The sequence below is a fragment of the Leucobacter triazinivorans genome (assembly GCF_004208635.1).
Taxonomy (GTDB): domain Bacteria; phylum Actinomycetota; class Actinomycetes; order Actinomycetales; family Microbacteriaceae; genus Leucobacter; species Leucobacter triazinivorans.
In genome coordinates, this window is sequence record NZ_CP035806.1 from 2,292,835 (window position 1) to 2,404,520 (window position 111,686).

Sequence of the window (111,686 nt, forward strand, 5' to 3'; positions counted from 1 at the left end):
GCTGGCCGAGCTCATCCGCCGCGGAGTGGAGGACGTGGTGCTGTGCCCCGGCTCGCGGTCGCAGGCGCTCGCGCTTGCGGCGGCCGCCGCGGAGCAGGTCGGGGCGATCCGGCTGCACGTGCGGCTCGACGAGCGGTCGGCAGCATTCTTCGCACTCGGTGTTGCACGTGAAACCGGTATCCCGGCCCCCGTAGTGGTGACGAGCGGCACCGCGGTGGCGAACCTGATGCCCGCCGTCCTCGAGGCGCACGAGGGGCGGGTGCCGCTGCTGCTGCTCACGGCCGACCGGCCGGTCGAGCTGCGCGGGATCCGCAGCAATCAGACGACGGCGCAAGCCGGCGTTTTCGGTGGAGTCACCCGCCTGTGGCGAGATGTTCCGCCGCCCGAGGTCGCACCCGACGGTGATGTGCGCCGGGACGGCGGTCGGGATCCCGGATCCCTCGCCGTCGACGCGCTTTCCGCGGCCACCGGCGTGCTCGGCGCGCTCCCGCCCGGCCCGGTGCACCTGAACCTGGCGTTCCGAGAGCCGCTCTCGGGTACCGAGGGATTCGATGAAATGGTCTCCGCGGGCTTCGCCGCCGCCGCGGAGGAGGCGGCAGAGCTGCGCACCTCGGGAGCGCACGCCGCCATCGGGATGCCGGTGAGCGGACTCGAGGGGCACGACGGCCGGGCCGATGGCATCCGGGCGAGCGGCGGCTCTGCCGGGGGAGTCGAGGTGCACGGCGACCGTGCGAGCGCGCGGTTCCCCGACGCGGACACCCATGTCCACCGGGGCGACGCGCTCGCCGTGGTGGTGGCGGGCGAAGGCGCGGGGCCCGAGGCCGAGGCGTTCGCGCACGCGGCGGGCCTGCCGCTGCTCGCCGAGGCTGTCAGCGGCGCCCGCTACGGGCGCGAGGCGATCACCGCATACGGCACGCTGCTCGACGATCCGTCCGTCGGCGCGCTCGTCGAGCAGGCGATCGTGTTCGGTCACCCCACCCTGACCCGGCAGGTGCCCGCCCTTCTGCGTCGCGAGGACGTCGACGTGATCGTGGTCGATCCCTACGACGAGGCCGACCACTTCGATCCGGCTCGCGACGCGCGCGTGGTGCGCGCGGCGCGGGTGGCCGAGGATCACGATCCCCGTGCGCTGCGTCGCTGGCTGGGGGCGTGGGTGCAGCCGGACCGCGAGCTGCAGCGGCAGCGCAGTACGCTGCACGAGCCGGACCTCGACGCGGCGCTCGCCACCGGCTACAAGGAGCGGAGCGCCTACGCACGGGCCGAGGTGGCCGTGATGCGCGAACCCGTCTCGCGGGAGCTGCTCGTGGAGAGCGTCTGGCGCGCCACCTGGCCGCACGACCGTCTGGTGCTCGCGGCATCGCGCCTCGTGCGCGTGCTCGACGGACTCGCCCCCGCGCGCAAGCTGGAGGTGCGCGCGAATCGCGGTCTCGCCGGGATCGACGGCACCGTGGCGACCGCGCTCGGCGTGGCGGCGACGAGCCAGGCGAGCGACGATCCGGCGCGGGCGGCGGGCACCACGCGGGTGCTCCTCGGCGACCTGGCGCTTTTGCACGATGCGGGATCGCTGCTACTGCCCGAGCACGAGCCGCGGCCGCGCATCCAGCTCTTCGTCGGAAACGACGGCGGCGGCACCATCTTCGACGGTCTCGAAGTGGCCGGATCGGCCGAGCCTTCCGCATACGATCGCGTGATGTACACGCCCCAGGGGGTGCGCCTCGACGCGCTCGCCGAGGCGTACGGCTGGGCGTATCGGCGGGTCGCCACCCGGGGCGATCTCGAACGCCTGCTCACGGAGCCGGTCTCCGGACCGACGCTCGTCGAGATCCCGCTGAGCCGCTGAGCCGCTGAGCCGCTGAGCCGCCCGCCGGCCGAGCTGGGGCCGGGGAACCGAGTGGGCACCCGATGCCACGCCGTACAGTGGAAGTCATCCGAGCAGAGGAGACGGCATGGCGCAGACGTTCTGGACCGGGGAAGCGGCGGAGCTGCTGCGGGTCGGGCCGGGGTTCCGGCTGCAGGACGTGGATCCGGCGGCGACCCCCGGCACCGACGGCGGGAAGAGAGACGGCGCGGCCGAGCTGGCGCGTTCGGCGCAGCAGCTGCGCGGACTGCAGGAGAAGCTCTTCGCGCAGAGCCGTCTCGGGGCGCGGGAGCGGCTGCTCGTGGTGCTGCAGGCGATGGACGCCGCGGGGAAGGGCGGGATCGTGAACCACGTGTTCTCCCAGCTCGAGCCCTACGGCCTCGCGTTGACAGCATTCAAGCCGCCCACGGAGGAGGAGCGCGCGCACGACTTCCTGTGGCGCATCGAATCGCGGGTCCCCGGTCCTGGCGTCATCGGCCTGTTCGACCGCTCGCACTACGAGGACGTGCTGATCCAGCGCGTACGCGGGTTCGCTCCGTCCGACGAGATCGAGCGCCGCTACGGCGCGATCCTCGATTTCGAGCGCCGCCTCGCCGACGATGGGGTGCGCATCGTGAAGATCATGCTGCACATCTCTCCCCAGGAGCAGGCCGAGCGGCTGCTCGCGCGGCTCGACGACCCGGAGAAGCACTGGAAGTACAACGCCGGCGATGTCGAGGAGCGCGTGCACTGGGCGTCGTACATGGAGGCCTTCCAGATCGCCATCGAGCGCACGACCGCCGATCATGCGCCCTGGTTCGTGGTGCCCGCGAACGCCAAGTGGTACGCGCGGGCGGCGGTGCAGCGCATCGTCATCTCCGAGCTGCAGCGGATCGATCCCCGATGGCCCGAGCCCGACTTCGACGTCGCCGCCGAGCGGGCCCGCGTCGCCGGGACGCTCGAGCTGCGCTGGCCGGCGTGACGCCATCCGCCGTGTTCCGGTTCCTCGCAGGTTCGTCGCTCAACGGGCGGTGGATCGTGCGACTGCGTTCGCTGCGCTCTCTTCGCGCAGGGTGACGGGGCGGACGCCCTACGGCGCGAACGCCTCGGTGATGGGCCGCAGTTTGGAGACCGTCTCGCCGAGCTCGTGCTCGGGATCCGAGCCGGCCACGATCCCGCCGCCGGCGCTCGCGACGACGGCGCGCTCCCCGGTCCCGGGATCTGCCGGGCTCACCTGGGCGCAGCGCAGCGCGATGACCCACTCGCCGTCGCCCTCGGCGTCGATCCACCCGACCGCGCCGGAGTAGCGTCCGCGATCGAACGGCTCGAGCTCGTCGATCGCCGCCACGGCGGCCGAGGTCGGCGTTCCCGCCACAGCTGCGGTGGGGTGGAGCGCACCCACGAGCTCCAGCGCCGAGCTGCGCTCGCCGAGACTCGCGCCGAGGTCGGTGGCCAGGTGCCAGACATTGGGGAGCCGGAGGGTGAAGGGCTCCTCGCTCGTGTGCAGCTCGCGCACGTACGGGGAGAGCGCCGTCACAACGCTCTGCACTGCGAACGCGTGCTCGTGCTGCTCCTTGGCGCTCGTGAGCAGCTCGTCCCGGGCTCGCGCATCGCGCTTCGCATCCTCGGGGTGCCGTGCGCGCGTGCCGGCCAGCACCCGTGCGGAGACGGCTCCGCTCGTGGAGCGCACGAGCGTCTCGGGGCTCGCGCCGACGAGCCCGTCGACCGCGAAGGTCCAGCAGTCGAGATAGCGATCGGCGAGTCTGCGCAGCGGGATCCGGAGATCCGCGTCGCGCGGGATCGTGCCGCCGAGCTGACGGGCGAGCACGATCTTCTCCGCCTCGCCCTCGGAGATCCGCCTGCCGGCCTCGCGCACGCCGTCGAGGTAGGCCGCGACCGCGTCCGAGTGCGTCTCTCGGTCCGGTTCGTCCGCTGCGCCCGCCCGCGGGTCCGTCGGCGAGGCGCCGAACGCGGTGCCGGGCCACGACCCCTGCGGGCGCGCCTCGGGACGCAGCGGCGCGCTCGTCGCCGGCGCATCAGCGCACGAGACCTCGGTGATCCACCAGCTGGTCCGGTGCCGCGCGACGAGGATCCGGGGCACCACGAGCACGCTCTCCGCCGCGCTGCGATCCGCGAACGCGAACGCGCCGAGCGCCACGAGCCCGGTGCCCGGCAGGCGCACAGGATCGTCGATCACGGCGGCCTCGGCGATGCGCCGCCACTGCGCCGCGGCATCCCGGAAGCGGGTGGGCCCGGTGAACGTCAGCCGAAGGATCTCGCCGACACCGACGCACCCGCGGTCGTCCCGCAGCCAGAGCAGCGGGTGCTCGGGGTCGGCGAGCGACACGAGGTCGGGCGCTTCTGCGAGCGGTCTCGTGATCGCCCGCAGCCGGGGCACTCCGTGATCAGTGGTCACTCGATCCAATCTACCTCGCTCGCTCGAACGGTCACTGCACGCGGTGCGAGGAGACGCGGGATCCCGCCAGCTCCCCGCCAGTGCGGACGGGCTAGCATGGAGGGGTGACCCGAGCCGATACCGCGACCAAGCACGCCGCCGACGTCTCAGCGATGTTCGACGAGGTGTCCCCTCGCTACGACCTCATCAACGACGTGCTGACGGTGGGCAACGACCGTCTGTGGCGCATCGCCACGACGCGGGCGATCGCGCCCCGCAAGGGCATGCGGATCCTCGACCTCGCCGCGGGAACCGGCACGTCTTCGGCGGCGCTCACCGCGCAGGGCGCGCACGTCGTCGCGGCGGACTTCTCGAGGGGGATGCTCGAGGAGGGGCGCAGGCGGCACGCGGGCAACGACCTCATCGAGTTCGTGCAGGCCGACGCCACCGCGCTGCCCTTCGAGGACGACAGCTTCGACGCGGCTACGATCTCCTACGGGCTGCGCAACGTCGCCGATCCGCGCGCGGCGCTCGCGGAGATGCGCCGCGTGGTGAAACCGGGCGGACGCGTGGTGATCGCGGAGTTCTCCACGCCGCCCTCGGCGATCGTGCGCGGGCCGTACGCGTTCTACGGGCGCCACGTGCTGCCGCGCATCGCCGGGGTGATCAACCGCGACGCTGCCGAGGCCTACCGCTACCTCAACGAGTCGATCGAGGCGTGGCCGCAGCAGGCGGAGCTCGCCGCCTGGCTGCGGGAGGCCGGCTTCGAGCGGGTCGCCTACCGCAATCTCACCTTCGGCATCGTCGCACTGCACCGCGGGTTCGTCCCCCACCGGCCCGCGCCCGTCGAGTCTCCCGCGAAGCAGCCTGCGGCGAAGAAGGAGCCGGCTGCGGCGAAGAAGCCCGCGGCGGCGAACAAGCCCGCGGCGGCGAAGAAGCCCGCGGCGGCGAAGAAGCCCGCGGCGAAGAAGGAGCCGGCTGCGGCGAAGCAGCCCGCGGTCGCGAAGCAGCCCGCGGCGGCGAACAAGCCCGCGGCGGCGGCGCAGCCGGCAGCCGACCCGTCCGCCGGGTCGAAGCCGAAGCCGGCCGATCCTGCGCACACGAGCGGCGACGGGCGCCCCGAACCGAGTACCGGAGATACCCAGTGAGTCGACCAGACGTCTACGACACGGCGACGCAGGCGCTGCCCATGCGCCTCTTCCGCGGCGCGCAGGATCGCCGCCATGCGAAGCAGCTGCAGGAGCAGCTCGAGCTCATCGAGGCCGGCCTGCAGGAGCATCTCCGCTTCGCCTCCCCGATCGCCGATGCTCCCGCGCGGTATCTGATGCACGCGGGCGGCAAGCGCATCCGGCCCATGCTGACGCTGCTGACGAGCGAGCTCGGCGATGGTCCCGACGAACTGGTGCGTCGCGCCGCTCAGGCGGTCGAGCTGACGCACCTCGCGTCGCTCTACCACGACGACGTGATGGACGACGCGAAGCTGCGCCGCGGCGTCCCCGCCGCGCAGACGGTGTGGTCGAACTCGGTGGCGATCCTGGCCGGAGACCTGCTCTTCGCTCGCGCGTCGTCGCTGGTGTCGGGCATGGGCGAGGAGGCGATCCTGCTGCAGGCCCGTACATTCGAGCGCCTCTGCTTGGGCCAGCTGCACGAGACCGTCGGCCCGCAGGCGGGAGAGGACCCGATCGCCCACTACATCCAGGTGCTCGCCGACAAGACCGGTGCGCTCATCGCCACTGCGGCCCGCATGGGCGTGATGTTCGGCAACGGTCCCGCAGAGTACGCCGACCCGGTGACGGAGTACGGCGAGCGCATCGGCGTCGCCTTCCAGCTCATCGACGACGTGATCGACCTCTCTCCGAAGAAGGAGCAGACGGGCAAGCGCGCCGGCACCGACCTGCGGGCGGGCGTCGCGACGCTCCCCTACCTCCTGCTGCGGCAGCGTGCCTCCGAGTATTCCGCCGATGCCGAGCTGCTCGCCCGGATCGACGCCGGCGTCACGGCGATCGCCGAGGGGGCCGATCCCGCGCTGCTCGATCCCGAGGTGGAGGCGCTGCGCGCCCACGAGGTGACGCGCGAGACCGAGGCCACGGCGACGCGCTGGGCCGAGGAGGCGAAGCAGGCGCTCGGGGCGCTGCCGAGATCGTCCGTGCGGCGCGCGCTGGAGCGCATGGCCGACTCGATCGTCGCTAGAGAAGGCTAGCCTTCCGTCGGTCGGCACCCCATGTCATCCTGCGCGACCGGAGGGAGTCGCAGGATCTCACCGAGAACATTTGGATTCTGCGCCCGCGCGCAGAATGACGTCACAGAGGAGAGAGCAGAGCGATGAGCACGATGCGACTGGCGATCGTCGGAGCGGGTCCCGCGGGGATCTACGCGGCCGATCTGCTGCTGAAAGCCGAGCGGGACTTCGAGGTGGAGATCGACCTCTTCGAGCAGCTGCCGGCGCCCTACGGGCTGGTGCGCTACGGGGTCTCGCCCGATCACCCGCGCATCAAGGGCATCATCACGGCGCTGCGCGACGTGCTCGACAGCGGTGCGATCCGCTACTTCGGCAACGTGCGATACGGTCAGGATCTCACGCTCGACGACCTCAAGCGCCACTACCACGCGGTGATCTTCGCGACCGGTGCGATCCGCGACGCCTCGCTGCAGATCCCCGGCATCGACGCCGAGGGCTCGTACGGCGCGGCCGACTTCGTGAGCTGGTTCGACGGTCACCCCGACGTGCCGCGCACCTGGCCGCTCGAGGCCCGCGAGGTGGGCGTCGTGGGCAACGGCAACGTGGCGCTCGACATCTCGCGCATGCTCATCAAGCACGCTGACGACCTGCTGCCCACCGAGATTCCGCAGAACGTCTACGAGGGACTCAAGGACAACCCCATCGAGGATCTGCACCTCTTCGGCCGACGCGGCCCGAAGTACGTGAAGTTCACGCCGCTCGAGCTGCGGGAGCTGGGCGAGGTGCGCGACGTCGACATGGTGATCGACGAGCGCGACTTCGACCTGGAGGACGCGTACGCCGACGAGGTGCTCGCCAAGAACAAGCAGGTCGTCGTGATGACGCGCATCATGGACAAGTGGCGCGCCGAGCAGGGCGAGCGGGATGCCGGGCGGGTCGAGGCGGCGTCGCGCCGCCTGCACCTGCACTTCTGGTCGAAGCCGGTCGAGGTGGTCGTCGAGGACGGTCGCGTCGCCGGGCTCAAGGTCGAGCGCACGGCGCCCGATGGTCACGGCGGAGTCGTCGACACGGGCGAGTTCGAGGTCATCCCGATGCAGTCGCTCTATCGTGCGGTCGGGTACTTCGGCTCCCCCCTCGACGAGATTCCCTTCGACGAGGCGAAGGGCGTGATCCCGAACGTGCAGGGCCGGGTGCACGATCTCGAGGGATCCCGGATCCCCGGGGTCTACGCCACCGGATGGATCAAGCGGGGCCCGGTCGGGCTCATCGGCCACACGAAGTCGGACGCGATGGAGACCCTCGAGTGCCTGTTGGAGGATCGTGACAGTTGGTGGCGTCCCGAGGCGCCCGAGGCCGACGCGGTCCCCGAACTGCTGCACGAGCGCGAGGTGCCCTACACCACGATCGAGGGCTGGCGCCGGCTCGACGAGCATGAGCTCTCGCTGGGCGAGGAGGCCGGTCGCACGCGCATCAAGGTGGTGCCGCGCGACGAGATGACGCGCATCTCGCGCGGGGAGTAGCGCGCCCGGCCCGCGATCGGCTTGAGATCCCGATTCTTGTCGCATTCATGGCGGGATCGCGACGAAAATCGGGATCTCGGTGAGGTGACTGCCCGGGCCCTCCCCGGTCATCCTGCGCGGAGCGAGTGGTGGGTGTGCCGCTCCCCGGTCATCCTGCGCGGAGCGAGTGGTGCGTGTGCCGCTCCCCGGTCATCCTGCGCGGAGCGAGCTTGCGAGCGCAGTCGCAGGATCCATCGCCCCCGGGGGAGCGTGCGGGCGAGCCCTCCCGAAAGCACGCGCGCAATACCCGTTTCCTGTACTAGGATCCAACATGGACACCGTCCAAGCCCGCGGGGAAGCGGGCCGGTGCTCTGCCGAGGGGATCACCGTCCATGCCGCATCACCGCCACTCGCACTCGCACTCGCACTCGCACTCGCACTCGCACTCGCACCGCCACCCGCACCCGAGCCGCCGCGCCCGGGTCCGCCGCCCCGTCTCCGCGATCCTCGCGCTCTTCCTCGCAGCGGGAGCGCTGCTCGGGTTCGCAGCTCCCGCCTTCGCCGAGCCTCCGGTCCCGCCCACTCTCGCGATCATCGTGCCCGCGAGCGGCCAGAGCGTGGACTTCTCGGCGGAGTTGGAGCCGGGCAGCTCGATCGTCTCGGTGACCGGCCCGGGCGCCGTGGCGACCACGATCGTGCCGCCCGCCACCATCGTGTTCTCCTCGACGGCCGCGGCCTCCTATCCCTCCTACAGCTCCCAGGCCCAGCTCGTCTACACCGTCGAGCGCGGCGGGGAGGTCGGGATGGGGGACCTGAACGTCACCGTGGTGCACAGACCGTGGGTGCTCCCGAGCGGCTCGAATCAGGCGGTCGTCGCTCAGGGGCAGACCGTGCAGCTGGGAGTCGCCGCGCGGGGTCAGGGCTTCGACGCCTCGGGCGTCGCGACGAGCGGCGGCTACGCGGTGCGGGCGCCGGGGCCGCAGTTCGGCACCGCCTCCGTCGCGAGCGACGGCACCGTCAGCTTCACCGCCCCGGCGAACGCCGTGCCCGGCTCCGTCGCGACCTTCTCGATCACCGCGACCGATGCCTTCGGGCAGGTCGGTGAGCTCTACACGCCGCTCTCCGTGAGGATCGCGGGCACCGCCGAGGCTGACGTGTTCAGCGTCGATGTCCCCTTCGAGGGCGATCCGGCCGGCACGCGTGTCGAGATCGTCCCGGATCACGCGCGCGGCGCGAACCCGCGGGTGACGAGCGTCACCGCGAACGCGAGCAACGCCTCGGTGGTCTTCGACCAGACGGGCGCGACCTTCACCCCGCCTGCCGGGTACGCGTGGGGCGCGGCGCAGACCGCGTACATCTTCGCCGCGCCGTACACGGTCGACGACGACAACGGGGTGCCGGCGAACGCGCAGATCAACGTGCGCGTGCTGCGGCCGCCGCTGCTCTCCGTCGATCACCCGCAGCGGGCCGTTCCCATCGGCGGCACGGCCACCGCCACGGTGCGGGCGGACAACGATCTCGTGATCCCGGCGACGGGCGGATATCGCATCGTCCAGGCTCCGTCGACCGGAGTCGCGACGGTCGACGACCAGGGGATGGTCTCGTACACGGCGCCGGTCGACGCGATGCCCGGCGATGCCGCGACCGTGCGGATCGAGGTCACCGACACGGTCGGCCAGTCCCGCAGTGTCGACGTCGACTTCGTCGCCTACGTCGGGGCGCACGCTCCCGATATCGACGGGGAGCGGGCGCACTCGCCGTTCGCGGTGAACCTGCTCGACGGGGCGGGCGGCGACGGGAAGCGGCTCGTCGACGTCACGCGCGTCTCGGGCGATGCGACGGTGGTCGCCGACCTCGCCACGGGCGCGGTCGAGGTGACGCCGAATGGCACCTGGCCCGCCGGCGAGGCGTCACACGACATCGAGATCGCCTACACGATCGAGGACGCCGAGGGCGCGACCGACACGGGCGCCGCCGTGTTCCGCGTGCTCGCGCCGCCCGTGTTCGCCGGCGACGATTTGCGGCTGCGGGTCGAGGCCGGCGACCGCCTGGAGTTCTCCGCCGCGGTGCTGGCCCCGGAGAATCTGCCGGCTGCCGGGGCCTATGCGGTGACGCTCCAGCCCCGGATGCTTGCGGGCGGTGCGGCGGACCGCGCCGGCGCCGCGTCGTGGTCGTCTGCCCTGTCGGTCGTCGCGCCCGTCGCGGTGGACGACAGCGGCATGGTCACGGTCGACACTGCGGGGCTGGCAGCGGGCGGCGTCTACGAGCTCGCGGTGCGCGTGGAGGATCGCGTGGGCCAGAGCGCAGTGCGCACGTTCGAGCTCGGCGTGGCGCCGCTCGCGGAGCGTCCGGCCGCGGATGGGGATGCCGTGCGCGCGAGCTCGCTCGTGCGCACCGGTGCCGAACCGCAGGGAGCGCTGGGCCTCGCGGCGGCACTGCTCGTCATCGCGGCGGCAGCGTTCGCGCTGCGCCGTCGCGCGCGCTGACGCAAACCCTATGGCTCGAGCGCTAGGAACATCTCGCGCCGCAGTGCGTCGACGTGCGCTCGGGTCACCGCTACGGCCGCGATCGGGTCGTGCGCTCTGAAGGCCGCGACGAGCGCGCGGTGCTCGTCGCGGCCTCCCTCCAGGCGCTCCTGCGGGTAGGGCACGAAGTACTTGATCAGCGCCTCGTAGCCGGAGAGGTAGCTCGGCACTTCGGGGAGGCCGCTCATCTCGGCGACGAGGTGGTGGAAGCGCGCGTCGGGCACGTGGTGCTCCATCCAGTCCGCGGCCCGCTGCGACTGGAGGATGAGGGCGTCGAGCTCGTCGCACTGCTCCGGGGTCGCGCGCAGTGCGGCCGCGTGCGCGATGGCGCTCTCCATGAGGCTGCGCTGGTCGATGAGACGGTGGATCGCCTGACCGTCGGCGCGGTAGGCGGAGACCGAGGCGTCGTGCAGCCGCGGGGGCGCATCTGCCACGAAGGTGCCGCCGCCCCGCCCCGGTCGGCGCACCAGCACGCCGTCGGCGACCAGGCTCTCGAGGGCGCGTCGCGCGGTGATCGCGCTGACCTCGAGGCCCGCGGCGATGAGCTCGGTGCGGGGGAGGCGGCTGCCCGGCGAGAGTAGTGCGTGCTCGATCGAGAGCAGGATCCGCGCGCGCACGGTCTCCACCGCGGACAGGCGCGTCACCTCCGCGGCGCCGGGTGCCGCGAAGAGGGCGCGTTCGACGTCGGCGGCTGGAATCGTGCGTCCGGCAACCATGACTTGAGTCTAGCGATTCGTCGACCTATACTGATCAAACTGATCATGTTCATAATGATCAGTTTTAGGTGAGGAGGGTCGCCGATGACCGCACGCGGCGTGATGGTCGGGCTCGCGCAGCGCGCCCCGCTGCCCATCGGAGACAGCCTGGAGCCGTTCCGCGCGGACGTGGCCGTGACTCTCGAGGAGCACCCGGAGATCGGCATGCTCGTCTACCCCGAGATGCACCTGCACGACGCCGGGCACCTCCCCGAGGCGGAGCGCGCGGACGCGCTCGAAGCGGCCGCCGTGCCGCTCGACGACCCCTTCGTCGCGGCCCTCGGCGAGATCGCGGCGGCCCACGGCATCTGGCTCGTGCCCGGCAGCATCGGCGAGCGCTCCGACGAGGGGTACTTCAACACCGAGCTGCTCTTCGACCCGCGCGGGGCGCTGCGCGCCCGCTACCGCAAGATGTTCCCGTGGCGCCCGTTCGAACCGCATCGGCCGGGCACCGAGTTCGTCGTGACCGAGCTCGCCGCCGAGTCGCCGCACCTCGCCGCCGAGTCGCCGCACCTCGGCGCCGTCGGCCTGTCCAACTGCTACGACGCCTGGTTCCCCGAGCACACGCGGCAGCTCGCGTGGCTCGGCGCAGACCTCGTCGTCAACGTGGTGAAGACCACCAGCCACGACCGCGAGCAGGAGCTGGTGCTCGCCCGTGCCAACGCGATCGTCAACCAGGTCTACGTGCTCAGCGTGAACTGCGCGGCGCCGACCGGCCGTGGCCGCAGCATCGCCGTCGACCCCGAGGGCTGGGTGCTCGGCGAGGCCGGGCTGGGCGAGGACACCCTCGTCGTGCACTACGACCCGGAGCGGGTCGCCCGGGTGCGCCGCACCGGCACCGGCGGCACCAACCGGCTCTGGGCGCAGTTCTCGCCCGATGACGAGCCCGTCCCGCTGCCGATGTACGGCGGGCGGATCGATCCCGCGCGCTGGGCGCCCCGCTCGCCGATAGGCCCCCCTGCGCCGCCCGCCTGACGCCGCGCCGCCGATCCCCGAGACCCCTATCGTGCCGACGCGATCCCGCGCCGGCCGCACCCCCCCCGATTGGAACAACGGAGTACCGATGTCACTCACCACCGCAGCCCCGCCGACCCTCAGCCGCACGCTGCGGCTGCCCTCGCTCGTCATCTTCGGGCTGGCCTACCTCACCCCGCTCATCGTGCTCGGGATCTTCGGCGTGATCGCCTCCGAGACCGGCGGCGCCAGCGCCAGCGCCTACCTCTTCGCCCTCATCGCGATGCTGTTCACGGCGAACAGCTACGGGCGCATGGCCGCGGCGTTCCCGGTCGCGGGATCGGCCTACACCTACGTGCGGCGCACGATCGACGGCCGGGTGGGCTTCCTCGTCGGCTGGGCGACCATGCTCGACTACCTGTTCCTGCCGATGGTGATCTGGCTGATCGGCGGCTCGTACCTGCAGGCGCAGTTCCCCGCGGTGCCGATGCCGGTCTGGATCCTCGGCTTCATCGTGATCACCACGGTGCTGAACGTGATCGGGATCAAGGTCGCCGACCGGGTGAACCTCGTGCTCATGAGCTTCCAGATCCTCGTGATCGCATTCTTCGTGCTGCTCGCGCTCGCCGACGTGGTGCGCACAGACGGAGCGGGAGCGCTCGTGAGCGCCGCGCCCTTCACCGGCATCGACTCGGGACTCACCGCGATCGCGGGAGGCGCGGCCATCGCGGCCTACTCCTTCCTCGGCTTCGACGCGGTGACCACGCTCACCGAGGAGACGATCGAGCCGCGCCGCACGGTGCCGAAGGCGATCATGCTCGTGGCGCTCATCGGCGGCGGCATCTTCGTCGTGGTCTCCTACGCGGTGCAGCTGGTGCACCCGGGCGGCGTATTCGAGAACTCCGACGCCGCGGCCTTCGAGATCGCGAACCGCATCGGCGGCGCGTTCTTCGGCGCCGTGTTCCTCGCGGCTCTGGTCATCGCGCAGTTCACGTCCGGGATCGCGGCCCAGGCGGCGGGCAGTCGCCTGCTCTACGCGATGGGGCGCGACGGCGTGCTGCCGCGGGCGTTCTTCGGACGGCTGAACCCGCGCTTCCGCACGCCGGTGCTGAGCATCCTCGCGATCGCCGCGGTGGGGCTCGTCGCGATCTTCATGGACGTGACCACCTCGACCTCGTTCATCAACTTCGGGGCGTTCCTCGCGTTCATCATGGTGAACCTCTCGGTGGTCGTCTACTGGGCGCGCGAGCGACGCGCGGGCCGCGCGCACAACGCGCTGCTGTACGTCGTCTTCCCGGTGATCGGCATGCTCGTCATCGCCTACCTGCTGACGCAGCTCGACATCCACGCGATCACGCTCGGCTCGATCTGGCTGGGCGTGGGCGTCGTGATTCTGGCGATCGCGACCCGGGGCTTCCGTCGCCAGCCGCCCGAGCTGGCCGTCGACGAGGCCGAGTAAGGGTCGCGCGCGCACCACGCTGAGATCCCGATTCTTGTCGTATGTCCATCTCGAGGTCGACAAGAATCGGGATCTCGCGGCCTCGTCAGCCTGCGCGCAGCACGACGACCTACCCGCTCCGCAGCTGCAGCCAGGCTGCCAGCAGGGTGTCGGGATCGAGCAGCGCGACCCCGTAGTGCTCCTCCGCCCGCTTGAGGCGGTAGCGCACGGTGTTCTCGTGGATCCCGAGCTCGCGCGCTGTGCGCGAGACGTTGCCGAAGCAGCCGCACCAGGTCGCCAGGGTCTCGGCGACGGCGGGGTCCTCCGCGGTCATGCGCGCGAGCTCGGGAGCACGCAGCACCGGCTCTTCCGCGAAGAGCGCGGTCGTGCGCTCGAACACGAGCGCCGGGCGCAGCGCCGCCACGGTGAGCAGGCGCTCGGCGCCGCTCGGGGGCCCCTGCCCGGCGTACCGGACGTCGAAGAGGCGGTCCGAGAGCGCGCGCAGCGCGGCCACGTCGACCGGTCGGTGGGCGACGCCCGGCAGCGCGACGCGCACGCCCGGCCCGACGAGCCGGTCGAGCACCGGGAGCAGCGGCTCGACCAGGTCGCTCGCCGAGCGCGACGACTCCTGCTCGATCAGCGCGTAGACCAGCCCGCCGCGCACCGCGGTGACCGTCTCGGGGCGGTGCAGCGCGAGGTGGCGGTGCACCGTGGAGCGCAACTGGGTCGGCACGAGCGACGGCCCGCCGCGCTCGGGCGAGAACGCGAGGAGCGCGGCGCCCCGCTCCTCCGAGAGCCCGAGCTCGGCGAACTCCGATCCCACGACATCGTGCCCGTCGAGCAGCGTGCGCAAACGGTCCTCCCGCGGCTGCTGCGTCGCCCGCCGCACCCGCAGATCGTCGAGCATGTACGAGGCCGCGAGGGCCGAGGCCGCCCGCATCCGCTGGTCCTGCTCCGGCGTGAGCGGACCGGCGCCCGACGCGTCGATCGCCCAGATGCTGCCGAGGGGCAGGGTGCCTGCGTGGATCGCGAACGCCACCCGCGGCTCCTCGTCTTCGAGTCGCGGATACTTGGTCGGCGACTCCGAGCGCAGGACGGTGCGGTACTGGTCGTCGTTGAAGGGGGAATCGGGCACCCGCCGCGTGAGGATCCCCTGCGTGCGGAGGCGGTCGATCAGCTGACCCGGCACCGACGAGTAGGCGATGATCCTGCGCCCGAGATCCTCGATGGCCACCGAACCGCCGAAGAACTCCGCCAGCTCGTTGGTGAGCGCGAAGAGCGGCTCCGAGCCGCGATCCCGGTGCGTGTCCTCGCTGAGGCGGCGCTCGCCGAGCAGCTGCGCCAACATGGCGTCGAAGAGATGCCAGGTCACGCGCTCGCTCACGCGCAGCAGGGGGATCCCCGCGGTCGCCGCGAGCGTCGAGAGGCGCTCGACGTCGTGCTCGTGGCACTTCACCGCGATCCCCGCGTACCCGATCAGCGACGCGCGCTCGGCGAGCCGCGCGAACTCGGCCTCGTGCAGCTGCGCGGCCGAGGGGGCGAGGAGCAGCGTCCCCGGTTGCTCGGGGAGCTCCTCGAGGGCCTCGTGGAACTCGGTCGCCCGCACGGCGCGGGTGTCGGCGGGGCCGAGCAGGCTCGCGGTCTGCGGCCCGAGTTCCTCGAGCAGCTCGTCGAGCGGCAGGCCCAGATCCTCGGGAGTTGGAGAAAACGCCCTAATCATGACGCAAATATATCCGAAAAGCACAAAACCTGCTGCTGCGAACCCGCATATCGTAGTCACGCACCGACGAGATGGAGGATTCCCGTGGCCCAGCAGCACCCCCTTGATCACCCCGCACCCGCGGGCACCCGGCTCGGCGAACTGTGGAGCGTGCTGCCCGAGCAGGCCTCACGCATCGAGGGTCCCGCCGGCGGCGAGCTGGCCATCGGCGGCGTGGGCGTCACCGCGCTCGCCGAGCAGTACGGCACCCCCCTGCACATCATGGACGAGGACGGGCTGCGTCGGCAGATCCGCCGCTTCATCGACGGCCTGCGCGAGCGGTGGCCGAACTCCGAGGTGCTGTTCGCCTCGAAGTCGCTGCCGGCCGTCGGCATGTACCGCATCGCGCAGGAGGAGGGCCTCGCGGTCGACATCGCCGGCGGCGGCGAACTCGTTCTCGCGCTCGCCGCGGGCGTAGCGCCCGAGCGCCTGCACTTCCACGGCAACGCGAAGACCGACGACGAGCTGCGCATGGCCCTCGACGCGGGCATCGGCACGATCATCGTCGACAACGAAGACGAGCTGGATCGCCTCGAGCGGCTGCTCGAGCGGCCGCAGAAGCTCCTGCTGCGCGTGATCCCCGGCGTCGAGGCCGAGACGCACGCCTCGCAGGCGACGGGCGGCGACAAGTCGAAGTTCGGGCTGCCGATGGATCAGGCGGGGCGCGCCATCGCCCGCATGCAGGCCCACCCGCTCATGGAGTTCGAGGGGGTGCACCTGCACATCGGTTCGCAGATCCTCAACACCCGCCAGTTCGCGCAGGCCGTCGAGAACATCTCGACCGTCGGCACCTTCCCCGTCTACGACGTGGGCGGCGGGCTGGGCGTCCAGTACACCTACGACGAGCCCGCCCCGTCGGTCGACGAGTATCTCGACGCGATCGTGGCGGCGGCCCGTGAGCACCTTCCCGCCGATGCGAAGCTGATGATCGAGCCGGGGCGCTCCGTCGTGGCGCGCGCGGGGGTCACCCTCTACCGTGTGGTGTCGGTCAAGCGCACCGGCGACGTGTTCGTGGCCATCGACGGCGGCCTCGCCGACCAGATGGACATCGCGCTCACCGCTCAGCGCTACGAGGCGCTGCTCGCCGACCGCATCGACGAGCCCTGGACGGAGAGCGTGCAGCTCGTAGGGCGCCAGTGCGAATCGGGGGACCTCTTCATCGACGGCGCGCCGCTGCCCGAGGCCCGGGTCGGCGACCTCGTGGTCATGCCCGCGACCGGCGCCTACGCCTACACCCTCTCGAACAACTACAACGGCGCGCTCAAGCCCGCGATCGTGTTCGTGCGCGACGGAGCATCGCGCCTCGTGACGCGGCGCGAGACCTACGACGATCTGCTCGCCACCCACGCGCCGGCGATCGAGTCCTCGCCCACCGCCTCACAGACCGGCGCTTGAGATTCGGGGGCACGAAATCAGGAGAGAGCGTCCTCCCGAATCGCGATCGCCTGCGTGATGGAGCGTCGGATCCCGCAGTGCGGGCTCCGGACTGCACAGCCCCACCTCACCCCACCCACCCCACCCCACCCACCCCCATCCTCCAACGACGAAGGAGCACCATGAAGAAGACACCGCTCACCCTGCTCGCCTCCGCGGCAGCGCTCGCCCTCCTGCTCACCGGCTGCCAGAGCGCGGGCGGCGACGATACGGCATCCGCCGCAGGGGAGGCCGGCGGAGCGAATCTGCCGGTCGGCGACGAGATCGCCACGACCGTCGATCCCGCGCTCACCGAACTGCTGCCGGCCGAGATCGTGGAGAAGGGGCGCATCGATATCGCCGTCGACATCCCGTTCCCGCCGATGGCGATGTACGACGATGCCAACCGCGAGATCGGCTTCGATCCCGAGCTGGGGCGACTCCTCGGGCAGAAGCTCGGCATCGACGTGTCGCTCAACAAGCAGGCGTTCGACTCCGTGATCCCGTCGCTGCAGGCGGGCAAGAACGACATCATCATGAGCGGTATGAACGATACCCCCGAGCGCCAGGAGACGCTGAGCTTCGTCAACTACACCCACGGCGGCTTCGCCATCGCGGTGCAGCAGGGCAATGAGGCGGGGATCGAGACTCAGCGCGACCTCTGCGGCCTGACGGTGTCGGTGCAGAAGGCCACGGTGCAGGGCGACCTGCTGCGCGCGATGGACTGCGGCGTGAACGTGATGGAGCTGCCGTCGGATCTCGACGCGCAGACGGCGCTGCGCGCGGGCAAGAGCCAGGCCTACGTCGCCGACGCCGTCGTCACCGAGTACGTCGTCGCCACCACCGACGACGGCAACGCCTTCGAGATCGTGCGCGATCCGGAGAATCCCGCCGGCTTCGAGCCGGTGTACAGCGGAATCGGAGTGCTCAAGGACCAGACGGAGCTCGTCGAGGCGATCCGCTCGGCGCTCCAGGCGCTCATCGACGAGGGCACCTACCAGGAGGTGCTCGAGCGCAACAGCATCGGCGCCTACGCGGTCGACTCGGCGATGGTGAACCAGGGGGCGTCGGCATCGTGACCGAGCGCACCGCCGATGCGACGGCGCTGATGGGCACCGCCGCCACCGATGACGACGTCGAGGCGATCCCGCTCAGACGGCCGTGGCGCTACATCAGTGCCGTGGCGGTCCTCGCGGTCGTCGTCTGGTTCGTCGTCGCCGTCGCCACCAACCCCAACCTCGACTTCGGCGCGGTGGGGGAGTTCCTCTTCGACGCGCGCATCCTCGAGGGCGTCTGGCTCACGATCCTCATCACCGTCATCTCGATGCTCGTCTCGACCCTGCTGGCGGTGGTCATCGCGGCGATGCGCCTGTCGCCGAATCCGGTGCTCATGAGCGTCGCCTGGTTCTACGTGTGGGCGTTCCGCGGCACCCCGGTGCTCGTGCAGATCGTGCTCTGGGGCTATCTCGGGCTGCTCTTCGACCAGATCAGGCTCGGGATCCCGCTCACCGAGGTCGTGTTCTGGGCGATCGACACGAACACCCTCGTCACCCCGTTCATCGCGGGCCTGCTGGCCCTCACGCTGAACCAGGCCGCGTACTCCTCGGAGATCGTGCGCGCGGGCATGATGTCGGTGGACGAGGGCCAGCGTGAAGCGGCGTATTCGCTGGGTATGTCTCCGCTCTACACCTTCCGGCGCGTGCTGCTGCCGCAGGCGATGCGGGTGATCATCCCGCCGATGGGCAACGAGCTGATCTCGATGCTGAAGAACACCTCGCTGCTCTCGGTGATCGCGGTGATGGAGCTCTACACCCAGGCGCAGGTGATCTCCTCGTCCAACCTCAAGCAGGTCGAGCTGCTCATCGTGGTGAGCCTGTGGTACCTCTTCATGACCAGCGTGCTCTCGGTGCCGCAGTACTACCTCGAGCGCCGCTTCGGCCGGGGCAGCTCGCGCAATTTGCCGCCCACGCCGCTCCAGCGGCTGCGCGCGGCGCTCGACAGGCGCAAGCCGGGCCCGCCGCCCGCCCCGCCGACCAACGCCGTGGAGGTGATCGGAGCATGACCGCGACCGATATCGCAGACGCCGCGCAGCCGCAGCGCGGCGAGGCGCTCGTGCAGATCCGCAGGGTGCGCAAGAGCTTCGGTGCGCACCAGGTGCTGCGCGACATCTCGCTCGAGGTGCCGGCCGGTTCCGTGACGGTGCTGCTCGGGCCCTCGGGGTCGGGCAAATCGACACTGCTGCGCTGCGTCAACCATCTCGAAACCATCGACGGCGGCAGGATCATCGTCGACGGCGAGCTCATCGGCTATCGGCAGGCCGGTGCGAAGACGCACGAGATGACCCCGCGGCAGATCGCGCGGCAGCGGCAGGACATCGGCATGGTGTTCCAGCGATTCAACCTCTTCCCGCACATGACGGCGCTCGAGAACATCATGGAGGCTCCCGTAGGGGTGGCCCGCCGCAGCCGGTCCGTCGCGAAGTCCCGGGCGCTCGAACTGCTCGACCGCGTCGGGCTCGCCGACTTCGCCGCACACTATCCCGCACAGCTCTCGGGCGGTCAGCAGCAGCGGGTCGCGATCGCACGGGCGCTCGCGATGGACCCGAAGCTCATGCTGTTCGACGAGCCCACGTCCGCACTCGATCCCGAGCTCGTCGGCGACGTGCTCGACGTGATGCGCGAGCTCGCCCGCGACGGCATGACGATGATCGTGGTCACCCACGAGATCGGCTTCGCGCGGGGCGTCGCGGATCAGGTCGTCTTCATGGACGGCGGCGTGGTGGTCGAGGCCGGCGCCCCGTCCGAGGTGCTCGACGCGCCGCAGCGCCAGCGCACGCGCAACTTCCTCGACAGCGTGAAGTAGGGGTCCGGATCCCGCTCGCCCATCTGTGCGAGCGGGATCCGTCAGCTCAGCATCTCGGCGAGGTCGGTGAGTGTCTCGCTCGTGCCGCCCTCGATGCGCACGCGCACCGAGTCGCGGGAGTCGACAGCGGTCGGGCCCCGGTTGATCACCGCGATCGGGATCCCGCGCCGTTCGGCGCGGTGCACGAGCCGCATGCCGGTGTTGACGGCGAGCGAGGTGCCCGCCAGCAGCAGTGCACCGGCATCGTGCACGAGCGTCTCGCCCGCGGCGAAGACCTCGGGCGGCACGGTCTCCCCGAAGTAGACGACGGCCGGCCGTAGCACCCCGCCGCAGTCCGGGCACTCGGGCACCAGCACGCTCGACGGGTCCGAGATGCGCGCGTCGCCATCCGGGCCGAGGGCCGCGTCCGCGTGCTCCTCCGCGTATCCCGGGTTGAGCTGGTCGAAGTTCGCGAGCACCTCTGCGCGGGTTCGCCGTCGGCCGCAGGCGACGCAGCGGATCGTGGCGCCGTTGCCGTGCAGTTCGACGACTGTGCGCGAGCCCCCGCGACGGTGCAGATCGTCGACGTTCTGGGTGATCACCCCCTCGATGCGCCCCGCGGCCTCGAGGTGGGCGAGCGCGCGGTGCCCGGCGTTGGGGGAGACTCCGGCGCTGCGGAGGAACCCGATCCGGGCGCCCGCCCAGAAGCGCCGTCGGTACGCCACATCGTGCATGAACTCCGCGATGTTCATGGGTGTGCGCGGGGGCGCGCCCGTGCCGCGGTAGTCGGGTATCCCGGAGTCCGTGCTGATCCCCGCCCCCGTCAGCACGGCGACGGGCCCGTGCGCGAAGAGCGCGGCGAGCTCGCGCATCGCATCGGCGTCGGGTTCCGGGCGTCGTGGCATGCTTCCTCCTCTCCGTCGAATCTACGGCACGGGCGCACCCGCCGCCTTCGTCGGCGCCTCGTCCCGCCGCGGCGATCCGGCGGCGAGTAGGATCGTCACCATGACCAGCGCTCGCGAACAGCTCATCGATCTCATCACCGGCGAGGCCGTCTTCCACGGCGACTTCACCCTGACGAGCGGCAAGAAGGCCACCTACTACATCGATCTGCGCAAGCTGAGCCTCGACCACCGCGCGGCCCCCCTCATCGGGCAGGTGATGCTCGACCTCATCGGCGATATCGACGGCGTCGTGGCGGTGGGCGGGCTCACGATGGGCGCCGATCCGATCGCCTCGGCGATCATGCACCAGGGGGTCGCTCGGGGCGAGGTCTACGACTCCTTCGTGGTGCGCAAGCAGCCGAAGGATCACGGCCGCGGCCGTCAGGTCGAGGGGCCGGATCTCGCGGGCAAGCGCGTGGTGGTGGTCGAAGACACGTCGACCACTGGCGGATCCCCGCTGCAGGCGATCGAGGCGCTCGAGAAGGTCGGCGCGGAGATCGCCGCGGTGGCCGTGGTCGTGGATCGCCAGGCCCCCGCGAAGGAGCGCATCGAGGCGGCCGGCTACGAGTACCGCTACGCGATCGGCCTCGACGACCTCGGGCTGCAGCCGCAGTAGGGCAGCGGGGGATCGCGCGGAGCGAGTCGCGGGTGAAGGGCCGGGCGAGTCGAACCCCGATCCGTCTTCGCTTGACACGAGTCGCACAGCTTTGCTTTACTGTGCGGTATGCATGACACCATTCGCACCCAGTCCGCCGTCGAGGTGAACTTTGGGCTGACCGGCATGATGATGGCCGGACGCGGTGACATGCGCTGTCGAATGTGCGCGTGAGCGAATCCAGGATCTCGTTCCCCAACGCCGCATCGTGCGACGTTTCGCTCGCCTCACCTGCTCGTATCGCAGATGAGCCGCGCTCCCGCGAGTCTCTGGGCTGAATCGCAGCCCGCTCGCCTCGCCGCCTCGTAGCGGCCCGCATTCCGCACTCCGAGTGCGCAGTCCCCGGAAGGGGCGCCTCGGACGCGACAGACAGCTCAAGGACATCATCATGAACGCCGTCACCCAGGCCCTCCGCACCGCCCGCCCCGACCTCGCCGCAGCACTGCCGGCCCTGAGCGCCCCCGAGCGCAACGTGCCCGAGGGCACGGAGGTGCGCGGCTTCGCGCTCTACGTGGGGCTCGCAGACGACAAGATCGCCGAGGGCGACCCGCGACTGGGCACCATTGTCACCCGGATCAAGCAGCTCGTCGCCGAGCTCGCCCCCGCGGCCGACACCTACGCCGCCGTCGCGCTCGCGCCCGAGGGCACCGGAGGCCGCGACGTCGACGTCGTGCGCCTCGCGCTGGGAGATCCGGCGGCGCACGCCCGCCAGAAGCAGCACGAGGCGGAGGCGGAGGATCGCGCCGCCAGCGGGGTGATCCTCGACCTCTCGCGCAAGCGCGTGCTGCTCGACAACGTGCCCGCCGCACTCACCTTCCGCGAGTTCGAACTGCTGCAGTACCTGGTGCTGCGCGAGGGGCGCACCATCAGCCGCGACGAGCTCATCACGGGGCTCTGGGCCGATGCGCCCGCCGAGGAGGTGCCGAGCGAGCGCACCATCGACGTGCACGTGCGGCGCCTGCGCGTGAAACTGGCGCAGTACCAGGACATCGTGCGCACGGTGCGCGGCACCGGATACCGCTTCGACCGGCACGCGGACGTCTCGATCCTGCACACCGCCGGCCCGAGCCCCGACGCGTTCTGAGCGACCGCCGAACACCGACGCCCGGCACACGGGTCCGGACCGTGTGCGGCCGTGCGGCTTCCGTGCAGTGGCCGCCTGCGGTAACGTCGTAGGAAGAACGCAGTTCCCGAGGAGGAGACCGAGATGACCACGTTGCCCCCTGAGGGCCAGGACGGCCAGGACACTGGCGGTCAGCCCACCAGCGATGCACCGCCCGCGGCTCCGACGCCGCCGGCCGCTCCCCAGCAGCCCGCCGCGGCCCCGCAGCAGCCCCAGTACCAGGCGCCGCAGCAGCCCCAGCCGCAGTACCAGGCCCCGCCCGCCGGCGGGTACCAGCAGCCGCAGCAGGGCTACGCCCAGCCTGCCGCCGATCCGGTGAGCAACATCACCCTCAACTACTGGCTGTCGGTCTTCTTCACCTGGATCCCGGCCCTCATCTTCTTCCTCATCGAGAAGGACAAGGGCAATCAGCAGGCGTACGCGTTCCACCGCGACAACCTCAACTTCTCGCTGCTGCGCGTCGGTGTGGTCGTGGCGACCTACATCCTGATGATCATCCCCTACATCGGCTGGCTGCTCGCGCTCGTGCTGTGGCTCGGATCGCTGGTGCTGTTCGTGTTCCACATCATCGCCGCCGTGAAGGCTCCCGACGCATACCGTCGCGGCGGGCAGCCGGAGTTCATCTTCAACATTCCGCTGGTGAAGTAGACGGCTACCGCGAAACGGCTCGGGCCCCCGGCCCGGGCCGTTTCGTCTATCCGGGGCTGCGCGATCCGCGCCCGTGCGGCGATCCGCGCCCGTCACGCGATCGCTGCTCCTTGCGCTCCCGCCGTGCGGCGCGCCACAGATTCCAGCGCTCCCAGAAGCGGGCGAGCACGCGTCGTAGCCACCCGAGCAGGCGCCGGGCCCAGTGGTACTCGGTGCCGAGCACGGTGAGTCCGATGAAGACGATGAGCCAGCCGGGCCCCGGGAGCGGCACGAGGATCAGGCCGACGATGACGATCACTACTCCGAGCGCCGTGATGATCACCTTGTAGGTCGTGTTGAGCCAGGGCCGCCGGCGGATCGAGGCGCGCCACCGCTCCATGAAGCGCCCCACGCGCCTGCTGAGCCGGTGGGCGCGTTCCGCGTCGCCGGCGTAGGGGTCGGTCATGCCTCCGAGGATACGGGCGCGCCCTGGCATTCGGCCGCATGCGGGGCGGGGTCCGTGCGGGCCCCGCCGCCTACACTGGTGCGTATGACTGCACCCGTGCCCGCGCGGTGGCGCGCCGTGTCCGCGGCCGCGGGGCTCATCGCCCCGGACGGAGCGGTGCGCCCCACGATCTTCGCCGAGATGACGGCGCTCGCGCAGCAGACCGGCGCGGCGAACCTGGGCCAGGGGTTTCCCGACAGCGACGGCCCGGAGTGGATCCGCGAGGCCGCCGTGCGCGCGATCCGCGAGGGCGCGAATCAGTACCCGCCGGGACGGGGGATTCCGCGGCTGCGTGCCGCGATCGCGTCGCACCAGCGCCGGCACTACGGCCTCGAGGTGGATCCGGAGCGCGAGGTGCTCGTCACCGCGGGGGCGACCGAGGCCCTCACCGCGGCTATCCTCGCGCTCGCCGGCCCGGGCAACGAGGTCGTGACGCTGGAGCCCTTCTACGACTCCTACGCGGCGTGCATCGCCCTGGCGGGGGCGCGGCACGTCACCGTGCCGCTCGTTCCCGGCCCCGAGGGGTTCCGCCTCGACGTCGCGGCGCTCGACGCGGCCGTGGGGGAGCGCACCCGACTGATCGTGGTGAACACCCCGCACAACCCCACCGGCACCGTGCTGACCGGGTCCGAGCTCGCTCGCATCGCGGCGGCGGCCGTGCGCGCCGACGCAGTGGTCGTCACCGACGAGGTCTACGAGCACCTGGTCTTCGACGGCGCCGCACACATGCCGCTCGCGACGCTGCCGGGCATGGCCGAGCGCACGCTCACCGTCTCGTCGGCGGGCAAGACCTTCTCGGTGACCGGGTGGAAGGTCGGCTGGGCGAGCGGGCCGGCCGAGCTCGTCGAGGCCGTGCTCGCAGTGAAGCAGTACCTCACCTACTCGGGAGGGGCGCCATTCCAGCCCGCGATCGCCGACGCGCTCGAGGCGGGCGACGGCGAGGTCGCCGCACTGCGCGACTCGCTGCGGCGGCGGCGGGACCTCCTCGCCGCGGGGCTGCGCGACGCCGGCTTCGAGACCGTGGTGCCGCAGGGCACCTACTTCGTGTGCGCAGACGCCGCGGCGCTGCCGGACGGTGCAGACGGCGCGGAATTCGCCCGCTCCCTCCCCGGCCGGGCGGGCGTCGCCTGCGTGCCCGTCTCCGCGTTCTGCCGCGCGGGATCGGAGGCCGCGACGGCCCTCTCATCGTGGGCGCGTTTCACCTTCGTCAAGGACGAGCCGACGCTGCGCACGGCGATCGGCCGGTTGCTGGCTCTGCGCGGCTGACGGGGCGCCGCGCTTCCCGGACGGGGCGCGATACGTGTGGCGCGGGCGGGCGGCGCTACCCAGGGAGGCGGTGATCGATCCCTAGTTCTCGGCATCTCAACACCCATTGCGGGATTCAGCACACGCACCCAGTGGCGCGGCGAGAGACCATCGTGATGCTGGGCCTGTTGCGTCTGCGACGGGTCGACACGAGTCGAGCAGGGAGCTGCTCTGCGCCGAAGAACGATCTCCGGCCGACTCGAAACCCGAACATCTCTACGGGGGACGCACCGACCGATGAACTCTTCTGTGCACACTGCAGCGATTGCGCGACCGCGAACCCTGCGATCCGGGAGCCCCGGGGCGCGCCCGAATTTCCATTGCCCGGTGCGCCGCCGCGGTGCTAACTTGTCCACAACAGTCGGTGCCTCATGAGAAGGCGAGTACCCATGTTCGTCGGACGGACTCAGAGCCTCAACGCCGCGGCCGAACTGGTGCGGGCGAACTTGAGCGTGGATGTCGTGGGAAGCCGCGGCAGCGGGAAGACCACGTTCCTCGAGCACCTCAGGCACGAGCTGGTCGAGTCCGACTGGCAGGTCGTCTCGATCCGGGGCGTCGCCTCGCTCCGGCAGCACCCGCTCGCGGCGCTGCACCTGGAAGAGATCGGGCAGGCCGGCCCCGGGGCGCTGCAGGCGACCGCGACGGCGCTCCACGACCGGGTCGTGCGCCCACGATCGGTCATCCTGCTCGACGACTGGGACGACCTCGACGAGGCGACCTGGGGGGTCGTGGAGTCGGTGCGGAGGTCGCTCGGAGTGCCCGTCGTGCTCTCGCGCCTCGAGGGACTGCACGCCAGGCAGACCCCGAGCGGTCTGCCTGCCTCCACCATCGGTCCGACCTACGTGATCGAGATGACGCCCCTGCGCATCGACGAGATCGAACGGGCCCTCGAGGACTACCTTGAGGGCCCGATCGAGAGCAGCACGCTCATGCGGGTGTTCGCGAAGGCCGGGGGAAACATCGGCCTGACGATGGGGATCGTGATCGCCGCGCTGCGCGAGCGGCGGATCACCCGCTCCAACGGCGGCTCCTGGATCAGCTCCGGCGAACTGTGGAGTCCGTCGCTTCGCGCGGTGCTCGAGAGCCAGCTCGAAGACCTGGGCAGCGAAGCCCGGGACGCGATCGAGATCATCGCGCTCGTCGGTTCCGCCGACATCGAGAGCGTGCGGAGGCTGGTCGACTGGGAGACCCTCGAACTGCTGGAGCGGCGCGGGCTCGTAGCGCTGCTTCCGAGCAGCCCGAGCGTTCTCGTCACGGTCGTGCCGCCGCTGCTGGTCGAGTATTTCCGGCACGAGCGGTTCACAGCGAGGAGGATCCGCCTGCGCGAGCTCATCGTGCAGCAGCTCGGTTCCGCAGAGTCCGCATTCGCCGTGCTCTCCGAGCGCGAAACCCGCCCGACGGGCCTCACGAACGACGCGGCGCTCTTCGCCGGTTTGGCGAAGGAGCGAGCGCGCACGCGGCGACTCGTGACCGCAGCCGAGTGGGAGGCGCACGCGAACCCGGCCAGTGCGACCCGCTACGTGGAGGCGCTTCTGCAGTCGCTGTCGCCGGCCGTCGAAGAGACTGTGGAGCACGTATTCGCGACCACCGACGACGCGCTCGGCGACAACGAGCAGCGCTGCGCCTATTTCGTGCTGCAGGCGGAGTGGCGCGCGTACGCGCGGGGCGACGTCGAAGGCGCGCTCGAGATCCTGCGGGTGGCGAGGCCCACGCTCGGTCAGTTCGAGCGCGCCATGGACGCGGCAGAGGTCACCGTGCTCACGAGCGTGGGCGCGATCCCCGACGACTTCCCGGAGAAGCTCGAGATGGAGGGCGGGATCCCGACGAAGGTGCGGCTCGCGCTGCTCGAGGCGCAGATGCTCGTGCTCGTCTGCACGGCCCGGTTCACCGAGGCGCTCGCCGTCTTCGACGCGCTCAGCAATGAGGCCGACGCCCTGGATCCGGGTGTCGAGAACTTCCAGCCGAGCGTGCTGCGGGGCTTCGCGTTGCTCGGGCTCGGGCGGCACGCCGAGGCGCTCGACCTCCTGACCCGGGGCTTCGAGGATGCGAAGAGCTACCTCAACGTCGAGGCCTACCGCGCGTTCGGCGCCGCGATCGCGCTGTGCCACACGCACTCGGGAAGCTCTATCGAGATGGACGATCTCTTCGAGCGCGTGTTCACCACGGGCGCACCGGCACCGTTCCCGCACGGTGCTCAGATCGCCCTCTTCGCGATCGCATCGATGACCGCGTGTCGTCGCGGGCAGATCTCCGCAGCCGAGCGATACGTCGCAGACGCACGCCGCTACGGGCTGACCGATGGGCCGTTGCCCGGGCAGTCTCTCGCCTGGCCCACGGCCTGGCTCATGCTGAACGGCGGAGACCGGGAGCGAGCCGCCGACGAGCTCTGGCGGGCATCGCTCGCCCAGTGGGAGCGGGGCGCTACCTTCGCGGCGATCCTGGGCCTCCTCGCGGCGGTGGAGATCAATCCCGATCCCGAGCGGCTGAGCCGGGTGACCGGTTACCTGGAGGGCATGCCTGAAGCCGTGGTGATGCAGGCTCAGGGAGCGTACGTCGCCGCACTGGTGCATCATGACCCGGCGGGAATGCTCCTGGCGGCAGAACGTCTCTCGCACTACGGCCGCTACGCGCTCGCCGTGACGGCCTGCCAGTACGCGGCGGAGTGGTGCGAAGCGGCGGAGGACACCGAGGGGCTGCACGCGGCGAGAGCCCTCGAACAGGTGATCCGGGCTCGCGTTGATCAGATCCCCCTCGATACCTCGCGGTTCATCGCCCCGAGCGCGGTGCTCTCCGAGCGGGAGCGGGAAGTGGCTCGATTCGCGGCGCGCGGGCTGACCAACCAGGAGATCGCGGCGCAGCTCGTGATCAGTGTGCGAACGGTCGAGAACCACATGCACAAGGCGATGCGCAAGCTCGGCGCTTCGACGCGGCACGCGCTGGGTGCCATGCTTCTCGATACGTGAGTACCACTCTGCTGAGCACCCTGTCGACTACCTAGTCGATGTGGCGGGAGTTCTGGCGCGGCACGCGTCAATGCTCTTCTCGGGGCCGGTCCGCACTCATCCGGCCTGTTCGAGTACTTTTCACGGGCGGCTGGCGGCAGTCTTGAAGACAGCAAGGCACGGCGGCCCTCCCCGGCCGGGTCTCTCTTTCTCCCTAATCCCCTGCGAGACTCGAGTGCCGTCCTTGTGGAGAACGAGTGTCTTCCCGATCACTCGTTCTGGGTGCGGTGGCCCTGGACTCCCCTTCCAGGCCGCCGCACCTTTTTCTTCATCCGGGCACCGCAGGCAGAGCCGCCGCCGCGGCGGTGCGCCAGGTCAGACGTCGATGCGATCCGACTGCGGAGATGAACATCCGGTGACGAGCGCTCGATCCGCTTGCGCTCCGATTCGGCGCGCATCAATATAGAAGAATGTCGAATCAAGCATCCGCGTCGTCTGCGCGCGAGCTCCGAGCAGGGGCGGGAACGAAGCGGCTGTCGCCCCTCGATAGGTGGCTGCCGCTCTGGATCGGTCTCGCCATGGTCGGGGGCCTCGCACTCGGCCGCTTCGTGCCGGGAATCTCCGATCTGCTCGCCCGCCTGGAGGTCGGGGGCATCTCCGTGCCGATCGGTCTCGGCCTCCTGGTGATGATGTACCCGGTACTCGCGAAGGTCCGCTACGACCGCGTCGCCGCGGTGACCGGAGACCGGAGACTGCTGCTCTCCTCGCTGGCCCTGAACTGGCTGGTCGGGCCTGCGGTGATGTTCGCGCTCGCCTGGGTGTTCCTGCCCGACCTTCCCGAGTACCGCACGGGACTCATCATCGTCGGCCTCGCCCGGTGCATCGCGATGGTCGTGATCTGGAACGACCTCGCCTGTGGCGATCGCGAGGCGACGGCGGTGCTGGTCGCGATCAACTCCGTGTTCCAGGTCGTAATGTTCTCAGTGCTCGGGTGGTTCTATCTCACGGTGCTTCCCGGCTGGCTCGGCCTCGACACTCAGGGGCTCGAGATCTCGATGGGGCAGATCGCTCTGAACGTGCTCGTATTCCTCGGCATCCCGCTCGTCGCCGGCTTCGCTTCACGCTGGTTCGGCGAGCGGCGCGGCGGCCGTGACTGGTACGAGCAGACGTTCCTCCCCGCGATCGGGCCCTGGGCCCTCTACGGGCTGCTCTTCACGATCGTGCTGCTGTTCGCGCTGCAGGGCGACGCGGTGCTCGCGAGGCCGTGGGATGTGGCGAGGATCGCCCTGCCCCTCCTTGTCTACTTCGGGGTGATGTGGTTCGTCGGTCTGCTGCTCGGGCGTCGCCTCGGCCTCGGCTATGCGCGCTCGGCGACGCTCGCGTTCACGGCCGCCGGCAACAACTTCGAGCTCGCGATCGCGGTCGCCATCGGTACCTTCGGAGCCGCCTCCGGGCAGGCGCTGGCCGGGGTGGTCGGCCCGCTGATCGAGGTGCCCGTGCTCGTCGGGCTCGTCTACGTCTCCCTGTGGGCGGCGAAGGCCTGGTTCGGCACGGACCCGCATCTCGCCCCGACCGAATCGAGTGCATCATGACCGCCGCCGAGACTGTCCCCGCACCCGAGACCTCCGCCGAGACCTCCGCCGAGACCTCCGCCGCCCCGTCCGCCGTCGCGTGCGTGCCGTCGACGAGCCACGCGATGGGTGCGGAGGCCGCTGCGACCGTGGCGGCGTCGCTGAAGGCGCTCGGCGATCCGCTCCGGCTGCGTATGCTCTCGGCGATCGCAGCGGATCCGAGGGGGGAGACCTGCGTGTGCGACCTCGCCGAGCTCTCCAGGGTCTCGCAGCCGACCGTCTCCCACCACCTGCGGGTGCTCAAGGAGACCGGGCTGCTGCGCTCGGAGCGGCGGGGAACCTGGGTGTGGTACCGGATCGCCACCGGCAGGCGGCGCGCCGTCGCCGCGCTGCTCGACGCGTTCGCGCCCGCCGCGCTGCTCGATGCGCCGGAGGGCGAGGCTGCCGGGGGAGACACGGCCGAGGGCAACGCGGAACAGGGGGAGGAGCTCCGGCTGATGGACGCGCGCGTGGCCCGCCTCGCCGCCGAGCTGGCCGATGCGCACACCGCGCTGGATCGCGAACTCGTCGCCGTCATCGTCCGCGAGTCCTACGCAGATCTCGTGCGCTCCGCGAAGCTCACCCGACATCTCGTCCCGCTGACCGAGCGGTTCGCCCGACAGCGGCTCGCCGACTTGCTGCGGGACCGGGATGCCGGCCCGCCGCAGGTGCTCTTCGTGTGCGTGCAGAACGCGGGTCGCTCGCAACTCGCCGCGGCGCTGCTCAATCGGCTCGCGGGCGGGCGCGTGATCGCCCGCTCGGCGGGCTCGACGCCGGCCGCTGAGGTGCACCCGCGCGTGCGCTCGCTGCTCATCGAGCTCGAGGGCGACGCCGGTGCCGAGCGGTACCCGAAGCCCCTCACGGACGACGCGGTGCGCGCGGCCGACGTCGTCGTCACGATGGGGTGCGGCGACGTCTGCCCGATCGTCCCGGGTGTGCGCTACGAGGACTGGGCGATCGCCGATCCCGCCCTCGCCGCGCACGAGGGGGTCGAGGCGATCCGGGACGAGCTGACGGAGCGCGTGCGCGCGCTCCTCGCCACCCTTCCTGAGCGCCCATCCGAGGCGCAGCGAAACGACCGACACGAGGAGTCCCGCCATGCCTGATCAGAAGCCTTCCGTGCTGTTCGTCTGCGTGCACAACGCCGGGAGATCGCAGATGGCCGCGGGATACCTCCGCCATCTCGCCGGCGACCGCATCGAGGTGCGGTCGGCGGGATCCGTCCCCGCAGAGCATGTCAACCCGGTCGCCGTCGAGGCCATGCGCGAGGAGGGCATCGACATCGCGTCGGAGCAGCCCAAGGTGCTCACCGCAGATGCCGTGCGGGAGTCCGACGTCGTGATCACGATGGGCTGCGGCGACGCGTGCCCGTTCTTTCCCGGCAAACGCTACGAGGACTGGAAGCTCGACGACCCGGCCGGCCGGGGCATCGAGGCCGTTCGTCCGATTCGCGACGCGATCAGGGCGCGCATCGAGGCGCTGATCGCGGATCTGCTCGCTCGGTGAGCGCGGAGGAGGTGCCCGCGCCAGCGCCCGCGCCCCCGCGCGGGCGGGTCGGCGAGGTCTTCCGCGCGTTCCTGAAGCTCGGCGTCAGCTCCTTCGGCGGCCCGGCCGCCCACCTCGGCTACTTCCGCGAGGAGTTCGTCGTGCGCCGCCGATGGATCGGCGAGGCCCAGTACGCCGAGCTCGTCGCGCTCTGCCAGTTCCTCCCCGGCCCCGCGTCGAGCCAGGCGGGGTTCGCGCTCGGGCTTCTGCGCGGCGGTCCGCTCGGCGCGCTCGCGGCCTGGGCCGCGTTCACGCTTCCCTCCGCCGCGCTGCTCGTGCTCTTCGCCGCCGGGGCGTTGGCGATCGACGGACCGCTCGGGCAGGGGGCGCTTCTCGGACTGCAGGCGGTTGCCGTTGCGGTGGTGGCGCACGCCGTCGTGGGGATGGCCCGCACGCTGACGCCGGATCTGCGGCGCGCACTCATCGCACTGGTCTCCGCCGGGCTCGCCCTGCTGCTGCCCGGCAGCCTCGGCCAGATCGCGGCGATCGCGGCCGGAGCGGCGGCGGGGGCGCTGTGGTGCCGCCCCGGTCCGGGGGAGCAGTCGGCCGAGCCGCTCGCCGTCGCCGTCTCCCGTCGCGCCGCGCTCGTGGCGCTGACGCTGTTCGTCCTCCTGCTCATCGGGCTTCCGCTGCTCGTGCGACTCACCTCGTCGGCGTGGCTCGGAGCCGCGGACGCCTTCACCCGCGCGGGCGCGCTCGTCTTCGGCGGGGGGCACGTCGTGCTGCCGCTGCTGCAGGCCGAGCCGGCGATCGCGGGTTCGGTGTCGCACGAGCAGCTCCTGGCCGGATACGCTGCGGCGCAGGCGGTTCCGGGGCCGCTGTTCACCGTTGCCGCCGCCTACGGATTCGAGATGGCCCCCGGCTCGGCCGCACTCGCGGCGGCGCTGCTGGCCCTGATCGCGGTGTTCCTGCCCGGCATGCTGCTGCTGATCGCGGCGCTGCCGTTCTGGAATCGGCTGCGACGCGTCCCGAGCGCGCGGGCGGCGCTCGCGGGGGCGAGCGCCGCGGTCGTCGGAATCCTCGCAGCGGCGCTCTACAGCCCGGTGATCACCTCGGGCATCACCGGGAGCGCAACACTGGTCATCGCGCTGGTGTGCATTCTGGCGCTCCGGGTCCTGAGGATCCCCGCGTGGGCGGTCGTGCTCGGCGGAGCGGCGCTCGGGATGATCGCCGTGCTCACCGATATCGGGATCGGCTGGGGGTGATTCGGGCCGGGCGATCCGGTCACTCGCCCGCGCCGAGCTCCCCGGTCAGGCGCGAATGGAACGCTGTGGCGTCGGCGTTCATGCCGACGAGCTCCACCGTCGCGCCGTGCTGCGCGTACTTCGTCACGATCGCGTCGAGCGCGGCGACGCTCGACGCGTCCCAGACATGCGATCGGGTCATGTCGATGACCACGCGAGCGGGATCCTTCGCGTACTCGAACAGCGTCGTGAGGTCGTTGCTCGACGCGAAGAACAGTTCGCCGGTCACGACGTAGTGCGCGGTGTCGACGCCGTCGACGGAGGAGACGGTGCGCTCGACCGATACGAAGTGCGCGACGCGGCGCACGAACAGCACCGAGGCGACGAACACGCCCACGATGACGCCGATCGCGAGATTGTGGGTGACGACCACGACCGCGACCGTGGAGATCATGACGAAGGTCTCGCTCTTCGGCATGCGCTTCAGCGTGGCGGGCATGATGGAGTGCCAGTCGAAGGTGGCGACCGAGACCATGATCATCACCGCGACCAGCGCGGCCATCGGGATCACGCCGACCAGGTCGCCGAGCAGCACGACGAGGATGAGGAGGAAGACCCCCGCGAGGAACGTCGAGATGCGCGTGCGCGCCCCGGAGGCCTTCACGTTGATCATCGTCTGGCCGATCATCGCGCAGCCGCCCATGCCCCCGAAGAGGCCCGAGACGATGTTCGCGACGCCCTGTCCCCACGACTCGCGGGTCTTGTTCGAGTGCGTGTCGGTGACGTCGTCGACGAGCTTGGCGGTCATGAGCGATTCCATGAGGCCCACGAGCGCCATCGCGAGTGCGTAGGGGGCGATGATCGCGAGGGTCTCCCAGGTGAGCGGCACATCCGGGATGAACAGCTCGGGCAGGCTCTCGGGGAGCTCCCCCTGATCGCCGACGGTCGGCACGTTGACGGCGAAGACCACCACGACGGCGGTGACGATGAGGATCGACACCAGAGGGGCGGGCACGACCTTGGTAATGCGCGGCATGAAGACCATGATCAGCAGGCCGGCCGCGACGAGAGGATAGACCATCCACGGCACGCCGATGAGCTGCGGGAGCTGGGCCGAGAAGATGAGGATCGCGAGCGCGTTGACGAACCCGACCATCACGCTGCGCGGAATGAACCGCATCAGCTTCGCCACGCCGAGCACGGCCAGCACGATCTGGAGGACGCCGGCCAGCAGCACGGTGGCGATGAAGTACTCCATGCCGTAGTCGCGTGCGACGGGGGCGATCACCAGAGCGATCGCACCCGTCGCGGCGGTGATCATCGCGGGGCGTCCACCGACGAACGCTATGGTGATCGCCATGATGAAGGACGAGAAGAGGCCCACCTTGGGGTCCACGCCCGCGATGATCGAGAACGAGATCGCCTCGGGGATCAGCGCGAGCGCGACCACGAGCCCCGCGAGCGCTTCGCGGGTGAGGATGCGCGGGTTCCGCAGCGCGGTGCGCACGGACGGCTCGGGCCGGTATCGTCTGGGGTCTTCACGCGTGGGGGTCGCAGGCACGCGATAAACAGTAACGTAACGTGAGGTTTGAAGCGAATGGAGGCGGACCACCCATGCCGCAACAGGGAATGATGCACATCGGCGAGCTGGCCGAGCGGACGGGGCTCTCGCTGCGCACGATCCGTCACTACGACGAGATCGGTCTGCTCGCGCCCTCGGGGCGTTCTGAGGGCGGATTCCGCCTGTACACGGAGGACGACTTCGACCGGCTGATGCTGATCCGCCGCATGAAACCGCTCGGATACTCGCTCGATCAGATGGGCGATCTGCTGCGCGCCATCGACGCCGTGACCCGCCCGGGCGTCGACTCCGAGGGCGCCGGCCGCGCGCTCGCCGACTTCCGGCAGGACGCGCGGGAGCGGCGCGCGAGACTCGCCGAGCAGCTCGGCATGGCCGACGAGTTCCTCGCACTGCTGGAGGCGCGCATCCGCTGAGCGTCTGCTGCACCGCGGTCGAGGGTGCCTCGTGTGCGGGGCTGCGCGATTGCCATCGGGCCGTATGGCGGGATCTCACCGACCGATCGGAGTCGACCGCGGTATCGTGTGTAGACAGGAACGGCGCATTTCCGAGGCAATGGGGCAGGGAACATGAACGTATCGTCTTCGAACCCGACCTCGGCGTGGCGACGATTCTGGAACCGGGGCGGGTTCTGGAAAGCGCTCGGCTTCACGGTGGCGTACTGGGTGATCTATCAGCTCATCGGCGGCGGCACGGGCGCGGCCTTCGGAGGCCTCATGGTCGAGGGGGATCCCCTCGCCTCTCCGCTCAATGTCCTCCTGGGCAAGGCGTTGCCGATTCTCATCACCGGCGCGCTCGCGCTCGCACTGGCCGCGTCGCTGGGCTGGCTCAGGGACCTCTTCGGCCCGCAGCCGATCAGCGGTCCGGGATGGATGTGGATCGCAGTCGTCGTCGTGATGGGATTCAACGTCCTGCGGTTCGCGTCGGTCGACTATTCGGCTGCGGGGGCCGGTCTCGTCATCTCGATCCTGATCCTCGGCCTGTGCGTCGGCTTCACCGAGGAGCTCATCGCGCGCGGGTTCAACGTGCTGCTGCTGCGGCGCGGCGGGTACGGTGAATGGTCGGTGATGATGCTCACCGCGCTGCTCTTCTCGCTCATGCATCTCGGCAACTTCTTCGCGGGACTCGCGCCGATCTCGTTGGCCGTGCTCGCCGTGTACACCTTTGCGTTCGGGATCATGATGTATCTCGTCTTGCGGGTGACGCGGAGTCTTGTCTGGGCGATGCTCGCCCATGCGGCCACTGACCCGAGCCTGATGCTGCTCACCGGGGGTATCGACACTGCGGGACAGCTCGGAGACCCCGGGCCGCTCCTGCAGGTCGCCAACCAGGCCAACCTCGTGGTGATCCTGTCAGCGATCGTGCTGCTGATCTTCGTTCGCGGCAAGGTGGGTCGAGCCCATTTCGGGGTCGAGACGGGGGCGCCCTGAGCGTTGCGCCCGCGCCCGTCGCGCCTGCGCCCGTCGCGCCCGCGCCCCGCGGACTCCGCCGCTCAGAGGAGTCCGCGCCGCTACGACTCCGACTGCCGCAGCGCCGCCGCGTTCAGCTGGACGGCGGCGAGCAGCACCGGGTCGGCCTGGCCGGGCCAGGTGCCCACGAGGATGCCCGAGCGCTCGGGGGCGGCCGCGTCGAGACCGAGTCGCCGAACGATCTCGATCACCCCGATGCCGGTCTCGACGCGGGTCGTCACCCCGGCCGCACGGGTCGGCTCCGCCGAGGCGTCGAGCTCGTCGACGTCGATGCCGGATCCGCGGACCCGCGTGTCGTTCTCGAGCACGACGGGTTCGCCGCCGGTGTCGAGCAGCCGCGCGGCTTCGCCTCGGCCGAACAGCACGGTCTCGACGACCGCGCGGATGTAGGCGGGATCGTGGCTGCCCTCGGACACCCAGCGCTGTCCCAGCACCCCGTGCTCGAGCGTGCCGATCACGCTGCCGGGCGAGACAGCCGGCGGGCCGCCCCGGTAGGTGAGCGGCACCTGGAACACGTCGTCGCCGCCGGCGGTGACGAGCAGCGTCTCGATGCCGACCTCGCCGTCGGGGTCGTCGAAGCGGAAGCTGCCGACCTGCTGCAGCGCGGTCGCATCGCCGCTGAACCAGGGCTGCCCGGGCAGCCACCGGGAGAGCAGTTCGAGCTTCGTCGGGGAGAGCGTGGTCTCGTGGAGAATCGCCAAGGGTCGGGCCTTTCTGTCGTGACGGGGGTCTACGGGGCGGACGCGCCCGTGCTCAGGGGGTCTCCGCCCACGCGCAACCCAGCACGCCGTCCTGCTGCACGCCGATCAGGATCCATCCGGGGAACGGCTCCCCGTAGACCGGCCACGGTTCCACCGGGAACGCCCCGACCTCCGCGCCGCCGGTGATCTCGGCGCCGACAGCCTCGTCGGGCACCGGGTGGAGCTCGCCCGAGTAGGGCACCGCCTCGTATTCGGCGGCGACGGGGCACAACCCTCCGAAGCCCCCGGCCGGGTCGGTGCGCACCGGCCACCACTCGCCCGCGTTCCTGGCCTCCATCGCGGTGACCACGCGGGTGCGCTCATCGGTGCCGGTTTCGGTGCAGGGCAGCGCGTCTTCCCCGATCGTGCGGCGCGTCTCGTGGATCTGCACGCCACCGCCTTCCGCCGCCGTGACCGAGTGGGTGACCGTGCCGCACCTGCTGGCGCGGGCCACCGGCAGGGTCACCTGCACCGGTCCGTCGTCGTCGGCCACCCACAGATACCACTGCTCGTCGACCGCGTTCCCGTCGAGTCTCGTCACCTGCACCGCGGCGTCCATACGGTCGTCGTCGGTCAGCTGGGCGTGCACCGTCTCGCCGAGCGTGTAGGTGACCATGCCGTCCGTCGCCGACCCGTCGACGAACTCGAGCTGCACCGTCTCGGGCAGGTTGCCTCCCGGTCGGAACACCCACGGAAGCGAGCCGAAGTCGGTCTCCTCGAGGCCGGCGGACGTCGGCGCGGCGGTCTCGGACGGCGCCGGCGACTGCTCCTGCGCCTCACCCTGCGCAGTGGATCCGTTCTGCAGTGGCGCCGGAGCGCATGCGACGAGCCCCGCCGCCGCGGTCGCGGCGGCGAGCACGACGGCCGCGCCGGTCGCGCACCGCGACCGTCCGAGTGCCTCATGTGCCCTGAGTGCCCTGAGTGCCCTGAGTGCCCTGAGTGCCCGCATGTCCTCCACCGTACGAGCCGGAGCCTGGCCGCGGGGAGGTTCGTGACCGAATCGAGAGCGAACGGTGCATCGGCCGCACCTGTCGGGGATGGTTTCATGGAGGCATGCCCCACGCGCCGCCCCGATCCGCGACGTCGGTTCGGGGCGTCGTCTCGGCCGTGCTGGCCGCGGCGCTGTTCGCGCTGATCTTCTACCTCTCGGGCACGATCGACGCGTCGGCCGAGGTGACGTTCGGCGTGCGCGTGCTCATCACACTCGGCTGCTACGCGCTGGCGCTGCTGTACCCCGCCGCGCGTCGCCTGCTGCGGATGACTTGGTGCCGACTGCGGGGCAGCCGGAGCGCCCTGCTGCTCTTCCCGGTGCTCTGCGCCCTGGTCGGCGTGCAGCTGTGGCTGTTCTCCTGGGCGCCGCTGCACGGTCACGCGCTCGACGCCTCGCTCGGCTTCCTGCTGCTCCCGCTCGCGATCGTGCTCGGCAGTCGAGTCGTGCTGCGGGCAGAGGTGACCCGGGTCCAGTGGGCGGCGATGGGCGTCGCCCTGCTCGCGGTGACCATCGCATTCGCGCTGACGCCCCAGTTCTCGTGGGTCACGCTCGTGATCTGCGCGGGCTACCCCGCGTACTTCATCATGCGGCGACGGCTCGGGCTCGACAACCCGATGGCGTTCGGCGTGGAGGTCGCCGTGCTCGCCCCCATCGCCATTCTTCTGGTGGGTCTCGGCGGCCCGCTGCCGCAGAGCGCAGCGGGGGCTCTCGGCCTCGTGGTGGTGGGGTTCGCCGGTGCGGCGGCGATGGCAGCCTTTCTCGCCGCGTCCCGGCTGCTTCCGCTGCCGCTGTTCGGGCTGCTCGGGTACCTCGAGCCCGTGCTGCTGGTCGTGGTCGCCCTGCTGCTCGGCGAGCGCCTCACCGGGGCGGATCTCGTCGTCTACGGTCTGCTGGCCGTGGCCCTGGCGGTGCTCGGCATCGACGGATTCCGCAGCCGCTCGGCCTCGACGGTCCGCTGATCGGGCGGATGCGGTCAGCCCCCGTGCGCGCCCGCGCACCGGTCGGGCTGCACCCAGCTGGCGAGGATCGCGAACCGCTCGCGGGTGGCCCGGTCCTCCGACGGCAGATAGACCGTCAGGGTCGTGCCGGGGTCGCGGGCCGGCGTCAGTTCCTCCCGGAGCAGGATCAGCTCGCCGACGACCGGGTGGCGGAGCCGCTCCCTCGGAAGCCGGACGCCGCTGGTGCGGCGCGCCGACCAGCGGTCCCGGAACGTCGCGCTGCGGGTCGACAGCTCGCCGATGAGCCGGTGCAGTGCGCGATCGTGCGGGTCGTGCTCTGCTGCGCTGCGCAGCAGGTGGACGCACTCGTCGCAGAGACGCTCCCAGTCCGGGAAGAACGATCGCGCCCGCTCGGGGTCGAGGTACACGAACCGGGCCAGGTTGGGCGTGCGGCTCCCGCTCATCACCGGCTCGTACAGGGATCGCGCCAGAGGGTTCGCCGCGATGAGATCGAGTCGCCGGGTGCGCAGGATCGCGGGCGCGCCCGTGATCGCGGACACCAGTGCGCGCGCGGAGTCGCCCTTCCCATCACGCTCCGCCGCCGTCGACCTCGTCGTGCGCTCGCCCATATCGTCAACCGTAGGGCCGGCGTCGCCCGTGAGGCAGACCCGGTGCAGGGGTGGTATCAGCAGGGACTGTCTGCGGCTCCCGCGCGGTCGTAGCGTGGATCATGATCCGAGCCGGGCGGCGCCGGCCCTCGTGCGTCGAGGGCGGCGCCGCCCGGCGGCCAGAACCAGGAGAGGGCCATGACCGACACCGAATTCCCGCAACCGTTCCCGCGAGGCGAGGCGAACGACGCCTTCGCCGAGTACTTCATCGGCCGGAGCTATCTCGCCCCGCTGGCCGGTGGCAGTGCACCGCTCGCCAACGTCACGTTCGAACCCGGATGCCGCAACAACTGGCACATCCACCACGGCGAGGACGGCGGCGGCGACCAGATCCTGATGTGCACGGCCGGGTCCGGCTGGTACCAGGCAGAGGGCGAGGACCCCGTGAGCCTCGGCCCGGGCAGCGTGATCCGCGTGCCGGCCGGGACGAAGCACTGGCACGGGGCGAAGGCCGGATCGTGGTTCAGCCATCTGGCCTACATCACGCCGGGCACGAATGTCAGCAACGAGTGGCTCGAGCCCGTCACCGATGCGGTGTACGGCGCTCTGCCCCAGAACGGAGAGAACGCATGAGCATCCTGAACGAGACTTTCCACCTGTCCAACGGCGTCGAGATCCCGCAGCTGGGGCTCGGCACCTGGTTCATCGACGACGACCGGGCCGCAGAGGCGGTGCGCGCGGCGATCGAGATCGGGTACCGCAACATCGATACCGCGCAGGCCTACGGCAACGAGCGCGGCGTCGGCGAAGGCGTGCGCACCAGCGGCGTCCCGCGCGATCAGCTGTTCGTCTCGTCGAAGCTCGCCGCCGAGATCAAGGACTACGACGGCGCGGCCGCCGCGATCGATGCGTCGCTGGCCACGATGGGCCTCGACTTCCTCGATCTGATGCTCATCCATGCGCCGCAGCCGTGGGACGACTTCCGCGGCGGCGCCTACGCCGAGGGCAACCGCGAGGCGTGGCGCGCGCTCGAGGACGCGCACCGCGCCGGCAAGCTGCGCGCGATCGGGGTGTCGAACTTCCTGCAGGAGGATCTCGAGAACATCATCGCCGGCGGGACCCTGGCGCCCCACGTCAATCAGCTGCTCGTGCACGCCGGGAACACGCCCGTCGACCTGATGGCGTTCTGCGAGCGGCACGGGATCCTCGTGCAGGCCTACTCGCCCATCGCGCACGGCGAGCTGCTGGGCAACCCCCGCATCGCGGCGGTGGCCGAGACGTACGGCGCCACCGTGCCGCAGCTGTGCCTGCGGTACGTGCTGCAGCTGGGGGCCCAGCCGCTGCCGAAGACGGCGAACCCGGAGCACATGCGCTCGAACGCCGAACTCGACTTCGTGATCTCGGACGAGGACATGCGCACGCTCGGCGCACTCGACGAGCGCGACTACGGCGCGCACAGCTTCTTCCCCGTGTTCAGCGGGAAGTAGCGCGCGAGCGCGGCAGGTCGCGGCGAGCCGGGTGCAGCTCAGTTCGCCGCGACCCGCCGATCCGCGCGCCGGCGCTCGCCGCCGCCGTGGGTCAGCTCGATCAGTCTGCGCAGGTTCGCGTCGCTCGGCGTGTTCGGCTCGGCGCTGTAGGCCGTCAGCGTCAACCCCTGCTGCGCCGGCAGCGTGAGCGCGTCGAAGCTCAGCCGCATCTCGCCCACGACCGCGTGCCGGAACACCTTGTCGCCGCTCTCGTGCAGGCGCACGTCGTACTGCGCCCAGAGCGTCCGAAACTCCTCCGAGCAGGTGGAGAGCTCGCCGATCAGCTCCGTGAGGCGCTCGTCGTCGGGGTCGCGGCCGGCCTCGGTGTGCAGGATCGCGACCGAGGCTCGGGCGGCCTGCTGCCAGTCCGGGTAGAGCCTGTGCGCGCCGGGATCCAGGAAGCAGAATCGGGCCAGGTTCACGGGTCGCCCCGGGGTCACATAGGCCTCCGAGTAGAGCATCTGACCGAGCGCGTTGACGGCGACGACGTCGAGGCGGCCGTTGCGGATGAACGCCGGGACCTCGGTCATGCCGTCGAGGAGGCGCTGCAGGCTCGCGGAGACCTGACCGGCGCGCCGGCGCTGCGACCGGGAACCCGGGCCCGCGGCGCGCGCGAGGTCGAACAGGTGCGCGCGCTCCGCCTCGTCGAGTTGCAGCGCGCGCACCAGCGCGTTCAGCACGCTGTCCGACACGCCCGCGAGCCCCCCGCGCTCCAGGCGCGTGTAGTACTCGACGCTGACGCCGGCGAGCAGCGCGACCTCTTCACGCCGCAGGCCCGGGACCCGTCGCACCCCTCCGAAGTCGGGCAGACCCGTATCCGCCGGGCGCAGTCTCGCCCGGCGCGACATGAGGAATTCCCGGGCATCGGCGCGATTGTCCATACGCCAACGATAGCCTCCGCTCCGCCGCGCCAGGCAGGCACTGGCAGGGCCTGCCTGGCGCGGGGACGACGCCCCGTCTCGCGCCGACTCTCGATCTACGCCGTGATGAGATCCCGGCGTCGGAAGCCCATCGCGCCCACCGCGACCAACCCCGCAGCGATCGCCGTGAGCAGGCCCACGGCCGCCCACTCGATCTCCTCGGCGGGGTACTGCCCGACGTGGCGGAACACCGAGGTGGCGAGCACCGCCTCATCGAGATCCAGCATCTCGCCGAAGAAGCCGAGCAGGGTGCTCCAGACGAACACGGCCCAGGTGAGCCCGAGCAGCCTCGGCGTCAGCCCGTAGAGCGCGACGGAGATCCCCAGCAGCAGCCAGACCGCGGGCGCGTGCACCACGTGCCCCAGCACCACCGGGCCGAGCAGATCCCAGTCGCCCGTGGCCAGTCCGGCGCCGAGGCCGTTGCCGAGCCCGGCGAGCGCGAGCATGCCGAGCGCGCCCAGGGCCGCGACTGCGGTCCAGGCGAGCAGCCACGCCGGCCGCGAGACCGATGCCGCGAGCACGGGTTCCGCGCGCACGCCCTGCTCCTCGCCCCGCAGTCCCTGCACCGCGACGATCGCCGAGACCGCGATCATGATCGCGAAGTAGACGCCCATGAACCCGAGGTAGCCGTCCACCAGGCCCTCCGTGCCCCCGATCACGACGAGGATCTGCTCGGGCATGCCGCTCGCGTTCTCGGCCATCGGTCGCACGAAGGCGCCGAGCGTGACCCCGCCCGCGAGCATCCCGAACGACCACCAGATCAGTGCGGAGCGCTGCAGGCGCAACGCGAGGGAGAACGGTCCGCGCAGCCAGGCCGGAGCGGCGGGCGACCCGAGCCGGTCCGGCAGGATGCCGGCGGCGAGGTCTCGGCGCGACTGCAGCGCGAACCCCGCTGCGGCGAGGAGCAGCGCCGCGCCGAGCGACAGGAGGAGCGGCCACCACCGGTCGAGGGTCAGCGGTGCGGTCTGCTGCGACCATCCGAAGGGCGACAGCCAGGTGAGCCAACCCAGGTCGCCGCCCTGCTGCGCCGACATGTCGCCGAGGCCGCGTACGATGAAGGCGGCCGCGAGAGCCGCGCCGGCGATGCCCGAGGCCGCCCGCGCGAACGGCGAGAGCTGCACGGTGACCGCGGCCAGACCGGCGAAGACGAGGCCCGCCGCGCCGATGCTGCAGGCGAAGAGCAGAGCGGCCGCCGGCGACCCCGGCTCGGCGGGCGAGGCGATGAACGCGAGCGTCATCAGTCCGGTCGCGGCCGCGTTCATGAGCGCGGTCAGGATCAGCGCCGCGGCGAGCGGGGCGTGCCGGCCGACCGCGCTCGCGCGCACCAGTTCGGCTCGCCCCGTCTGCTCCTCGACGCGGGTGTGGCGCGAGACGGTCGTGATGCTCATGAGCGCGGCGCCGATCATCAGATAGCCGCCGTAGAGCCCCACGAGGAACCGCGCCGTCGTGATCTCGTCGAATCCGTATCCCGGGCCGCCGATCAGTGCCATCACCGGCGTCGCGGCGAAGGCCGCGAAGCTCGCCAGGGCGGTCTCGTCGAGCACGAGGCCCAGCGCGACGCCGAAGTAGGCGAGCAGCGCTGTGAGACCGAGCACCCACGCGGGCAGGCGGACGCGGTCGCGGCGCAGCATGAACCCCAAGAGGCTCCAGGTGCCCGTCAGCGATCCCCCGGCGGTGCGGTCCGCGCCGGATGCGCTGTGCGCGCCCCGCGGGTCGGCGGAGCGCGGCAGCGCGGCGGTCATGACGCGCTCCGATGCAGCTCGTCTCCGTAGTGGCGCAGCAGCAACTGCTCGAGCGTCGGCGGCGTCGCCGTCAGCGCTCTCACGCCGCTCGCAGAGAGCTCCCGCATGACCTCAGGGAGCTCGCGGGAGTCCACGTCGAAGTGCAGCTGCCCGTGCTCCTCGCGCAGCCCGTGCACGCCGGAGCGCCCAGCGAGCCCGGCCACGGGCGTCTCGGTCTGCACAGTGACCGCGGTGCGCGAGAGGTGGCGCAGCTCGGCCAGGGTGCCCGACTCCACGATCCTGCCCTGCCGGATGATGGAGATGCGGTCGGCGAGCACCTCGACCTGCGCCAGGATGTGGCTCGACAGCAGCACGGTGCGGCCGAGGGCCTTGGCCTCGCGGATGCACTCCTGGAAGACCGCCTCCATGAGCGGGTCGAGACCCGCGGTGGGTTCGTCGAGCAGCAGCAGATCGACGTTCGAGGCAAGCGCCGAGATCAGCGCCACCTTCTGGCGATTGCCCTTGGAGTAGGTGCGCCCCTTCTTGCGCGGATCGAGATCGAAGCGCTCGATGAGCTCATCGCGCTTGCGAGTATCGACGCCTCCGCGCAACCGCGCGAACAGATCGATCGCCTCGCCGCCGGTGAGGCCCGGCCAGAGCTCGACGTCGCCCGGCACGTAGGCGAGTCTGCGGTGCAGGGGCACGGCGTCCCGCCACGGGTCGCCGCCGAGCAGCCTGACGGTGCCGGAGTCGTGGCGCAGGATGCCGAGCAGCACCCGGATGGCTGTCGACTTGCCGGCTCCGTTGGGGCCGAGGAAGCCGTGCACCTCGCCCGCGGCGACGTCGAGGGTCAAGCGGTCGAGCGCCCGGACGGAGCCGAAGTTCTTCGTGAGGTCGGTGATGCTGATGGCGGGCTCCGCGCGGCCCGCGTGGGTGATGCGTGTCATGATCTGCCTTCGTTCGAGGTGGGGATGCCGGTCTGCGCGTCGCCCGGAGCGGGCGGATCATGCGGGCTCCCCGGGTTCGATCCGGGCTCGGGGGCGTGCTGCGCGTGCGGCACGGACTCGATGAAGCCGTGCCGGTAGAGGTCCATCAGGGTGGGGGCGAGGCGGGTCATGGAGCTCTCGAGATCGTCGGTGCCGAGCACGTGCCGGATTCGGGGCTCGAGGAGGGGCAGCGCAAGCGCCAGCATGGCGATCGCGGTGGACTGGGCGCGCCGGTCCTCGGCCCGCCGCAGGGTGTACCCCGCAAAGCCCTCATCGGCGACCCGCTCGATGGTCTCGACGTAGTGGTCGAAGAACCGCTGCCCCTGTGCGGAGGGGTCGAGCAGCGACTTCAGCAGGTAGTCGACGTGGGTGCGGGTGCGCTCGTCCGAGAACATCCTGCTGGCGACGAACAGCGGTGACGCGTTCGCGTGTTCGGATTTGACCCGGGTGAGCTCCTCGAAGACGTGGTCGTCGCAGGCCGCGCGCAGCCCGTTCTTGGACCCGAAGTGATGGATCACCAGCCCCGGCGAGACTCCCGCCGCGGTCGAGATCGCCCGCACGGTCGACTTCGTGAAGCCGTGCGCCGCGAACTCGGCGATGGCCGCGTCGCGGATGCGCTCCGCGGTGGGCGGTGCGGGCGCCGCGGGCCGCGCGGGGTGCCTCGTTGAACTCATGTTCAACATTGAACGCCTGTTCGATCGTCGCGTCAAGACGCTCGGATGGCGGGTGCAGGTGTGCGGCGCGCAGAGCGGAGCGATCGACGCCGCGTCGTCAGCGCAGCTGGGCGAACGCCTCGACGTTGATGGTGGGGCCGACCACGAGCATCGTGTCGCCCTCGTGCAGGATCGTGCTCGCCTCGGCGTTGCGCCAGTTGCCGCCCGGAGTGCGGTAGGCGGCCACCGTGACCTGGTGGGCCGAGCGCACGCCCGCCTCGCTGAGCGTGATGCCGTGGAGCGCCGCGGGCGCCGCGGTCTTCACCATCGCGTAGCCCGGATCGATCTCGACGTAGTCCGCGGCGGCGCCGCGCACGAGATGGGCGACACGTCTGCCCATATCGCGCTCGGGTGAGAGCACGCGGTGCACCCCGATCTGCTCGAGGATCAGCGCGTGCTGCTCGTCATCGGCCTTGGCCCACACGACCGGAACGTCGAGCCGCAGCAGGAGCGACGCGGTCAGGATCGAGACCTTGATGTCGGAGCCCACTGCCACGACGACCCGATCGAAGGCTCCGATCCCGAGCTCCTCGAGCACCTCGAGCTTGGTCGAGTCGGCGCGCACGGTCTGGGTGAGGCGCCCGCTCATGGCCTGTACGATCGTGTCGTCCACGTCGATGCCGAGCACCTCGGTGCCGGTGGCCATGAGCTCCAGCGCGAGGGAGGAGCCGAATCGGCCGAGGCCGATCACCGCGACGGAGTCGGCCTCCGCGATCCGGTGCATCTGACTGGTGGACGGGTGGCGTTTGGGCATGCGAGGCATCTCTCGAGTGGTTATCCGATGATGGGGCGCTCGGCCGGAAACTCGTAGAGCTCTTGGCGCTGCCGCACCGCCAGTGCCGATGCGAGGACGATCGGACCGACGCGTCCCATGAGCATGAGGGCGGAGAGCACGTACTTGCCGAACGGGCCGACCTCTGCCGAGATCCCGACCGAGAGGCCGCAGGTGGCGAAGGCCGAGATGACCTCGAAGAGGATGCGATCGAGCTTGGCGTCGCTCACCACCGTGAGCAGGGCGGCGGCCACGAAGACGAGCGTGGCGCCGAGGAAGACCACGCTGATGGCGAGCCGGAGGGTGCCGTCGGGGAGCCGGCGCCCGAGCGCGTTCGTGTGCCGTGTGCCCTTGGCCTCCGCGACGATCGCGAGGAACAGCACGGCGAGCGTCGTGACCTTGATGCCGCCGGCCGTCGAGGCCGAGCCGCCGCCCACGAACATGAGCGCATCGCTGAGCAGCATCGTCGTCGACGTCGAGGATTCCATGTCGACGATGGAGAAGCCCCCCGAGCGCATCATCGTCGAGGCGAAGAACGCGTGCGCGAGCTTGCGCCACCACGGTTCATCGCCGACGGTGTCGGGGTTGTTCCACTCGAACCCCGCCCACGCGATCGCCCCGAGCACCAGCAGCACGCTCGTCGTGATCAGCGTGAGCTTGGTGTGCAGCGTCCACTTGTGCCGGGTCCATCGCACGCGGATCAGATTCAGGAAGACCGGGAATCCGAAGCTGCCGACGAAGACGCCGACGGCGATCGGGGTGAGCACGAACGGGTTGTCGGCGAACGGGGCGAGTCCGCCCGCGTGCGGCGTGAATCCGGCGTTGCCGAACGCCGAGATCGCGTAGAAGATCCCGTGCCAGACGCCCCGCCAGAACGATTCGCCGGTCGAGATGAACGCCGGGATGAGGAAGGCCGCGAGCGCGCCCTCGATCACGAAGGTGGTCGTCACCACCACCCGCAGCAGCTGCCCGACGCCGCCGATGCCGTTCGCGCCGATGCTCTCCTTGGCGAAGACCCTGCCCGAAACCCCGAGCTTGCGCGTGACCATCATGGCGAGCAGCAGGGCGATCGTGACCACGCCGAGCGCGCCGGTCTGGATGGCGATCAGGATCACCACCTGTCCGAACATGGACCAGTGCTCTGCGGTGTCCACGGTGGTGAGCCCCGTGACCGTCACCGCGGATACGGCGGTGAACAGCGCGTCCGGCAGCGCGGTCCCGGTCTCGCGGGCGGACGCGATGGGGAGCATGAGGAGCCCCGTGAACACGAGCGTCGCGGCCGCGAACACGAGGATGGCGATTCTCGCGGGGGCGTGCCCGGCGGCGTACCGCGCGCGATTGCGCACTCGCACGGCGAAATCGCGAGCCTGCAGCAGCAGACTGCTTTCAGGGCCCGAATTCATCTGGATCGCCCCCTGTCGCTCAGACGTCCCCAACGACCGAAGCGGCGTATCCGCCCGACTTCCCGATGCACCGCACCGATGCTACTCCATTCCCTCGGCATCGCATAGCGCCGTCGATTGCCTGCGCGGATCGCCGCGCGATGGGTGCGGGACCCCGCGTCGGCAGCATAGGATGGGGTGTCGTTGCGGGCACTGCCCCGAGACGACAGGTGTGCCGGGAAGTCTGGTCGGCGGAAGACGATACGAACCGGAACCCGAAGGGCTGCATCCATGACCGCACCGTTCCTCATACGCGGCGACGCGCTGCCGGCGCTCGCGCCCCTCTCGGAGACGCCCGACGAGGACGACTCGCCGGCCATGCTGTGGGGCGTCGACCTCTCTGCATGCGCGACGCGCAAGCAGGCGAAGGCCGCGTGGCACCATGCGCTCGCCGCCCTGAAGTCGCAGCTCGACGAAGCGCCCCGCGTGCGGCGCGTCTGCATCGCCTGCCTGCGACCGAGCGGGTTCGCACGGCAGGCGCCGATCCGGGTGCCCGAGCGCATCGCGACGCAGCTGCACAACGATCTGGAGCGGGATCGCGCCCGCTATGTCAGCACGCTCGTGGTCGACGTGACGGAGTGCGACGACCCCGCCCTGCTGCGCACCCGGCTCGGTGCCGCGTTGACCGAGTCGACCAGGTGGGGCGACCTGACGCTCGAATGGCAAGACATCGCCGACTGCACCGTGCACGAGGCCTGGGCGCGCGAAGCGCTCTGACCCCCCCATCTCATGATCCCGCCCGGCGCACGCCGGGTCGCCACCTCCCAGAAAGCTCTTATGACCGACCGCACCCCCCGCTCATCCGGCCTGTTCCCCCGCTACGGCTCCTTCGCCGAAGCGCGGCGCATCGGCGAAGTCCTGCGCAAGGAGACCGTCGGGGGCATCCTCCTCGTCATCGCCGCAGCCATCGCGATCGTCTGGGCCAACACGCCCCTGGCCGACTCCTACTTCGCCCTCCGCGACTTCGAGATCGGGTACGAGCCCTGGCACCTCAGGCTCAGCCTCGGGGCCTGGGCCGCCGACGGACTGCTCGCGATCTTCTTCTTCCTCGTCGGGCTCGAGCTCAAGCGGGAGTTCGTCGCGGGCGACCTGCGCAAGTTCAGCACCGCGATCGTGCCGATCGCGGCGGCGGCGGGCGGCGTGATCGTGCCCGCGCTGATCTACGTGTTCGTGGTGCAGGGGCGTTCGGAGCTCACGCACGGCTGGGCGATTCCCACGGCGACCGATATCGCGTTCGCCGTGGCCGTGCTCGCGATCATCGGCTCGCACCTGCCGTCGGCGCTGCGCATCTTCCTGCTCACCCTCGCCGTCGTCGACGACCTCATCGCGATCAGCATCATCGCCATCTTCTACACCGACCACATCGAGTTCGTGCCGCTGCTGCTCGCGCTGGCCACGATCGTCGTGTACGGCTTCATCGCGCAGCGCTACCGCGCGTTCTTCGGGCGGCGCCTCTTCGCGGCCTGGCTGATCCTGCTGCCCATCGGCGTGGTCGCCTGGGCGCTCATGCACGCGTCGGGCATCCACGCCACGATCGCGGGCGTGCTGCTCGGGTTCACGATCCCCGTGCTCCACAAGCGGGGCGCCAGCACCGAGCAGCAGGCCGGCGCCGGTCTCGCCGAGGAGTTCGAGCACCGCTTCCGCCCGCTCTCGGCGGGGATCGCCGTGCCGATCTTCGCGTTCTTCGCCGCGGGCGTCTCCGTCGGAGGCTGGGAGGGGGTGCAGGCCGCCGTCGTCAACCCGGTGACGCTCGCGATCGTCGCCGCGCTCGTGCTCGGCAAGCCCATCGGCATCGTCGCGACGACGTGGCTCACCACCCGGATCATGCGGAGCCGGCTGGATCCCGACCTCCGGTGGATCGACCTCGCCGGGGTGGGCCTCCTCGCGGGCATCGGCTTCACCGTGTCGCTGCTCGTCGCCGAGCTGAGCTTCGACGCCGGCTCGGCCGAGCACGACTACGCGAAGGTCGCGATCCTCGCCGCCTCGCTCATCGCCGCGCTCGCCGCCTCCCTGGTGCTCGGCACGCGCAACCGGCGATACCGCCGCATCCAGCAGCGCGAGGCCGTGGATGCCGATGCCGACGGCATTCCCGACGTCTACCAGCAGGAGGAGCACGGCGACTGGTACAAGCCGGCGCGCACCCGACCCGACGGCTCCTGACCGCGGCGGAGCGGGCGAAGCGGGGGAGCAGGCGAAGCTCCCCTCGACCCCGGCGCCCCCCGGCTGGTACTGTCCAGGAAACGAGGGAGCCCACGCATGAGCGCGAGACCGGCGGCAGAGCGGAACACGGTCGAGCATGTGCGCGAAGCCGTCTTCTTCGAAGGGCCGCGGGCAGCCCAGAAGCTCAGCAGGTTCTGGATCCTGCTCGTGCTCGCCGCGGTCATTGCCGCGGCCGGGGTCGTCGCCGATTCCACCGCCACGGTCATCGGGGCGATGATCGTCGCCCCGATGATGACCCCGATCCAGGGGATCATGGTCGCGACCGTGCTGGGCGACCGGCGCAACCTCACCCGCTCCGTGCTGCTCGTCGTCGCGGGCGCGCTCGCGGCCGTCGGGATCGCCTACGCCGTCGGGCTGCTCTCGCTCAACGACATCGTCGCGGCCACGAACGGCCAGGTCTCGGCGCGGGTCAATCCGAAGCTCATCGACCTGCTCGCCGCGCTGGGCACCGGCGTCGTCGGCTCGATCGCCCTCGTGCGCAAGGACATCTCGGACACCCTGCCCGGCGTGGCGATCGCCATCTCCCTCGTGCCACCGCTCAGTGTGGTCGGGGTGACCCTCGAGTCGGGGGCCTACGCGCAGGCCGGCGGCGCGGCGCTGCTCTTCCTCACCAACGTCGCGGCGATCCTGGTCACGGGGATCGTGGTGATGGGCGTCTATGGGGTGCGGGCGCCCGACCTCGCGCCCGCGGACGGCGCGGCCGCCGAGGCTGCGCCGAGGCGACCCGGGCGTGCGCTGATCACCATCGTCTCGATGGTCGTCGTCATCGGGATCCCGCTCACACTGGCGACCGTCTCCAGCACCTCCGACGCGCTGCGCACGGCGCAGGTGCAGCAGCTCACCCGCGACTGGCTCGCGGGCACGGAGTGGGATCTGCTCGGCGTGACGAGCGACGCAGATGCGCTCCGGATCCGCGTGACCGGTCCCGATCCCGCGCCATCCACCGCGGCGCTCGGGGCCGCGCTGCGCGATGCCGGGATCGATACGCAGGGGGTCGAGGTCGAACTCATCCCGTCGATCACCCGGAGTCTCGACCGGTAGGCGCGCCGGGGGCGCGGCCGGAGGGCCCGGCGCCGCTCGGGCGACGGGCCCTCCGGCCCACGACGGTCCTAGCCGAGGGCCACCGCGAGCTCGTTCGGCGTGTGCTCGAGCTCCACGGAGGCCACGATCTCCCCGCTCGTGAGATCGATCGCGTGGACCGCGTCGGCGGCGGGCTCGGTGACGTACGCGATGTCGCCGTCGACCTTGATGGCGGGGTGGGGATCCTGCCACTCGGCCGGACCCTCCCACGGCTCGACGACCGGGTAGGCGTCGACCAGCTCGCCCGTCTCGGGGTCGAGCACGTGGATCCGACCGTCGGTCGAGAGGATGTAGGCGAGATCGCCGGGGCCGCGCGCGATGTCGCGGAAGGTGTACTGCACCTCGTCGGGGAGGTCGATCACCTCGAGGGTCTGCGCGGCCGTGTCGATCAGCGTGACGGCGTTGAGGAGGTACCCCTCCGCGTCGGGATCGCTCTTGTAGTCGCCCACGACCACCGGGCTCGTCTCCGAGACGAAGGCGTTGCCCATGCGTCCGTAGGCGTCGGGCGCCTGGAGCTTCACGAACGCGCCGTCCCGGTAGAGCAGCGCGCCGTCCTCGCAGCCGAAGATCACCGCCTCATCCGCCGCGGTGCCCTCGCCGTGGATCCCCGGGCACTCGTCGCTCGCGGCCTCCTCGTGCCAGTGGTCGTCGTGCGCGTGCAGCGCGACGGCGCCGGTGCGGCCCGTCTCGTCGCCGACGGTCGTGAGCAGGGTGCCGTCCTCGAGCACGATCGATACGCCGTGATGCGCGGCGGGGGCGGTGTAGGTGACCGTCTCCGGCTCGGCATCGGCGCCGTCGGCGAAGGCGTCGGTGTCGAGCACGGTGGTGGTGCCGGTGCCGTCGTCGAAGAGCACGGTCTTGCCGTGGTGCGCCACGACGTGCCCCGCCGCGGTCGCGTCGAAGACGCGATCGGTGAGGGCGGGCTCCGCGGTGTCGAGGATCTGGAAGCCCTCGGAGGTGGTCACCGCGATCGAGCGGCCGTCGCCGAAGGCGTTGAGCCGCGTGAACTCCTCGGTCGCGACTTCGCCCACCACTTCGAGCGTTTCGGGGTCGAGCACCGCGATCCCGTTGGGGAATGCGACCGCGACGCGGCCGACGGCCTCGCTCGCGCCGGCGGGATCAGACGCCTCGGACGCCGCGGCGTCGTCGCCTCCCGTCGAGCACGCCGTGGCGAGCAGCGAGACGCCGAGCAGCGCCGCCGCTGCGGTCGAGACGCGGGTGTGTCGTTTCATGGTGTTCCTTTCGTGAGTGCCTCATGGTGCGAGGCCGGTCGAGATGCGCTCGGTGTTCGCGCGCATCATGCTGAGGTAACTGTCGGCGCCCTCGCCGGGGGCGGTGAGCGATTCGGTGAAGAGCTCGACCACGTCGACCTGCACCCCGGCCTCGTCGGCGAGCACGCGCACCAGCCGATCCGGTTGCGAGGACTCGGCGAAGATGGTCGGCACGCCGGCCTCTTCGATGGCGCCGGTGAGTTCGCGGAGGTCCGCCGCGCTCGGCGAGGCGAGCGTGGTTCCGCCCGGAACGATCGCGCCGATGATGCGGAAGCCGAAGCGATCGGCGAGGTATCCGAAGACGTGGTGGTTCGTGACCAGCGCGCGGCGCTGGGGCGGGATCCGCTCGAACGACGCGGTCATCTCGCGATCCAGGCCGGCGAGCTCGTCCCGATACGCCGCGGCATTGGCGCCGACGGCTGCGGCATCGACCCCGGGGACCGCGCCGAGTGACGCCTCGAGCGCATCGACCACGTCGATCATGCGAGCGGGATCCGTCCAGAAGTGGGGATCGGGGGCGCCGCCGGCGTCGGCGGAGGCATAGTCGAGCACGTCGATGTGGTCGCCCGCGACGAACGAGGGCGCGCGCGCCGCGATGGCGCGATCGAGGTGCTGCTGCAGGCCCTCTTCGAGCCCGAGCCCGTTCGAGACGATCAGATCGGCGTTCTCCAGCAGCGCGGCCTCCTGGGCCGAGATCTCGAAGGCGTGCGGGTCGGCGTTCGGCCGCATGAGCGTGGTGACGGTCGCCTCGTCTCCCGCCACGTGCTGCACGACGTCGCCGAGGATGTTGGTCGTCACGACCACCTGCGGCCCCGAGTCGGAGGCCTCGGGGGCGCACCCGGCGAGCCAGACGAGTCCGACGGCGAGCGCGGCGGCGGAGAGGCGGCGTCGGATCCTCATCGTCCCACCTCCGCCATCACGTACGGCGGCGTCCGGGGCTCCAGGGTGCGGGCGACGCGCACCTCGCCCGCGTACGCGATCTCGTGGACCGCGTTGCGCGCCGGGTCGTTGAGGTAGGCGCGCTGATCGTCGAGCGTCAGCGCGATGCCGCCCGAGACGTCGGCGACGAGTGGGTCGGTCGCGCCGATCTGCTCCCCGGTCTCGGCGCGGTAGACCCGCACCCGACCCTCCGCGTCGAGGGCGACGACGTGGCCCTCCGCGTCGTCCGCGGCCACCACCCGCAGCAGCGGGACCTCGGTGGCGACGTGCTGCCAGGCGCGCTCCCGCGTGTCGAGCAGCCAGAAGCCGCTCGGCGCGGCGGCCGCCGCGATGGTGGGACGGCCCTTCCGGCCGGCGAAGTCCCCGGTGCGCGCGGCGTCGACGCCCGCGGGGTAGGGGATCTCCTCGAAGACGGGATCGGCGCCGCCGCTGATGAGCACGGCGCCGCCGTCGCATCCGACGACCAGGCCGACGCGCGTGGTGAGGGTGCCGGAGGCCCCCGTGCAGGGCGCAGTTGCCCCGGTGGCCCGTCCGTCGGAGTCGTGCAGCACGAGCTCGTGCGTCGTGGAGATCACAGCACGGTCGCCGAGCGGAGCGATCACGGCGTCGTCGGATCCGGTCTCGATCCGGAACACCTCCACGATCTCGCCGCGGGAGAGCGCTGCGTTGTCGAGCAGCACGGCCTCGCCCGAACCGGGGAAGAACACGCCCGTGGTCCCCGCGGTCGACAGCATGCCCGTCGATACGCGTGCTGCTCCGTCGCCGGGCAGCAGACCCACAGTGCGGGGTTCGGCCCGGTAGTAGTGGAAGTGATCGACGTGATCCCACGTCCACCGCCCGGAGTCGACGATCTCGACTCCGCCGGCGACCGACACGAAGGCGTACCGCCCATCGCTCGCGAGGGCGAGCGGCGGGGCGACCTCCGCGAGCTGCTCGGCCTGGCCGTCGAGCAGATCGAGCAGGCCGGCGCCGCCGTGCTCGTCGATCGTGAGCAGGGCGAGCGGGGGCTCGGCGACCTCCGCGGCGCCGCGGACCTCCCCGTGGCCCGCCGCCCCGTTCGGCTCGGCGGATTTTGCGGCGGGGGGCGTCTCTGCGGCGGGAGACGTCTCTGCGCAGGCGATCAGGCTGAGGAGCGCCAGCGCCGCCGGAAGCGCGATGAGTGCGCGGCGCGGATTCATACGGTCCTTTCTGCGGAGTCGGATCCGATCGGCGTCCGGGTGCTGTCCCGGCGCGGAGCGGTGGTGGTCGTCGGCTCGCGGGATGCGCTCCGCGCGACGGCGCGCCGCGCCAGGGCGGACAGCGCGGCGCCCCCGATCGCGGCGGCCGCGATCGACGCACCGGCTGCGGTGCCCCAGTACCAGGAGGCGAGGAGGCCGGCGACGACGGCGACGATGCCGGCGAGCGAGGCGCCGACCATGATCGTCGGGATCCTCGTCGTCCAGGCCCGCGCTGCGACGGCGGGTGCGAGCAGGAGCCCGACCACGAGCAGGGTGCCGACCGCTTGGAACGAGGCGACCACGGCGAGCGTCACGAGGCCGGTGAGGGCCACCTGGGCGAGTCGCGGACGCAGCCCCAGCGCGGCGGCGATCCGCCGGTCGAACGCCGATGCGACGAACGCGCGGTGGAAGAACAGGGTGATCGCGACGGTCGCGGCGAGCGCCGCCGCGAGGATCGCGATGTCGGAGGCCTCGATCGCCAGCACGTCGCCGAAGAGCAGCGCGGTCGCGTCGGTGGCGAAGCTGCGGGAGTGCGACACGATGATCACGCCGAGGGACAGCATGGCGACGAACAGCAGCCCGATGCTCGTGTCGTAGGACAGCCGGCCCCTTCGCTGCAGCGCGCCGACCGCGGTGCTCATGACCGCGGCGCTGACGACTGCGCCGCCGAGCACCGGCAGTCCGAGCACGGTGGCGAGCGCCACCCCGGGGAGCAGGCCGTGCCCGATGGCCTCGCCGAGGAAGGCCATGCCGCGGATCACCACCCAGGTGCCCACGATGCCGCAGATGACGGCGACGAGCGCGCCGCCGAGCAGTGCCCGGGCGAAGAACTCCGTGGCGAACGGGGAGAGGGGAATCATCACGAGCATCCACCCTAGAGCTAAATGATAACCATTATCAAATCTGCTAGAGTGCAGGTGTGCTCGATCCCCTCCTCACCGCGTCCGGCGTGTCCTACGCCTACTCGACGACCGATGCGCTCTGCGACGTCTCCCTCTCCGTCGGGCCGGGCGAGCTGCTCGTCGTGGCGGGGCCGAACGGATCGGGCAAGTCGACGCTCATCGAGGTGCTCGCCGGTGTGCGAAGGCCCCGCACCGGACGCGTCGTGCGGCGCGGGGACGTCGCACTCGTCGTGCAGCGGCCCGACGTCTCGCCGATGCTTCCCGTCACCGTGCGCGACGTCGTGACCATGGGGATGTGGAGGGGGCGCTTCGCAGGGCGCACCACCCGAGCGGACCGCGTGGGCGTCACCGAAGCCCTCGAGCGCGTCGGCATACGCCGATTGGCCGAGCGTCCGCTGGCGACGCTGTCGGGCGGGCAGCGCCAGCGCGCCTTCCTCGCCCAGGGGCTCGTGCGCCGGCCCGACGTGCTGCTGCTCGACGAGCCCACCGCCGGGATCGACGAGTCGGGCGTGCTCGGCGTGCACGAGCTGTTGCGCGAGGAGACCCGGCGCGGGGCGGCGGTGGTGTGCATCTCGCACGACCCGCACGCGGTCGCGGGAGCGCACCGGGTGCTCCGGCTGCACGAGGGGCGCGTGGCGCACCGGCCGGTGCGAGAGTCTCAGCCGCGCAGCACGCCCTCGAGCTCGGCGATCGGGTCGTAGAGACCCGAGTCGAGGATCCAGGTCTGCACCTGCTTGTCGAACCCGGTGACGATGACGAGACCGACGACGATGAACACCACGCCGACCGTGCGGCGGAACCAGCCGTGCGGGTCGGCGAGCCAGCCCAGGCGGCGCACGAGGCTGCGCCCGAGCAGCGCGATCAGCAGCAGCATGCCCGCGAGTCCCGCCGCGTAGGCGATGATCGCCGCGAGTCCCTCCGCGAACGATGCCGGCAGCACGGTCGCGACGATCAGCGCATAGGTCGGACTGCAGCTCGAGAACACCGGTCCGAGCGCCGCGCCCGTGAGCACGTCGCCGCCGAACCCGGATCGATCGGCCGAGCGCTGCAGCAGCGCGTTGCTCCGCCGCTGCAGACCGAGCGACGCCGAGAAGCGGTCCCAGATCGAGGGGAGGATGAGGTTCACTCCGAGCGCGATGAGGATCCCGCCCGATATCGCCTGCCACACCTGCGGCGGCACGCCGAGCAGCGCCGTGGTCGCTTTGAGCAGCAGTGTGAAGACCACGACGCTCACCGCGAGCGAGCCGGCGATCACGATCGGGCGCCACCGGTCGCCCGATGCACCCGCGCCCCGCGCGATCGTGCCGCCCACGATCACCGGCAGGAGCGGCAGCACGCACGGCGCGGCGACGGTCAGGACGCCGGCTGCGAACCCCAGCAGCAGGGTTCCGGTCACGGCATCGCCCCGCGCAGCGACGCGACCGAGGGGTCGTCGTAGAGCACCGCCTTCGAGATCTCCCGCCCGTCGTCGTCGACGAAGACGATCGTCGTCTGCAGGGTGACGCCGTATCGCTGCCGCAGATCGGTGCGGCCGTCGTAGTCCACCTGGAACACGGTGAGGCCGTCCGGTGCGCCGTTCGCGCGCAGATCCTCGTCGAGCGCGCGGCACTGCGGGCACCAGCTCGCGTGGAAGAACAGCGCCTTCGGCCCGTCCGTCCGCTCGATGATCCCGTCGGTGTACGCGAGGTAGGCGCCCGAGTCGTCGTCGCTCTCGGATGCCGGGGAGTCGTCACCCGGGCCGTCGCCCGCCGCGTCGCCCACGGCGTCGTCGTCGGCTGCGTCGTTCGCTGCGTCGTCGGTGGGGGCGAGGGGCTGCGTCGTGGCGGAGTCCGGATCGCCGGGCCCGGCGGCGGACCCGGCATCGGTCTGCGTCCCGCAGCCCGCGAGCATCAGCGCGGCTGCGCAGGCGAGGGCGAGGATCGAGCCACCGGTGGTCTTCCGCATGTGCCTGCTCCTTCTCGACGGTGAGACGGGAGAACCGCTCGAGCGCCGCGCGGCGAGCGGATCCTCACCCGCTCGTCGTGCGCGGCGGGGTTCGTGCCGCGCCTGCGAGACGGATGCGTCCAGTGTAGGCGCCGCTCGTCCCGGGCGCGCGGCGCGTGCTCGATCGGCGGCCGGGTGGGCGCGCAGGATCCGGGTGCGGCTCAACGACCGTGCGGAGCGGACGGCGCCTCATCCCGATGCTCCGGCGGCCAGACGACGCTGAAGTGCTCGAACACGATCTCCTGGGATTCCGACCAGCTCGCGCCGCGCGCGGCGCACACGCGCGTCCAGTAGCGGCGGTGCTCGCGCTGCCAGCTCTCCAGCGAACCGTCGCCCTCGGCCTCCGCAGCGGCGAACGAGGCATCGCCGTGCGAGAACGGGCCGACGCGCAGATCCGTGCTGCGCAGGATCGCCCGGGGTGCCCCGGATCCGTCGCAGGCGATCCAATGTTCGCCGATGCGCGGAAGCGCATCGCCGCGCGACACGAACTCGTCGACGAGATCCGCCGTCGCGCGCTTCGCGCCGAACAGCACGAGGTCGAGGAGCTCGTCGGCGAGCTGCGCATGGTCGCCGAAGCGGTCGACGGTGTACTCGGGCGCCGCTGCGACGGCCTCGGGGAAGGCGCCGCAGTACGCTCGCCACATGCTCGCCGCGGCCTCGAGATCGAGCGGCTGGGCTGGGCGGCGGAGATCTTCGGCGTGCATGCGCACCATGATGCCTCTCGCACCGGGAGCGCCTCTCGGCGACACGCCGCGCGGGGCGTCGGCAGGGTGCGCTTGCCCGGCCGGGCGACCCCGGGTAGTGTGCGCCTCGGGAGGTGGGGACGTGGTGCGTCGGCGTGTGATCCGGGCGGTGACCTGGACGGCTCTGATCCTGCTGCTTCTCGCCTGGGCTGGCTCGCTCGCGATTACTGCGCCGTGGACGCCGTGGTTCACGATCGCGCTGTGGACGACGATCGGCGTGGGCCTCGTGGTGCGGATTCTGAGAGGACGCGGCCGGAAGACGGCGCCGCTCGACGCCTTCGACGAGATGAACCAGGTGTATCTCGGGCGAACCCGGACTCCGCGCATCGACGGAACCGCGCCGGAGAGCGCGGAGATCGGGCGCCCCTTCCCAGACGCGGCGGATTCGTCGGGCCGGGGGAGCGCCACCCGGAGCGAGTGAACGGGTTCCGAGTGCCGGCTCCGGGAGCCGGGCATCGCGCGGCATCGGGATCCGGCATCGGGATCCGGCATCCGGATCCGGCTTCGGGATCCGGCATCCGGATCCGGCATCGCTCGGGATCGCGCAGCATCGGGATCCGGCATCGCGCAGCATCGGCGTGCCCGCTAGACATGGACTCGACCGGGCAGCCGGCTCTCAGAGCTTCGCCGTGCCCGCGGCCGGGACCTGCTGCGGCTCGCGCTGGGGCGATCGACCCGCGGCGAACAGCGCGCACGCGTGCGCGGCAGCCTCGGTGAGCAGCGCGAGACTGTCGGCCTGCAGCTGTTCGAGCGACGCAGGCCCCTGCGCGATCGAGACCGCTGCCGTCACGCCCGCCGCCCGGGCCGCGTCGCACGACAGGCCGACCGATCCCGCGATCACGACGACCGGTGTTCCTCCGGCTTCGGACAGCACCTGCGAGACGACCTTCCCGTCGAGCGATTGCGCGTCGAAGCGCCCCTCGCCGGTGAGGACGAGCGTCGCGTCGGCGAGGGCCGCGGGGAGCCCCACGGCGTCGCTCACGAGCTTGGCGCCCGGCAGCAGTTCGGCCCCGAACAGCGCGACGAGCCCGAGCGCGAGACCGCCGGCGGCGCCGAGCCCGTCGCGTGCGGTCAGATCCGACGCTCCGGCCGCACGCTCGTCGTCGCGCGCCGTCGTGGACAGCGCCGCTGTGGAGAGCGCCGCTGTGGAGAGCGCCGCTGTGGAGAGCGCTGCCGCGAGACGCGCGAGGCCGGCGTCGATGCGCGCGACCTCGGCAGCGGTGGCGCCCTTCTGCGGCCCGAACACGGCAGCCGCGCCGCGTGGACCGGTGAGCGGGTTGTCGACGTCGCAGGCCACGCGCCAGCTGACCTTCCGCGTGCGCGGATCCAGCCCGGCGAGGTCGATCCGGGCGAGGTCCGCGAGCCCGCGTGCTCCCGGGGCGATCGGCTTGCCCGCCGCGTCCAGCAGTCGCGCGCCGAGCGCGCGCAGCATGCCGGCCCCGCCGTCGCTGGTGGCCGATCCGCCCAGGCACAGGAGCACCTGCGTCGCTCCCGCGTCGAGCGCCGCGAGGATCAGCGAGCCGACGCCCTCGGAATCGGCGTCGAGCGCCTGCAGCGGGCGGTCTGAGACGAGCGGGAGTCCGTTGGCGTCGGCGGTCTCGATGATGGCGGTAACGGCGCGGGCGGCGTCGCCGTCGCTCCCTGCCGAGAAGCCCACCCGACCGGTGCGCGGACGACCGAGGGCGTCGGTCGTCGCGACCTCGGAGACGCTCGCGCCCCAGGTCGAGACGAGCGCGTCGAGCGTGCCTTCTCCGCCGTCGGCGAGGGGGATCTCGCGCACCTCGGCTCCGGGCCCGAGCGCCGCGCGCACCCCCGCTGCGAGCGCTCGCGCGGCCTCGGGAGACGAGCAGCTGCCCTTCAGCGAGTCGGGGGCGATTAGGGCTATCGGCCAAAAAGAGTGGATGGAAGCCCGATCTAACCGCGTGATCACGCGGCAAAACAGGGATCGTTAATGTCCGCAACGATTAGTTGTGGCACACAGCACCCCTCCCTCGGCTTGCGTGGTATGCGAGACCAAGCTCGTGAAGAACGGTCGCAACAAGGCCGGGAATCAGCGCTGGAAGTGCCCGTCGTGCGGAGCCTCCTCGGTGCGTAAACGCGCCGACCGCTCCAAGATCTTCACACTGCTCAGGTTTATCGACTGGCTGCTCGGCAAGAACTCTCAAGCCGACGCTGACGGTACTCAGTCGGGGCGCTCGTTCCGGCGTCGCATCGCTTGGTGCTGGGAACTACGACCCAAGATCCCATTCACCGGGGTCGTGCATGACGTGGTCGAGATCGACGGGTTCAACCTCAGAACTGGCTGGTGCATCCTTACCGCCAGATCAGCCGGGAACGTGGTCGCCGCGCAGTGGTGCGCCCGAGAGTCACAAGCAGCGTGGAGCGAACTGTTCAAACGCCTCCCCGAACCCATCGTGGTGGTGTGCGACGGCGGCCCGGGCATGCACGCCGCTCTCAAGGAGCACTGGCCGAACGCGCGGGTGCAACGCTGCCTTGTGCACCTCCAACGCAACGTCCGAAAATACGTCACTACCCGATCAAAAACGGTTGCGGGGAAGGCGTTATGGGGCCTCGCCTTGAAACTCACCCGGGTGAAAACGAATGCGGACGCGGCAGCCTGGTCGAAGCTGCTCATCGAGTGGGAGGGCGCGTTTCTGCACCTCACGAAAGAGCGCAGCTACCGCAAGACCGCAGCCGAGGTGCCCTCCTGGGTGCGGGCGACGCAGCAGTGGTGGTACACCCATCAGCGGCTCCGTTCGGGCTACCAAGCGATTCGCCGGGTGAGCGATCGGGGGCACCTGTTCACGTTCCTCGACAAGGAACTCACTCATTTGAAGGTGCCGTCGACAACGAACGGGATCGAGGGTGGTACGAACTCGCCCATGCGGCTCCTGCTGCTCCACCACCGCGGCATGACCGAGGAACATCAGCGCCGCCTGATCGAGTGGTGGCTGTACCTGCACACCGAGCACCCCGACCCCGCCAAGGTGCTCGCTGAGCACGTGGCCCAGCCTCCGAAGCCAGCACGCCCAGCGCTCAGTGAACCAGACCCGGGACCCCCGCTCTACGACACCGGGCTCAGCGCCGAGGAAGGACTCTGGCTACGCGCCGGTACCGCGGGCAACGCCTGACACACCCAACACCATCCACTCTTTTTGGCCGATAGCCCGGCGATTACGATCACGGGCCCAGCGCTGTCCATGGGCTCAGGCTACCGCGAATCGCGCGGGCGTCCGGGGGAGGGGCGGGCGGGCCCGCGTCACGTGCCTTCGGGAGCAACCGCGAAACTGAGGCGAGTGCTCGAGACCGAGGGCTTTGTCGAGGCAGAACCGCGCGGGTTCGGACAATCGACTCCGTTTCGGGGGTCGGGGGCCGGGGGCCGGGCCCGCCGGTACAGCAAAACCCCCGCATTCAGCAGGGGTTTTGCCTGACTCTGGTAGCTGAGGCGGGGCTCGATCCCGCGACCTCACGATTATGAGTCGTGCGCTCTAACCAGCTGAGCTACTCAGCCAAACTCTTGGCGAACCAAGCAGAGTCAGAGCCCCGAGCCAGGATTGAACTGGCGACCCCTTCCTTACCATGGAAGTGCTCTACCACTGAGCTATCGGGGCGCGGCCACGCTGCGGTGACAACCGTTAGAGAATAGCACTCTTTGCGGAGCGATGCGAAATTCGCGGGCTCCGGGCATGTCCGCCTCTGGGCCTAGGCTGGGGGTATCGAGGAGAGGGGTGCGCGTGAGCCGGATCGTGGCGATCGTCGGGGTGGTGCTGGCGCTGTGGATGGCAGCGGGGCGGTGGCTGTTCGGCATCGGAGGCTCGCTGACGTGGTGGTATGTGCCGACCATCGGCGTGCTGTTCGTCGGGTTGCAGCTCTGGTTGGCTCGGCGACTGCGCGTCACCCGGGATCGCGGGCGTCGCACGAGCCGCAGCACCGTCGTCACCCTCGTGCTGGCCTGGCTGAGCGCCCTCGGCTTCGGACTGACCGTGCCGGATCTCACCCCTGACGGCCTCGTCTCGATCCTCAGTCTCGCCTCGGGATCGGCCTTTTCAGCCGAGATGTCGATCGCGCTGTGCAATCCGCTCGGCATTCTCGCCTTCGCCTGCGCGATTGCAGCGCTCGGGTTCGCGTACGCAGACGCCCGCGACCCGAAGCCTGAGGAGGACGAGTACCCGGACGAGGCCGGGATGGCTCCGCACCCGCTCGCGTAGCCTGACCGCGCACGGACCCCTCGACGATCGCGCGCCACAAGATGCCGCCTGACGCCGCACTCTCGACGATCGCGCGCCACAAGATGCTGCCTCGCGCGCGTTTTGACCACGACTACTGACGCGCGTTGCGCGCGCGGTGGTGGTGAGTTCGACGCGCGGCGCCGGCGCCGACCCCGGGCCGCAGGGCGCCCGGACGGGCCCGCTCAGTGGTCGACGGTGCCGTAGAGCCGGTCGCCGGCGTCGCCGAGACCCGGCACGATGTAGGCCTGATCGTTCAGGCCCTCGTCGATCGCGCCGAGCACCAGCGTCACATTGCGGTCTCCCGCGGCCTCGCGGATCACCTCGACGCCCTCGGGCGTGCCGAGCACGCAGATGGCGGTGACGTCGTCGGCGCCGCGGTCGAAGAGGAACCGGATCGCCGCCGCCAGCGAGCCCCCCGTGGCGAGCATCGGGTCGAGCACGAAGCACTGCCGTCCGGCGAGCGAATCGGGCAGGCGCTCGGCGTAGGTGGTGGGCTGCAGCGTCTGCTCGTCGCGCACCATGCCGAGGAAGCCGACCTCGGCCGTCGGCACCAGCTTGACCATGCCCTCGAGCATGCCGAGCCCCGCGCGCAGGATCGGCACAATGAGCGGCAGCGGCTCGCTGAGGCGCACCCCCGTGGTCGGGGCCACCGGGGTGAGGATCTCGTGCGGCTCGACGCGCACCTCGCGCGTGGCCTCGTAGGCCAGCAGCGTCATGATCTCCTCGATGAGCAGCCGGAACGTCGGCTGCGGCGTCTTGGCATCGCGCAGCACCGTGAGCTTGTGGGTGATGAGGGGGTGATCCGCAACGAAGACTCGCATGGGCCTATCCTATTGCCGTGACCCCGATTCCCCCGTCTCAGGCCGAGCTCGCGGCGATGGGGCGCGCCCTCGAAGAGGCGCGGTGCGCAGCCGAGGCGGGAGAGGTCCCCGTCGGCGCGATCCTGCTCGACGCCGCGGGCGAGGCGATCGGGTCGGGCCGCAACGCCCGCGAGGCGGATCCGGATCCCACCGCGCACGCCGAGGTCGTCGCGATCCGGGCGGCCGCGCGTCGCCGGGGCGACCGCGTGCTCGACGGGTGCACGCTCGTGGTGACGCTCGAGCCGTGCGCGATGTGCGCGGGGGTGATCCTCGCCGCGCGGGTGCCGCGCGTGGTGTTCGGCGCGTGGGACGAGAAGGCCGGCGCCGTCGGCAGCGTCTACGACCTGCTGCGCGACGGCCGCTTGCCGCACCCCGTGCCCGAGGTCGTCGCCGGTGTGCGGGCCGAGGAGTGCGCGGCGCTGCTGCGGGAGTTCTTCGGGGCACGGCGGTAGGGGAGGATCCTGCGACTGCGCACAGGATGACGGATGGGGCGCGCAGGATGACCGGGGGTGCGCAACCCCGGCCGGGAGAGCGGCTCGCTCAGTCCTCCGAGAGCATCACGATCGAGCTGGTCGACGGCGTCTTTGCGTTGGGGTCGAGGTAGACATCGGGCTCGATGTAGATCGACTCGATCGCGGGCACCGCGGCGAGAGCGCGCCGCTTGGCCTGGTAGAGGATCACCGACACCTCGCGCATGGTCGCGTCGGGCTCGATGTCGATCTTCGCGCCCACGAACAGCGCATCGTCGGCACCCTGGATGTCGAGATCGAGCACACGCCGAACGTGGGCGCTCTCCAGCAGCGCTGCTGTGATCTCCGCGGTGTGCTCGTGCTGTTCGCTCATGACTCGATTGCCTCCCGGACGCTGGCTCGTGTGCCTGTTCTGCGACATTCTACGCGGCGCGCTTCTAGACTGGCGGCATGAACGAGACGACGCGACCGGCCGAGAGCGATCCCCTGCCCCGCACCGCCATGATCGGCGTGGGATCGATGGGGGGCGCGATCCTCGCCGGTCTGCGCGCCCCGGGGGTGCGCATCGACGGGCCCATCGCCGTGACCACCCGCTCTCTCGCGAGCGCGGAGCAGTTCGCGGGCGCCGAGGATGTCGTCGCTTTCGCCTCGGAGAGCGACCCGGAGGCCAACCGCCGCGCGGTGCGCGGCGCCCGACTCGTGATCCTCGGCGTGAAGCCCTGGATGATCGCCGATGCGGTGCGCGAGATCGCCGACGCCCTCGAACCCGGTGCGATCGTGGTGAGTGTCGCGGCGGGGGTGCCGAGCGCGGCCATCGAGGCGCTGGTCCCGGCGGGCATCTCCGTGGTGCGCGCCATGCCCAACACGCCCTCGCATCTCGGGCTGGGAGCCACGGGGGTCGCTCCCGGAGCCTCGGCGGATGCCGCAGCGGTCGACACCGTGCGCCGGCTGTTCGAGACCGTGGGCATCGTGCTGGTGGTGCACGAGGACCAGATCAACGACGTCGCCGCCGTGTCCGGATCGGGTCCCGCCTACCTCTTCCTCTACGCGGAGGAGATGACGGCGGCTGCGGCGCGCCTGGGCTTCGACGAGGATCAGGCGCGCCGGCTCGTGCTGCAGACCATCGTGGGCGCCGCCGAGCTCATGCGCTCCACGGGCGAGGATCCCGCCCGGCTCCGCCGCAACGTCACGAGCCCGAAGGGCACCACCGAGCGCGCGATCGCCGTGCTGCAGGATGCGGGGTGGGGCGCACTGTTCGACCGCGCGCTCGCCGCGAACGTGCAGCGTTCGGAGGAGCTGGAACGCGGGGAGTAGCCGAGCGCGGCCGGTCAACCGGCCGCCATGCCCCGCCAGATCGTCTCGATCGCGGCCCGCACGCGGCGCACCGCAGCCGGATCGTGCATCGAGTCGCCGCGCACGGCCGCCTGATAGTAGGCGACGCCGGCGATCGCGTCCCAGCAGGCCTCGACGTCGAGGTCGGCGCGCAGCAGACCTCGGGCCACGGCCGAGCGCAGCAGATCCTCGGTGGGAGCCCGGCGCTCCGCGACATACGCCCAGTAGTCCCGCTGCAGATCCCGGTCCGTCATTACCAGGCGCATCCGCTGCCGGAACCTGGCCTCCGGGTACCGCTCGGCCGTCGGCGTCGCGCCGCCAGATCCGACGCCGGCGGCGTCGAGGATCAGTTCGAGCAGCTCCCCCTGATCGGGGCGCTCGGGATACGCGGGCGGCAGCGTCCTTCCGACGTCGAGCGCTCGCGCGACCAGGGCGTGCATCGAGGGCCAGCGCCGATACAGCGCTGCGCGGCTCACGCCGCTGCGCGACACCACCCGTGCCACGGTGATCTCCTCACCGGCGTCGATCAGGGCGAGCGTCGCCTCGATGATGCGCACGTCGAGCGCTGCCGTCCGCGGCCGGCCGGGGCCGCGGACGGCAGCCGAACCGGTCGTCGCCGGTCCGGTCGCCGGCCAGGCCGCCTGCGCGAGGGCCGTCATCCCTGCAGCGCCCGCCGCCGCAGCCGGACGATCGTGTCCTCGCTCAGCCCCGATCGGCGCAGCGGTGCCAGGGCGTCGCCGTGCCGCTCGCGCAGGGTGTCGAGCAGGATCCGCATCGACACCTCCATCGACCCCTCGAGCAGTGCCGAGGCGTCGTGGGCGTCCGGGTCGAAGCCGAGCGCGCGCCACATCGCGCCGAGCACGGGGCGGGTGCGTCGTATGATCGCCCCCATGTTGGCCCCGGTGCGCGCGTAGTCGGCCACGATGTGCTCCTCGTCGGCGCCGAGTGTGAGCAGCAGCGCCGCGGCGAGCACTCCCGTGCGGTCGCGCCCGGCGGCGCAGTGGAACGCGGTGGCCCCCGGCGTGCAGGCGATCACGTTGAGCGCTGTGACGAGCTGCGGGGCGGCGTTCTCCATCATGCGCACGTACATCGCGCCCATGGCCGCGTGCCCGAGATCGGGGGCGCGCCTCGGCGCCGGGCCGTCTTCTCGCAGCGGCTCTGCGACGTCGGCGAGGAGGGGCAGGTGGTGGTACGCGACGGGGAACCGGCCGAGCGGCCCCCGGCCGGTCACCGCTGCCTCGAGCGGGGAGCGCAGGTCGATGATGGCGGTGAGCCCCTCGGCGACGAGCGCCGACGCGACGTCGTGCGTCACGTATGCGAGGTCGTCGGTGCGGATCGCGAGGCCCTCGCGCAGCAGACCGCCGGCGATCGGGATGCCGCCGAGGTCTCGGAGGTTGACCGGGGCGCTGAGCTCGATCTCGAACGCGGGGGTCGGGATCGGGCTCGGGCTCGGATCCGTGGTCCGGGGCGGGTTCGACTCCGGGCCCGAGGCCGGGCTCGGATCCGGGGTCGGGGCCGATGCGGTGCGCGGGGCGGTGGTCGTGGTGGCGGTCATGTGATCCTCTTCCGAATGAGTGCGCTGCCCTGGTCGATGACCGTGACGAGCACGATGATGCAGATGATGATGGCGCTGAGGTGTCCGTAGTCGTACATGCGCATCGCGGTGGTGAGCTCGAGCCCGATCCCGCCCGCTCCGACGAGCCCGAGGATCGTCGCGCCGCGCACATTGCCCTCGAAGAGCAGCAGCGTGTACGACACGAGCAGCGGCGCCGCCTGGGGCAGCACCCCGTACTGCACGATCTGGCGGCGGGAGGCGCCCACCGCCTCCATCGCCGTCAGCGGCCCGCGATCGACGGACTCCATCGCCTCGGCGAAGACCTTGCCGATCGAGCCGAGCGAGCCGAGGGTCATCGCGAGGATGCCGGCGAACGGTCCGAGGCCGACCGCTGAGACGAACATCAGCGCGAACACGAGGTCGGGCACCGACCGGATGATGTTCATGATCCAGCGGGCGGTGAAGTACATCCAGCGCGGCGCGATGTTGGAAGACGCCGCGAACGCCACGAAGAGCGAGAGCACCGCGCCGAGCACCGTGCCGACGACCGCCATCTGGAACGTCTCGAGCAGCAGGGAGAGGATCGTGCCGATCTTCGAGAAGTCGGGCGGGAAGAGGCGACCGATGAACTCGACCATGTTGACGGACCCCTCGCCGAGCTTGGCGAAGTTGAACTGGGCCCCGTTGAACGACCAGACCAGCAGGAGCGCCGCGATCGGCAGGCCGAGCAGGAAGCGCCGCCGCGGCATCGCGAACGCCCGCTCGAGGCGGGCGCGCTCGGCCGCCGGAAGCTCGTGCCCGATCGCCGCCTCGTGCGATGCGCGTTCGGTGTGCGTCGTGCTCACGCGGCCGTCCTCCCCTCGGCGCCGTCGAGGAGCGCTCCCGGGCGGTCGTCGTAGAGCGGGGCGAGCCGGTCGGCGTCGAGGCGGTCGGTGCGGTCGGCGACCAGCACCCGGCCGTGCCGCAGCCCCACGATGCGGTCGCTGTGCTCGAGCGCGAGGGGGAGCACGTGCAGGCTCACGAGCACCGGGATGCCGTCTTCGCGGGCGATCTCCTGCAGCAGGGAGAGCACCGCGTGCGACATCTTCGGGTCGAGCGAGGCCACCGGTTCGTCGGCGAGGATCAGCTTCGGGGACTGCATCAGCGCGCGTGCGATGGCGACGCGCTGCTGCTGCCCGCCGGAGAGCTCGCGCGCCTGCGTCGCGGCCTTGTGGGCGATCCCCACGCGGTCGAGCAGCGCGAGCGCTCGCCGCCGGTGGGCCGACGAGAAGCCGCCGACGAGGTTGACCGGGCCCGCGCTGCGGAGCGCCCCGGTGAGCACGTTCGTGAGCACGCTCAGTCGGCCGACGAGGTTGAACTGCTGAAACACCTGGCCGACCGACGCCCGCACCTCGCGCAACTGGCCCCGGCCGACCCGGGACATATCGGTGCCCACGACCTGCACCGATCCCGCACTGATGGGGGCGAAGCCGGTGAGGCTTCGCATGAGCGTCGACTTGCCCGACCCGGACGATCCCAGCAGCGCGACGATCTCACCCGCGTGCAGGTCGAGATCGACGCCGGCGAGGACGCGCGGTCCGCCGGCCGCGTAGCTCACCTCGAGGCCCTGCACCGACACGAGGGGCCGTGCCCCGGGAGCGGGGGAGGGAGACAGGGACGGGGTTCTGGCGGGTGACGCGGCTCCGGCGGGTGACGCGGCTCCGGCGGGCCGCGGGGCCGCTCCGGTGCCCCGCGGGGCGGCGGGGCCGGCGAGTCGGCGTGGACCGTGCTCGACGACCGCGCTCATTCGAGGTCCTCGAGCTGCACGCCGGCGACCTCCGCGATCTCGGCGAAGGGGGCGAAGGTCGATGGGGCGGGCGCCGCGGTCTGCGCGAGGCCGGCGAAGGAGCCCATCGCGCCCAGCGCCTCGGCGTTCTCCTCGGAGAAGACTGCGGCGATGCCCTGCTCGATGATCGCGCGGGTCTCGTCGTCGAGCGAGGTGCGCCCGAGCACGGCGCCCTGCACGGCCATCGACGGGCTCTCGCCGATCGCGCGCCACTCGCCGTCTGCGAAGGGGAACATGGGCGCGCCCATCTCGGTGAGCATGATGGCCGTGCACGCGGCATCGACCTGGCCCTGCTGCAGAGCGGCGAAGCTGCCCTCATGGCCACCCGCGAAAACGGCCTCGTAGTCGACGTCGCGCTCGAGACCGGCCTCGTGGAGCATGTAGTTGGGCATGAAGAAGCCCGAACTCGAGGCCTGATCGGCGAAGGCGACCGTCGTGCCCGCGAGATCGCCGAGCTCCTCGACCGGGGAGTCGTTCAGCACGATGCACGTCGAGACCGGTTCGTCGATGCCCTCGAAGGCGACGAGCGGATCCACCTCGCCGGTGTTCACCGCCAGGGCGGAGGGGAAGCCGCTCATGATCCCGATATCGACGTGCTCGGCTCGGATGGCCTCCACCACGCTCAGATAGTCGGGCACGTCGGTGACCTCGACCTCGCGGCCGGTGGCCTCCTCGAAGAGCTCGGCGAAGACGTCGATCGGGTTGACCGCCGTCGGGTCGTCGCCGAGCGGCAGGGTCGCGATCGTGATGGGGGCGTTCGGGTCGCGCTCGGCGGCGTCGGCATCGGGGCTCGCGCACGCGGTGAGCGCGAGTGCGGCGATGCCGAGGAGGCTGATCGCGGACAGGGTGGAACGACGCATGGTGACCTTTCTGAGGGACTCTCGGGGCCTCCCGATCGGGGGACGCACACCATTCCACGGCAGAGAGGTGACCGGCAATTACGAGACCGGTGGACTGAATATGGAACAGTCCATGAACGTGCAGTGAACCGACCCTGAGCGGTTCCGGCGAGTCAGGCGCGGGCGCGGGTGCGGGTGACGGCGCGGGTACGGGCGCGGGCGCGGGTGACGGCGCAGGTACAGGCGCGGGCGCGGGGCCCGAGCCTCCAGTCAGGCGTGCGCGAGGCGGTGCTCGCGGGGGCTGCGGCCGTAGGTCGATTTGAAGAGCTTGCTGAAGTGACTGAGATCAACGAAGCCGCCGGCCTGCGCGATCTGCAGCACCGTGCGCTCCTGCAGCGCAGAGTCTTCCAGGTCCATCCGGCAGCGTTCGAGACGCTGCGAGCGGATGTAGCCGGAGACGGTGAGCCCCTCCTCCTGGAAGAGGTACTGCAGCTGGCGGGTGGAGACGAAGTGGGCTCTCGCGATCGCATCGGTGTTGAGATCGGGGTCGGAGAGATGCGAGTCGATGTACATCCGCACCGACTCGAAGGCCACGCCGTGCTCGTCGTTCGGCGCCGAGGCGTGGATCTCGGCGGAGAGCAGCGCCGTGATGAGCTCGAACGCGCTGTGCATGATGCGCGATCCGCCTGCGCCCTCGAGCAGGTCGAGGTTCTCGGCCATGTGCTGCATGAAGGGGCAGATGACTCGCCCGATCCCGGAATCGCCCGCGAGGCGGGTCGCGGTGACGGTGTGCACCAGGCTCGATGAGAGGCCGAGCATCGCGTGCGGGAAGAGCATGACGAGCGATCGCATGGGGCCGCCGTACTCGAGCGTGTACGGGCGGGAGGTGTCGTAGATCGCGGCATCGCCGGGGTTCAGCTGCGCGCTGCGCCCATCCTGCATCACCAGTCCGGCCCCCTCGAGCTGCAGACTCAGCTTGAGATGGTCGTTCCTGTCCCGGCGGATCGCCTGGGAGAGCCGGTGCACGCTGTGCGACGAGGCCGCGATGTCGGTGACGCAGATGCCCCCGATGGTACGGCTGCGGATCGTGCCGATGAACGTCTCGGGGGATCCCGTGGTCAACGCGAGCGGCACGAATCGATTGCCGACGAGGCGCACCCACTCGTCGAATCCGACCGACACGTGCGACTCCATCGAGTATGGCGACATCGGATGGCCTCCTTGCCCGTCGAACATCGTCGTCCGTTCTTCACAATACGGTGATCCGTGCGACTCATCCACCTGATATCGGCCGTACCGACACACGCGTGCGCGATCTGCCAGGGCGCATGCGGCTTCGGACAAGTGCTCCGGTCCGGCGCTCGGGCACACTGAAGAGCGTTCGCGGCGAAGCTGCCGCGACGGGGAATCTGCAAAGGAGTCGATCGTGATCCAAGACGAGCTGTACGACGTGGGCCTCGGCCAGCGTCGCACGATGTTCGGGCCGCAGGGAGCGGAGGGGCAGGTGGAGCACACCTCGGACCTCAACGACAAACTGCAGGACTTCGTGACCCGATACTGCTTCGGCGACATCTGGCAGCGCGACGGACTCTCGTACGCCGAGCGCAGCCGGATCACCTTCGCGATGCTGATCGCACAGGGGAAGGCGCACGAGCTCCGGGTTCATGCCCGCGGGGCGCTCGAGAACGGCGTCACTCCGCTGGAACTGCGCGAGGTGGTCGTCCACTCGATCCTCTACTGCGGCATTCCCGCGGCGGTCGAGGGATTGCGAGCGGTTGAGGAGATCCTCGCCGAGCAGGGCATTCCCCAGCAGCTGGACGGCGAGTCCGACCGCGCGCAGCGCGTCGCGCCGGGAACGGAGTGATGGGATGAACGAGCGTGTCACTCGGGTCGGCTTCATCGGCCTGGGCACCATGGGCGACCCCATGTCGAGCAACATCGCGGCCTCGGAGCACTTCGATCTCGCGCTCTTCGACGTGGATCATGCGCGTGCGCGGACTCTCGCCGACCGCATCGGCGCCGTCGCCGTCGACGACATCGCGGAGCTCTCGGACCGCGAGGTGATCGTGACGATGCTGCCGACGAGCGCGATCGTGCACCGGGCCCTCATCGACGACTCCGGCCGACCGCGCATCCCCGCCCGGCCCGGGACCGTGTTCGTCGACATGAGCTCTTCGGACCCCACGGAGACGGTGGAGACGGGTGAAGCGCTGAGCCGGGCTGGGTACGCCATGGTCGATGCGCCGGTCTCCGGCGCCCGGGAGCGCGCGGTGCAGGGGACGCTGTCGATCATGCTCGGCGCCGACGACGAGGGGGCCGCGGAGCGGGCGATCCCGGTGATCGAGGCGATGAGCTCGCGCATCTTCCGCACCGGCCGGCTCGGAACCGGTCATGCGATGAAAGCCTTGAACAACTTCGTCGCGGCGGCCGCGTTCACCGCGTCGGCCGAGGCCCTCGTCGCGGGCGGGCGCTTCGGTCTCGACCCGGCGGTCATGGTCGAGGTGCTCGACGCCTCGACGGGCCAGAGCTTCGTCACGACGCACGTCCTGCCGGACCATATCGTGGAGGGACGATACGCCAGCGGATTCGCCCTGCCGCTCTTCACGAAGGATGTGCGGATCGCGCAGCGGGTGCAGCGGGCCGCGGGCCACGACGCGCCCGTCTGCGATGCCGTGGCGGCGACGATGGGCGACGCCCTCGACGCGCTCGGCGACGTGGACCACACCCGCGCCCTCGACTTCTGGCGGGACCGGTAGGAGCAGCCGTGGGAGTCTCGGCAGAATCAGGAGCATCGGTCTTCGACCGCCGGCTCACGCAGTGCGGCGCGGTACTCGGCGTCATCGCAGCGGGCGCGCTCGTGGTGCTCATGCTCGCGACGGTGATCGACGTGCTCGTGCGCTGGATCACCCGGGCGAGTCTCCCGGGCATGATGGAGATCGCGGAGACCGCGCTCGTCGCCTCGGTCTTCCTCGGTCTCGCGTGGACTTCGATCCAGGGCGGCCATGTCGCGGTCACCATCGTCACCGATCGGCTGAAGCCCGGCATCGCTCGGCTCGCATCGGTGCTCATCTGGGCGCTGAACACCGTGATCCTCGGCTGGATGTCCGCGGCGCTCATCCTGCGGGCCGCGCAGTCGACGAGCATGAACGAGACCCGATTCGGTCTCGTGCAGTGGCCGATCTGGCCGCTGCGCTGGATCATCGCGATCGGGGTGCTGTTCTGGGCGTTCGTGGCGATCGTCAACCTCGTCCGGGTGGTCCGGGGCCGAACGGCCTACGGAGAGTCCGTGGAGGGGGCGTCGGATGCGTAGCGCCCGCTTCCCGTCCGTCTCGCAGACCAGGAGGTCCTCATGCTCGTCACGCTGATCGTGCTCACGATCGTCGTCCTGCTCATCGTGCTCCTCATGCTGCGCATGCCGGTCGCGCTCTCGCTCGCCCTCTCGGGCGCGCTGGGACTCGGGATCCTGCAGGGCACCGGCTACACCACGAACGTGCTCGGATCGGTGCCGTTCAGCGCCACGGCGAGCTTCTCGCTGACGATCATCCCCATGTTCATCCTCATGGGCATGTTCGCGATGCGGGCCCGGATCGCGGAGCACGTGTTCGCCGTCGCGAACCACATGGTGAGCCGGTTCCCCGGCGGCCTCGGCGTCGCCACGGTCATGGCCTGCGCGGGCTTCTCGGCGGTCTCAGGCTCGAGCATCGGGACGGCCGCCACCATGTCGAAGCTGTCGGTCGGCCAGATGCGGGCGTACGGGTATCCGGCCGCGCTCGCCACCGGCATCGTGGCCATCGCAGGCACGCTCGGGGTCGTGATCCCTCCGAGCACCTTCCTCGTGCTCTACGCCATCATGACGGGCGAATCGGTCGCCCAGATCCTCGCCGCAGGCATCATTCCGGGCCTGCTCTCGGCTCTCGGCTACATCGTGTACATCCTGGTCGTGGGTCATCGGCAGATCGTGCGTCCGGACGCCACGCTCGCCGATGCGGTCGCCGGGGCCCGAGCCGATGCCGCAGGGGCCGCCCGGAAGAGCTCCGGCGGCTCGGCAGGCGCCGGAGCGGGCGAGGCGCAGCTGCCTCCCGGCACGCCCGACACCGAGGCGGTGCAGCAGGTCTACGGGCGCACACTGCGCACCCTCCCGTGGCGCGGCCTCGTGCGCCTGTGCGTGATCTTCCTGATCATCCTCGGGGGAATGTTCTCCGGAGTGTTCACGTCGACCGAGTCGGCCGCGATCGCCGCGTTCGTCGCTCTAGTGATCCTGCTCTGGGAGTTCCGCCGCGATGGGTGGTCGACGATGTGGGGCAACGTGAAGGGCGCGTTGCTCGACACGGCGCAGACCACGTCCATGGTATTCATGATCCTCGTCGGGTCGAGCGTGTTCTCCACGTTCCTCATTGCCGCCCACGTGCCCGACACCGTCACCGCCTGGGTGGCGGGGCTCGACGTGCCTCCGCTCCTCACGATCGGGCTGCTGCTCCTGCTGCTGCTGCCGCTCGGCGCCGCCCTCGATGAGATATCGGTCCTGATCATCACGATCCCGATCATCTATCCGATCGCGATGGAGCTCGGATTCCACGGGATCTGGCTCGGTCTGATGATCGTCAAGCTCACGGCGATCGGCATGGTGACGCCACCGGTCGGCATGACCTGCTTCGTGGTGTCGGGCGCGACCGGGATCCGCACGGAGACCGTCTTCAAGGGGGTGCTGCCGCTGATGCTCATGGACGTCGTGGTGTCGGCGATCCTCTTCTTCGTGCCCGCGATCACCCTGTTCCTCCCCGCGCTCGTCGCGCAGGGAGCCGGTTGACGGTTCCTGCGCGAACGCCTCACCCGCCTGCGCCGCTCGCCAACGACACCGCTCGGGCGCCGCTGAACAATGAACACATACTCGCGCCGCACGGCAGCGGGAAACCGAGAAAGGACGACGATGTTCTCCACACCACACCACCCCGGGCGGTTCAGCCGCATGACCGGCGCCGTTGCGCTCGCCGCGGTCGCGGGCCTTGCGCTGGCAGGATGCTCGGGCATCAACAGCTCTGCCGCGGGCGAGGGCGACGGCTCCGGTGAAACGGTCACCTGGACGCTCGTCACCGGAGCGCAGGCCGACACCCCGAACGCGGCCGTGCAGAACTGGTTCCTCGACCGGGTCGAAGAGGCGACCGACGGCCGGATCAGCTTCGAGCGCACGGCGACCGAGGCGCTCTGCAAGGCCCCGGAGGTCGCCGACTGCGTGCGCGACGGTCGCGCGCAGATCGGCGTGACGGTGCCCGACTACACCCCGCAGTACTTCCCCTCCACCAGCATGGTGAGCATTCCGTTCCTGAGCCAGAATGCGCAGGCCGCGATGCAGTCGATCTACGACCTGCACGAGGACTACGCGCCGGCGCAGGCGATCATGGAGCGCAACGGCCTGCACCACGTGGCGACCTGGCCGGTCGGCCGCTTCCTGCTCGGCGGTCACGAGCCGATCGAGAGCGTCGCGCAGTTCCAGGGCGCCCAGGTGCGGGTCTCCGGGCCCATCATCCAGCAGGCGATCGGCGACCAGGGCGCGAACATCGTGGCGGTCACGGCTCCCGAAACGTACGAGGCGGTCGAGCGCGGAGTCGTGTCGACCATCGGCGGCGCCATCGACTTCCCGGTGAACTATGGGCTCATGGAACTGCTGCCCGACTGGACCGACCCCGGGATCGGCCAGTACTCGACGTTCGGCATGTGGGTGAATGCCGAGGCCTACGATGCGCTTCCCGATGACCTGCGCGAGCAGTTCGACCAGATCGCCGAAGAGCTGAACACCGGCGCGGGCATCGCCGCGTTCAACGAGGTCGCGGCAGGCCAGTGCCAGCAGATGCAGGACGCCCCGACGGTCGAGTCGCTGAACGCGTGGGACGAGGCGGACACGCAGGCGTGGCAGGACGCGCTCGGTGATTCCGGCCAGGAGATGTGGATCGAGCTCGCCACGGAGCAGGGCCTCGAGGACGCGGAGGGCGTGCTCGAGCGGTACATCGCCGGGCTCGAGACGTACGACGACGCGGCCTACGACGACGCGACGGTCGCCTGCGTGGCGTCGTTCGAGAACCGCTGATCCGCGAACGAGTCGATAGGAGTGATGAGATGACGGAGAACGCGCTGTTGGACGCGGTCACGGTGGATGCGGATTCGGGACGTCCGATCCCGGATGCTGCGACGGGTGAGACGATCGGATTTGCGCCGGTGCAGTCGGTGGCGGACCTCGACGAGGCCGTGGATGCGGCCCGGGCGGCACAGATCGAATGGGCGCGCCTGGGACACGAGGAGCGGTCTCGGGTCCTGCGCCTCGCGGCAGAAGAGATCGAGACGCATGCCGAGGAACTCGCTGGAGTGATCGCGCGTGAGCAGGGCAAGCCGCTGAACGGCGCGGGTGCCCGGTTCGAGGCCGCCGGATGCGCGGTGTGGGTGCGGAACGCGGCGGATACGGTGATCGAGCCCGAGGTGCTGTTCGAGGCCGAGGGCACGCGCTCGGAGATGCACTACGTGCCGTTGGGTGTGGTTGCGGCCATAGGACCCTGGAACTGGCCGGCACTGATTGGGATCTGGCAGATCGCTCCGGCATTGCGGATGGGCAACGCAGTGGTCGTAAAGCCGAGCAGCTATACGCCGTTGAGTGTGCTCGCGGTGGTCGAGCTCATGAACCGGCACCTGCCGGACGGGCTACTCGCGGTGGTGTCGGGCAGCCGTGAGGTGGGTGCCGCCATTGCGCGGCATCCGGGGATCGACAAGGTGATGTTCACGGGGTCCACGGAGACCGGGCGGGAGATCGTGCGGAGTTCTGCGGAGAATCTGGCGCGACTGACACTGGAGCTCGGCGGCAATGATCCGGGAATCGTGCTGCCCGGTGCAGATGCGCGAGCGATCGCGGAGAGCCTCTTCTGGGGGATCTTCATCAACACGGGGCAGACATGCGCGGCGCTGAAGCGGTTGTACGTGCACGACTCGGTGCACGACGCTGTGGTTGCGGAACTCCAGGCGCTCGCCGAGTCGACCCCGATGGGTCCCGGCACCGGGGAGGAGAACCTGCTCGGCCCGCTGACGACGCCGCAGCAGTTCGAGATCGTCGCGCGCCTCGTGGACGACGCCCGGGCTCGTGGCGCGAAGATCGTCACGGGGGGCGAGCCGGCTCCGGAACTCGGCGCGCACTTCTATCGCACCACGATCGTGACGGATATCGAGGACGGGGCGGCGCTGGTCGATGAGGAGCAGTTCGGGCCGGTCATCCCGGTGATCCGGTACTCGGACCTGGAGGATGCGATCGCTCGGGCGAACGCGTCGGAGCAGGGCCTCGGGGCGTCGGTTTGGGGGGACCCTGTTCAGGCGCGCGAGGTGGCCGAGCGCATCGAGGCGGGGACCGTGTGGATCAATCAGCACGGCACGCTCAACCCGATGGTGCCCTTCGGAGGAGTGAAGGCCTCCGGCTACGGGCTGGAGTTCGGTGCGCACGGATTGCAGGCGGTGGCCGCACCCAAGGTCATCACCGTGTGAGCTTCGACCGTGCGCGGCGGCGGGGCGCTGCCCTGCCGCCGCGCGCTCCTCTACTTATTCGGATCAGCCGCATTTGATCTGCAACTCAATCCGTTTGACTCGTGCATTGACACCCGCCGATGATGTGTGTGGTCCTCGCGCAGTCGTGCAGAGGGCGTCACAACGGACAAGGGAGTCTGCAATGTCCACGACGGCACCGATCCGCCCTCGCCGCGAAGGCCGGCGCGTCGCGATCGCGACCATGGTCGGCACCACCATCGAGTGGTACGACTTCTTCATCTACGCGAACACGGCGGCGCTCGTGTTCGCTCAGCTCTTCTTCGAGCCGCTCGGGGCTCAGGCGGCGCTGCTGGTCTCGTTCGCGACGGTCGGCATCAGCTTCCTGTTCCGCCCGCTCGGAGCCATCGTCGCCGGGCACCTCGGCGACCGCGTCGGTCGCCGGGCCATGCTGGTGATGACGCTCGTGCTCATGGGTGCTGCGACGACGCTGATCGGGCTGCTGCCGACGTACGCGGCCGCGGGCATCGTCGCCCCGATCCTGCTCGTGCTCCTGCGCATCGTGCAGGGCTTCTCCGCAGGTGGAGAGTGGGGCGGCGCCGCGCTGATGGCCGTCGAACACGCCCCCGACGGAAAGCGCGGGCTGTTCGGCTCGGCGCCCCAACTCGGTGTGCCCTTCGGCATGCTGCTCGCCTCGGGCGTGCTGGCGATCACCACCGCGGTATTCGGCCCGGATGGGTTCCTCGAGTTCGGCTGGCGGATCCCATTCCTCGTCGGCGTCGTGCTGCTGGTCGTCGGCTTCATCATCCGCCGCTCGGTCGAGGAGAGCCCGGTCTTCCTGGAACTGCGCGAGAGCAAGGCCCGCTCCAAGATGCCGCTCGTGGAACTGCTGAGGAAGCACTGGTGGCTCGTCATCCTCGTGGCCCTCACCTTCGCCGGCAACAACGCGGCGGGCTACATGTCGACCGGCGGCTATGTGCTCTCCTACGCCACGACCGTGCACGGCATGGATCGCACCCAGATCCTGTGGTGCGTGACGCTGGCCTCTGCGGTATGGGCCTGCACCACGCTCTTCGGCGGCTGGCTGTCCGACCGCTGGCGCAGCCGCCGCAAGGTGTACCTGGTCGGCTACGCGCTGCAGATCCTGTGGGCGTTCCCGCTCTTCTTGCTGGTCGATACGCAGATCGTCGTGATGATCGCGATCTCGCTCTCCGCATGGATGGTCTCCACCGGACTCACCTACGGCCCGCAGGCCGCGTACTTCGCCGAGATCTTCCCATCGCGTGTACGCTATTCCGGCGTCTCGCTCTCGTACGCGCTCGGCGCGATCCTCGGCGGTGCGTTCGCGCCCACGATCGCCACCTGGCTGCAGCAGAGCACCGGCTGGATCGGTTCGGTCTCGATCTATCTCGCGCTCATGGCCGCGGTATCGATCGCCGCTGTGCTCGTGATCAAGGACCGCTGGGGGGCACCGCTCATCGAGCGCGAGGACTCCGCGCCCCGGGAGCCCGTCGCTGCGCACTGAGCGGCGCGCGTCACACAGGCCAGGCGACGCCCCGCGCGAATTCGATGAGGGCGCGGGTCCGCGCGGGGACCGGCCGGTCGGGCGCCCAGATCATATCGATCGCGACGGGTCGTACCGCCGGCACGATCGTCTTCGCGACGAGGGGCAGCCCCTCGTAGCTGTTCGGATTCGCGACGCGGGAGACCAGGATTCCGTAGCCGAGCCCACGCGCGACGAGCGTGCGTACCACCTCGTAGCCTGCGGTGCGGTGCCGGATGCGCGGACGGAGGCCGTGCTCGGCGAACACCGAGAGCGTGTGCTCGCTGGAGGGCGGGGCGTCGAGCAGGATCAGGTCGTCGTCCACCAGTTCTTCGAGCCGAACCGTCGTGCGGCCGGCCAGCGGATGGTCGGCCGCGAGCAGTGCGTGCGCCTGCAGCTCGTACAGCCGGACGCGTTCGGTGTCGCCGGGCACGAGCATGTCGTACACGAAGGCGACGTCGATGCGGCCGGAGGCGAGATCCTCGGCCAGCCGGTCCTGCGTCGCCTCTCGGATCGAGAGCTCGACCTCCGGGTGCAGTGCCGCGAAGTCCTGCAGCAGCGGTGGCAGGATCGCGGGTGCGAGCGTGGGGTAGCAGCCGATCACCACCGGACCCGACAGCCGCCCGCCGCCGCCGACCGATCGATGCAGTTCCTCTGCCTCCGCGAGCATGCGCCGTGCGGTGAGGACGAGCTGCTCGCCCGCCGGCGTGAGCGTGAGCCCGTGGGCGCGGCGTCGCACGCAGAGGCGTTCGCGCAGCGCCGACTCGAGCTCGGTGATGGCGTCGGACATCGCGGAGGGGGAGATGCGCAGCGCCGCGGAGGCCCCCGTGATCGTGCCCTCGTCGGCTGCGGCGACGAAGTATGCGAGCTGCCGCAGCGTGAACGCCGGAAGCGGCGTGCTGAGCGGATCGGTCATGCCGACCCTGCGTCGCACTGCTGCGGCGGCCTCGCCGATCGGGTGCGCCGAAAGACGCGGTCTAGCTTCATGCGCTCCATTATCCCATCTAATCGAATTATCAATGCAGATAATTCCGCTTTTCCTTCCGTTATGCGGCACGCATACTCGGAGGCGTCCGGCTGTTCAGAACGACGAGGTGTGCAATGACGAGCAACGAGGCTCCGGTCGCGGACTGGGTGACCATCCCCGACCTCTACCGCGACCCCTTTCCCATCTACGAGCGGCTGCGCGCGGAGGGCGGCGTGCACTGGGTTCCGCAGGTGGGCCGCTACCTGATCACCTCGTACGAGGCGGTGCACGAGACCGAGCTCGATCAAGAGGTCTTCTCCGCCGATGAGCAGGGGTCGCTGCAGATCCGAGCCATGGGGCACTCGATGCTGCGCCGCGACGATCCCGAGCACTACGTCGAGCGAAAGGCCTGGCAGCCCGCGCTCAGGCCGGGAGCGGTGCAGCGCATCTGGAAGTCGAAGTTCGAGCGTAACGCCGAGCGCTACCTGGAGGAGCTCGTCGCGAGGGGGCCGGGCGCCGACCTGATCTGGGACTTCGCCGCCCCGTTCGCCGCGGAGAGCCTGCGCGAGCTCATCGGCCTGCACAACGCCACGCAGCAGGACCTGCAGCGGTGGTCGCAGACCATGATCGACGCCACCGGCAACTATGCCGACGATCCCGAGGTGTGGGCACTCGGCAAGCAGTCCTTCGACGAGGTCGACGCCGCGCTCGACGAGATGCTCGTGTGGCACGCCGCGAACCCGAATGAGTCGCTGCTGTCGCAGCTGCTGCAGATCCCCGACTACCGGATGCCCCTCGACCGCATCCGGGCCAACGTCAAGATGACGATCGGCGGCGGGCTCAACGAGCCGCGCGACGCACTCGGCGTGGCGGCCTGGGGCCTCCTGACCCACCCGGAGCAGCGGGCCGCCGTCGATCGGGATCCGTCGCTCTGGCACGCGGTCTTCGACGAGACGATTCGCTGGGTGGCGCCCATCGGGCTCTACTCGCGCCAGGCGACGCGGGATACCGAGCTCGCCGGGGTGCGGCTGCCCGCCGGAGCCCGGCTGGGCATCTGCATTCTCTCGGCCAATCGCGACGAGCGCGTCTGGGCGCGGCCCGCGGACTTCGACATTCGCCGCGAGGCGAAACCGCATCTCGCGTTCGGGAAGGGCGTGCACGTCTGCCTCGGGGCATGGGCCGCCCGCGCCGAGGTCGCCGAGGTCGCACTTCCGCTGCTCTTCTCGTCGCTCGAGGGGCTCTCGCTCGTCGACGAGGATCCCGCGGAGATCGGCGGGTGGGTGTTCCGGGGCATGCTGAAGCTGCCCGTGACGTGGAACGGCCGCAGAACCGTCGCACCCGAGGCTCGCGATCGCGACGCCGCCGCGCCCCGCGTCGCCGTCGTGGGTTCCGGCCCCGCCGGGAGTTTCACAGCGCAAGCGCTGCGCCGCACGTTCCCCGCCGCGCCGATCGACGTGTTCGACGAGCTTCCCACCCCCTACGGGCTCGTGCGCTACGGTGTCGCGGCCGACCATCAGGGCACGAAGGCCGTGGCGCGCCAGTTCGACCGGCTCTTCAGCGAGGAGGGAGTGCGGTTCCGCGGCAACTGCCGGCTCGGCGTCGACGTCGCGCTCGAAGAACTCGAGCGGGCGTACGACGTGGTGGTGCTCGCCACGGGCATGCACTGCGATGCCCGCCTGCCCGTACCCGGGGCGACGCTCGCTCGTGTGCGCGGGGCCGGCGCCGTCACCCGATTCCTCAACGGTCACCCCGATGAGGCTGCGCCCGACCCCCTGGGCGAGCAGGTCGTCGTGGTGGGGCACGGCAATGTGGCGATGGATCTCGCGCGACTCGTCGCGCGGGACGCCGCCGGGCTCGAGGGCTCGGACATCGACGACGCCGCGCACGGGCGCTTCACCGACGGCGTGCGCACCGTGCACCTCGTCGGGCGGAGCGCCCCGGCAGATGCGAAGTTCGACCCGGTGATGGTGCGTGAGCTCGCCGGCCTGCAGGGTGTGCGCCACGTGGTGCACGGCGCGGGCGAGCTCTCCGATGACGGCCGCGACGCCCGCATCGACGCCGTTCGGGCGCTCATCGCGGGGGGAGACGCCACCGACGAGCCTCGCGTCAGCGTCGAGTGGTGGTTCGGACTGGCGCCGGAGCGCCTCGAGGGTGACGAGCGGGTGGAAGCCGCGGTGTTCCGCGGTCCGGACGGCGAGGTGCGGATCCCCGCGTCGGACGTCGTGACGGCGATCGGCTTCACAGCCGACGAGGGCAGCCCGGTCGAGCCGGGCTCGCACCCTGACGGTCGCGTTTCGCCCGGGCTCTACACTGCCGGGTGGCTGCGCCGTGGGCCTCGCGGGACGATCCCCGACCAGCGCGCCGATGCGCGCGAGCTCGCCCGCATCGTCGCGGCGGATCTGCAGTCCGGCGCCGTCACGGTGGGGGCTCCGGGGCTGCCCGGGGTGGAGGGCGAGACCGACTTCGACGGCTGGCGCCGCATCGACATGCGAGAGCGGCTCACGGCGGCTCCGGGCCGCGAGCGTGCGAAGCTGCCGAGCCGAGAAGCGCAACTCGCGGCGGCGCGAGACGAGCACCTCGAGCTGCCGCCGCTACGGACGGCGGCATCCGCGGAGATCGGGGCGGGGGTGCCGACGACCATCCTCTTCGGCACCGAGTCGGGCGGCGCCGAGCTGGTCGCCGACGAGCTCGCGCGGATGCTGGGAGCAGACGCCGATGTCGAGGTGCGCGATCTCGCCGAGACGACTGCGGCCGGGCTCGATCCCGCCCGCCTGCACCTGCTCGTCTGCGCGACCTACGGCGACGGCGAAGTGCCGGGCGCGGCGCAGCCCTTCCACCGGGAACTGTGCGTGGAGCGGCCCGACCTGAGCGGCGTGCGCTATGCCGTGTTCGGGATGGGCGACCGCAGCTACGACCGCACGTACTCGCGCGGCAGCGAGCTGGTCGACGAGGCGCTGCAGGCCTGCGGCGCCTCACGGCTGGGGGAGTACGGGCGGCACGACGCGGGCGGGTCCATTTCCGCCGCTGACGCGGCGCGGGACTGGGCTGCGGGGGTCTTCGCAGAGGTGTCGGCCGCGACGGTCGGGCGGTAGCCGTCGCTGCGGGGGCTGCGGGGCCCGCGGCGCGCAGGCGATCCATGCTCAGGAGGACGAGATCCTCGGCCCTTGTCCTCCTGGAGGCGGATCGCCCGTCTGAGCGGCGGCGAGGGAGCGGTCGAGCGGACCGAAGCCCGCGTCTACCCGATCGCGGCGAACCGCTCGACGTCGGTGGCGGTGCCGCTCACGATGATGAGATCGTGCGGTGAGATCACCGTCTCCTCGGTGGCGTGCGTGAACGGCTGGCCCGGCGTCTTCACCCCGACCACGGTCACCCGGTAGCGGGTGCGTACGCCGCTCTCGCGGAGCGACCGGCCGCGGATGGAGCGCGGCGGGTACATCTTCGCGATCACGTAGTTGTTGTCGAACTGGATGAAGTCGAGCATGCTGCCGCTCAGCAGGTGGGCGACGCGCTCGCCGGCCTCCCGCTCCGGGTAGATCACGTGGTTGACCCCGATGCGCTCGAGGATCTTGCCGTGCGAGCTCGAGATCGCCTTCGCCCAGATCTGGGGGATTCCGAGATCGACGAGGTTCGCGGCGATGAGCACACTCGCCTCGATCGACGCGCCCGTCGCCACCACCGCGATCTGGAACTCCTCCGCGCCGATCTGCTTGAGCGCGTTCATGGAGCGCGCGTCGGCCTGCACCGCGTGGGTCACGCGGTCGGCCCACTTCTGCACGAGCTGCGCATCGGTGTCCACCACCAGCACCTCACGATCCTGGCGGTCCAATTGCCCCGCGGTCGCGGCGCCGAAGCGTCCGAGTCCGATGACGAGAACCGGGGCGTCACTGCGAATATCGACCAATGATCGGCCTTTCCTCTGAGTATCCGAATCGACTGGGGCGGTTGGCGGCGGCGATGCGCGTGCCCGGGTCCGACTGCTCCGCAGAGAACTTCGTCGAGAGTCCGCAGATGTCGAACGCCGAGATGACCTCGAAGAGTATCACGTCCGGCGAGGCGCCGGCGAGCCGCGGCAGTGCGATTGACGCGCGGCGGGCGCGGCGGGCGCGGCGGGCGCGGTGCGTGCGATGGTCGCGTTCCGGATGGTGCATCGGCACGGAGGCCGGTTCGGCGACCCTCGGCCCGATCCTCGGCCCGATCCTCGGCCCGGTTCTCGGCCCGCCCCGCGGCGCTGTTGCCGTCGGCGGTGGGAAAAGAGCGGCCGCTGCGGCTAACCTTGAGATCATGCCAGATATTTTCGGAGTCATCGCCGACGCCACCCGGCGCGACATCTTGCGAGTGCTGCTCGAGCGCTTTCAACAGGACGCCGAGATCAGCGTGTCCGAGATCGTCGGGCAGTTGGAGATCAGCCAGCCCACCGTCTCCAAGCATCTCAAGGTGCTGCGCGAAGCCGAACTGGTGAGCGTGCGCGAGGAGGGTCAGCACCGCTATTACACCCTCGATCCCGAGCCGCTCGAGATGGTGGAGGACTTCGTGATCCCGTTCCTCTCGGCCGGTTTCGACACCGAGGTGACCGTGGAGTATCTCTCCGAGGAGGGCGAGCGCGTGCCCGGCCCCGACGGCGATGACTCGTTCGACGACGAGGAGGTGCTCTCGGAGGAGGCGGCGGCGGCGGCCGAGCGCATCGGCCGCGCTGCGGCCCGCGCCGAGCACCGGGTCAAGGAGCTGGTCGCCCGGTTTCGGCTGAAAGGCTGAGCGGCGCGCGAAGACGCGATTTCCTGCAGCGCTCGATACGGTGTAAAATCAGTGTTTTGTGGGCCACGATCCCGTTCGGCCCGAGAGACGTTGTGAGGTGACCGTGGGTTCAGTTATTAAGAAGCGCCGCAAGCGCATGTCGAAGAAGAAGCACCGTAAGCTGCTTCGGAAGACGCGTCACCAGCGTCGCAACAAGAAGTAGTCGACGCGGGTCACCGCGATCGAGTCGGGCGTCGGGCGTGAGCCTGGCGCCTTTTCTTGTGCCTGCGACAGCTTCGGGGCGCCCGCTCCGCTCCCGTCCCGCCCCGTTTCTCGCAACGCTGAGTTCGCGCGCCAGTAGGTGCGGCCTCGTGCGACTTTTGGCAGCAACTTGTGACGCGCGACGGATTCGGAGTTTGGAGGGCGCGAGGGATCCGGGGCGGCGCAGCGCGCTACACTGATCGATCGTGACGGTCGTGCAACTCACCCTCATCGGCAAGCCGGGATGCCATCTCTGCGATGACGCGCGCGAGACCATCGCCCGCGTGCGTGCCGAACTCGCCGAGCGGGGAGTCGCGACCGAGCTGCGCGAGCTCGACATCCTCGCCGATGCGCAGCTCGCACGTCGCCACGCGGAGGACATCCCCGTGGTGCAGATCGATGGGCGCAGGCACGCCATCTGGCGCGTCGATCCCGAGCGCCTGTCCGCGGCGATCGAGAAGGCCGCCGCCCCACCTCGAATCATCCCCTGGAGGACGCGCTCATGACCCTGCGCCACATCGTCAGCTGGAAGTTCGTCGGCGAGACGCCGCAGGAGCGCGACGCGCACGCGGCCGAGGCCGTCGCCGCGATCGCCCCGCTGCGCGACTCGGTGCCCTCCGTGCGCGCGCTCTCGCTGCACCGCAACGAGCTCTTCGACGGCGAGAACTTCGACCTCACGCTCATCGCCGATTTCGACGACGCCGAGGGGCTCGCCGCGTACGCCGCTCATCCGCTGCACCTGCCGGTGACCGCGCTCATGAAGCGCATCACCGCGGGACGCACGGCCACCGACTTCACGGTCTGACGCGCCCCGCGGTCGGCGCTCGGATCGCTCCGTAGCGCTTCTGCTCCGCCTCGTCAAGGCGATCGTCCTCTCCGCGCATCCGGCCTATCGTGGCTGGCACCCGATGGTGGAACGCGCCAGGTGACACGAGCCAGGAGGAGGAACGAACGCATGACTGGATCCGAGCGAGGCAACACGACGCACGGGCCCCGGCTCGACGAGGAGATGGAGCAGGAGAGCCGCGGCATGGTGCAGGGGCACGGCGCCCCGCACGCCGAACCCTTCCGGGAGACGGAGCCGTTGCCCGATGACACCGACCCCGAGGAGGTCGAACGCGCCTTCCGCGGCGATCGAGGGGAGGAGCAGGCATGAGCGGCGACCGAGGACTCGCCGAGCTGCTCGCCCAGCCGGGCCCGTGGACCGTCGCCTATGTCGACGGAACGGGCGGAGAGCCCCAGACGGTGGAGGAGGCGAGGCAGGAGCGCGCCGTGCGGCGTCTCGACGACGCCGGCGCTCCCGAGAACGATCGTCGGGCCGTCGAGCGCGCGCTGCGCGACGCGGCCGGAGTGCCGAGCCCGTCGGCGCGCTACCTGCTGGTGCGCGACGGCACGGTGGTGATCGACGAGTGGATCGCGGCGCCGCGACGGGGGCCGGAGGTGTTCGCCCACGGCTCGGTGCCCGTGATCAGCCCCCTGCTGCGCCACCGGGGGCGGGCTCCTCGCTTTCTCGTGGTGGAGACCACGCGCGACGGAGCCGACCTTCGCCTCGAGCGAGCCGGGCGAGCGGACGCCGAGCAGGAGGAGAGCATCGCGGGGAGCACCGACGCCCTGCCCAAGGTGCAGGCCGGCGGGTGGTCGCACGCGAGGTGGCAGCGGCACTCCGAGGAGGTGTGGAAGCATAATCAGAGCGAGATCGCGACGGCGGTCGACGCGCTCGTGCGCGAGCATCGTCCCACCTTCATCGCGATGGCCGGAGACCTGCGCGCCCGCCAGCTGCTCCGCGAACGCCTGGCGCCCGAGAGCGCCGGTTTGCTCGTGGAGGTCGAGGCGAACACCCGCGCGGACGGCGCGGATGGCGCGCAGCTCGATCGCGCCATCGCCGACGCGCTCGACGCGCTGAGCAGGCGCCAGATCGAGGAAGCCCTCGACCAGGCCGACGCCGAGGGCGGTGCGCGCCGCGCCGAGGGGATCGCAGAGGTCGTCGATGCGCTGCAGCAGGCGCGCGTCGAGACCCTGCTACTCGACGCGCGCTGGCTCGACGACGATTCCGCGGGGGCGAGCCCGGCGGCCCGCGGCGAGACCCTCGAGGTGCTCGGCGGCGAGCCCTGGGTGGCCCGGGCCGGCGGCGCGCCGGGCGCGGCGGCGTCGCTCGGGCGCGCGCCGTTCGTCGAGGCGCTCGCCCGCGCCGCGGTGCTGACGGGCGCTGAGGTGCGCATCGTCGAGGAGCCGGATCCGGCACCCGGCGTGGAGCGCCCGGAACGGGACGCGCGGGCGCCGATCGCGGTGCTGCGGTGGGCTGACGGGTAGACCCGGCGGCTGCGAGAGGCCGTGCGGGCGCCGGGAGGGAGGCCGTGCGGGCGCCGGGAGGGAGGAGGATCGAGATGCGGGCGGACGAGACGGGCCGCGCGAGCGGCGAAGAAGAGGTCGACGAGCCCGACGGGGTCGACGATGGGCGCCGGGAGAGTCCCAATGAGCGCGCCGATCGCAATTGGAACGAGATCCTGCAGGAACTGCGCGTCGCGCAGACGGGCGCGCAGATCCTCGGCGCGTTTCTCCTCGCGGTGGCCTTCCAGCCGCGCTTCACCGAGCTCGACCGGTATCAGCTGACGCTCTACCTGATCCTCGTGGCGCTCGCGGGTGTCGCCGCGGCACTCGGGCTCGCCCCCGTCAGCCTGCATCGCGCCCACTTCGGCAGGCGCCGCAAGGCGAACGTCGTGCGACTCGGCAGTCGCCTGCTCGCCGCCGATCTGGTGGTGCTGGCGATGCTCGCGGTGGGAGTGACGAGCCTCATCTTCGACTTCACGGTCGGACGAGCTGCGGGCTTTGCAGCGCTGGGGGGCACGGCCGTCGTGGTCGTGCTGCTCTGGGCGATCGTGCCGCGGCTCGGCATCAGGTCGGGATCGGGGTAGGCGGGATCGGAGCGCGGGCGACGCGGGCGTTTGGCGACGCGGGCGTCAGGCGGCGAGCGCGGGCGACGCGGGCGTGCAGCGCCGCCGAGTGGAGCTCCGAGGATCAGTCCGGGGGATCGATCGACACGTGATCCTCGTCGTCGGGATCCGGGTCGCTCGTGCGGCCGGCCGCGCGAGCGTCGGCCTGCGTCTCGAAGGCGTCGGCGCCCTCCTCGGGTGCGAGATCGGGATCGCCCGGATCCTCCGCCGCGTGCTTGCCGGCCGCGCGAGGCGGATCCGCGGCGTCCGGGCCCTCCTGGCCGGCGTCGCCGGCGGTCGGCACGGACTCGTCGACGGAGTCCGGGGCGGTCGCGGTCGGCGTGCTCGCGTCCCGGTTCGGTTCACTTCCGCCGCCAAGGCGGTCGGGATCCTCCTGCGTGCGGTGCGAATTCATGGTGGGCACCTCCTCATCGCTCCCGAAGCTACCCGAGCGCGTCGCCTCGCGCGCCGGGGTTGTCGGTCGGGACTGAGTTTGCTAGCGCATCGTCCGGGGCAGACCGGACTGTGCTCGCATCGTGTATCTGCATCCGGCGATGTCCCTGGATTCCCTCGGCGACGAAGACGATGTGCGAGCGAGCGCGCAAGCTCGTGGATATGGTGACCGCGGCCGGCGCCTCTGTCGCTTCGAGCGCATCGGCGATCCGTTCAGCTGCGTCGTTCCCGATCACCGCCTGGTCCGCGAGATCTGAGAGCATGGTCACCGTCACCCCTCGTGATCGGGCTCGCTCGACGGCGCTGATCAGCCGCGGATGCTGCAGGCGGTGCGCGCGAATGCGGTCGCGCACGGCGGATTCGACGAGCATCGCTTCGGTGAGTGATGCCTCGTCCAACGCGGCGCTGTCGCGCAGCCGAAGAAGGGAAGGGCGGACCTGCCTCCCGATCGCATCGAGTTCGTTCTGGTATCGGATTGCGGCGGCGTTGACGGCGGCGATGCGGCGCTCGGATTCCGCGGTCGCCGAACGATGCCGGCGTTCGCGCGCTACGATCCCGCGGAGCGCCCACCGCCAGATGAAGCTGAGTATCAGTGCAGTTGTGGGAATGGTGAGCATCGGGATCACCGCGTCGTGCGGTTGCGACGTGGACACGGCCCAGACGATGACGCAGAGGGCCTGCACGATGCTGGCGCAGAGGCCGACGATCGTGTTCCCCCGAGCCACCTGCAGCGCGGTCAGATAGCTCGCAAAGTTGACGAGCCAGGTGCTCTCGCTTCCGTCGGACGACACGAGGATCAACGCAGTGGCAGAGATCGCGAGGATCGGCACCGCCAGTGCGCGGGCGCCGGTAAGGGGAGTATCGCGCGGGTCGGTCAGAGCGAAGACGCCACCGAGTGCGAACAGATGGGCGAGAACCGCCAACGGCGGTGGCGCGGTGAATGACGAATCGATCAGCCAGGATGCGGTGACGCAGACCCATGCGAGAACGATCGTCCACCGCGCCGCCGGTGTGGCAAGGCCGGACGCGCCGGTACCGCGTGCCGTTTCCACGGCTGCGCCTGAGCCTTGGACTGGGGCTCCGGTCTTCTCGGCCCGTGCGGGGGGCCGATTCATGGTCTCCACGTCAGTTGTACCTCCGTGCCGGTTCCCGGACTGGACTGCACCTCGGCTCGGCCCCCGATCTCGCTCATGCGCCCGACGATGCTGTGAGCGACTCCCATGCGCCCGCGCACAGCTGCGTTTTCGATGACAGCGGGGCTGAGCCCGATGCCATCGTCCCGCACGACCGCTTCGATCCCGCCATCGCTGATGCTCACTTCGATCGCGATGCGCTCGGCGCCCGAGTGGTGCTTCGCGTTCCTGAGCGCTTCGACGATGGCCGAGGAGACCTGGACGAACACCGAGGCCGGCATGGGGGAACCATCTCCTCGAGCTGCGAAGGCGGCCTCCGGAGCCACACGGGCGAGGTGCTGCTGCAGCTGCGCGAGCGCCGGCTCGGTTTCGAGAAGACCGCCTTCCGGTTCGGTTCGGGCTGCATCGAGGACCACCAGGGCGCGCTTCGCCTCGTCGCGCAGCACGTCTGGGATGGACCCGCGGAGCATCGTCGCGGCGGTGAGCACGGAGAGCACCTCGTCGTGGACGACCCGTCCGAGTCTCGTGCGGCGCATGTTCTCGGCATCGACCTGAGCGCTTCTCGCCGCGGCCTCACGAGTCCGGGCCTCGCTCTCATGGAGGGCGGCGAGTCGGCCTCGGATGCCGAGGAATATGGCCACGAAGGCCACATTGCTCACGTGAGGAGGTGTGGCTTCGGCGACGGCCGTCGGAACGGAGCCTGTGAACACCCAGGCGGACAGGGCCACGCTGAGACCCGAGAGCACGGTGATGGCGAAGACGAAGGGGGTGCGGAGAACGAGTACCAGGAGGCTCACCGCTGCGGCTTCGAGAGACCAGACCCAGGGGAGTGCGGATCCTCCCGGAACTCGGTACGCGCCGTAGGAGAGGAATTGCAGAGTCAGCACGAGTGCGGGGACCGCCAGCCAGAGAAACGTCAGGAATCGCATCGGTATGCGACGGCCGAATACGGCCAGTCCGATGAAGGCGCACGCCGCCGTGCCCGCCGCGACCGTCCACCACGGCGCGAAGTCGTCCGCCTGCGCGACCGCCAGGCCGGCTCGCGCACTGAGGAATACGAGTGCGCACAGGGCGATCAGCCAGCCGGTCTGTCGATCTGCCCGTTCGGTAGCATGACGGTCCGGGCGCATCAGTCGTGCTGCTCCACGAGCCCGTCTTCGACGGCGCGGCGGAACAGGTCGACCTTGGTCGGGGCGGGACGGTCGACCGAGGCATATTTTCCACGGATGCGGCGGATGTGATCGAGAACGGTCTCACGCGAGATGTGCAGGGCCGAGCCCACGCGATCCGCGGTCTCACCGGATGCGTAGAGGCCGAGCACCTCTGCCTCCCGGTCGGTCAGCTGTGCGCTCACGAAATCCCGATCTTCGTTGAGCGCGGCGGCCCAGTCCGGTGTGGCAATGGGCTTGCCCTGCAGCACCGAGAGCACTGTCGACACGATGACCGTGGGCGTCTCCGACTTTCTGATCATTCCGGACACCCCGGCCCGGGCTGCCGCACGGACCAGTTCGGGTCGGTCGCCCCCTGTGTACGCGATGATGGGCACGCCGAGTCTGCGCAGCACTTTGACATTGTCCGCAGGCGTCGAGTCATCGGCGAGCTGCAGATCGAGCAGTACGAGATCGAAGCGGACTTCGGCCTCGACCAGGTCTCGGGCTGTCCGGGCCGATCTCACGAGCCTGAGTCCCGGGTGCGAATTGATGATGGCGGTCGTGCCGAATACCACGGCAGGATGGTCGTCGACCATACCGATTCGTGCGCTCATACGTGTCCCCTTCGACAGCGGTGGGCCCCTTACCCACGGAGTGTCTTCTTCGAGCAGCAGCGCGTCCCCCCGGCGCGTCGGGCGGCCCGAGCCCGAGACTCGAGCCAGGGAGAGCTGCCCTCATCATAGTGAGCCGTTCGTAGCCTTGGGAAGGCTCCCCGTCGGCAGCGCCGGGATGCTCTGCGTGCGGCACAGCATCCCGGCGCTGTCTGGACCGCCGGGCGGATGTTACGAGGGAGAGGGCCCGGCGGACGACCTGCGGCGCCTTCGGGGTGAGGGGATAGAAGGCATCGCCGGTGCGAGCCGGAGTTCCCCGAAGGTGCGGCTCCAGACGCGCATTCACGATTGAATCAGTCGACTGGACCCCGCGCCAGGCGCTCCCCCAGAACCAGGGGTGCCCACGCCCCATCTCGCGTGCGAAGAACTGCGGACCTGAGAGATGCCGGAAGATCCAGCGTCTCCTGAACCGACGAGGCGGGTGGCCTCCGCAGCGACCGGCTCATCCTGTCCTCGCGATGGCTTCGCAAGAGCGGGAACCCAAGTGCGTTGCACGTAACTTCTGCTCTCACGCAGCACCCCCCTATAAGTGGGGGAATGTCTGGAGAACGCTCGATGTCGAGCGCCGGCTCGCGCAGACTTGCTGAGGTTGTCGGCCCATCGGGGCCGCGGATCACTCTGGGTGAAGGCTTTGCAATGCACGACGCCGCATGACGCAGAGGGATCACGAAGAAAACACATTCGAGACTGGAAGGTCATTTCCACGATGACACGTGCGGTACATCGCCTATCCCATACCGGGGGCTATCGGCATGTCTCCAAGAATCGGATCTGGGTGGCGATTGTCGCCGTTGTGATGCTGGCGATCGGGCTCCTCTCTCCCGCGCAGGCGCATGCAGATGCGAGTTCGCAACCGACGCTGAGCATTGCCGCGCTCACGCCCGCCACGCAAGCCTCCGGTGTCGCGTTCAATTACAGCATCTCCTACGGCTGCAGCAATGTGAACGCCGATCCGTGCGCCACCGATCCAGTCATTACGATTCCGCTCGGCGATGCCGCCGATCTGCCGATCCAGGTCGGCGCGAACCCGATGATCGTGGACTGGGAAGTCGACAGCGCCGGAAATCTGATCATTCGACTCGATGACCTCGTGCAGGGCACGTCCGGCGTGATCGGGTTCACCATCACCCCGCCGAACCAGACCACGCCCGATGGTACGAGCTGGACGCTTGCGCCGACCATGACCTTCAGCGACGACACGCCGACGGTGAACGCACCGGGTGTGACCTCCACCGCCACCGCCGCCGCCTCGCTGGATCTGACGAAGACCGCGAACGTCGGGTACTTCCACCCCGGAGACGTGGTCGTCTACTCTCTCGCGTGGGACTGCCCGACTGCCGGTTGGGGGTACGGTGCTGAAGACCTCACGCAGTTGGTTCTCTCAGATACGCTTCCCGCCGGGCTCACCTACGTGTCGAGCTCGCCGAGCGGTGCGGTCGTATCCGGACAGACGGTGACCTTCACGTTCTCCGCGGCGCAACTCGGCGACCGTTGCTCGAAGGGATCCGGAACCGCTGCGCCGGTCACGATCAGCGCCCAAGTCGACGCGAGCATTCCCGACGCGACGGTGATCGAGAATACGGCGACGGCTACGGGGACGTCTCTGAGCGGTGCCACCGTCACCGATTCGAGCAGCGACGACATCACCGTGGTTGACACGATTCCTGGTGCGACGACATCGAAACTCGGCATCGGGCCCCTGCTGAACTCGGTGGGGGATTACCAGAAGGACTACAACCTGAACGGGTATCGATCCGCGACCTACCCCGGCCCGTGGCTCGGGCTCGGTGCGGCAGCTCAGCCGTCGAGCAGCTTCCATCTGACGCCACTTCCGAACGGAACCAATGATGCGCTCATGTTTCGAATCGAAGCGATGTATCAGCTCGATATCCAGCAGGGCCAGCCGGGCGTCGAGTTGACCCTGACCGACCCCATGCCCTGCACCACGAACGTGTCGGGTGCTGCGTATTCGAGCTACCCCGCCGGCGGAGCTCTCTGCACGGATCCCGCCTTCCACCCGACGCTCGTCACCGTGAGGACCCCGGCCGATGTCGGTCGAGTAGGCATTCCTGAGAGTCTCGTGGTCAATGCTCGCCTCACCGACGGCACGGTCGTCGCACTGACGCTGCAAGCCTCCTCGGGGTCGGCGCCGAACGGTGCAACTGTTCGCACCTATCGTGTGCCCGACAGCGTGGTGGGTCAGGTCGCGGAGATCTCCATCCCGCGTACCGCGGGGATGACCAACACCAGGACACAGGTCTTGATCGGCGGCTACGTCGACGAAGACCGGAATGCCGGTGATCTGATCCGCAATCAGGGAACGGTCGAGTCCTTCGTCCCGGAGGAGTCCTCGCCATACGCGGCATCACTGACCTCCATCGGCACCATCTACGTCAAGGAAGGCCCCCAGATCGGTGCCAAGAAGGCGTACTCGACGACGAGCAAATCGTTCACGCTCACCTCGGAGGTCTTCCTCTCCGGTGAGACGACCGGCGACTTGACGTTCACCGATACCCTCCCGGCGGGATGGGCCGTCGATGGGCCGATCAGCGTGGACGTGGCGCAGTACACTCCGCTCGGATACGTCAATGACATCGACACGACGACCTCGGTCGCCGCGGACCCCAGCACAGGGCGTACGACGCTGACCGTCGTCGTGACCGCGGAGACGATCAATTCGCTCTTGGATTCGGGTCTCGGCGAACGGTTCCGATTCGAGGTGAATGTGCCCTCGAAGGCCCCGTCGCCCGGAAGCTACAGCAACACGGTTTCGGTGAACCTGTCGGACCCCGGGACCCAGAGCATGTGTCTCCAGGGGACCGCAGTGTCCGGGCTGAGCGGTGCTGACTTCACCTGCCGTGCCACGACGTCGTTCGTCGTGAATCCAGACCCGACCTCGGAGGCCGTGCAGGTCGTCAAGTCTGTGCGGGGCAGCAATGACACCTCGTTCAAGACGTTCCCGGCGATCGGGTACGTCGAGGGCACCGGCGGTACCGCGACATTCCGTCTGGACTGGACGAACAAGAGCATCGCATCGATGACCGACGTGGTCGTCTACGACCTGCTGCCGACACCCGGAGACACGGGCACGATACCGACGACGGTCGACCAGCAGCGCGGCAGCACGTTCGAACCGACATTGGCGAGCATCGCTCCGCTCCCGGCAGGGATCTCCGCCTACTATTCCGTCTCGGACAATCCGTGTCGCCCGGAGGTGCTGCCCAATGCCGATAATCCTGGCTGCGTCGACGACTGGACAGCGATGCCGGCGAGCCCGTCTGCGGCGCTCTTGCAGCAGATCACGGCGCTGAAATTCGTTTCGAGTCAGACCTATGCGTTCAACACCGGGTTCCGCATCGAGATCAATATGACCACGCCCAGTGGCATCACCGATTCCGACATCGCCTGGAATACGTTCGCAGCATCGCAGACGAACGCGGACAGCGGTCAGGTACTCCCTGCGGTGGAGGCCGCTCGAGTGGGCGTGGCGCATAAGGACTACTCCCATATCACCATCGATAAGGTCGTCGACCAGGCGCAGGCGCACGTCGGCGAGGAGCTCACGTACACGGTGACCGCTGTCAACGATGGCGGTCGAGACCTCTCGAACATCACGCTCCGAGACACGCTGCCCGACGGAGTCGATTTCGTGGGTGCGAGCGATGGAGGCACGCATGCCGCCGGGGTCGTCACCTGGCAGCTCGCCGCGATGCCGCTCGGTCAGGTGTTCGCCTTCACCGTCACTGTCACGATCGCTGAAGGCAACACCGTGCCCGAAGGCGAAGACGGTGTGGTTCTCGTGAACCGCTGGGGTGTTGACGGCCCGACTCCGGTCACCCCGTTGAATCCATGCCCCGAGCCGAACGACGCGAACGAGTCGTGCGCGACAACGGAGATTCTCGGCGCTCTGCAATGGTCGAAGGTCACCACTACCGGTGCGCTCCTCGCCGGTTCCGAGTGGACCCTGCAGCAGATCGACGGCGCGGGAGAACCTACCGGAGACCTGATCGCAATCACCGACTGCGAAGAAGCCACCTGTGCAGGCCCCGACCAGGATCCCGAGCCCGGGACGTTCCTGATCGTCGGTCTCGACCCGGGCACGTACCAGCTGATCGAGACTCGTGCGCCCTTCGGCTATGTGCTCGATAGCTCCCCGCACTCCGTCGACGTGCTGTCCAGCACAGCAATCACCGTGATGGACGGAATCGTCAACGAGCAGCAGCCGGGGTTGAACATCCCGTTGACCGGCGGGGTCGGCACTGTCCCGATCGTGTTGGGTGGCGTGGTTGCTGGTGCTGTTGCGTTGCTGCTCGTGCTGGTTCGGCGGAGGAGGGTTGCGGTGTAGCGCGGTTCATCCGGGTGTTTGGTTCTTGATCACTGGTTTTGTAGTTCATAAGAGAAAGGGGCTTGACCTCATGCAGGCAAGCACGACTAGGCGTCGTATCGCCACTATGGTGAGCGCGGCGGCGCTCGGCCTTACTGTACTCGTCGGTTCCTCGGCTGCTGCGATCGCGGCGCCGCAGGATTTCGGGAATATCGATCCGGACCGTACGGGGTCTGTGACGGTGCATAAGTTCCTCAATCAGTCGGGGACGGCGTCGGGGGACATCAGCGAGGCGCCTGCTGCGGGCGACTTCGCTGATCCGGTGGCGGACGTCGAGTTCACCGTCTATCCGCTGCTCGAGTCGGGTTCGCCGCTCGATCTGACTGTGCCGGAGAACTGGGACGGGCTCGATGCTCTGGTCCCGGGTGCCGGTTGCACCGCTCCGAGCGGGTTCACGTTGGGTGCGCCGGTCGAGATGCCGTTGACGGTTGCCGATGGTTCGTCGACTGTTGCTCTGCCGGTTGGTCTGTACCAGGTGTGTGAGACGGCGGCTCCGGCGAATATCATCGAGCGGGCGCTTCCGTTCATTCTGACGATCCCGATGCCGCATGAGGGCGGTTGGGTGTATGACGCCCACGCGTACCCGAAGAACGGTGCGGGTTCGATCGATAAGACCATCACTCCGCAGGAGGATTTCGGTCTTGGCTCGGTGGTTGAGTTTCCCGTGACGGTTCCGGTGTCGCGGATGGCGCAGGAGTGGATCGGGTTCGCGATCAGGGACACCCTGGATGATCGGCTTGTTCCGGTGGCGGCCGGTGACATCGTCGTGACTGCTGATGGTGCCGCGCTCGATCCGGCTTTCTACGAGATCGAGATCGTCGGTCAGCAGATCACGATGGAATTCACCGCGGCGGGTCTTGCCTGGCTCAACGAGGGTCCGAATGCGCATGTCGGCACGGAGATCCAGGTGGTCTTCGCCGGCACCGTGATCGAGGTCGGTGATGGGGTCATTCCGAACACCGCACAGTTCTGGCCGAACAATCCGGGGTTTGATGCGAACACGCAGCCGCCGCTGCCGTCGCCCGAGGTGCGCACCAACTGGGGTGATCTGGAGATCGTGAAGCGTGCAGCCGGGACCACTGGTGCTGAGGGCACGCTGGAGGGCGCTGTGTTCGAGATCTATGCGGCGGAGGATCCGTATGCTGCTGACTGCTCGACCGCGGTTGCGACGGGTGACCCGGTCGTGGTCGATGGCGCGACCAGCTTCACCTCGGATGCGTCCGGTGTGATCTCGCTTTCGGGGCTCTTCGTCAGCGACAGCGTCAACCCGGTGATCGACAATCCTCAGCGCTGCTACGTGCTGAAGGAGACCGCGGCCCCGGCCGGGTACGTGCTCCCTGCTGATGTGTTCACCCCGGTCGCCGTGCTGATCGGCGACACCGTCTCGGACGATGTCGAGATCGAGAACACCCAGCAGGAGGTGCCCGAGCTGCCGCTGACGGGTGCGGCCGGACAGGTGCTTCTCATCGCCGGTGGCGCTGCGGCCCTGGCCGTCGCGGCCGGGCTCATGCTGATGCGCCGGCGCCAGGCGCAGACGACTCGATAGTCTCCAGGCCCTCGGGGCGGTGGTTCCGGCGCATTGCCGGAGCATCACCGCCCCGTCGGCCTGTCCGGCATCCATCATGGCGAGAGCAGAGGTTGGATCATGCGCAGTGTGCGTGAGACCCCGGTGAGGCGTCGCTGGCGTCCGGGCGTGCTGACCTCCGCGATTGCGGTCCTGGCGCTCGCGGGATTGGTCGCCGGCTTGTACCCGATGACGGCGGCGTGGATCTCGTCGTACAACCAGTCCCGTGTCATCGAGAGATCCCACGGGCAGCTCGAGCGCTTGCAGCCCAGCGCGACGGAACAACTCGATCTCGCCCGCGAGTACAACAGTGCGCTCACCGCGGGTGTGGAGCTGCAGGCTGGAGCGAATGTGCCGATCGGGGCTGGAAACGTGACCGACACCGAACTCGTCTACGCCGATATGCTCAGGGCCGATGGCAATGGTCTGATGGGGCGGGTGAAGATCCCGGCCATCGATGTGGATCTACCGATCTATCACGGCACCGACGAGGCGACGCTGCTGCGCGGCGCCGGTCATCTCGAAGGATCGCATCTGCCGGTCGGCGGGGTCGGCACAAGAACCGTGGTCACCGCCCATCGCGGGCTCGCGAACTCGACGATGTTCACGCACCTCGATCGGGTGGAGCCCGGAGACACGTTCTCGATCGAGGTGCTCGGCGAGACGCTGGTGTACCGCGTCTTCGACGTGCAGGTCATCGATCCCGACGACAGCGGCACCCTGCGTGCGGTCCCCGGAGCAGACCTCGCGACGCTGATCACCTGCACGCCGCTGGGAATCAACTCGCACCGCATCGTCGTAACGGGCGAGCGCGTCACACCCACTCCGGCGGCGGCCCTCGAAGACGCCGGTAAGTCCCCGAGAGTGCCGGGGTTTCCCTGGTGGGCGGTACTCGGGTCAGGTGGTGTCGTGCTCGTGGGCGCGTACGTCGCGCGGCGCGGGTTCCTCGACGTGCAGACCCATCGGGTGCCGACCCCGAACGAATAGCACACGAACCGGGCCCCCGCGGTCGCCCCCGTGAGCGCCCGACCCGTGCCGGCTCAGCCCAGCGCGACCGTCGCGGGGTGCGCGCACGCGACGCACACCGCGGCGACGGCGCTCAGCCCGATGGCGAAGACGCCTGCGCCGAGCAGCAGGAACGCCACCTCCGCGGTGCGGGGCGTCGTCGGGATCCGTGTGCGCGTCGTCATGGTGCTTCCTTTTCTGGGGAGGGGTGAACCGGCGTCAGCAGCCGGAGAGCACTGCGTTCAGATAAGGCCAGTGCACGGCGGCGATCGCCGCGGCGAGCATGATCGCGTAGGCGCCCGCAGCCGCGGCCAGCGCCATGCTCGCGGGAGGGCGCGGCGCGCCGATGAGGAGTCGGATGCGCTCGGATCCCGCGGCGTGCGGCGCGGCGTGCAGCGCGGCGTGGGCGATGGCGGCCGTCGTTCCGGCCCCGGTCGCGGGCGCGCCGAGCTTGAGGAGTGCTCCTGCCAGCGCGGTGGTTCCCGTGTGCTGTCTCGCGGACTGATCGGCGGCGATTTCCAGGACCTGCGGCACGGTGCTGCGCATGACGCGGATGAGCGGCACCCACCGGAAGTACCGGGTCGCGCCGTTCAGGAGCGCGAGTCCGAGGTGGTGGCGCTGCGCCAGATGCGCGCGTTCGTGCTCGAGGACGGCCGCGAGTTCGGGGGTCGAGAGCGCGGCGATCGCACCCCTGGACAGCACGATCCCTCCGTGGCGGCGGGGCAGGCTGAAGGCGCGCGCGTCAGCGTGCCGCGTCACCCGTACCGGGTGCCCAAGCAGCGTCATCGGTGTGCCCTCTCGCCGCACGCTCTGGCCGATCCCGCGCTGCGCCCGCCGCACTCGCGCGAACTCCTGGAGCAGGCCGACGAGGATCGCGACGGCCCCGACCGCGGGCAGCGCGAGCGGCAGGATCGCCGGGAGGCCGAGCGATCTGGCGCTGTCCCCGAACGGACTCGCCGCGCTCAGGCAGCGCGCGCAGACCTCGGCGGCGCTCGCGGGCAGCCACGCCGGCCCGCCGCTCATCCAGGCGACGATCGGCCCGATGGCGAGCAGCGCGGCGATCCAGAGCATCGCGGCCGCCGAGAGCGCGGCCGCCGCGAGTCGAGGCGCGGAGGCGAGCGCGGGCGCCGCGTGCCGCAGCAGCCAGGGCCCGCCGAACGCGGCGAGCAGCAGCACACCGCTCAGCAGCAGGGTCGAGAACGCGGCGGTCATCGTTCGTCGTGTGATCCGAGCAGGTGCTGGCGCAGCAGGCGCAGGTCGTCCTCGGCCATGCCGTCGACGAATCGGAGGATCGACGCGGCCCGATCCCCGCTGTCGTCCAGTGCGCGTTCCATGATGCGTGCGGTGTGCTCCTCGCGGCTGACGCAGGCGCCGTAGAGGGTGCGGTGCCCCTCCTTGCCGGCGCAGACGAGTCCCTTCCTGCGCAGATGGGAGAGCACGGTGGCGATGGTCGTGTAGGCCGGCTCGGAGGGGAGCCGCTCGATGATCCGGCGCACGGTCAGGGGATCGCCCCGCCAGAGCAGATCCATGACCTGCGCTTCGAGGGCGCCGAGACGCACGGGCTCGGCGCCGCCATCTCGGGGTGCTTCCCGGTTCATCGGAGCGCCTCCGTCTGCCGGGGGGCGGGGTGCGGGCCTGCGGCGGGCAGCACGGGGCAGGAGACCTGGCCGCGCAGGCGCCACAGCAGCGCGATCCCGGTGAGCAGCATCGAGGTGATCGCCAGGACGGGCTGCAGCGGCGCGAACCAGGTGATCGCCCCCGAATAGCCGAGGGCGAGCACCGCGATCTTGTTGCAGACCGGGCAGCCGACCGCGAACCATGCGAGCAGGCCCCCGGCGATCCCCATGCGCGTCGTGCGTCGCTCGCCCGGCGAGTTCTCGATGTCGCTCGGGTCGACGCCCTGCGGTCTGAGATAGGTGGCGGTCAGCATCCCGGCTCCGAGGGAGGTGAGCAGCCACACCGGGTAGTTCCACCACACGGTGTCGATCTCCCTCGTGAACACGGGGTTCGGGATCAGAACGGTGACCGTGCCGACGATCACCGCGAAACCGGCGCTCGCCACCAGGGCGACCTGCCACTGCCGCGCCGTCCACATGCGGAGGGCGCGTCCCGCTGAGCCCAGCAGTACGCGGGATCGGGCCCGGGTGGATCGCTGGGTCATACGGTCGCCTTCCCGTGTCGAGCACTGTCTGCAGGAGTCTTACTACGGATCATAGTAACAAGGTGCGCGCGGATCCCGCTCGTGCGATGCGCGGATCCCGCCTGTGCGTGCGGATCCCGCCTGGGCCGCGGATCCCGCTCCCGACGACGCGATCCTGCAGTCGCTGGTGCCATGCGCCGCTGAGCGGGCATCAGTCGGCACCGCTCGCCGGAGTGCGCCCGCGGTTTCCGGCGGAGCGCGTCTCCTCCCGGCGTGCCGCCCGGCGGCGGGCGGAGGCCCACGCGCCGAGCGCGGCGATCGCGAGCACCATGATCACGGCGCCGTCGACGATCGCGCTCGAGAGTCTGCCGCTCTGCTCTTGAGCCCAGACCTGCACGGACGTCGGCACGACGGCCGGCATGGCCACCAGGCCGTTGGTGAGCCAGAAGACCACTCCCACGGCGATGATCACCAGGCCTGTGACGAGCGAGGTGGAGTGCAGGCGACGGCCGAAGAGCGAGAGCGTGCGGCCTCGGAGCAGACGCTGCCCGCGCGCGCCCAGTCGATCCCAGAGCGCCGCGATGAGCACCAGCGGTGCGACCATGCCGGCGCCGTAGACGGCGAGCAGCGCACCAGCCGACCATGCGCTCCCCTGCCCCAGCGCCAGGGTGAGCACCGCGCCGAGGATCGGGCCGGCGCAGAACCCTGCGACGCCACTCGCCGCTCCGAGCAGGAAAGTGCGGATGAAGCCGGTCCGTGCGGCTGCCTCCTGGCGGATCCTCGTGGTCCCGGGCAGGGCTCTGGAGACGTCGAACCCGATTCCGAGCACCTGCGCGATGCCGAGCAGGACGAGGACGAGCGAGGTGCCGGCGACGACGAGCCCGCGCTGCTGGAGAAAGAACGTGCCCACGGCGCCCAGCCCCAGGCCGAGTGGCACGAGAGTGATGAGCAGGCCGAGGAAGAACACTGCGCCGTGCGCCAGGAGCGAGAGCCGGGTGCCGATGGTCGATGCGAAGAAGGCCGGGAGCAGGAGTGCGCTGCACGGGCTGAGGAGCGCGAGAGCGCCTCCGATGAACGCGGTGACGAAGCCGATCTCCATGATCAGTCGCGCGCCTCGGCCAGTTTTCTCGTCAGCGTCTCGGTGAACACGCTCCGGGGCTGGGCGCCGACGATCGGCTCACCTCCCAGGACGAAGGTCGGGGTGCCGGACACGCCGAGTCGCCTGCCCTCGGCGGCGTACCGCTGCACCGCCGCCAGAGTTTCATCGGAGTTCATATCTGCGAGGAACCGCCCGGTGTCGAGCCCGAGGTCGCCGGCGATCGAGACGAGCGCCTCCTCGGTCAGCCGATCCGGCCCGAGATGAGCGCCGTTCGGGAACAGTGCGTCGTGAAACTCCCAGAAGCGGCCCTGGATCCCCGCGGCGTGCGCGGCGCGAGCCCCGCGTTCGGAGTCTGCTCCGTACTGATTCACATCGCGCCACTCGATGCGCAGATCGCCCAACTCGGCGTAGTCCATCATGGCCGGCAGCGTCTCGTTCGACCATTTCGCGCAGTACGGGCATTGATAGTCGGAGTAGATCACGAGCGCCACCGGCGCGTCCGCGGGGCCGGCGGACTGCACATCGTCGGGATCGCGGGTCTCGACGAACGTGAGATCCGGTGGCGCTTGCTGCGTCGTCGCCGGGTCCGTCTCCGCGGCTCCCGTCGAACCGCGCTCGCCCTGCGTGACGAGGATCGCGATGAGCAGGCCGGCGATGACGATGATGCCGACGGGGACGGACCAGGAGCGAAGCCTCTGGACGGGGGTGCGGGGCACGGTTCTCCTTCGCGAGCTCGGGATCGAGGACGAGGGGGTTCGCCCGCCGATGACTTACTATGTGTCATAGTAAGTCATCTGCCGGAGAGGAAGCAGCGCACCCGGTGCAGCGGGGCTCCAAACGGCCGCGGAGCGGGGGCGCCGAATTCGCAGTCTTGCGCGCCTGATTCTCAATTCGACTGACTTCAGCACTCCATGTGAAGCGACTTCATACTCATCGTCGTCACATCCTGCGCATCGCTTGGCAAGACGAAGGAGGCTGGAATGCAGAACTCTTATGTCACGCCACTGTGGCTTCTCCTGTTCTGCTGGGTGGTGCTGAGCGTCTGACGTCGTGCACGGGGCCGGCGCGGACGAGGCGGATGTCCTCATGCGCGAAGAGAAAGCGATGCGATATGTCTTGGTCACCACGTCTGGCTCGTGCGGGTGGCGGCAGTTCGTCGCGCGTGCGCGGGCTCGTTCAGCGCAGCGTCATCGGCGCGGTCGTCGCGATCGTTGCCGTGCTGGGTGCCGTCGTGCCGGCGCAGGCGGTGCCGGAGGACAGCGTGTTCTTCGCCGATCCGGCTATGGAGGCGTGTATTCGCGACACACTCGTGATCGCTGCACCGACGCCGGTCACCGAGGGTGATATGGCGGGCATGACGACGGTCAACTGCTCGCTCCGAGGGATTACCGACATCGATCCGCTTCGATTCGCCACCGGCGCGACGGTCGTGGAGCTTGCGTGGAATCACGTCGAAGATCTGTCGCCGCTCTCCGGCCTGCAGAACCTCTATCGGCTGTCGCTCGACGGCAATCGGATCGAAGACCTGTCGCCGCTCTCCGATCTCCCGAACCTGCAGCGCGTCTTCCTTCCCGGCAACCAGATCGAGAGCCTCGAACCGCTGGGGAGCCTGACCGCCCTCGAGGCGCTGACCCTGGATGGCAACCAGATCACGGACATCGGGCCGCTGGCAAGCCTCTCCGAGATGAAGTTCCTGGAGCTCAGAGACAATCGGGTCACGGATATCTCTGCAGTCGCTCACATGCCGATGCTGGAGATCTTGTACCTGGACGACAACCTGGTCGCCGATCTCGAGCCGCTCTCCGGCCTCACCGAGCTGAAGGCCCTTTCGGCTATGAACAATCGCATCACCGACCTGTCTCCGCTGAGAGACCCCGGTCCCTTTCCCGGCGGCGTCTTCGTCGGTGAGCAGCGGGTGATGCGCTCGGCGATGGTCGACGTCGCACAAGCGGTAGGCCTTACCGACATCGCCGGCGTCTCGGTTCCCGTGACGGTGGCGAGCGGCGTTGGTGCGGTCGTCGGCGACGAGGTGACCTGGACCGAGGACGGCGCCGGAAGCCTCACGTGGGAGACCCTGGATCTGGATCCCGGCAACACGGTGCTGTTCTCGGGCACCGTGGACTACGCGATCGAGCCGTTCGCCGAGCTGCCGACGATTTCTGGTGTCCCGGGTCACGGGGTCGTGGGTGCTGCCTATGGCTTCGCGTTCGAGGTGACCGGAGACCCGGCGCCGACGGTGGAGGTGGCCGCGGGGGCGCTGCCGGAGGGGCTCTCCTTGAGCGGTGCTGGTGAGATCGCGGGGACGCCGATGGTGGCGGGTGTGTTCGCATTCTCGGTGGTCGCGACGAATCGCGCGGGTGAGGCGACGCTCGCTGATGTGCGCATCACGATCGACGAGCCCGATGATGGGACCGGCGGCGGCGATGGTGACGGCGGTGACGGTGGCGGTGGCGGCGGCGGTGACGGCGGCGACGGTGACGGCGGCGACGGTGGCAGTGGCGGCGGCGGTGACGGCGGCGACGGTGACGGCGGCGGTGACGGCGGCGGTGACGGCGGCGATGGTGGCGGTGACGGCGGCGACGGTGACGGTGACGGTGGCGATGGTGATGGTGACGGTGACGGCGGCGACGGTGACGGTGACGGTGACGGCGGTGACGGTGACGGTGGCGGTGACGGCGGTGACGGTGGCGGCGAGACCGACGCAGATCGCGGGGGCAGCGGGAGCGGGGCGTCCGGAGGGACGCACGTCCTGGCCAGGACCGGCGATGCGCAGGCACCCGGGGCCGTGGGCGGTGCGTTCGCGATGCTGCTCATCGGAGCGGTTCTGGTGCTCGGCCGTTTGTCGCGCGCACGTCGCGCAGAGTAGGCACGAGCCGGAAACGACGGGGCTGGACTCGGGGGTGGGGCGTCACTTCCGATCCCGGCCCCGTCCTGTGTGCTCACTGGAGCGCGGCCCCCAGCGCTCCGCGGTATCGGATGCCGCTCGCGATCCGTCGCCGGAACACGAAATAACCCCCGCCGCTTCCGCGACGGGGGTTATTCGTGTATGGCGCGCCCCGAGGGATTCGAACCCCCGACCTTCTGATCCGTAGTCAGATGCTCTATCCAGCTGAGCTAGGGGCGCCCGTTGGTTTCCCAACCAGAAAGACATTACACGACTCCCTGTGAAAAGAAAAATCACTGCAGTCCGGGCGTGTGCGGCGCTGCACGGGTGCCGGCCCTGCGGAGGGCGCGGCCGCGCAGCGGGGGTCCCCACGAACCGTCCACGCGGGCGTCCGGCCGGCGTGCGTCCCGCGGGGTACCCTTGAACCCGTGCCAGAGCAGAGCCCCCAGTCGATCGCCCCCACCGCGCCGAGAGCCGAGCTGACGCGCGCCGAGTCGCTGATCCGCGAGGTCCCCGACTATCCGTCCGCGGGGATCCTGTTTCGCGACATCACCCCTCTGCTCGCCGACGGCCGCGCGTTCCGAGAGACGGTCGACGCGCTCATCGCTCCGTTCCGGGGCGCGTTCGACGTCGTCGCCGGGCTCGAAGCGCGCGGATTCCTGCTCGCGAGTGCGGCCGCATATGCGAGCGGGGCGGGGCTCATGCCGATCCGCAAGGCGGGTAAGCTGCCGCGCCCGGCCGCGCACGTCGAGTACGCGCTGGAGTACGGCGACGCCGAGGTCGAGGCCCATGCGGATTTCCCCCGGGGATCACGAGTCCTGCTGATCGACGACGTGCTCGCGACCGGCGGAACGCTCGTCGCTGCCCATACGCTGCTGGGCGAGCTCGGCTACGCCGCGGCGGGCACCGCCGTGCTGTTCGAGATCGCGGGACTCGGCGGCCGAGAAGCGGTGGGGGATCCGACGCTGCACACGGTGTTCCGCAGCTGATCGGGGCGAGGACGATGCGAACCCGGATGTCGGAGGACGCGGTTAGGGTCGACTCATGAGCGAGAAGCGCAGCACGTCGGGGCATCGGGGCGACCCATCCGATCGCACCGATGTCTTCGACCTCGCCGGGACCGACCCCGAACTGCTCAACTCCGGCCGCATCCCCGACCCGCAGCCCGAGCACACGCCGTTCTTCCGCTGGCTGGCCCGGATCTTCACAACGATCGAGGCGCGGCTGCGAGCTCGAGGCGATACCTCGATGCGCAATGCCATCAGGTTCTTCTGGGCCTTCGTGGCGATCATCGGCGTATTCCTGCTCGTCGGCCCCGTCATCAACAAGCCGCTCGATTTCGACGATGTGCTCGACTCCGCGAAGCTGAGCGAGGTCGACTGGGTCGCCACCGACGCGCAGATCGACTACGCGCTCGAGCGCGGGGGCGACGGGGGTTTCCTCGCCGATGTGTCCGAGCAGTACACCGCCCGCTTCACGAACGGCCCCGAAGCTGCCGTCGAACGGGTCTTCGCCACCGAGTTCAACGGACACGACACCCGGTTCGAGGTGCACGCGGCCACGATCGACGGCGAGCCGGCAGAGGTCGAGGTGCGCCGCGGAGCCACGGTCACCCGAGTGCTGATCTCCTCTCCGGACGGAACCCGCCTCGAGGGTGAGCGGGAGATCGCGCTCGCCTACGAGCTGCACGATCTGGTCACCGCCGAGACCGACGCTGCCACGGGGCAGCCGGTCGACAGCTGGTCCTGGCCGCTGCTCGGCCCCAGCTGGCCGCAGGCCACCCAGGGCGTCGAGGTGTCGCTGACGCTGCCGCACGACCTGGACGAGGCGCTCGTGCGCGCGCCTCGCGCCTACGTCGGGTGGCTGCTGCTCAACGGAACCGAGTGGCTGACGCCCGAGGCGCAGACCGCTCAGGGCGTGCGGTACGCCTTCAGCAACGACGACACCCTGCCGCCGCATGCCGATCTGAGCATCGTCGCCAGCTTCGAGGCCGGCACCTTCGATCAGCCACCCACCACGCCCCTCTTCTGGCTGCAGACCTGGGGGCCGCTGCTCCCGCTCGCTCTGCTCGTCATTCTCCTGCTGTTCGCCCTCGCCGCTCGACGCGTGGTGTGGGCGGACAGTGCGGGCGAACCCTGGTACCTGACGCGATCCGATCCCCCCGACGACCTCACCCCGGCGAGGGCCGCCCAGCTGCTCGACCGCCCCTGGCACGCCGAACTGATCTCGGAGCTGACGCAGGAGACGGGAGCTGCGAAGCAGTCGAAGCAGTCGAAGCGGAAGCCCGTCGACACCGGCGGCCGCGGCCGTGAGCTGTGGCTGGCGGCGGTGGCGCGCGCCGGCATGCGCGCCGGCAGGTTCGGCAACTTCCCGAGCGTCGCGCGCCGGCGAGCGCGCTGGCGCGCGCACGACCGTCCGGTCGAGGATCGGCTGCGCTGGGCGCCCGACAGCTACGTGCGCGACACCTTCATCCTCGGATCGCTCGCGATCGTGCTCGTGCAGTGGGGCCTGCTGCGCCAGCTCTCGCACCAGGTGATCCTGAGCGTCGTCTGGTGGCCGGGGCTCTTCGTGCTCGCCTCGACCGTGCTCGCGCTCGTCATCGTCGGTGCGGTGCGCCGGCCGCGTCCTCTCACACGCGCTGGAGCGCTCGCCGTGCAGCAGCTCAAGGGCGTCGACGCCTACGCGCGGGCCACGCGTCTGCTCGATCGCGGTCCGGTCGACGACGAGCTGCTGCCCTACGCCGCGCTCTTCGAGGGGCCGCGGCGCGCGGGGCGCGCCGTCGCCGGGCACGCGGCGCGCGAGTCGGGCGACCGATGGCTCGGCCGCGGATGGCGCACCGAGCACTTCGTCTCGCTGCCGGCGGTGCTGGCGGTGCTCGCGGCCGCCGGCCTGCTCGCCGGATCGATCGTCACCGTCTCGACGCAGCCCGCACCCTACGCCGACCAGGACTTCGTCACCTGGCCGGGATCTGCGACCCCCGGGGCGATCTGGTCGCAGGTCGAGGGGTTCGAGATCGACGCCGAACTCGAGCGCGACGAGCAGGGCCGCGCCCAGCTCAGCGTCGTAGAGCGGAACACGGTGCGCTTCACCCCCGGCGGCGGGTCAGTGCCCCAGTTCGCCCGGGAGTGGCCGCGGGAGCGGCTCGGCCAGGATCTCGGCCTCGACGTCGAGAGCGTGCGCCTCGGCGGCGAGGAGGTGCCGTTCCAGGAGCTCCTCGGTCCGCAGAGCCTGGCGGTCGCCACTCGCATGTCGGACGTGCTCGACGGGGTGCACGACGTCGAGATCCGCTACAGGCTCTCGACCCCGATCGTCGATGCGCCGGACGGCCCGGACTCCCAGCAGCAGCTGCGATGGACGGCAGTACTCGACTTCTGGGAGGACACCTACTACACCGATGCGGCGAATCCGTTCGACGGCACCGCGCCGGTGCGGCCGTTGCGCATCGGTCTCACCGTCTCGCCCGACATCGCGGAGGAGATACGCTCCGGCGGGTGGATCGACTCCGACCACGAGCGCGACCGGGTTCCCTACGAGAACGGCAACTGGTATCAGCCGTGGGAGTACGAGACCGGCATCTCGCTCGACGACGAACTCGGAGTCTCCACACACTACGATCTGCGGGTCGGCGACGAGCGAACTCTGGACGACGGCTCCCTCGTCGTCTCGCTGGACGCGGAGGCCGTCGAATCCCGCGAGGGCGAGGACCGCATCGAGGAGACGCCGGCCGGGCCCTGGCGGGTCTCGGAGGAACTGAATGCCGCGCTCGAGAAGTACGAGCTCGGTACGACCAACGACCTCGGTGTCGTGCTCAACTTCCCCGCCGGAGCCTTCGCGGGCGTCGACGACCAGGCGTATGAGCGCTATCGGGCGGCCAGAGACCTGCCCTACACCGCGGTGCTCGGTCTTGCCGTGCTCATCGGGGCGGCCTCGACGAGCATCCTCCTGTTCGCCCGGCGCACGCGTCGACGCGCGAGCGCCTCGCTCCGCACCGTGTCCTTCGCCGCGATCCCGCTCGCGGCGGCGGCTCAGAGCGTGCTCTTCTGGTGGGCGGTGATGTCGATGCCCGGCAGCGACAACCGCGGCTGGGGTGCGATCGTGCTCGGCACGCTCATGCTCGCCGCAGTGGTGGCGCAAGCGATCGTGGTGGGCGCCCGGGGCGGCGGGAACGCCCGGGGCGCCCGGGGCGGCGGGCGCCGCCGGGACGACCGGGGCGAGCGCAACGACCCTGCCGGCGGGCGCCGAGCACGGAAGCGGACGGCGTAGGGCGCCGGCTCCGCCCGCGCGGGCGGGTATCGACCGACTCGATCGCTACGACAGAATGGGACCCATGACGCACACCGACCCGACCGCCGCTTTCTTCGCCGCTCGGGACCAGCTGCTCGCCGCCGCGGGAGATCCCGCTCGCGCGCGAGCCGAGTTCCGCTGGCCCGACGTGGGCTCAGAGTTCAACTGGGCGCACGACGTCTTCGACCGCATCGCCGAGGGCAACGACGACACGGCGCTCCGCATCGCCGAAGCAGACGGCAGCGAGCTGCAGCGCAGCTTCTCGCAGATGAAGCAGCGCTCCGACCAGGTGGCGAACTGGTTCCGCAGCGTTGGCGCGCGGCCGGGAGACGTCGCCATGCTCATGCTCGGCAACCGCGTCGAGCTCTGGGAGATCATGCTCGCCGCGATGAAGCTCGGCGTCGTGATCCTGCCCACCTCCGTGGTGCTCGGTGCGCATGAGCTCGAGGATCGCGTGGAGCGCGGGCGGGTGCGGTGGGTGTTCGCGGCGGCCGAGGACGCGGTGAAGTTCGCCGACGTGCCGGGCGACTACCGCGGCATCGGGGTCGGGTTCGACGCAGCCTCGCGGGATCATCGGGCGCGCCTCTTCGACTGGCTGCGCTACGAGGAGTCGAGTGCCGCGTCGCTCGCCGCGGTGCGCAAGACGACGGCGAGCACCGATCCCGCGTTGCTCTACTTCACCTCGGGCACCACCAGCCTGCCGAAGATCGTGGTGCACTCGCACACCAGCTATCCCGTGGGGCACCTCACGACGCTGTCCTGGCTGGGGGTGCGGCCGGGCGATGTCCACCTCGTCATCAGCGCACCCGGTTGGGCGAAGCACGCCTGGTCGAGCTTCTTCGGGCCGTGGCACGTGGGGGCGACGATCTTCGTGGCGAACTACGCCCGCTTCGACCCGGAGTTCCTCGTCGCCGAGCTCGACCGGGTCGGGGTCAGCACCTTCTGCGCGCCGCCGACGGTGTGGCGCATGCTGATCCAACAGCGACTGGAGCGCCGGCCGCGCGCCCTGCGCGAGGTCGTATCGGCGGGCGAACCCCTCAACCCCGAGGTCATCGCCCGCATCCGGGAGTGGTGGGGCCTCGACATCCGCGACGGGTACGGTCAGACCGAGACCACCGCGCTCATCGGCAACATGCCGGGCGACCCGATCGTGCCGGGGGCCATGGGCACGCCCCTGCCGGGCGTCGATGCCGTGCTCATCGACCCGCTCACCGGACAGGAGGCCGCCGAGGGCGAGATCTGCCTGCGCATCACCGCCGCCGACCCCGCCGTCGACGGCGAGCTCGTGCGCCGGGAGCCGGTCAACCTCATGCCCGGCTACTTCGGCGACCCGGAGGCCACGGCGCGAGCGACGAGCGGCGGGCTGTTCCACACCGGCGACGTCGCGCAGCGGGGCGAGGGCGGCGTGCTCACGTTCGTGGGCCGCACCGACGACATCTTCAAGTCGAGCGACTTCAAGGTCTCGCCGTTCGAGGTCGAGAGCGCGCTCCTCGAGCACGAGTGGGTGGCCGAGGCCGCAGTGGTCGGCGCGCCCGATGAGACGCGGCTCAACGTGACGAAGGCGTATGTCGCGCTCGCCGCCGGAGTCGAGGCGGGCGAGGAGGCCGCGCGCGCGATCCTCGCCCGCGCCCGCATCGCGCTGCCGCCCTACATGCGCGTGCGCCGGGTCGAGTTCTTCGAGCTGCCCAAGACGACTTCCGGCAAGATCCGGCGTGTCGAACTGCGGCAGCGGGAGGAAGCCGCGTTCGCCGCGGGGGCGCGGCTCGCGCACGAGTGGCGCGAAGAGGATTTTCCGGGCCTGAAGGGCTGAGCGGCGGAGTGAAGCGGCGGAGCTGAGCGGCGGTGCCGAGCGGCGGGGCTGAGCGCTACTGGAGGAGCCGCGTGTAGCAGCGCGTGATCCGCTCGCGCCACCAGGCTTCGCGCTCGGGCGGAGCGGCGTAGCGGTCCAGCAGCTCGGGATCGAGGCCGGGCCTGCGCACCGTGATCCCGCCGTCCAGCGGCACGAGCGGGTCGATCGTGACGTCGCCGCCGAGCAGCGCCGCGGTTCCGAGCCCGCACGCTCCCGCGAGCGCACCCTCCGGGAGCGCGGCCGCGAGGTGCAGGCCCATCGCGATGCCGGCCGATGTGTCGAGTGCGCTCGAGACCACGACGGGAAGGCCGGCCTCGGCGACGATCCCGAGCGCCCGCCTGATGCCCCCCAGCGGCTGCGCCTTCACGACGAGCAGGTCGGCTGCGCCCGCTCGCGCCACCGCCAGCGGGTCCGAGGCCTTGCGCACGCTCTCGTCGGCGGCGATGCGGACCGCGCCCGGGCGGGGCGTGGCGGCCCGCCGCGCGTGCGCGGTCCCTGCGGCGCTCCCGGGCCGGGCTCCGAGTCGCCGCCGCACCTCCACCAGCTCCGCCACGGTCGCGCATGGCTGCTCGGCGTAGTCGAGATCGAGGTCTGCGAGCTGCCGCAGCGCGGTCGCGGCTTCGTCGACGGACCAGCCCCCGTTCGCGTCGACCCGCACCAGCGCCCGGTCGCCCATCGCCGCGCGCACCGCGCGCACGCGCGCCACATCCTCGGCGATCGTCTGCCCGCGCTCGGCCACCTTCACCTTCGCGGTGCGGCAGCCGGGGAAGCGGGCGAGGATCCCCGGCACCTCCGCGGGGCGCACCGCCGGAACGGTGGCGTTGACCTCGATGCGATCGCGCAGGATCGGCGGCTGCTCCGCCCACCCGAAATCGAGCGCCGCCGCGAGCCAGGCTGCGGCCTCGGCGTCGTCGTACTCGGGGAACGGCGAGAACTCGCTCGGGCCGAGCGGGGCGTTGAGGATCGCGGCCTCGCGCACGGAGATCCCACGGAATCGGGTGCGCGTGGGGATCGCCACGACGCGCGTGGCCGCGAGCACCTCGGCGAGCGGGGGCGGGGCGGGCGCCTCCGCGACCGCGGGATCCCGAGTCTCGTGCATGCCTCGATCCTCCCACGATGCGCGGTGGCGCGCCGCGCATGGCAAGATCGGAGCATGAGTATTGAACGGACCGGCGAGCAGCCCGCTCCGCACGCGGACGAGCCGCACGACCAGCGCGTCGGGCAGCGTCTGAACTGGCTGCGCGCGGGCGTGCTCGGTGCGAACGACGGCATCGTGTCGACGGCGGGTGTCGTGATCGGCGTCGCGGGGGCGACGCCGGGCAACGTGCTGGCCATCGCGACGGCGGGCCTCGCGGCGCTCGTGGCCGGGGCGTTCTCGATGGCGGGCGGCGAGTACGTGTCGGTCAGCACGCAGCGCGACACCGAACGAGCGCTCATCGAGAAGGAGCGGCGCGAGCTCCGCGAGATGCCGGAACAGGAGCTCGAGGAGCTCGCGGGCTTCTACCGGCAGCGCGGCATCTCCGACGAGCTCGCGCACCGCGTCGCCGAGGAGCTCACGGAGCACGACGCCCTCGCGGCGCACGCGGAGGTCGAGCTGGGCATCGATCCCGAGGAGTTCACGAGCCCCTGGGCCGCGGCCTTCTCGTCGTTCGTCTCGTTCACCGTGGGGGCGCTCATCCCGCTCATCATGATCCTGCTGCCGTTCGGTCAGCACCGCATCTGGGTGGCCGCGGTCGCCGTGCTCATCGGTCTGCTGCTGACCGGGTGGATCAGCGCGGCGCTCGGGCAGGCGCCGCGTCTGCGCGCGATCGCGCGCAACGTGGTGATGGGATCGGCGACGATGGCGGCGACCTATCTCATCGGTCTGCTCTTCGGAGTCGCGGTCTCATAGGCGAGGGGCGAATAGGCTGGACCCATGACGCATCAGGATCCTCGGCCCGCATCTACCGAGCACTCGCAGCAGGTGTCCGAGCTCTTCGACCCCGCGGAGTGGGAGGCGGCTCCCGGCGCAGAGGGGTACACCGACATCACCGCGCACCTCAGTCGCGACGGGCGGATCGCCCGCGTCGCATTCGACCGCCCCGAGGTGCGCAACGCCTTCCGCCCGCGCACCGTCGACGAGCTCTCGGATGCGCTGGAGCGCGCGCGCGTCAACCCGCGGGTGGGCGTCGTGCTGCTCACCGGCAACGGGCCTTCCCCGCGCGACGGGGGCTGGGCGTTCTGCTCGGGCGGAGATCAGCGCATCCGCGGCCGCGACGGCTACAAGTACGCCGACTCGGAGACGGCGGTGGGGCCCGAGGAGCGCGCCCGGGCCGGGCGCCTCCACATCCTCGAGGTGCAGCGGCTGATCCGCTTCATGCCGAAGGTCGTCATCGCGCTCGTGCCCGGCTGGGCGGCGGGCGGCGGCCACTCGCTGAACGTGGTCTGCGACCTCACGATCGCGAGCCGCGAGCACGCGAGGTTCAAGCAGACCGACGCCGATGTCGGATCGTTCGACGCCGGCTACGGCAGCGCCTACTTCGCGCGGCAGGTCGGGCAGAAGAATGCGCGCGAGATCTTCTTCCTCGCCCGCGAGTACTCGGCGGATCGCGCGCGAGAGATGGGCGCGGTCAACGAGGTCGTGCCGCACGCGGAGCTCGAGCGCACGGGCCTCGAGTGGGCGCGCACGATCCTCGGCAAGTCGCCCACGGCGATCCGCATGCTGAAGTACGCGATGAACGCGGTCGACGACGGGATCGTGGGCCAGCAGCTCTTCGCGGGGGAGACCACGCGCCTCGCCTACGGCACCGACGAGGCCGTCGAGGGTCGCGACTCGTTCCTCGAGAAGCGCGAGCCCGACTGGAGCCCCTTCCCGTACCACTACTGAGCCGGGGCGGGCGGCCGGCGGCTGCCCGCTGCCCGCTTTCCCCGGGTGCGCCGCCCGCGGGTACCGCTCCGCGCTCGCCCCCCGCGCCTGCTGGGGCAACCGCTGGGCTCGGCTGCTGGGGCGTGAACTCTTGGTGTGCGCAGATCGTCTTTCTCCCGCTCGAATATGGACGATCTGCGCACACCAAACGCAGGGTGGGATCGCAACGCGAGTACCCTGGAACGGTGACTGCGCCCAACGGACTCCGCGCCATCCCCACCGATGACCGCGCCTGGCTCATGGCCGCGCTCGCCGACGCGCTCGGCGGGGGCGCTCCGGTGCTCCCGGTGGTCGCCGGCACAGACCCCGAAGCGA

At 70.5% G+C, this 111,686-nt stretch carries 105 protein-coding genes and 3 tRNA genes (2 of these 108 only partly in view); 60 read left to right on the plus strand and 48 right to left on the minus strand.

Annotation, left to right across the window (positions count from 1 at the left end; genetic code table 11):
• Nucleotides 1-1,840: the 3' portion of a 2-succinyl-5-enolpyruvyl-6-hydroxy-3-cyclohexene-1-carboxylic-acid synthase gene (gene menD / locus EVS81_RS10395; RefSeq protein ID WP_130111400.1), read on the plus strand. The gene continues 17 nt to the left of window position 1, outside the view; the window shows 1,840 of its 1,857 coding nt (coding positions 18-1,857); the start codon falls outside the window, past its left edge; its stop codon occupies nucleotides 1,838-1,840.
• Nucleotides 1,841-1,946: 106 nt separating this feature from the next.
• Nucleotides 1,947-2,819 (plus strand): PPK2 family polyphosphate kinase, encoded by an 873-nt coding sequence (locus EVS81_RS10400; RefSeq protein WP_130110329.1) that lies wholly within the window; start codon nucleotides 1,947-1,949, stop codon nucleotides 2,817-2,819.
• A 108-nt stretch (nucleotides 2,820-2,927) separates the two neighbouring features.
• Here the strand turns inward: EVS81_RS10400 and EVS81_RS10405 are convergent, their stop codons facing one another.
• Nucleotides 2,928-4,253, minus strand: coding sequence for an isochorismate synthase (locus EVS81_RS10405; protein WP_130110330.1), 1,326 nt, complete (start codon nucleotides 4,251-4,253; stop codon nucleotides 2,928-2,930).
• 104 nt (nucleotides 4,254-4,357) lie between these two features.
• Here EVS81_RS10405 and ubiE point away from each other — a divergent pair, with 104 nt between their 5' ends.
• The 4 genes from ubiE to EVS81_RS15925 all read left to right on the plus strand — a co-directional run bounded on the left by ubiE (nucleotide 4,358) and on the right by EVS81_RS15925 (nucleotide 10,396).
• A complete protein-coding gene (gene ubiE / locus EVS81_RS10410) occupies nucleotides 4,358-5,380 on the plus strand; it encodes a bifunctional demethylmenaquinone methyltransferase/2-methoxy-6-polyprenyl-1,4-benzoquinol methylase UbiE (protein WP_130110331.1) in 1,023 nt (340 codons plus the stop codon).
• Between the two features lie 41 nt (nucleotides 5,381-5,421).
• Complete coding sequence (locus tag EVS81_RS10415) at nucleotides 5,422-6,432, plus strand: polyprenyl synthetase family protein (RefSeq protein ID WP_130111401.1); 1,011 nt, start codon at nucleotides 5,422-5,424, stop codon at nucleotides 6,430-6,432.
• A 122-nt stretch (nucleotides 6,433-6,554) separates the two neighbouring features.
• On the plus strand, nucleotides 6,555-7,931 hold the full coding sequence (locus EVS81_RS10420; protein WP_130110332.1) for an FAD-dependent oxidoreductase: 1,377 nt from the start codon (nucleotides 6,555-6,557) through the stop codon (nucleotides 7,929-7,931).
• Nucleotides 7,932-8,302: 371 nt separating this feature from the next.
• Nucleotides 8,303-10,396, plus strand: a complete 2,094-nt coding sequence (locus EVS81_RS15925; RefSeq protein WP_205879321.1) for an Ig-like domain-containing protein — start codon at nucleotides 8,303-8,305, stop codon at nucleotides 10,394-10,396.
• Between the two features lie 8 nt (nucleotides 10,397-10,404).
• On the opposite strand, the gene EVS81_RS10430 is transcribed toward EVS81_RS15925, so the two are convergent.
• The gene (locus EVS81_RS10430) at nucleotides 10,405-11,151 is read right to left on the minus strand and encodes a FadR/GntR family transcriptional regulator (protein WP_130110333.1); all 747 of its coding nucleotides are present in this window, start codon (nucleotides 11,149-11,151) and stop codon (nucleotides 10,405-10,407) included.
• An 84-nt stretch (nucleotides 11,152-11,235) separates the two neighbouring features.
• Between EVS81_RS10430 and EVS81_RS10435 the strand changes: the two genes are divergently transcribed.
• On the plus strand, nucleotides 11,236-12,165 hold the full coding sequence (locus EVS81_RS10435) for a carbon-nitrogen hydrolase family protein (RefSeq protein ID WP_130110334.1): 930 nt from the start codon (nucleotides 11,236-11,238) through the stop codon (nucleotides 12,163-12,165).
• An 88-nt stretch (nucleotides 12,166-12,253) separates the two neighbouring features.
• Nucleotides 12,254-13,603: an APC family permease gene (locus EVS81_RS10440; protein WP_130110335.1), complete on the plus strand. Its 1,350-nt coding sequence runs from the start codon at nucleotides 12,254-12,256 to the stop codon at nucleotides 13,601-13,603.
• A gap of 109 nt (nucleotides 13,604-13,712) precedes the next feature.
• Here the strand turns inward: EVS81_RS10440 and EVS81_RS10445 are convergent, their stop codons facing one another.
• A complete protein-coding gene (locus tag EVS81_RS10445; RefSeq protein ID WP_130110336.1) occupies nucleotides 13,713-15,302 on the minus strand; it encodes a PucR family transcriptional regulator in 1,590 nt (529 codons plus the stop codon).
• A gap of 84 nt (nucleotides 15,303-15,386) precedes the next feature.
• Between EVS81_RS10445 and lysA the strand changes: the two genes are divergently transcribed.
• From lysA to EVS81_RS10465, 4 genes are all read left to right on the plus strand, one after another.
• Entirely contained in the window at nucleotides 15,387-16,736 is a 1,350-nt protein-coding gene (gene lysA / locus EVS81_RS10450) for a diaminopimelate decarboxylase (RefSeq protein WP_130110337.1), read from the plus strand.
• A gap of 161 nt (nucleotides 16,737-16,897) precedes the next feature.
• Nucleotides 16,898-17,833 (plus strand): ABC transporter substrate-binding protein, encoded by a 936-nt coding sequence (locus tag EVS81_RS10455; protein ID WP_130110338.1) that lies wholly within the window; start codon nucleotides 16,898-16,900, stop codon nucleotides 17,831-17,833.
• A 29-nt stretch (nucleotides 17,834-17,862) separates the two neighbouring features.
• The gene (locus EVS81_RS10460) at nucleotides 17,863-18,816 is read left to right on the plus strand and encodes an amino acid ABC transporter permease (RefSeq protein WP_130111402.1); all 954 of its coding nucleotides are present in this window, start codon (nucleotides 17,863-17,865) and stop codon (nucleotides 18,814-18,816) included.
• The gene (locus EVS81_RS10465; RefSeq protein ID WP_130110339.1) at nucleotides 18,813-19,616 is read left to right on the plus strand and encodes an amino acid ABC transporter ATP-binding protein; all 804 of its coding nucleotides are present in this window, start codon (nucleotides 18,813-18,815) and stop codon (nucleotides 19,614-19,616) included. The genes EVS81_RS10460 and EVS81_RS10465 overlap by 4 nt, the downstream gene beginning before the upstream one ends.
• A gap of 41 nt (nucleotides 19,617-19,657) precedes the next feature.
• On the opposite strand, the gene EVS81_RS10470 is transcribed toward EVS81_RS10465, so the two are convergent.
• Nucleotides 19,658-20,500 (minus strand): Sir2 family NAD-dependent protein deacetylase, encoded by an 843-nt coding sequence (locus tag EVS81_RS10470; RefSeq protein WP_130110340.1) that lies wholly within the window; start codon nucleotides 20,498-20,500, stop codon nucleotides 19,658-19,660.
• 100 nt (nucleotides 20,501-20,600) lie between these two features.
• On the opposite strand from EVS81_RS10470, the gene pyrE reads away from it, so the two are divergent.
• The 3 genes from pyrE (at nucleotide 20,601) to EVS81_RS10485 (ending at nucleotide 22,965) form a co-directional block, all read left to right on the plus strand.
• The gene (pyrE, locus tag EVS81_RS10475) at nucleotides 20,601-21,155 is read left to right on the plus strand and encodes an orotate phosphoribosyltransferase (protein WP_130110341.1); all 555 of its coding nucleotides are present in this window, start codon (nucleotides 20,601-20,603) and stop codon (nucleotides 21,153-21,155) included.
• A 427-nt stretch (nucleotides 21,156-21,582) separates the two neighbouring features.
• On the plus strand, nucleotides 21,583-22,278 hold the full coding sequence (locus EVS81_RS10480) for a winged helix-turn-helix domain-containing protein (RefSeq protein WP_130110342.1): 696 nt from the start codon (nucleotides 21,583-21,585) through the stop codon (nucleotides 22,276-22,278).
• 123 nt (nucleotides 22,279-22,401) lie between these two features.
• On the plus strand, nucleotides 22,402-22,965 hold the full coding sequence (locus tag EVS81_RS10485; RefSeq protein WP_130110343.1) for a DUF4870 domain-containing protein: 564 nt from the start codon (nucleotides 22,402-22,404) through the stop codon (nucleotides 22,963-22,965).
• A gap of 46 nt (nucleotides 22,966-23,011) precedes the next feature.
• Here EVS81_RS10485 and EVS81_RS10490 read toward each other — a convergent pair whose 3' ends face one another.
• Entirely contained in the window at nucleotides 23,012-23,410 is a 399-nt protein-coding gene (locus tag EVS81_RS10490; protein ID WP_240739810.1) for a TIGR02611 family protein, read from the minus strand.
• An 84-nt stretch (nucleotides 23,411-23,494) separates the two neighbouring features.
• Here EVS81_RS10490 and EVS81_RS10495 point away from each other — a divergent pair, with 84 nt between their 5' ends.
• The 6 genes from EVS81_RS10495 to chrA all read left to right on the plus strand — a co-directional run bounded on the left by EVS81_RS10495 (nucleotide 23,495) and on the right by chrA (nucleotide 32,056).
• The gene (locus EVS81_RS10495) at nucleotides 23,495-24,715 is read left to right on the plus strand and encodes a pyridoxal phosphate-dependent aminotransferase (RefSeq protein WP_130110344.1); all 1,221 of its coding nucleotides are present in this window, start codon (nucleotides 23,495-23,497) and stop codon (nucleotides 24,713-24,715) included.
• A 428-nt stretch (nucleotides 24,716-25,143) separates the two neighbouring features.
• Entirely contained in the window at nucleotides 25,144-27,717 is a 2,574-nt protein-coding gene (locus EVS81_RS10500; protein WP_130110345.1) for a LuxR C-terminal-related transcriptional regulator, read from the plus strand.
• 449 nt (nucleotides 27,718-28,166) lie between these two features.
• Nucleotides 28,167-29,288 carry an ACR3 family arsenite efflux transporter gene (gene arsB, locus EVS81_RS10505; protein ID WP_165384245.1) on the plus strand — a complete coding sequence of 374 codons (1,122 nt, stop codon included), beginning with the start codon at nucleotides 28,167-28,169 and terminating at the stop codon, nucleotides 29,286-29,288.
• Nucleotides 29,289-29,392: 104 nt separating this feature from the next.
• Complete coding sequence (locus tag EVS81_RS10515) at nucleotides 29,393-30,412, plus strand: metalloregulator ArsR/SmtB family transcription factor (RefSeq protein WP_130111404.1); 1,020 nt, start codon at nucleotides 29,393-29,395, stop codon at nucleotides 30,410-30,412.
• Entirely contained in the window at nucleotides 30,405-30,812 is a 408-nt protein-coding gene (locus tag EVS81_RS10520) for an arsenate reductase ArsC (protein WP_130110346.1), read from the plus strand. The genes EVS81_RS10515 and EVS81_RS10520 overlap by 8 nt, the downstream gene beginning before the upstream one ends.
• The gene (chrA, locus tag EVS81_RS10525) at nucleotides 30,809-32,056 is read left to right on the plus strand and encodes a chromate efflux transporter (RefSeq protein ID WP_240739811.1); all 1,248 of its coding nucleotides are present in this window, start codon (nucleotides 30,809-30,811) and stop codon (nucleotides 32,054-32,056) included. Before EVS81_RS10520 ends, chrA begins: the two co-directional genes overlap by 4 nt.
• A gap of 19 nt (nucleotides 32,057-32,075) precedes the next feature.
• Here the strand turns inward: chrA and EVS81_RS10530 are convergent, their stop codons facing one another.
• Entirely contained in the window at nucleotides 32,076-33,596 is a 1,521-nt protein-coding gene (locus tag EVS81_RS10530) for a SulP family inorganic anion transporter (protein WP_130110347.1), read from the minus strand.
• A 53-nt stretch (nucleotides 33,597-33,649) separates the two neighbouring features.
• On the opposite strand from EVS81_RS10530, the gene EVS81_RS10535 reads away from it, so the two are divergent.
• On the plus strand, nucleotides 33,650-34,030 hold the full coding sequence (locus EVS81_RS10535; protein WP_130110348.1) for a MerR family transcriptional regulator: 381 nt from the start codon (nucleotides 33,650-33,652) through the stop codon (nucleotides 34,028-34,030).
• Nucleotides 34,031-34,183: 153 nt separating this feature from the next.
• A complete protein-coding gene (locus EVS81_RS10540) occupies nucleotides 34,184-35,044 on the plus strand; it encodes a CPBP family intramembrane glutamic endopeptidase (RefSeq protein WP_130110349.1) in 861 nt (286 codons plus the stop codon).
• An 80-nt stretch (nucleotides 35,045-35,124) separates the two neighbouring features.
• On the opposite strand, the gene EVS81_RS10545 is transcribed toward EVS81_RS10540, so the two are convergent.
• Nucleotides 35,125-35,784 carry a maltokinase N-terminal cap-like domain-containing protein gene (locus tag EVS81_RS10545; protein ID WP_130110350.1) on the minus strand — a complete coding sequence of 220 codons (660 nt, stop codon included), beginning with the start codon at nucleotides 35,782-35,784 and terminating at the stop codon, nucleotides 35,125-35,127.
• Nucleotides 35,785-35,836: 52 nt separating this feature from the next.
• The gene (locus EVS81_RS10550; protein ID WP_130110351.1) at nucleotides 35,837-36,772 is read right to left on the minus strand and encodes a hypothetical protein; all 936 of its coding nucleotides are present in this window, start codon (nucleotides 36,770-36,772) and stop codon (nucleotides 35,837-35,839) included.
• A 104-nt stretch (nucleotides 36,773-36,876) separates the two neighbouring features.
• Here EVS81_RS10550 and EVS81_RS10555 point away from each other — a divergent pair, with 104 nt between their 5' ends.
• Entirely contained in the window at nucleotides 36,877-37,773 is an 897-nt protein-coding gene (locus EVS81_RS10555; RefSeq protein WP_130110352.1) for an EamA family transporter, read from the plus strand.
• A gap of 14 nt (nucleotides 37,774-37,787) precedes the next feature.
• Here the strand turns inward: EVS81_RS10555 and EVS81_RS10560 are convergent, their stop codons facing one another.
• Entirely contained in the window at nucleotides 37,788-38,381 is a 594-nt protein-coding gene (locus tag EVS81_RS10560) for an MmyB family transcriptional regulator (protein ID WP_130110353.1), read from the minus strand.
• 177 nt (nucleotides 38,382-38,558) lie between these two features.
• Here EVS81_RS10560 and EVS81_RS10565 point away from each other — a divergent pair, with 177 nt between their 5' ends.
• Together EVS81_RS10565 and EVS81_RS10570 are read left to right on the plus strand one after the other, a co-directional pair.
• Nucleotides 38,559-38,993, plus strand: coding sequence for a cupin domain-containing protein (locus EVS81_RS10565; protein ID WP_130110354.1), 435 nt, complete (start codon nucleotides 38,559-38,561; stop codon nucleotides 38,991-38,993).
• Nucleotides 38,990-39,847 (plus strand): aldo/keto reductase, encoded by an 858-nt coding sequence (locus tag EVS81_RS10570; RefSeq protein ID WP_130110355.1) that lies wholly within the window; start codon nucleotides 38,990-38,992, stop codon nucleotides 39,845-39,847. Before EVS81_RS10565 ends, EVS81_RS10570 begins: the two co-directional genes overlap by 4 nt.
• Before the next feature lie 38 nt (nucleotides 39,848-39,885).
• Here EVS81_RS10570 and EVS81_RS10575 read toward each other — a convergent pair whose 3' ends face one another.
• From EVS81_RS10575 to EVS81_RS10600, 6 genes are all read right to left on the minus strand, one after another.
• Nucleotides 39,886-40,767, minus strand: coding sequence for a helix-turn-helix transcriptional regulator (locus EVS81_RS10575; protein WP_130110356.1), 882 nt, complete (start codon nucleotides 40,765-40,767; stop codon nucleotides 39,886-39,888).
• Nucleotides 40,768-40,862: 95 nt separating this feature from the next.
• A complete protein-coding gene (locus EVS81_RS10580; protein ID WP_205879322.1) occupies nucleotides 40,863-42,548 on the minus strand; it encodes an ABC transporter permease in 1,686 nt (561 codons plus the stop codon).
• Nucleotides 42,545-43,474, minus strand: a complete 930-nt coding sequence (locus tag EVS81_RS10585) for an ABC transporter ATP-binding protein (protein ID WP_130110357.1) — start codon at nucleotides 43,472-43,474, stop codon at nucleotides 42,545-42,547. The genes EVS81_RS10580 and EVS81_RS10585 overlap by 4 nt, the downstream gene beginning before the upstream one ends.
• Complete coding sequence (locus EVS81_RS16180) at nucleotides 43,471-44,187, minus strand: TetR/AcrR family transcriptional regulator (RefSeq protein WP_130110358.1); 717 nt, start codon at nucleotides 44,185-44,187, stop codon at nucleotides 43,471-43,473. The genes EVS81_RS10585 and EVS81_RS16180 overlap by 4 nt, the downstream gene beginning before the upstream one ends.
• A 97-nt stretch (nucleotides 44,188-44,284) precedes the next feature.
• Complete coding sequence (locus tag EVS81_RS10595) at nucleotides 44,285-44,980, minus strand: potassium channel family protein (protein ID WP_240739812.1); 696 nt, start codon at nucleotides 44,978-44,980, stop codon at nucleotides 44,285-44,287.
• A gap of 20 nt (nucleotides 44,981-45,000) precedes the next feature.
• Nucleotides 45,001-46,401 carry a TrkH family potassium uptake protein gene (locus EVS81_RS10600; RefSeq protein WP_130110360.1) on the minus strand — a complete coding sequence of 467 codons (1,401 nt, stop codon included), beginning with the start codon at nucleotides 46,399-46,401 and terminating at the stop codon, nucleotides 45,001-45,003.
• 270 nt (nucleotides 46,402-46,671) lie between these two features.
• Here EVS81_RS10600 and EVS81_RS10605 point away from each other — a divergent pair, with 270 nt between their 5' ends.
• From EVS81_RS10605 to EVS81_RS10615, 3 genes are all read left to right on the plus strand, one after another.
• Complete coding sequence (locus EVS81_RS10605) at nucleotides 46,672-47,157, plus strand: hypothetical protein (RefSeq protein ID WP_130110361.1); 486 nt, start codon at nucleotides 46,672-46,674, stop codon at nucleotides 47,155-47,157.
• Nucleotides 47,158-47,217: 60 nt separating this feature from the next.
• Nucleotides 47,218-48,600, plus strand: coding sequence for a Na+/H+ antiporter NhaA (gene nhaA, locus EVS81_RS10610; protein ID WP_130110362.1), 1,383 nt, complete (start codon nucleotides 47,218-47,220; stop codon nucleotides 48,598-48,600).
• Nucleotides 48,601-48,696: 96 nt separating this feature from the next.
• Nucleotides 48,697-49,701 (plus strand): DUF389 domain-containing protein, encoded by a 1,005-nt coding sequence (locus EVS81_RS10615; RefSeq protein ID WP_130110363.1) that lies wholly within the window; start codon nucleotides 48,697-48,699, stop codon nucleotides 49,699-49,701.
• 68 nt (nucleotides 49,702-49,769) lie between these two features.
• Here EVS81_RS10615 and aztD read toward each other — a convergent pair whose 3' ends face one another.
• From aztD to aztB, 4 genes are read right to left on the minus strand one after another with little or no spacing between them, the layout of a single operon-like run.
• Nucleotides 49,770-50,972: a zinc metallochaperone AztD gene (gene aztD, locus EVS81_RS10620; protein WP_130110364.1), complete on the minus strand. Its 1,203-nt coding sequence runs from the start codon at nucleotides 50,970-50,972 to the stop codon at nucleotides 49,770-49,772.
• A gap of 21 nt (nucleotides 50,973-50,993) precedes the next feature.
• Complete coding sequence (gene aztC / locus EVS81_RS10625; protein WP_130110365.1) at nucleotides 50,994-51,911, minus strand: zinc ABC transporter substrate-binding protein AztC; 918 nt, start codon at nucleotides 51,909-51,911, stop codon at nucleotides 50,994-50,996.
• Nucleotides 51,908-53,128: an ABC transporter gene (locus tag EVS81_RS10630; protein ID WP_130110366.1), complete on the minus strand. Its 1,221-nt coding sequence runs from the start codon at nucleotides 53,126-53,128 to the stop codon at nucleotides 51,908-51,910. Before EVS81_RS10630 ends, aztC begins: the two co-directional genes overlap by 4 nt.
• Complete coding sequence (aztB, locus tag EVS81_RS10635; RefSeq protein ID WP_130110367.1) at nucleotides 53,125-54,027, minus strand: zinc ABC transporter permease AztB; 903 nt, start codon at nucleotides 54,025-54,027, stop codon at nucleotides 53,125-53,127. The genes EVS81_RS10630 and aztB overlap by 4 nt, the downstream gene beginning before the upstream one ends.
• A gap of 59 nt (nucleotides 54,028-54,086) precedes the next feature.
• Between aztB and aztA the strand changes: the two genes are divergently transcribed.
• Nucleotides 54,087-54,770 (plus strand): zinc ABC transporter ATP-binding protein AztA, encoded by a 684-nt coding sequence (gene aztA, locus EVS81_RS10640; protein ID WP_205879323.1) that lies wholly within the window; start codon nucleotides 54,087-54,089, stop codon nucleotides 54,768-54,770.
• Here the strand turns inward: aztA and EVS81_RS10645 are convergent.
• The 3 genes from EVS81_RS10645 to EVS81_RS10655 form a co-directional block, all read right to left on the minus strand.
• The gene (locus EVS81_RS10645) at nucleotides 54,728-55,465 is read right to left on the minus strand and encodes a cytochrome c biogenesis CcdA family protein (RefSeq protein WP_130110368.1); all 738 of its coding nucleotides are present in this window, start codon (nucleotides 55,463-55,465) and stop codon (nucleotides 54,728-54,730) included. The genes aztA and EVS81_RS10645 overlap by 43 nt on opposite strands.
• Entirely contained in the window at nucleotides 55,462-56,013 is a 552-nt protein-coding gene (locus tag EVS81_RS10650) for a thioredoxin family protein (protein WP_130110369.1), read from the minus strand. The genes EVS81_RS10645 and EVS81_RS10650 overlap by 4 nt, the downstream gene beginning before the upstream one ends.
• A gap of 200 nt (nucleotides 56,014-56,213) precedes the next feature.
• Entirely contained in the window at nucleotides 56,214-56,756 is a 543-nt protein-coding gene (locus EVS81_RS10655; RefSeq protein WP_240739813.1) for an ASCH domain-containing protein, read from the minus strand.
• 121 nt (nucleotides 56,757-56,877) lie between these two features.
• Here EVS81_RS10655 and EVS81_RS10660 point away from each other — a divergent pair, with 121 nt between their 5' ends.
• Nucleotides 56,878-57,216 carry a hypothetical protein gene (locus EVS81_RS10660; protein ID WP_130110370.1) on the plus strand — a complete coding sequence of 113 codons (339 nt, stop codon included), beginning with the start codon at nucleotides 56,878-56,880 and terminating at the stop codon, nucleotides 57,214-57,216.
• A 195-nt stretch (nucleotides 57,217-57,411) separates the two neighbouring features.
• On the opposite strand, the gene EVS81_RS10665 is transcribed toward EVS81_RS10660, so the two are convergent.
• On the minus strand, nucleotides 57,412-58,725 hold the full coding sequence (locus EVS81_RS10665) for a glycerate kinase (RefSeq protein WP_240739814.1): 1,314 nt from the start codon (nucleotides 58,723-58,725) through the stop codon (nucleotides 57,412-57,414).
• Between the two features lie 91 nt (nucleotides 58,726-58,816).
• Between EVS81_RS10665 and EVS81_RS10670 the strand changes: the two genes are divergently transcribed.
• Nucleotides 58,817-59,926, plus strand: a complete 1,110-nt coding sequence (locus EVS81_RS10670) for an IS1249 family transposase (protein WP_165384196.1) — start codon at nucleotides 58,817-58,819, stop codon at nucleotides 59,924-59,926.
• Between the two features lie 303 nt (nucleotides 59,927-60,229).
• On the opposite strand, the gene EVS81_RS10675 is transcribed toward EVS81_RS10670, so the two are convergent.
• Nucleotides 60,230-60,306, minus strand: a tRNA-Met gene (locus tag EVS81_RS10675).
• Nucleotides 60,307-60,334: 28 nt separating this feature from the next.
• Nucleotides 60,335-60,406: transfer RNA gene (locus EVS81_RS10680), tRNA-Thr, on the minus strand.
• A 123-nt stretch (nucleotides 60,407-60,529) separates the two neighbouring features.
• Between EVS81_RS10680 and EVS81_RS10685 the strand changes: the two genes are divergently transcribed.
• Entirely contained in the window at nucleotides 60,530-61,003 is a 474-nt protein-coding gene (locus tag EVS81_RS10685) for a hypothetical protein (RefSeq protein WP_130110371.1), read from the plus strand.
• 203 nt (nucleotides 61,004-61,206) lie between these two features.
• Here the strand turns inward: EVS81_RS10685 and upp are convergent, their stop codons facing one another.
• Nucleotides 61,207-61,845, minus strand: coding sequence for a uracil phosphoribosyltransferase (gene upp / locus EVS81_RS10690; protein WP_130110372.1), 639 nt, complete (start codon nucleotides 61,843-61,845; stop codon nucleotides 61,207-61,209).
• Between the two features lie 56 nt (nucleotides 61,846-61,901).
• On the opposite strand from upp, the gene EVS81_RS10695 reads away from it, so the two are divergent.
• On the plus strand, nucleotides 61,902-62,336 hold the full coding sequence (locus EVS81_RS10695) for a nucleoside deaminase (RefSeq protein WP_130111411.1): 435 nt from the start codon (nucleotides 61,902-61,904) through the stop codon (nucleotides 62,334-62,336).
• 88 nt (nucleotides 62,337-62,424) lie between these two features.
• Here EVS81_RS10695 and EVS81_RS10700 read toward each other — a convergent pair whose 3' ends face one another.
• Entirely contained in the window at nucleotides 62,425-62,727 is a 303-nt protein-coding gene (locus EVS81_RS10700; RefSeq protein ID WP_130110373.1) for a hypothetical protein, read from the minus strand.
• Nucleotides 62,728-62,804: 77 nt separating this feature from the next.
• Here EVS81_RS10700 and proC point away from each other — a divergent pair, with 77 nt between their 5' ends.
• The gene (gene proC / locus EVS81_RS10705; protein WP_130110374.1) at nucleotides 62,805-63,668 is read left to right on the plus strand and encodes a pyrroline-5-carboxylate reductase; all 864 of its coding nucleotides are present in this window, start codon (nucleotides 62,805-62,807) and stop codon (nucleotides 63,666-63,668) included.
• Between the two features lie 14 nt (nucleotides 63,669-63,682).
• Here proC and EVS81_RS10710 read toward each other — a convergent pair whose 3' ends face one another.
• The 6 genes from EVS81_RS10710 to EVS81_RS10740 all read right to left on the minus strand — a co-directional run bounded on the left by EVS81_RS10710 (nucleotide 63,683) and on the right by EVS81_RS10740 (nucleotide 69,114).
• On the minus strand, nucleotides 63,683-64,345 hold the full coding sequence (locus EVS81_RS10710) for a TetR/AcrR family transcriptional regulator (protein WP_130110375.1): 663 nt from the start codon (nucleotides 64,343-64,345) through the stop codon (nucleotides 63,683-63,685).
• Nucleotides 64,342-65,241, minus strand: coding sequence for a tyrosine-protein phosphatase (locus EVS81_RS10715; protein WP_130110376.1), 900 nt, complete (start codon nucleotides 65,239-65,241; stop codon nucleotides 64,342-64,344). The genes EVS81_RS10710 and EVS81_RS10715 overlap by 4 nt, the downstream gene beginning before the upstream one ends.
• Nucleotides 65,238-66,086, minus strand: coding sequence for a phosphonate ABC transporter, permease protein PhnE (gene phnE, locus EVS81_RS10720; RefSeq protein ID WP_240739815.1), 849 nt, complete (start codon nucleotides 66,084-66,086; stop codon nucleotides 65,238-65,240). Before phnE ends, EVS81_RS10715 begins: the two co-directional genes overlap by 4 nt.
• Nucleotides 66,083-67,027 (minus strand): phosphonate ABC transporter ATP-binding protein, encoded by a 945-nt coding sequence (locus EVS81_RS10725; protein WP_130110377.1) that lies wholly within the window; start codon nucleotides 67,025-67,027, stop codon nucleotides 66,083-66,085. Before EVS81_RS10725 ends, phnE begins: the two co-directional genes overlap by 4 nt.
• On the minus strand, nucleotides 67,024-67,926 hold the full coding sequence (locus EVS81_RS10730; RefSeq protein WP_130110378.1) for a phosphate/phosphite/phosphonate ABC transporter substrate-binding protein: 903 nt from the start codon (nucleotides 67,924-67,926) through the stop codon (nucleotides 67,024-67,026). Before EVS81_RS10730 ends, EVS81_RS10725 begins: the two co-directional genes overlap by 4 nt.
• 249 nt (nucleotides 67,927-68,175) lie before the next feature.
• On the minus strand, nucleotides 68,176-69,114 hold the full coding sequence (locus EVS81_RS10740; protein WP_165384246.1) for an AraC-like ligand-binding domain-containing protein: 939 nt from the start codon (nucleotides 69,112-69,114) through the stop codon (nucleotides 68,176-68,178).
• Nucleotides 69,115-69,331: 217 nt separating this feature from the next.
• On the opposite strand from EVS81_RS10740, the gene EVS81_RS10745 reads away from it, so the two are divergent.
• The 7 genes from EVS81_RS10745 to EVS81_RS10775 all read left to right on the plus strand — a co-directional run bounded on the left by EVS81_RS10745 (nucleotide 69,332) and on the right by EVS81_RS10775 (nucleotide 76,942).
• Nucleotides 69,332-69,769 carry a carboxymuconolactone decarboxylase family protein gene (locus EVS81_RS10745; protein WP_130110380.1) on the plus strand — a complete coding sequence of 146 codons (438 nt, stop codon included), beginning with the start codon at nucleotides 69,332-69,334 and terminating at the stop codon, nucleotides 69,767-69,769.
• A 4-nt stretch (nucleotides 69,770-69,773) separates the two neighbouring features.
• Complete coding sequence (locus tag EVS81_RS10750; protein ID WP_130110381.1) at nucleotides 69,774-70,661, plus strand: NAD(P)-dependent oxidoreductase; 888 nt, start codon at nucleotides 69,774-69,776, stop codon at nucleotides 70,659-70,661.
• An 8-nt stretch (nucleotides 70,662-70,669) separates the two neighbouring features.
• Entirely contained in the window at nucleotides 70,670-71,215 is a 546-nt protein-coding gene (locus tag EVS81_RS10755) for a TRAP transporter small permease (protein ID WP_130110382.1), read from the plus strand.
• A gap of 39 nt (nucleotides 71,216-71,254) precedes the next feature.
• Nucleotides 71,255-72,712, plus strand: a complete 1,458-nt coding sequence (locus EVS81_RS10760) for a TRAP transporter large permease (protein WP_130110383.1) — start codon at nucleotides 71,255-71,257, stop codon at nucleotides 72,710-72,712.
• Nucleotides 72,713-72,832: 120 nt separating this feature from the next.
• Complete coding sequence (dctP, locus tag EVS81_RS10765) at nucleotides 72,833-73,987, plus strand: TRAP transporter substrate-binding protein DctP (RefSeq protein WP_165384247.1); 1,155 nt, start codon at nucleotides 72,833-72,835, stop codon at nucleotides 73,985-73,987.
• Between the two features lie 29 nt (nucleotides 73,988-74,016).
• A complete protein-coding gene (locus tag EVS81_RS10770; RefSeq protein ID WP_130110385.1) occupies nucleotides 74,017-75,420 on the plus strand; it encodes an aldehyde dehydrogenase family protein in 1,404 nt (467 codons plus the stop codon).
• A gap of 181 nt (nucleotides 75,421-75,601) precedes the next feature.
• Nucleotides 75,602-76,942 (plus strand): MFS transporter, encoded by a 1,341-nt coding sequence (locus tag EVS81_RS10775; RefSeq protein WP_130110386.1) that lies wholly within the window; start codon nucleotides 75,602-75,604, stop codon nucleotides 76,940-76,942.
• Between the two features lie 10 nt (nucleotides 76,943-76,952).
• Here EVS81_RS10775 and EVS81_RS10780 read toward each other — a convergent pair whose 3' ends face one another.
• Nucleotides 76,953-77,876: a LysR substrate-binding domain-containing protein gene (locus EVS81_RS10780; protein ID WP_130110387.1), complete on the minus strand. Its 924-nt coding sequence runs from the start codon at nucleotides 77,874-77,876 to the stop codon at nucleotides 76,953-76,955.
• 185 nt (nucleotides 77,877-78,061) lie between these two features.
• On the opposite strand from EVS81_RS10780, the gene EVS81_RS10785 reads away from it, so the two are divergent.
• Nucleotides 78,062-81,019, plus strand: a complete 2,958-nt coding sequence (locus tag EVS81_RS10785) for a cytochrome P450 (protein WP_130110388.1) — start codon at nucleotides 78,062-78,064, stop codon at nucleotides 81,017-81,019.
• 143 nt (nucleotides 81,020-81,162) lie between these two features.
• On the opposite strand, the gene EVS81_RS10790 is transcribed toward EVS81_RS10785, so the two are convergent.
• Nucleotides 81,163-81,828: a potassium channel family protein gene (locus tag EVS81_RS10790; protein ID WP_130110389.1), complete on the minus strand. Its 666-nt coding sequence runs from the start codon at nucleotides 81,826-81,828 to the stop codon at nucleotides 81,163-81,165.
• Nucleotides 81,809-82,081: a hypothetical protein gene (locus EVS81_RS10795; RefSeq protein ID WP_130110390.1), complete on the minus strand. Its 273-nt coding sequence runs from the start codon at nucleotides 82,079-82,081 to the stop codon at nucleotides 81,809-81,811. Before EVS81_RS10795 ends, EVS81_RS10790 begins: the two co-directional genes overlap by 20 nt.
• A gap of 127 nt (nucleotides 82,082-82,208) precedes the next feature.
• Here EVS81_RS10795 and EVS81_RS10800 point away from each other — a divergent pair, with 127 nt between their 5' ends.
• The 7 genes from EVS81_RS10800 (at nucleotide 82,209) to EVS81_RS10830 (ending at nucleotide 85,831) form a co-directional block, all read left to right on the plus strand.
• Nucleotides 82,209-82,679: an ArsR/SmtB family transcription factor gene (locus EVS81_RS10800; RefSeq protein ID WP_130110391.1), complete on the plus strand. Its 471-nt coding sequence runs from the start codon at nucleotides 82,209-82,211 to the stop codon at nucleotides 82,677-82,679.
• A gap of 103 nt (nucleotides 82,680-82,782) precedes the next feature.
• On the plus strand, nucleotides 82,783-82,881 hold the full coding sequence (locus EVS81_RS10805; RefSeq protein ID WP_005504750.1) for a 30S ribosomal protein bS22: 99 nt from the start codon (nucleotides 82,783-82,785) through the stop codon (nucleotides 82,879-82,881).
• A gap of 244 nt (nucleotides 82,882-83,125) precedes the next feature.
• Complete coding sequence (locus tag EVS81_RS10810) at nucleotides 83,126-83,425, plus strand: glutaredoxin family protein (protein WP_130110392.1); 300 nt, start codon at nucleotides 83,126-83,128, stop codon at nucleotides 83,423-83,425.
• Nucleotides 83,422-83,724, plus strand: a complete 303-nt coding sequence (locus tag EVS81_RS10815; protein WP_130110393.1) for a Dabb family protein — start codon at nucleotides 83,422-83,424, stop codon at nucleotides 83,722-83,724. The genes EVS81_RS10810 and EVS81_RS10815 overlap by 4 nt, the downstream gene beginning before the upstream one ends.
• Nucleotides 83,725-83,874: 150 nt before the next feature.
• Nucleotides 83,875-84,075, plus strand: coding sequence for a hypothetical protein (locus EVS81_RS10820; RefSeq protein ID WP_130110394.1), 201 nt, complete (start codon nucleotides 83,875-83,877; stop codon nucleotides 84,073-84,075).
• Complete coding sequence (locus tag EVS81_RS10825; RefSeq protein WP_130110395.1) at nucleotides 84,072-85,229, plus strand: baeRF2 domain-containing protein; 1,158 nt, start codon at nucleotides 84,072-84,074, stop codon at nucleotides 85,227-85,229. Before EVS81_RS10820 ends, EVS81_RS10825 begins: the two co-directional genes overlap by 4 nt.
• A 74-nt stretch (nucleotides 85,230-85,303) precedes the next feature.
• The gene (locus EVS81_RS10830) at nucleotides 85,304-85,831 is read left to right on the plus strand and encodes a DUF6328 family protein (RefSeq protein WP_130110396.1); all 528 of its coding nucleotides are present in this window, start codon (nucleotides 85,304-85,306) and stop codon (nucleotides 85,829-85,831) included.
• Between the two features lie 103 nt (nucleotides 85,832-85,934).
• Here EVS81_RS10830 and EVS81_RS10835 read toward each other — a convergent pair whose 3' ends face one another.
• Genes EVS81_RS10835 through EVS81_RS10850 form a run of 4 tightly spaced genes read right to left on the minus strand, consistent with a single transcriptional unit; the run spans nucleotide 85,935 to nucleotide 89,200 of the window.
• Nucleotides 85,935-86,264 (minus strand): hypothetical protein, encoded by a 330-nt coding sequence (locus EVS81_RS10835; protein ID WP_130110397.1) that lies wholly within the window; start codon nucleotides 86,262-86,264, stop codon nucleotides 85,935-85,937.
• 28 nt (nucleotides 86,265-86,292) lie between these two features.
• The gene (locus tag EVS81_RS10840) at nucleotides 86,293-87,354 is read right to left on the minus strand and encodes a hypothetical protein (RefSeq protein WP_130110398.1); all 1,062 of its coding nucleotides are present in this window, start codon (nucleotides 87,352-87,354) and stop codon (nucleotides 86,293-86,295) included.
• Nucleotides 87,355-87,413: 59 nt separating this feature from the next.
• Nucleotides 87,414-88,565 (minus strand): sensor histidine kinase, encoded by a 1,152-nt coding sequence (locus EVS81_RS10845; protein ID WP_130110399.1) that lies wholly within the window; start codon nucleotides 88,563-88,565, stop codon nucleotides 87,414-87,416.
• A complete protein-coding gene (locus tag EVS81_RS10850) occupies nucleotides 88,565-89,200 on the minus strand; it encodes a response regulator transcription factor (RefSeq protein ID WP_130110400.1) in 636 nt (211 codons plus the stop codon). The genes EVS81_RS10845 and EVS81_RS10850 overlap by 1 nt, the downstream gene beginning before the upstream one ends.
• Nucleotides 89,201-89,846: 646 nt before the next feature.
• Between EVS81_RS10850 and EVS81_RS10855 the strand changes: the two genes are divergently transcribed.
• The 3 genes from EVS81_RS10855 (at nucleotide 89,847) to EVS81_RS10865 (ending at nucleotide 96,192) form a co-directional block, all read left to right on the plus strand.
• On the plus strand, nucleotides 89,847-93,602 hold the full coding sequence (locus tag EVS81_RS10855) for a SpaA isopeptide-forming pilin-related protein (RefSeq protein ID WP_130110401.1): 3,756 nt from the start codon (nucleotides 89,847-89,849) through the stop codon (nucleotides 93,600-93,602).
• 70 nt (nucleotides 93,603-93,672) lie between these two features.
• A complete protein-coding gene (locus EVS81_RS10860; protein ID WP_130110402.1) occupies nucleotides 93,673-95,187 on the plus strand; it encodes a SpaH/EbpB family LPXTG-anchored major pilin in 1,515 nt (504 codons plus the stop codon).
• Between the two features lie 99 nt (nucleotides 95,188-95,286).
• Entirely contained in the window at nucleotides 95,287-96,192 is a 906-nt protein-coding gene (locus EVS81_RS10865) for a class C sortase (protein WP_240739816.1), read from the plus strand.
• Between the two features lie 53 nt (nucleotides 96,193-96,245).
• On the opposite strand, the gene EVS81_RS15825 is transcribed toward EVS81_RS10865, so the two are convergent.
• The 6 genes from EVS81_RS15825 to EVS81_RS10890 all read right to left on the minus strand — a co-directional run bounded on the left by EVS81_RS15825 (nucleotide 96,246) and on the right by EVS81_RS10890 (nucleotide 100,165).
• The gene (locus tag EVS81_RS15825; protein WP_165384249.1) at nucleotides 96,246-96,395 is read right to left on the minus strand and encodes a hypothetical protein; all 150 of its coding nucleotides are present in this window, start codon (nucleotides 96,393-96,395) and stop codon (nucleotides 96,246-96,248) included.
• Between the two features lie 34 nt (nucleotides 96,396-96,429).
• Complete coding sequence (locus tag EVS81_RS10870; RefSeq protein ID WP_130110403.1) at nucleotides 96,430-97,422, minus strand: M56 family metallopeptidase; 993 nt, start codon at nucleotides 97,420-97,422, stop codon at nucleotides 96,430-96,432.
• On the minus strand, nucleotides 97,419-97,808 hold the full coding sequence (locus EVS81_RS10875) for a BlaI/MecI/CopY family transcriptional regulator (RefSeq protein WP_130110404.1): 390 nt from the start codon (nucleotides 97,806-97,808) through the stop codon (nucleotides 97,419-97,421). The genes EVS81_RS10870 and EVS81_RS10875 overlap by 4 nt, the downstream gene beginning before the upstream one ends.
• Entirely contained in the window at nucleotides 97,805-98,371 is a 567-nt protein-coding gene (locus EVS81_RS10880) for a hypothetical protein (protein ID WP_130110405.1), read from the minus strand. Before EVS81_RS10880 ends, EVS81_RS10875 begins: the two co-directional genes overlap by 4 nt.
• Nucleotides 98,372-98,561: 190 nt before the next feature.
• The gene (locus EVS81_RS10885) at nucleotides 98,562-99,449 is read right to left on the minus strand and encodes a cytochrome c biogenesis CcdA family protein (protein ID WP_130110406.1); all 888 of its coding nucleotides are present in this window, start codon (nucleotides 99,447-99,449) and stop codon (nucleotides 98,562-98,564) included.
• Between the two features lie 2 nt (nucleotides 99,450-99,451).
• Entirely contained in the window at nucleotides 99,452-100,165 is a 714-nt protein-coding gene (locus EVS81_RS10890; RefSeq protein ID WP_130110407.1) for a DsbA family protein, read from the minus strand.
• Nucleotides 100,166-100,560: 395 nt separating this feature from the next.
• Between EVS81_RS10890 and EVS81_RS10895 the strand changes: the two genes are divergently transcribed.
• The gene (locus EVS81_RS10895; protein WP_165384250.1) at nucleotides 100,561-102,315 is read left to right on the plus strand and encodes a leucine-rich repeat domain-containing protein; all 1,755 of its coding nucleotides are present in this window, start codon (nucleotides 100,561-100,563) and stop codon (nucleotides 102,313-102,315) included.
• A 181-nt stretch (nucleotides 102,316-102,496) separates the two neighbouring features.
• On the opposite strand, the gene EVS81_RS10900 is transcribed toward EVS81_RS10895, so the two are convergent.
• A tRNA-Arg gene (locus EVS81_RS10900) sits at nucleotides 102,497-102,573 on the minus strand.
• Between the two features lie 188 nt (nucleotides 102,574-102,761).
• Here EVS81_RS10900 and EVS81_RS10905 point away from each other — a divergent pair.
• From EVS81_RS10905 to EVS81_RS10915, 3 genes are all read left to right on the plus strand, one after another.
• The gene (locus EVS81_RS10905; protein ID WP_240739817.1) at nucleotides 102,762-103,322 is read left to right on the plus strand and encodes an adenine phosphoribosyltransferase; all 561 of its coding nucleotides are present in this window, start codon (nucleotides 102,762-102,764) and stop codon (nucleotides 103,320-103,322) included.
• A gap of 55 nt (nucleotides 103,323-103,377) precedes the next feature.
• Nucleotides 103,378-106,596, plus strand: a complete 3,219-nt coding sequence (locus tag EVS81_RS10910) for a DUF2207 domain-containing protein (protein ID WP_130110409.1) — start codon at nucleotides 103,378-103,380, stop codon at nucleotides 106,594-106,596.
• Nucleotides 106,597-106,660: 64 nt separating this feature from the next.
• Nucleotides 106,661-108,427 carry an AMP-binding protein gene (locus EVS81_RS10915; RefSeq protein WP_165384251.1) on the plus strand — a complete coding sequence of 589 codons (1,767 nt, stop codon included), beginning with the start codon at nucleotides 106,661-106,663 and terminating at the stop codon, nucleotides 108,425-108,427.
• Nucleotides 108,428-108,482: 55 nt separating this feature from the next.
• Here EVS81_RS10915 and EVS81_RS10920 read toward each other — a convergent pair whose 3' ends face one another.
• Nucleotides 108,483-109,565: an o-succinylbenzoate synthase gene (locus EVS81_RS10920; protein ID WP_130110411.1), complete on the minus strand. Its 1,083-nt coding sequence runs from the start codon at nucleotides 109,563-109,565 to the stop codon at nucleotides 108,483-108,485.
• A 54-nt stretch (nucleotides 109,566-109,619) separates the two neighbouring features.
• Here EVS81_RS10920 and EVS81_RS10925 point away from each other — a divergent pair, with 54 nt between their 5' ends.
• From EVS81_RS10925 to EVS81_RS10935, 3 genes are all read left to right on the plus strand, one after another.
• The gene (locus EVS81_RS10925) at nucleotides 109,620-110,357 is read left to right on the plus strand and encodes a VIT1/CCC1 transporter family protein (protein WP_130110412.1); all 738 of its coding nucleotides are present in this window, start codon (nucleotides 109,620-109,622) and stop codon (nucleotides 110,355-110,357) included.
• Between the two features lie 24 nt (nucleotides 110,358-110,381).
• Nucleotides 110,382-111,332: a 1,4-dihydroxy-2-naphthoyl-CoA synthase gene (locus tag EVS81_RS10930; RefSeq protein WP_130110413.1), complete on the plus strand. Its 951-nt coding sequence runs from the start codon at nucleotides 110,382-110,384 to the stop codon at nucleotides 111,330-111,332.
• A 224-nt stretch (nucleotides 111,333-111,556) separates the two neighbouring features.
• A protein-coding gene (locus tag EVS81_RS10935; RefSeq protein ID WP_276319062.1) for an AMP-binding protein crosses the window boundary here: on the plus strand, nucleotides 111,557-111,686 show its start. 1,226 nt of this gene lie beyond the right edge of the window; only the first 130 of its 1,356 coding nucleotides appear in the window; it begins with the start codon at nucleotides 111,557-111,559; its stop codon lies off the right edge, out of view.

Excerpts from the sequence above, each read along its gene's own strand:
- EVS81_RS10400 (WP_130110329.1), top strand. The coding sequence starts at position 1,947 with ATGGCGCAGACGTTCTGGACCGGGGAAGCGGCGGAGCTGCTGCGGGTC.
- EVS81_RS10415 (WP_130111401.1), top strand. The coding sequence starts at position 5,422 with ATGCGCCTCTTCCGCGGCGCGCAGGATCGCCGCCATGCGAAGCAGCTG.
- EVS81_RS10420 (WP_130110332.1), top strand. The coding sequence starts at position 6,555 with ATGAGCACGATGCGACTGGCGATCGTCGGAGCGGGTCCCGCGGGGATC.
- EVS81_RS15925 (WP_205879321.1), top strand. The coding sequence starts at position 8,303 with ATGCCGCATCACCGCCACTCGCACTCGCACTCGCACTCGCACTCGCAC.
- EVS81_RS10430 (WP_130110333.1), bottom strand. The coding sequence starts at position 11,151 with ATGGTTGCCGGACGCACGATTCCAGCCGCCGACGTCGAACGCGCCCTC.
- EVS81_RS10435 (WP_130110334.1), top strand. The coding sequence starts at position 11,236 with ATGACCGCACGCGGCGTGATGGTCGGGCTCGCGCAGCGCGCCCCGCTG.
- EVS81_RS10440 (WP_130110335.1), top strand. The coding sequence starts at position 12,254 with ATGTCACTCACCACCGCAGCCCCGCCGACCCTCAGCCGCACGCTGCGG.
- EVS81_RS10445 (WP_130110336.1), bottom strand. The coding sequence starts at position 15,302 with ATGATTAGGGCGTTTTCTCCAACTCCCGAGGATCTGGGCCTGCCGCTC.
- EVS81_RS10455 (WP_130110338.1), top strand. The coding sequence starts at position 16,898 with ATGAAGAAGACACCGCTCACCCTGCTCGCCTCCGCGGCAGCGCTCGCC.
- EVS81_RS10460 (WP_130111402.1), top strand. The coding sequence starts at position 17,863 with ATGGGCACCGCCGCCACCGATGACGACGTCGAGGCGATCCCGCTCAGA.
- EVS81_RS10465 (WP_130110339.1), top strand. The coding sequence starts at position 18,813 with ATGACCGCGACCGATATCGCAGACGCCGCGCAGCCGCAGCGCGGCGAG.
- EVS81_RS10470 (WP_130110340.1), bottom strand. The coding sequence starts at position 20,500 with ATGCCACGACGCCCGGAACCCGACGCCGATGCGATGCGCGAGCTCGCC.
- pyrE (WP_130110341.1), top strand. The coding sequence starts at position 20,601 with ATGACCAGCGCTCGCGAACAGCTCATCGATCTCATCACCGGCGAGGCC.
- EVS81_RS10480 (WP_130110342.1), top strand. The coding sequence starts at position 21,583 with ATGAACGCCGTCACCCAGGCCCTCCGCACCGCCCGCCCCGACCTCGCC.
- EVS81_RS10485 (WP_130110343.1), top strand. The coding sequence starts at position 22,402 with ATGACCACGTTGCCCCCTGAGGGCCAGGACGGCCAGGACACTGGCGGT.
- EVS81_RS10490 (WP_240739810.1), bottom strand. The coding sequence starts at position 23,410 with ATGACCGACCCCTACGCCGGCGACGCGGAACGCGCCCACCGGCTCAGC.
- EVS81_RS10495 (WP_130110344.1), top strand. The coding sequence starts at position 23,495 with ATGACTGCACCCGTGCCCGCGCGGTGGCGCGCCGTGTCCGCGGCCGCG.
- EVS81_RS10500 (WP_130110345.1), top strand. The coding sequence starts at position 25,144 with ATGTTCGTCGGACGGACTCAGAGCCTCAACGCCGCGGCCGAACTGGTG.
- arsB (WP_165384245.1), top strand. The coding sequence starts at position 28,167 with ATGTCGAATCAAGCATCCGCGTCGTCTGCGCGCGAGCTCCGAGCAGGG.
- EVS81_RS10515 (WP_130111404.1), top strand. The coding sequence starts at position 29,393 with ATGGGTGCGGAGGCCGCTGCGACCGTGGCGGCGTCGCTGAAGGCGCTC.
- EVS81_RS10520 (WP_130110346.1), top strand. The coding sequence starts at position 30,405 with ATGCCTGATCAGAAGCCTTCCGTGCTGTTCGTCTGCGTGCACAACGCC.
- EVS81_RS10535 (WP_130110348.1), top strand. The coding sequence starts at position 33,650 with ATGCCGCAACAGGGAATGATGCACATCGGCGAGCTGGCCGAGCGGACG.
- EVS81_RS10540 (WP_130110349.1), top strand. The coding sequence starts at position 34,184 with ATGAACGTATCGTCTTCGAACCCGACCTCGGCGTGGCGACGATTCTGG.
- EVS81_RS10550 (WP_130110351.1), bottom strand. The coding sequence starts at position 36,772 with ATGCGGGCACTCAGGGCACTCAGGGCACTCAGGGCACTCAGGGCACAT.
- EVS81_RS10555 (WP_130110352.1), top strand. The coding sequence starts at position 36,877 with ATGCCCCACGCGCCGCCCCGATCCGCGACGTCGGTTCGGGGCGTCGTC.
- EVS81_RS10560 (WP_130110353.1), bottom strand. The coding sequence starts at position 38,381 with ATGGGCGAGCGCACGACGAGGTCGACGGCGGCGGAGCGTGATGGGAAG.
- EVS81_RS10565 (WP_130110354.1), top strand. The coding sequence starts at position 38,559 with ATGACCGACACCGAATTCCCGCAACCGTTCCCGCGAGGCGAGGCGAAC.
- EVS81_RS10570 (WP_130110355.1), top strand. The coding sequence starts at position 38,990 with ATGAGCATCCTGAACGAGACTTTCCACCTGTCCAACGGCGTCGAGATC.
- EVS81_RS10575 (WP_130110356.1), bottom strand. The coding sequence starts at position 40,767 with ATGGACAATCGCGCCGATGCCCGGGAATTCCTCATGTCGCGCCGGGCG.
- EVS81_RS10580 (WP_205879322.1), bottom strand. The coding sequence starts at position 42,548 with ATGACCGCCGCGCTGCCGCGCTCCGCCGACCCGCGGGGCGCGCACAGC.
- EVS81_RS10585 (WP_130110357.1), bottom strand. The coding sequence starts at position 43,474 with ATGACACGCATCACCCACGCGGGCCGCGCGGAGCCCGCCATCAGCATC.
- EVS81_RS16180 (WP_130110358.1), bottom strand. The coding sequence starts at position 44,187 with ATGAGTTCAACGAGGCACCCCGCGCGGCCCGCGGCGCCCGCACCGCCC.
- EVS81_RS10595 (WP_240739812.1), bottom strand. The coding sequence starts at position 44,980 with ATGCCCAAACGCCACCCGTCCACCAGTCAGATGCACCGGATCGCGGAG.
- EVS81_RS10600 (WP_130110360.1), bottom strand. The coding sequence starts at position 46,401 with ATGAATTCGGGCCCTGAAAGCAGTCTGCTGCTGCAGGCTCGCGATTTC.
- EVS81_RS10605 (WP_130110361.1), top strand. The coding sequence starts at position 46,672 with ATGACCGCACCGTTCCTCATACGCGGCGACGCGCTGCCGGCGCTCGCG.
- nhaA (WP_130110362.1), top strand. The coding sequence starts at position 47,218 with ATGACCGACCGCACCCCCCGCTCATCCGGCCTGTTCCCCCGCTACGGC.
- EVS81_RS10615 (WP_130110363.1), top strand. The coding sequence starts at position 48,697 with ATGAGCGCGAGACCGGCGGCAGAGCGGAACACGGTCGAGCATGTGCGC.
- aztD (WP_130110364.1), bottom strand. The coding sequence starts at position 50,972 with ATGAAACGACACACCCGCGTCTCGACCGCAGCGGCGGCGCTGCTCGGC.
- aztC (WP_130110365.1), bottom strand. The coding sequence starts at position 51,911 with ATGAGGATCCGACGCCGCCTCTCCGCCGCCGCGCTCGCCGTCGGACTC.
- EVS81_RS10630 (WP_130110366.1), bottom strand. The coding sequence starts at position 53,128 with ATGAATCCGCGCCGCGCACTCATCGCGCTTCCGGCGGCGCTGGCGCTC.
- aztB (WP_130110367.1), bottom strand. The coding sequence starts at position 54,027 with ATGATTCCCCTCTCCCCGTTCGCCACGGAGTTCTTCGCCCGGGCACTG.
- EVS81_RS10650 (WP_130110369.1), bottom strand. The coding sequence starts at position 56,013 with ATGCGGAAGACCACCGGTGGCTCGATCCTCGCCCTCGCCTGCGCAGCC.
- EVS81_RS10655 (WP_240739813.1), bottom strand. The coding sequence starts at position 56,756 with ATGCACGCCGAAGATCTCCGCCGCCCAGCCCAGCCGCTCGATCTCGAG.
- upp (WP_130110372.1), bottom strand. The coding sequence starts at position 61,845 with ATGCGAGTCTTCGTTGCGGATCACCCCCTCATCACCCACAAGCTCACG.
- EVS81_RS10695 (WP_130111411.1), top strand. The coding sequence starts at position 61,902 with ATGGGGCGCGCCCTCGAAGAGGCGCGGTGCGCAGCCGAGGCGGGAGAG.
- EVS81_RS10700 (WP_130110373.1), bottom strand. The coding sequence starts at position 62,727 with ATGAGCGAACAGCACGAGCACACCGCGGAGATCACAGCAGCGCTGCTG.
- proC (WP_130110374.1), top strand. The coding sequence starts at position 62,805 with ATGAACGAGACGACGCGACCGGCCGAGAGCGATCCCCTGCCCCGCACC.
- EVS81_RS10710 (WP_130110375.1), bottom strand. The coding sequence starts at position 64,345 with ATGACGGCCCTCGCGCAGGCGGCCTGGCCGGCGACCGGACCGGCGACG.
- EVS81_RS10715 (WP_130110376.1), bottom strand. The coding sequence starts at position 65,241 with ATGACCGCCACCACGACCACCGCCCCGCGCACCGCATCGGCCCCGACC.
- EVS81_RS10725 (WP_130110377.1), bottom strand. The coding sequence starts at position 67,027 with ATGAGCGCGGTCGTCGAGCACGGTCCACGCCGACTCGCCGGCCCCGCC.
- EVS81_RS10730 (WP_130110378.1), bottom strand. The coding sequence starts at position 67,926 with ATGCGTCGTTCCACCCTGTCCGCGATCAGCCTCCTCGGCATCGCCGCA.
- EVS81_RS10740 (WP_165384246.1), bottom strand. The coding sequence starts at position 69,114 with ATGTCGCCATACTCGATGGAGTCGCACGTGTCGGTCGGATTCGACGAG.
- EVS81_RS10750 (WP_130110381.1), top strand. The coding sequence starts at position 69,774 with ATGAACGAGCGTGTCACTCGGGTCGGCTTCATCGGCCTGGGCACCATG.
- EVS81_RS10760 (WP_130110383.1), top strand. The coding sequence starts at position 71,255 with ATGCTCGTCACGCTGATCGTGCTCACGATCGTCGTCCTGCTCATCGTG.
- dctP (WP_165384247.1), top strand. The coding sequence starts at position 72,833 with ATGTTCTCCACACCACACCACCCCGGGCGGTTCAGCCGCATGACCGGC.
- EVS81_RS10770 (WP_130110385.1), top strand. The coding sequence starts at position 74,017 with ATGACGGAGAACGCGCTGTTGGACGCGGTCACGGTGGATGCGGATTCG.
- EVS81_RS10775 (WP_130110386.1), top strand. The coding sequence starts at position 75,602 with ATGTCCACGACGGCACCGATCCGCCCTCGCCGCGAAGGCCGGCGCGTC.
- EVS81_RS10780 (WP_130110387.1), bottom strand. The coding sequence starts at position 77,876 with ATGACCGATCCGCTCAGCACGCCGCTTCCGGCGTTCACGCTGCGGCAG.
- EVS81_RS10785 (WP_130110388.1), top strand. The coding sequence starts at position 78,062 with ATGACGAGCAACGAGGCTCCGGTCGCGGACTGGGTGACCATCCCCGAC.
- EVS81_RS10800 (WP_130110391.1), top strand. The coding sequence starts at position 82,209 with ATGCCAGATATTTTCGGAGTCATCGCCGACGCCACCCGGCGCGACATC.
- EVS81_RS10815 (WP_130110393.1), top strand. The coding sequence starts at position 83,422 with ATGACCCTGCGCCACATCGTCAGCTGGAAGTTCGTCGGCGAGACGCCG.
- EVS81_RS10820 (WP_130110394.1), top strand. The coding sequence starts at position 83,875 with ATGACTGGATCCGAGCGAGGCAACACGACGCACGGGCCCCGGCTCGAC.
- EVS81_RS10825 (WP_130110395.1), top strand. The coding sequence starts at position 84,072 with ATGAGCGGCGACCGAGGACTCGCCGAGCTGCTCGCCCAGCCGGGCCCG.
- EVS81_RS10830 (WP_130110396.1), top strand. The coding sequence starts at position 85,304 with ATGCGGGCGGACGAGACGGGCCGCGCGAGCGGCGAAGAAGAGGTCGAC.
- EVS81_RS10835 (WP_130110397.1), bottom strand. The coding sequence starts at position 86,264 with ATGAATTCGCACCGCACGCAGGAGGATCCCGACCGCCTTGGCGGCGGA.
- EVS81_RS10845 (WP_130110399.1), bottom strand. The coding sequence starts at position 88,565 with ATGCGCCCGGACCGTCATGCTACCGAACGGGCAGATCGACAGACCGGC.
- EVS81_RS10850 (WP_130110400.1), bottom strand. The coding sequence starts at position 89,200 with ATGAGCGCACGAATCGGTATGGTCGACGACCATCCTGCCGTGGTATTC.
- EVS81_RS10860 (WP_130110402.1), top strand. The coding sequence starts at position 93,673 with ATGCAGGCAAGCACGACTAGGCGTCGTATCGCCACTATGGTGAGCGCG.
- EVS81_RS10865 (WP_240739816.1), top strand. The coding sequence starts at position 95,287 with ATGCGCAGTGTGCGTGAGACCCCGGTGAGGCGTCGCTGGCGTCCGGGC.
- EVS81_RS15825 (WP_165384249.1), bottom strand. The coding sequence starts at position 96,395 with ATGACGACGCGCACACGGATCCCGACGACGCCCCGCACCGCGGAGGTG.
- EVS81_RS10870 (WP_130110403.1), bottom strand. The coding sequence starts at position 97,422 with ATGACCGCCGCGTTCTCGACCCTGCTGCTGAGCGGTGTGCTGCTGCTC.
- EVS81_RS10875 (WP_130110404.1), bottom strand. The coding sequence starts at position 97,808 with ATGAACCGGGAAGCACCCCGAGATGGCGGCGCCGAGCCCGTGCGTCTC.
- EVS81_RS10880 (WP_130110405.1), bottom strand. The coding sequence starts at position 98,371 with ATGACCCAGCGATCCACCCGGGCCCGATCCCGCGTACTGCTGGGCTCA.
- EVS81_RS10885 (WP_130110406.1), bottom strand. The coding sequence starts at position 99,449 with ATGGAGATCGGCTTCGTCACCGCGTTCATCGGAGGCGCTCTCGCGCTC.
- EVS81_RS10895 (WP_165384250.1), top strand. The coding sequence starts at position 100,561 with ATGTCTTGGTCACCACGTCTGGCTCGTGCGGGTGGCGGCAGTTCGTCG.
- EVS81_RS10910 (WP_130110409.1), top strand. The coding sequence starts at position 103,378 with ATGAGCGAGAAGCGCAGCACGTCGGGGCATCGGGGCGACCCATCCGAT.
- EVS81_RS10915 (WP_165384251.1), top strand. The coding sequence starts at position 106,661 with ATGACGCACACCGACCCGACCGCCGCTTTCTTCGCCGCTCGGGACCAG.
- EVS81_RS10920 (WP_130110411.1), bottom strand. The coding sequence starts at position 109,565 with ATGCACGAGACTCGGGATCCCGCGGTCGCGGAGGCGCCCGCCCCGCCC.
- EVS81_RS10925 (WP_130110412.1), top strand. The coding sequence starts at position 109,620 with ATGAGTATTGAACGGACCGGCGAGCAGCCCGCTCCGCACGCGGACGAG.
- EVS81_RS10930 (WP_130110413.1), top strand. The coding sequence starts at position 110,382 with ATGACGCATCAGGATCCTCGGCCCGCATCTACCGAGCACTCGCAGCAG.